The sequence below is a fragment of the Streptomyces sp. NPDC006602 genome (assembly GCF_042870385.1).
Lineage (GTDB): Bacteria > Actinomycetota > Actinomycetes > Streptomycetales > Streptomycetaceae > Streptomyces.
Map to the genome: position 1 here is coordinate 112,527 of NZ_JBIAHG010000001.1, position 82,816 is coordinate 195,342.

The window sequence follows — 82,816 nt, forward strand, 5'->3', positions numbered from 1 at the left end:
GGGCGCGGGCGACGCGTGGACGCGGCTCACCAAGGACCCCGAGAAACCGATGACGAACCGGGCGCTGCGCCAGCCGCTGCCGCCGGGCTCGACGTTCAAGCTGGTCGTCGCGGCGGCCGCGCTGGAGGACGGGCTGTACTCGTCGGTGGACGAGAAGACGGACAGCCCGGACCCGTACAAACTGCCGCTCTCCAACAACGTGCTGTCGAACGAGAACCCGTCGGCGCCCTGCGAGAACGCCTCGATCCGGGTGGCCCTGCAGTACTCCTGCAACAACGTTTTCGCGAAGATGGCCGTCGACCTGGGCCAGGACAAGGTCCGGGCGCAGGCGGACAAGTTCGGGTTCAACGACGCCTCGCAGGACGTGCCGGTGCGGGCGTACGAGAGCGTGTACCCGAAGGACATGGACAAGGCGCAGACGGCCCTGTCGGGCATCGGCCAGTTCGACGTGACGGCGACGCCGCTGCAGATGGCCATGGTGTCGGCGGCGATCGCCAACGGCGGCAAGCTGGTCTCGCCGCACATGGTCTCGCAGATCACCGACAGCGGCGGTGACGTCCTGGAGAACTACGACGACAACACGGACACCACGGAGATCGTCAGCTCCTCCACCGCCGAGCAGTTGCGGTCGGCGATGCAGACGGTGGTCGAGGAGGGCACCGGTACGAACGCGCAGATCTCGGGCGCCACGGTGGGCGGCAAGACCGGTACGGCCCAGCACGGCGAGAACAACAGCCAGACGCCGTACGCCTGGTTCACGTCGTACGGCAAGGCCGACGGCAAGGAGGTCGCCGTGGCGGTGGTCGTGGAGCAGTCGGACGCGGCCCGGTCGGAGGTCAGCGGCAACGGGTTGGCCGCGCCGGTGGCCAAGTCCGTGATGGAAGCGGCGCTGAAGAACTAGGAAACCGGGGCAGCCTCTGCGGAGGCTGCCCCGGTCCGACTGCTTCGCTACCGCGCTACTGCGTTACTTGGCGCCGAGGATCTGCTCGATCGGGTCGATCGCGAAGTACACCAGGAACAGCGCCGAGGTCGCCCACAGCAGCCAGTGGATCTCCTTGGCCTTGCCGAGGACCGTCTTGATCACCACGTAGGCGAGGAAGCCGGCGCCGATGCCGTTGGTGATGGAGTAGGTGAACGGCATGACGGCGATGGTCAGGAACGCCGGGATGGCGATCTCGTACTTGTCCCAGTCGATGTTCTTGACCTGCGTCATCATCAGGAAGCCGACGGCGACCAGGGCCGGGGCGGCCGCCTGGAGCGGGACGATGGTGAGCAGCGGGGTCAGGAACAGGGCGAGGGCGAACATGCCGCCGGTGACCAGGTTGGAGAAGCCGGTGCGCGAGCCCTCGCCGACGCCGGCCGCCGACTCGATGTAGGACGTGGCGGAGGAGGACGAGGCCGCGCCGCCCGCGACCGCCGCGGCACCGTCGATGAGCAGTACCCGGCCGAGGTTGGGAACCTTGCCCTCCTCGTCGAGGAGGCCGGCCTCGGCGCTGATGCCGACGACGGTGCCCATGGTGTCGAAGAAGTCGGACAGGATCAGCGTGAAGATCAGCAGGACGACGGTGATCACGCCGACGCCGGCCGCGTCGAAGGCGCCGAACAGGCTGAAGTGACCGAGCAGTCCGAAGTCGGGGGTGTCGACGACCTTGTCGGGCCAGGCGGGCGTGGTCAGGCCCCAGGCCTTGATGTCGGCGATCGAGTTGATGATCATCGCGACGATCGTCATGGTCACGATGCTGATCAGGATGGCGCCCTTGACCTTGCGGGCGAGCAGACCGATCGTCAGCAGCACACCGAGGCAGAAGACGAGGATCGGCCAGCCGGTGAGGTTGCCGGTGGCGCCGAGCTGGACCGGGACCGTGGTGTTCGCGATGTCCGGGATACGGCTGACGAAGCCGGCGTCGACGAAACCGATGAACGCGATGAACAGACCGATGCCGACGCTGATGGCCTGCTTGAGCGCTTGCGGGATGGCGTGCATGACGGCCTCGCGCAGCCCGGTCACCACCAGGACGCAGATCAGCAGACCTTCGAGGACGACCAGGCCCATCGCGTCGTCCCAGCTCATCAGCGGGGCGATCTGGAAGGCGACGACCGCGTTCAGGCCGAGTCCGGCGGCGAGCGCGAGGGGCAGGTTGCCGCCGACGCCCATGATGATCGTCATGACGGCGGCCACCAGGGCGGTGGCGGTGGTGAGTTGGACGGCGTCCAGCTGGTGGCCGAACTTGTCCTTGGCGCTGCCGAGGATGATGGGATTCAGGACAAGGATGTAGGCCATCGTGAAGAACGTGGCGAAGCCGCCGCGTATCTCACGGGCGAAGGTGGATCCCCGCTCGGAGATCTTGAAGAACCGGTCGACGCTGTTCGCCGCCGGTGGCGAGGCGCTCGGCCGGTCAGCCACCTTCTGCGGTTGGGACATGGTTGATGCTCCTTGTTGCCTGAATGATCTGTGTGCGGACGCTGGCTGGATTGTTCCCCGCGCTGAACCCGTTTCAGGTTTTCGCCGTGTTACGGAATCAGGGTCGGGGGACCATACAGCGTTCGAAGGCCCGTACGAAACAAGCAGTCGATCACTGCTACGCTTCCGGATCTCGTCCCGGCGGACGCCGGACGATCACATGTCATTTACATGACACGCACAGGCGCCCGAGGGTGCCCGAGTCGCCGTGAGGAGAGGTCGCCCGTGGGCACAGTCGTCGACGACGCCGCCTCCGTGGAGTTCCACGCCTTCTTCGAGCGTCACTACGCCGAACTCTCCCGCCTCGCCCATCTGCTGACCGGCGAGGCCGACGCCGCCGACGACCTGGCGGCGGACGCGTTACTGGCGTTGTGGCACCGCTGGGACCGGGTCCGCGCGGCCGACCATCCGGCGGCGTACGCGCGCGGAGTCGTCGCCAACCTGGCCCGCACCCGCATCCGCAGCGCCGTCCGTGAGCGGCGGCGCATCGCCCTGTTCTGGTCGCAACGCGAGGAGAAGATCGAGAACCCGGACGTCGCCGGCGTGGTGGACGTGCAGGAGGCCCTGCGCAGGCTGCCGTTCCGCAAGCGGGCGTGTGTGGTGCTGCGGCACGCGTTCGACCTCTCGGAGAAGGACACCGCGCTCGCCCTCGGCATCTCGGTCGGTACGGTGAAGAGCCAGACCTCGAAGGGCATGGCCGAGCTGCAGCGGCTGCTGGGCACACAGGCGGCACCCCTTAGAGTGCATGCGGCGATGGCGCGAACCGGTGACGCCGCGGGAAGGGACCGATGACCATGCAGCGGGAGGTGCACGACAAGCTGCGTGCCCGGCTGCACGAGGCAGCCGGAACGCATCAGCCCGACCGCGCGCGCATCCTGGCCCGGATCGAACGCGGCATGGCCGAACAGACCCGCGCCGACCACCGGGCCACCCGCCCGCCGGTGTTCGGCTGGGTACGGGTCGTCGCCGCCACGACCGCGGTCGCGGGCGTACTCGGTGTCGGCGGCTACGCGGTGGCGTCCGCGGTGAAGGAGGACACCTCCCCGCAGGGAACGGTCGCGGTCACCGGGACACCGTCCCCGGACGCGACGAGCCGCGCGCCCGCCCCGCCCCCGGACCCGACGCCGAGCGCGCCGAAAGAGACCCGCGAGGCCGGCACGTCGCCTTCGCGGACCCCGAGTGCGTCCGCCACCGCCGAGGCGCCCACCGCCTCCGGCACCGAGGACGGGCCGCTGTGGTCGGACGGCTCGGTGGACCCGCACAGCAACGAGTTCTGGGGTCAGAGCAACGTGACCCTCAAGACGAGCGAGAAACTCACCGCACTGACCGTCCGGTTGAAGGTCAGGCAGACCGGCGGGGTCACCTCGACGGGAGCCTGGCGATCCGCTCCCGAGGACGACTTCACGGCGACGGTGGTCGAGCAGGACGGCTTCCTCGTCTACACCTGGGTGCTCAAGCCCGACCGTTCCCTGGGGTCGGGCGAGTGGGTGTTCGCGGGCCAGTACGACCACGACCGCGGCGGCCGGGACGCGAAGGACGACAGCTACGGGATCACCGCCACCGTGGACGGTGAACAGCGTGCCGTGGCGGGCGACTTCGCCGCCCGTGAAGAGGACGAGGGCGACTCGTAGAAAAATCCTGAAGGGGCGGCAACCCTTTCTCCACGCGTGGCGACCAGGAAGCGCAAGGTTCCTCCCACGCAAGGAATGGGCATGACTCCACGAGCCGAAAAGCGCGTCCGACACCGCCGCCGGATCACCAAGAGGCGGGCCGTGATCGCCTCGACCGCCGCGTTAGGCATCACCGGCGCGGCCATCGTCACCACGACGATGCTGTCCACCGCCGGCGCCGCCTCCGCGTGGCCCACCCCGAGCGGCAGCAAGGCCGTGTCGTCGACCATCAAGGTGTCCGGCACGTACGACGGCAAGCTCACGAAGTTCTACGGCTCCGGCGCCCTGGGCGGCGACGGCCAGGAGGAGGGCCAGGACCCGGTCTTCCAGCTCGCCGACGGCGCGGTCCTCAAGAACGTCGTCATCGGCACCCCGGCCGCCGACGGCGTCCACTGCCTGGGCAGCTGCACCCTGCAGAACGTGTGGTGGCTGGACGTCGGCGAGGACGCCGCCACCTTCAAGGGCAAGTCGGCGTCGTCCGTGTACACGGTCTACGGCGGCGGCGCGAAGAACGGGGCGGACAAGGTCCTCCAGTTCAACGGCGCGGGCAAGCTCGTCGTCAGCAAGTTCCAGGTCGAGAACTCCGGCAAGCTGGTGCGCTCCTGCGGCAACTGCTCCACGCAGTACAAGCGGACCGTCATCATCAACGACGTGGACGTCACCGCGCCGATGAACTCGATCGTCGGCATCAACTCCAACTACGGGGACACCGCCGCCCTGCGCAACGTGCGCATCCACGGCGACAGCGGCAAGAAGATCAAGACCTGTGTCCGCTTCCAGGGCAACAACACCGGCAAGGAGCCCACCCAGCTCGGCGTCGGCCCGGACGGAACGTCCTGCAAGTTCTCGTCATCTGACATCACGTATCAGTGACCCCCTGACTCCGGGCCGTCGCCCAGACGTCCGACGGCCCGGATGCCGGCCGGCCTGAGCCCCCCTTCGGGCCGGCCGGAAGTACTGGTCGAGCCCCCCTCGGCCGGTACGTGGGACGCCCCCGCCGGTGACGACCGGCGGGGGCGTCCAGCTGTGGTCCCGCTACTTCATCGCTTACCGATGGCCGCCGACCCTGTGGCCAAGAACGTCGTGGCGGGCAGCGAGCCGTCCGCCCTGCGGGCGCCATGGGCCGCGGTGGCATCGGTGGCATCGGTGGCCTTGAACGCCGGTGTGCTGACGCCGGTGTCCCAGTTGTTCGCCGCGGAGACCGTGGACGAACCCAGCTTGCACAGGCCGCCGTTGTTGCCCACCGCAAGGTTCCGAGCCAACCGAGCCTTCCCCGTGGCGAAGGAGAACCCCGCCTCCGCGTTGGCGTAAGCGGTGTTCCGGTTCAACACGATCGCACCCCGGTTGGAGTTCTCCGTGAACCCGTTCGACGTGTTGTCCCACGCCGCGTCGTTGTTGACGACGTGCGCGACCGTGACTCCCCCGCCGCCCAGCTCGAACCCGTTGCCGTTGCCCTTGAACGCCGAGTCACCCCACCGGTTCTCGCCGTTGCCGAAGGCCCATGTGTGCTCGATGGTGACCGGCGAGGAGAACTGCCACAGGTCGAGGCCGTCGTCGGAGTTGTCGTACAGCCGCGCCCCGATGATCTTGTTACCCGTCCCGGAGCCGAACTTCACGGCGACGCCGTCGGCGTTCTCTCCGTGCCCGGCCGGGTCGTAGTTGCCGTAACTGTCCAGGTTCCGCACGAGGTTGTTCGTCGTGCCGTCGCCGCGCAGGGTGAAGCCGGAGTCGCCGTTGTGCGCGGTGACGAGGTTCTCGAAGACGCCGCCGACCGAGGAGGTGACGACGAAGCCCTGGGCCGGGGAGTTCTGGAAAGTGAGGTTCTGGACGGTCCAGTGGTCGCCGTAGATCCCGGCGAGCCAGGACCCGTCGGCCAGCTTGGAGCCGTCGATCCGCACCTTCTCGCTGCCGTACGCCCGCAGCGTGATCCGCGCCGAACTCGTGCCGTCGGCCGTGGACTTGAGGGTGGCCGTCGGGTAGTACGAGCCGGCGCGGACCTGGATGACGGTGCCCGCGGACGCGTTCTTGACGGCCGACTCCAGCTGGGCGGTGGTGGAGACGGTGACCGTCGTCGAGGCGGCCTGGGCACCGCCGTTCGAGAGACCGAGGTGGACGCCGACGGCGCACGCGGTGACGGCCACCGCCGCGGCGATCGAGAGGGTCCGCGTCCTGCGGTGACGTCCGGTGCCGAGGCGCACGAGGGCGTTCCTTTCCTGGGAGATGGGCAGGAAGCGGACCGGAGGGGCCGCCCCGGCCCGCTTCTGACATCCGGTCGCCGCCCCGGCCGAAAAGGTTGCCGCCACCTCGCGAAAACGATCGAAACTTTCGCTCCCGTCGGCCCCAGCCACACCGATTGACCAGCTGTCCCCCTCCTATGACACTCCGAAGGCGAACCGATCCCACAGAATCCCCCAAGCTCACACAGGATGTGTCATGCGCCCCCGCAGACGTCGTACCGCTCGCACGCTCCTGGCCCCCTTGCTGGCCCTTCTCCTCTCCCTCCTGGCCATACCCCCCAGCACTGCCCAGTCAGGAGCTCCACCCGTGAAGCAGTCCAAGTACGCCGGCTATCTCTTCGCCTACTTCACCGGCGAGGGCACCGCCGACGGCGAGCAGATCCGCTATGCCCTCAGCCGCGGCAACGACCCGCTGCACTGGCGGGAGTTGAACGCGGGCAAGCCGGTCCTGACGTCCACGACCGGCGAGAAGGGGCTGCGGGACCCGTTCGTGATCCGCTCCCCCAAGGGCGACAAGTTCTACATGATCGCCACCGACCTGAAGATGTACCAGAACAGCAGCGGCAGCTGGGACTACGTCCAGCGGCACGGCAGCAGGTCGATCATGATCTGGCAGTCCACCGACCTGGTCCACTGGACCGACCAGCGGCTGGTGAAGGTTTCCCCCGACAACGCGGGCAACACCTGGGCACCGGAGGCCTATTGGGACGACTCGCTCGGTGAGTTCGTCGTCTTCTGGGCGTCGAAGCTGTACGCGGACGACGATCCCGACCACACCGGATCGACGTACAACAAGATGCTCTACGCGACCACCAAGGACTTCCGCGCCTTCAGCGAGCCGAAGGTCTGGGACGACCCCGGCTACTCGGTCATCGACTCGACGGTCGTGAAGTACAAGGACACCTACTACCGCTACACCAAGGACGAGCGCGACCCGTCCTCCAGCTCGCCCTGCTCCAAGTTCATCACCGGGGAGAAGTCGACGAGCCTGACGGACACCTCGTACGACTTCGTCTCCGACTGCATCGGCAGCGGCTCGATCGACCGCGGCGAGGGGCCGACGGTCTTCAAGTCCAACACCGAGAAGAAGTGGTACCTGTTCATCGACGAGTACGGCGGCCGCGGATACGTACCGTTCGAGACCACGGACCTCGACTCGGGGAAGTGGACGATGTCCACCAACTACCAGCTGCCCGCGAGCCCGCGCCACGGCACGGTGCTGCCGGTCACCGGCGCCGAGTACGCCCGGCTGCTCGCCACGTACGGCCGCTGAGCCGCACCGGCTCCGGCCCGGCCCTGTTCGGGGCGCGCGGTCGGAGCCGGTACGGCGATGAGCCTCAGCTGACGTAGTACGTCGGGTTCGGCAGCTTGTACGTGCGGTCGGCGTAGCCGCCCTCGAGGTCCGAGTACTGGTCGCCGAAGTTGGCGACGATGTCGTATCCGAGGTCCTTCTCGATGTGCTGCCGGGTGCCGGACTTGTACTGCACGGTGGTGCAGGTCCAGGTGCCCGGCGTGGCGCAACCGCTTAGGTACGACGGCGGGTTGGCCTTGTCCTTGAGGAACACGTGGTCGGCGTCGAGGTTCACATCGGCGCCGATCTTCTTCAGGTTCTCCACGGCCGCCGAGCGCTGCGCCTCGCTCAGGCCCGAGTTGTAGAACACCTCGACGCCCTTCTTCTCGGCGTACTGCACGAGTTCGGGGCTGCCGAAGACGGCCGGGCGGTCGGCCTTGTTCACGTAGTCGGCCCATGTGGTCGAGTTGTACGTGTAGTTGTAGCGCTTCTCGTAGTCGAGGCTGAGCAGCAGCGTGTCGTCGATGTCGAAGACGACCGCGGGCTTCTCGCCCCTGTGGTGGGCCTTGCGGGCGGCCTGGTCGATGTACTTTCTCGCGGACGCGTCGATGCGCGCGAGGTCCTTGGCGTACGGACTGTCCGGGGATGCCTGGTAGACGCCGTTCGCGTCGGGCGTGGTGCCGTAGTAGGTGTCGATGTCCTTGACCAGCAGCCCGATGTTGTAGGGCTCGTGCGTCGAGTTGGCCGTGGACTGACCGGCGGTGGCCGCGCCGGTGCCGTACAGGGCAGCACCGGCGACGGCACAGGCGGCGGTGACGGCGGCGATACGCAGTGGCTTATGCATGACAGGTTTCTACGCGCGTCACCCCTGCGGGCGCGAGACCCGTTGCCCGATCGAGACCTCCCGCACAGGCAAAAATCGGGTCAAGCGCCCCGGCGGGTCAGTTCATCGTCGCGCCGATGGTGGTCGAGCCCGTCGTCAGGAACGTCGTGGCGGGGAGGGTGCCGCTCGCGCTGCGGGCGTTGTACGTGCTGCTCGCGTCGGTCGACTTGAAGGCCGGGGTGGCGATCCCGGAGTCCCAGTTGTTGCCGGAGGAGGCGACCGAGGAGCTCTTGCTGACCGCGCCGCCGCCGTTGCTGACGGCGAGGTTCTTGCCGAGCTTGGCCGCGCCGGTGGCGAAGTAGTAGCCCCACTTGGCGTTGGCGTAGGCGGTGGTGCGGTTGATGACGATGGCGCCCTTGTTGGAGTTCTCGGTGAAGCCGTTGCCCGCGTTGTCCCAGGCGGCGGAGTTGTTGATGACGTGCGCGACGACCTCGCCGTCGCCGCCCAGCTTGTAGCCGTTGCCGTCGCCGGCGAACGCGGAGTCGCCCCAGCGGTTCTTGCCGTTGCCCATCGCCCAGGTGTGTTCGACGGTGACGGGCGAGGAGAAGGACCAGAAGTCGAGGCCGTCGTCGGAGTTGTTGTAGAGGCGGGCGCCGGTGATGAGGTTGCCGGTGCCGGAGCCGAACTTCACGGCGATGCCGTCGGCGTTCTCGCCGTGGGTGGCGGCGTCGTAGTGGCCGTAACTGTCGATGTTCCGCACAGTGTTGTTGACCGTGCCGTCGCCGGTGAGTGTGAAGCCGGAGTCGCCGCCGTTGATGGTCTTGATGTTGTTCCAGTTGGTGCCGGTGCAGGACTGGCAGACGACCGCGCTGTCCGGGGAGTTCTGGAAGGTGATGTTGGAGACGTTCCAGTAGTCGGCGGTGAGCTTGAAGATCCAGCCGCCGGAGGGGAGCGACGAACCGTCGATCTTGACCGTTTCCGAGCCGTACGCGGTGAGCGTGATCGGCGCGGAGGAGGTGCCGTTGGCCGTGGACTGGAGGGTGGCCGTCGGGTAGTAGGTGCCGCCGCGGACCTGGATGACGGTGCCGGCGGTGGCGTTCTTGATGGCGTTGGACAGGTCGGTCGAGTTGCTGACGACCACGGTCGCGGCCTGGGCCTGGGTGGGGAGGACGGCGAGTCCGGCGCCCAGCGAGAGCGCCGCGACGGCCGTGAGAGCGGTACGACGAGACATGGAGTGCGGGTCCTTTCGTCGTGCGGGGGGGATGGGGAGGGTCAGAGGACGCGGTCCAGCCATGTGAAGACCTCGTCCTGCATGCGGTCGACGAAGACATGGCCGAGGTCGGGCCAGGTCTTGAGGTGCAACCGCTCCTCGGCGTGGCGCGAGCGCCAGACGGCGCGCAGCTTGTCGTGGGCCACCCGTACGCCGTCGGCGGGGAAGAGGGTGTCCAGCGCGCCGTCGAAGAAGAGCATCGGCCTGGGTGCGGCGATGCCCGCCACGTCGGGGAAGTCGAGGAACCGGGGAAGCCCGGGGTGGAGCATGTAGTACGACGACTGCCCGCGCAGCGTGTTGTTGCCGGGCACCATCATTTCCTTCAGCCCGGTCATCCAGCACACGCTCGCCGCGGCGGCGATGTCGTCGCTGAGCGCGGCCGTCTGCCAGGCGCGGTAGGCGCCCATGGAGAACCCGACGGCGGCGACGCGGCGGGCGTCCACGCGGACGAGGCCGGCCAGGAACCGGGCGGCGCGGGCGTCCTCGCGGGCCATGAGTCCGGCGAGCGAGGAGCCGAGGTTGTAGAAGTTGGAGGCGAGGGCCTGCTGCTGGTCGTAGGTGAGGGGGCCGCGGTCGCCCCAGCCGAGCGCGTCCAGGCACAGGACGACATAGCCGCGCCTGGCCAGTTCGTCGCCGACGAACCGCCCGCTGAAGTACTTGTCCGCCCACGCCTGCGCGGAGGCGAGGCGGGTGTCGTCGTACCAGGGCCGGACGAGCTTCTCCTTCCCGATGTCGAACCTGGCTCCGTGGTCGTGGAGGAGCAGTACGGCGGGGAAGGGGCCGGTGCCGTGCGGGGTGAGCAGGGTGCCGCGGACGCGCTCGTACGAGGTGAGGGAGAGGGTCACCAACTCTCTGGTGTAACCATCGCCTTGGGGTCCGGCGGTGAACTCCGGCACGTACGGCGTCTTGTCCTGCCGGTCGACGAGGAGGTGCTCCTCGACCTTGGAACGTGCGGCGCGGCGCCAGGCCTTGAAGTCGCGCACGGGTGACGTGCCCCAGGCGAGCGGGAAGCGCAGCTCGTCCTTCAGCGCCGGGTGGAAGTCGGGCAGGTTGCCGCCGACGAGTTCGGCGGCCTGCGCCTGGCCGGGAGCACCTCCGAGGAACGCCGCCGCGGCGGCTCCCGCCACGAAGGTCCGGCGGCCGAACAGCTCACTCATACTGCCTCCCGGGGCCGGCGTGACGCAGGACGTGGTGCTCGACCGCCGACGGGGACCTGAGGGGCCGGTAGTCGTAGACGTCGGCGGGGTCCCAGCCGACCTCGCTGGTCAGGCCGAGGCCGCTCGCCACGGCGTTCAGGTGGGCGGGGCGGCCGTTGAACCAGGAGCCGGTGTCCCGGAAGTGCTCGCCCCCGTAGTCCGCGACCACGAGGGCCGGGTTGCCGCGCGGGTAAGCGAAGACGTTGCGTTCGGAGAAGATCGCGGATTCCAGGCCGGCGCCGAGCGCGTACAGGGTGTCGGCGGCCCGGCCCCGGTAGACGTTGTTGACGACGTGCACCTGCCCGAAGCGGACGCGGGGCGCGCGCTGCACGATGTCGGTGAAGAGGTTGCGGACGAAGGTGACCTTGAGGTGCCCGCGGTCCCGGTCGCCGCGTCCGTCCCCCGACCCGATGAGGATCGCCTTGTCGTGGTCGGTGAACCGGCTGTCTGAGACGGTGACGAAGTCGGAGCCGTCCTCGATGTCGAGGAGGCCGTCGTGCCGCTGGACGTGCTCGCCGTTGAAGCCCAGGGGCGCCTCCCGGTCGGGGAAGCGGCCGTCGGTGAAGGTGCAGTGGTCGACCCAGATGTTCTTGCCGGTGATCACGGTCATCGCGTCGAAGCGGGCGTTCCAGTTGCCCTGCGTCCCGTCGTCCGGCGACCAGCTGGTGAAGTGGTCGACGGGCGCTTCGAGGTGCAGGTTCCGGACGATGATGTTCGTGCCCGTGTTGACGGTCAGGAAGACTCCGAGGAGCCTGGCGTCGCCGCCCACGCCGACGAGGGTCGTGTTGCTCGGCACGGTCAGCTGGATCTGCAGCTTCTCCTTCGTCGATCCGGTCTGCCGTAGCCGGCGCTGCTGTGTGCAGTAGTCGTAGCGGGTGTCCGACCAGGTGCCGCCGTCCTCGCCGAAGCAGGACATGTATTGCGCGAGGTCGTATCCGGGCGCGTAGTCCTGCTCGCCGAGCAGTGAACCGTCCGCCGCCTCATGGCCGTTGATGTCGCCGACGACCCGGATCACCTTGGGTGCGGCGGGGTCGCCCCGGTTGGCCAGGGCCTCCTTGAGTTCGGCGCGGGTGTGCACCGTCCAGGTGGTGCCGCCCGCCCCGCCGGTGGTGCCGGAGCCGGTCGAGGCCCAGCCGACGGGGGTCCGGGCGCCAAGGGCGGAGGCCTGGGTGGGCAGGAGCAGGAACGCGCAGGCCAGGAGCGCTGTGACGACCCTACGCACGAGGCCGCCAGTCGCCGAGATACGTCTTCTTGGTGTGCGACTCGGCTTCGGCCGCCGTCAGTTGGGGCCGGTTCTCCGGCACCGTGATCTCCGCGCCCGGACCCGTGTTGCGGTACTCGGCGAACCGCATGGTCTGCCAGGGGTACGCCTCCCGCATGTTGGTGTACGGCGCCACCGCGTCGATCCCGGAACCGATCCGGGTGTCCCGCACGACGAGGGAGGGCCAGGCGGTCGTCTCGTACGACGGCACCCACGGCCGGGCCAGCTTGTACGCCCCGTCCTCGGCGGCGGAGGTGATCCGGGAGCGGACGGCGAGGATGCCGTGCGGGTTGGCACGGGCGGTGGACGGGGCGAAGACCATGCCCTTGGGCGTGAAGGTCACGTCCCGTCGCAGCGTGCGGAAGTGGCAGTCCTCGAACACCGCGGTCGCCCGGCCGAAGACGAAGTCGACGTCGCCCTCGATGTAGCAGCGGTGGAAGTACTGCCGGTCGAAGGCGTCCAGCGCGGTCGTCTCGACGAAGAGCGTGTCCTGGTGGGCCAGCAGCCGGACGTTCTCGAAGTGGGTGCGGTCGCCGTACGTGTACGCCGCCACCGCCTGTGTTCCGGTGATCTCGGGGTGGTCGGCGCGCAGCCAGTCGTTGGCGAGGGTGAGGTCACGGACGGTCAGTCCGGGGGCCGCCGAGGTGAAGGTGGCGGAACCGGCGGTCCCGTACGTGCCCGAGCCGTCCGGCTTCTGGGTGCCGTTGGCGTTGTCGTAGACGATGACGACGTCACGCGGGTCGCGCGTGGCACCGCGCAGGGTCAACCCCGCTTTGTCGGCCGGGATGTCGACGACCTGGCGGTACGTCCCGGGGTGCACGACGATCGTCCAGCCGGGGCCGGTCACCGCGTCGACGGCCGCCTGGACGGAGTCTTGGGGGCGGACGTGCAGGACACGGCGGCCCACCGCCCAGGCGGGACCGGCACCGGCCGCCACCACTCCGCCGGCGATGCCCGTGAGGAGCGTGCGCCTGCGCATCAGCGCTCCCCCTTCCACGGCGTCCAGTCACCGAGGTAGGCGGCCCGCGTGGCCGACGCGGCCTGCTCGTCGGTGAGTTGCGGCCGATTGGCGGGCACCGTGGTCTCCGCGCCCGGCCCCGTGTTGCGGTACTCGGCGAACCGCTGGTTCTGCCAGGGGAAGGAGTCCGACATGTTGGCGTAGGGCGCGACCGCGTCGATGCCGGGGCCGAGCCAGGTGCTGCGCACGGTGAGCGACGGGCGGGCGGTGGTGTCGGAGCTCGGTACCCAGGGGCGGGCCAGTTTGTAGTACGCGTCCGGGGCCTCGCTGGTGATCCGACTGCGGAGCACCAGGTAGCCGAGCGGGTTGGCGCCCGCCGTGGAGGGCGCGAAGACGAAGCCGTACGGTGCGGTCGTCAGGTCGGTGCGGTTCAGGGTGCGGAAGTGGCAGTTCTCGTAGACCGCGGTGCCCCGGCCGAAGACGAAGTCGACGTCGCCCTCGACGTAGCAGTGCGCGTAGTACTGCCGGGCGAAGACGGACAGCGCGAAGGAGTCGGCGTACAGGGTGTCCTGGTGGCCGAGGAAACGGCAGTGGTGGAAGGCCGAGCGGTCGCCGAGGACCTTGATGGCGACGGCCTGGGTGCCGGTGATCTCGGGGTGGTCGGCGCGCAGCCAGTCGTTGGCGAAGGTGATCCAGCGGGCGGTGAAGCCGTCGGTGCGGATCAGGGTGGTGGCGGAGCCGGTGGTGCCGTAGGTGCCGGAGCCGTCGGGCTTCTTCGTGCCGGCCGCGTTGTCGTACACGATGACGACGTCGCGCGGGTTCTCGCTCGCGCCGATCCAGGTCATCTCGGCGGCGGCCTCGGTGCGCTGTCCGGTGGCCGGGTCGACAGCGCCGGCGGACACGGTCTCGCGGTACACGCCGGGCGCGATGACCAGGCTGTACCCGGCGGTGGTGGCGGCGCTCACGGCGGCCTGGACGGTGGTGAAGTCGCCGCGGCCCCGCTGGTCGACGTACAGCGTCTTCGGGGTGAGGCGGGCGGCCGGTGACCCGTACCGGCCGAACGGGAGGGGCCGGGCGGTGGCCTGGGCGGTCAGCGGTGCGGCCTCGGCGGGCAGGGCGGCCAGCCCGAGCGCGGCGCCCGCTCCGGCGCTCGCCATCAGGAATCCCCTTCTGGACAGGGGGAGTTGGAGGTGGGGCGAGGACATGCGGGTACTCCTTGGATGTGCGGCTCGGCAGGGTGGTTCGGTGCTTCCTCGCGTGGGGGTGCCGGGGGCCGGGGCGGGCGCACCCCTGATCGGGGTGCGGTGCGGGTCCGCCCCGGCCGGTTCACCGGGTGTCAGCGCAGGCGGCCGGCGCCCGCCTGATAGCCGACGATCGCCGGGATCGCCTTCGCCGGGTCGACCTTGGTGCGCAGGGTCGGCGTCCAGCCCGCGCCCGACTGCAGGGTCTCGGCGGGGATCTCCGCGTTGTGCACGGCGATCAGGTCGACGGCCTTGCCGTTGACGTAGTTGCCGGCGGCGGTGACCGGTGCCTCGCTCCACTTCTTGAGGATCTTCGCGGCGCTGATCCCCTCGGGCAGCGTGAACGCGTTCTTCTCGGCGACGAGTTGGGACTCCTTGCCGATGCCGTAGCTGTAGGAGAAGGAGGCGTCGGCCACGAAGTGGTTGTTGTACGAGTCGACCTGACCGAAGCGGACTCGCGGCGCGCGCTCGACCAGCTTCGAGAACAGGTTGTGGTGGAAGGTGACCTTCAGGTGTCCCCGGTCGCCCGCCGCCGTGGACTCGCTGTCGCTGTTGCCGATGAGGATCGTCTTGTCGTGGTCGGCGAAGACGTTCCAGGAGGCGGTGACGTAGTCGGAGCCGCGGACGATGTCCAGCTCGCCGTCGTGCTGCTGGTAGAGCATGCCGAAGTAGGTCGGCGCGGCGCTGTCGGGGTGGCTGCCGTCGGTGAACGTGTTGTGGTCCATCCACACATGGGTGGAGCCGTACACGACGGCGGTGTCGTACTCCGAGTTCCAGTTGCCCTTCGAGCCGTCGGTGGGGTCCCACTGCGGGAAGCAGTCGACGGGGCTCTCGAAGGTGAGGTTGCGGACGATGACGTTGTCCACGGCCTTGATCTGGAGGCTGGCGCCCTTGATGCCCGCGTTCCTGCCGACCCCGATGATCGTGGTGTTGGCCGGGATGTTCGCCTTGATGGCCTTGTCCTGGTCGGCGGCCGAGGTTCGGCGCAGCCCCTCGGGGCTGTCGGCGGGCTCGGCGCTCAGGTCGGTGTCGAGCCCCCAGGCCTCGGGCGAGTACTTCGCGAGGTAGGCGTCGAAGTCGTAACCGGGCGCGGCGAAGGCGTCACAGCCCTCGGAGACCGCGTCGATCGTCCCCTTCACCTTGATGATCTTCGCCGTGCTGCCCCCGGCGGCCAGGGCGGCCTTGAACTCCGCCCAGGTGCTCACGGTGTAGACGTGCTCGGCGTCGGCGGCGGCACCGCCGGTGGTGCCGGTCCCGTACGACGCCCAGCCGTCGTTGGCGGCGAGGGTCTGCCGGGCCAGGTCACGGGAGGTGTGGGCCTGGGCGGTGGTGCCGGTGACCGTCAGGGCGAGGGCGGTGCAGCCGACCACGGCCATGCTTGTGGCATGCCCATGCCATCTCTGTGCGTTCATTGTGCGGCTCTCTCTCGATGAAAGGTGGTTGCGCGGTGGCCGTCGGCCAGGTGATCAGGGGTGGTTACGCGGTGGTCGTCGGCCAGGTGATCCAGGACTCCGGGATCTCCGCGTCGAGCCGGCGCACGTCCTGCGGCGCCAGCACCCGGTGGTGCAGCAGCTCGGCGGCGACCAGCCGGGCCACGGCGATCGCACCCGGCGGGTTGAAGTGCGTGTTGTCCTGCTCGGTCGCGGTCCAGTTGAAGTACTTCTTCGTCTCCTCGACGCCGAGCTTCTGCCACAGCGCGAGCGACAGTGCCTGCAGGTCGAGCAGCGCCACGCGCTCCTCCTCGGCGAGCGCACGCATCGCCGCCGGATACTCGCCGTGAGTCGGCACGGCGTTGCCGCTCGCGTCGAACCTGCGACGCTCGACGGACGTGGCGAGCACGGGCCGGGCCCCACGGGCCCGGGCGCCCTCGATGTACAGGCGCAGATAGTCCTGGTACGTCGTCCAGGGCTCGGTGTAACGAGTGGGGTCCGTGGTCTTCTCGTCGTTGTGCGCGAACTGGACGAGCAGGAAGTCCCCCGGCCGGATCGCGGAGAGTATGACGTCGAGCCGTCCCTCGTCGACGAAGCTCTTCGAACTGCGCCCGTTCACCGCGTGATTGGAGACGGGCCGATCCTTGTGCAGGAAGAACGGAAGCGCCATGCCCCACCCGGTCTCGGGGGCGGCGTCGGCGTATTTCTGGGCGGCGGTGGAGTCACCGGCGATGTAGAGGGTCCGCGTACGACGGCCTGAGGCCTGCGCGGTACCGGTTGCGGCAAAAGCGAGAGGAACGGCGGCGAGCGCCGCGGTGGTGACCTGTCTGCGGGTGAGCGACACGACGATGTGCCTTTCTCGACGGCCTTACGAAATGCGGTGCCTTTCAAGTGGGGGGTATTCCCCGCGCCCCCTCAGGGGCGCGGGGAACCGCGCGACCAGCCACAACGAACCCGCAGCCGACCGCAAAGAGAAACCAGCCGAGCTCTTAGCCCTTCTGCTCGTTCCACTCCGCCTGAGCCGTGTTCAACTGCTCAGCCAGCGTGTCCAGGAAGTCCTTCTCACTCATCTTCCCGAGCAGCACCTTCTGGAAGTTCGGCTCGTTGTCCGACTTCGAGATCGTGCCCCAGTCGGGCAGGTAGTACGGCAGCTGGACAATGGTCGTGGAACCGTCACTCAGCGCTCCGGCCGCCAGCTTCGTGGGCTCGGCCTGCTGAACCCACGCGTCCTTCGCGGCGTCGTTGTTCGCCGGAACCTGACCGGCCGACTCGTTGAACTTCGAGTTCTCCGCGTGCGAGGTGGCGAACTCGATGAACTTCCAGGCGGCTTCCTTGTTCTTGGACGTCTTGAACAGCCCGAGCCCGTCAACGGGGTTGGACACCTGCACCCGCTTGCCGGAGGCGCCGATCGGCTGCGGAATTCCCCGGAACTTGTCGGTCCCGAACGCCTTCACATGGTCCTGGTAGGAGCCCAGGTTGTGGTTCAGCATTCCGATCGTGCCGGAATCCCACTGGGCGACCATCTTGGTGAAGTCGTTGTTGAGGTCGGCCGCCGGAGTGACCTTCTTGAAGAGGGCCGTGTACTTCTCCAGCGCCGCCACGTTCTTCGGGTCGTTGACCGTGGTCTTCTCACCGCTCGCGTCCCAGAAGGACGTGATGCCGGACTGCCCGTACATCGCGTCCAGCGCCTGGGCGATGGAGCCGGCGCCACCCCGGATGGTGTAGCCGAACTCGTTCTTGCTCGCGTTGGTCAGCTTGTCCGCGGCCTCGTAGAACTTGTCCCAGGTGGTGGGCTCGTCCAGACCCGCCTTCTTGAACAGGTCGGTGCGGTAGTAGAGGACACCGTTGTTGGCGGAGGTCGGAATCGAGTACAGGGTGCCGTCACCGCCGCCGGCGGCCTTCAGCGACTTGACCATGTCCTCGTTGAGCTTGCCGTTGAGGGAGGACTTGGACAGACGGTCGTCCAGCGGGTCCAGCGCGTTCTGCGCGGAGATCGCCGCGATCATCGCCGCGCCGACACCGCCGACGTCCGGCAGGCCGCCGCCCTGGATGGCGGTGTCGACCTTGGACTGGTACTCGGTGGAGGCGATCCCGACGTACTCGACGTCGATGCCCGGGTTCGCCTTCTCGAAGTCGGCGATGATCTCCTTCCAGATGTCGGTGCGGACACCGCCGTTGTTGTCCCAGAAGAGGACCTTGCCCTTGCCGCTGCCCTCGGCGCCCTTGTCACCGCCGGCGCCGCCGCCGTCGTCACCACAGGCGGTGGCCGTCAGCGCGAGCACGGAGCCCAGGGCGACGGCTATGGCCGCGCGCCTGCTTCTACGGATGCTGATCTTCATTGGTCGGCTCTCTTCTTCTGGATCCAGCGGAGATGTGAAGTTGTGGGGGGTCTGTGGTCGCCACGGCAGGTCAGCCGCGGGTGTGCGGCGCCCAGCCGTCCGTGCCCTTGAGGTAGTTCGCGACGGTGTACGCCTTCGCGTCGGCGTCACTCAGCTGCGGCCGGTCCGCGGTGACAGCCGCCCCCGGCCCGAAGGTCCGGTACTCGGCGAACCGCGCGTCCTTCCACGAGAACCCGCTCATGTCGGTCCACGGCGAGGCCTTGATCGCGGCGGGCAGTTCGGTGTCGCGGATCAACACCTGGGCGACCGCGGCCGGTTCGCCGCCCGGGTGCCAGGGGCGTCCGAGGTGGAAGGATCCCTCCGGCGCGTCACTCACGATCTTCGACTTCGTGATCAGGAACCCGTAGGGGTTCTCCGTCCAGGTCGAAGCCGCCGTGATGTAGCCGTTGTTGGTGGTGGAACCCCGGCTGAGCGCCTTGATGACGGACCGCTCGATGACAGTGGTCGCGCGTCCGTAGACGAAGTCGACATCGCCCTCGATGTACGAGTCGCGGATGTAGACCCGGCTGATCACGTCCAGCTTGGGGCTGTCGGTCATCAGGGTGTCCTGGTTGCCCAGGAAGACGGTGTCCTCGAAGACGATCCGGTCGCCGGTCGTCTTCATGGCGAGGGCCTGCTCGGCGCTGAGCTCGTGCGCGGCCTCGTCGAAGTCGTTGCTGAAGGTGAGGTTGCGGGCCGTGACGTCGTTCGCGGCGATCCGTACGGTCGCGCTCCCGGTGGAGCCGCCGTACGCGGCGGGCGTGTCGTAGACGATGACGGTGTCGGAGCGGTCATGTCCAGTCCCCTGCAGCACGATGTTCGGCTTCGTCGCGGGGATGTAGACCTTCGCCCGGTACGTTCCCGGCGCGACCGCGATCGTCACCGGGACGGCGTTGCCGTCGGGCACCGCGTCCACGGCGGCCTGCACGGTCGGGTAGTCGGCCGGAACCCGGAGGGGGACACCGATCCGCTTCTGCGGCCCGGAGAACGTCTTCACCAGGGCCGGCACGGCGGCCGCCGGGTCCAGCCGGTAGTCGTAGAAGTCCCGCGGATCGAAGGCGGCACCCCACTCGTCGGTCCGCCCGCTCGTGTTCCGCAGGATGGACCCGCGCTCCACCAACTCGGCGGTGGCGTCGGCCTGGTAGGGATGCTGCACACCGTCGAAGTAGCTGTTCTCGAGGACCATCTTCGTCTTGCCGCGCGACCAGTTCCCGTACGTCCACACCGGGTCGCCGTCGGCCACCTGCGCCGACAGGTAGTTGTTGTAGAGGTGGGCGTAGGCGCAGTTGTCGGCGGACGGGTTGCGCTGCTTCGTACCGGTGAACCAGTTGTGGTCGATGGTGATCTGCGTCAGCACGTTCGAGGTCCAGCCGATCCCGAACGCCTTGTTGTGGTTGCTGAACTGGTTGTAGGAGACGGTGATGAACTGGCTGTCCTTGCGGATGTCGAGCAGCCCGTCGCCCATGTGCGTGAAGCGGTTGTGGTCGATCCACACGTGGTCGACGGTGTCCATCTGGATCGCGTCGAAGTCGGTCGTCTTGCCGTCCCAGTCGCCCTCGACGTAGGAGTCGCGGATCGTCAGGTTGCGGACGATGACATTGCTGGTGCCGGGGTTCAGGTGGAGTTCCCCGTGGACGATCTCGCCGGTGTCGCCGACGCCGATGATCGTCTTGTTCGAGGTCACGACGATGTCCGAGCCGAACGGCTCGACGGCCACCGAGCCCGACACCCGTATGACGTACGGCTCTTCGGCCGCCGCGTACTTCGCCAGCGCCGCCTGGTCGGTGACGGTCACGACCTTGCCGCCCGCGCCGCCGGTGGTGCCGCCGGCCAGGGAGGCGAAGCCGTGGGCCCGGTCGGTCCAGCGGTCGGCCGCCGTCGAAGGGGCTGCGGCCTTCGAAACAGGGGCTGCGGCCTTCGCCTCACCGACAGCCCCGAGACACAGGGCGGCCACCAGGCCGAGCACGGCGGCCACGACTCTGCCGTGCCCCACTCTCGGCAAGCGCTTGCTATGGAGGTGCGTCATTGCGGCTCCAGACAAGAAGGGTGGCGCGTAGCGCCTCGTTGAGGGGTGGTGGTCGGGCGGCGGGCGGGAGTACGGGCCGGGTTACAAGGGGTTGATCCGGAACTGCGTGAAACTCGCCGCGCCGGCATGTCCCGGGCCGACGGGCGCGAGGGCGAACAGGCCGAGCAGGGCGCCGACCCAGCGCCAGGGGGTGGCGGCGAAGACCTGGCCGGACGGGCGCAGGCCGTCGCCGACGTCGTAGAAGAAGCGGCAGCGGGCTCCGGCGCCGATCTCGATCCGCAGTCGCGCGCGTCCCTCGGGCGCGAGCCGCGGGTGGTCGGCGTCGCGTTCCTTCTCCGCGACGGCCTCGGCGAACCGGTGCACGAGGTGGACCGTCCCGTCCGCCCCCCGCTGGAGTCCGATCCAGCTGAAGGCGTCGCCGAGGACCGCGAGCCCGGCCCGCGCCCCCGTCTCCTCGCCGTGCAGGGTCAGCTCGACCTCGACGGCGGACGGGATGCCCGGCAGCCGCTGGGTGAGGACGTTCGGCAGCTTGCGCAGGTCGTGCGCGTCGGCCGAGCGGACGCAGGCGAGACGGAGGCCGTCTTCCGAGTGCTGGGTGGCCCAGCCGTCATGGGGGTCCCAGTTGGCAGTCCACTGCCACTGGCGGCCGAAGCGTCCGCCGGGGAAGTCGTCGTCGGTGGCGGGTGCCGCGGCCTGCTGCGGCGGCAGGTCGGGCTTCTTGTACACGGCGACGGGGGCGCCGTCGTCTCCGAGCACCGGCCAGCCGTCCGCGCCCCAGCGCATCGGCTGGAGGTGGACGACCCGGCCGTAGGCGCCGCGCTGCTGGAAGTGCAGGAACCAGTCCTCGCCGGACGGGGTGCGCACCCAGCCGCCCTGGTGGGGGCCGTTGACGTCGGTGTCCTTCTGCTCCAGGACGATCTTCTCCTCGTACGGCCCGAAGAAGCCGCGCGAGCGGAAGGCGCCCTGCCAGCCGGTCTCCACGCTCCCGGCGGGAGCGAAGATCCAGAACCAGCCGTCGTGCTTGTAGAGCTTGGGGCCTTCGAGGGTGAACCAGCCGGGGATGCGGTCCCCGTCGACGATCACCTTGCCCTCGTCGAGTAATGACGTGCCGTCAGGGTGCATGCGGTGGCCCGTGAGGCGGTTCTTGATGCCGGAGCGGGACTTGGCCCAGGCGTGGATCAGGTAGGCCTCGCCGGTCTCGTCGTCCCACAGGGGGCAGGCGTCGATGAGCCCCTTGCCCTCTTTGAGGAGATGGGGGCGCGTCCACGGGCCCCGTATCTCCGGTGCGTTGATCTGGAAGATGCCCTGGTCGGGATCGCCCCAGAAGATCCAGAAGCGGTCGTCGTGGTGGCGCAACGAGGGGGCCCAGACTCCGCAGTCGTGGCGCGGTGCCTTGAACTCGCTTGCCGGTTCCAGGCGTTCGAGGGCGTGGCCGACGAGTGTCCAGTTCACCAGGTCGCGCGAGTGCAGCAGCGGCAGGCCCGGGGCGCGGCCGAAGCTGGACGCGGTGAGGTAGAAGTCGTCGCCGGCGCGGACCACGTCCGGGTCGGACCAGTCTGCGTTCAGGACGGGGTTCGTATACGTCTCGGCGGTCGGCAGGGAGGTCGGGTACGTCCCGTCGTCCGGCACGGGGGTCGGATACGTCCCGTCGTCCGGCACGGGGGTCGGATACGTCTCGGCGGTCACAGGCTCACCGCCTTGCGGATGAGGGCCGCGGCCCCGTCCCGGTCGAGGCGCCCGTCGGCGACCACGGTGACGATCCGGCGTACGACGGTGTCACCCGGCTCGATCGGCAGCCGTTCCTCGTACGCCAGGGACGAGCCGACGCCCGGGTACTCGGCGGTGCGTACGAACCACGGGTCGCGGCGGGTCTGTTCGGTGGCCCCGGCGAAGACGAGGGTCCAGTTGGCACCGGCGAGGGCGAGCCAGTCGGCGCGGGTGGCGTGGATCTCGGACTCGCCCTCGGCGTCGGCGGTGAAGACCTGGGGGGTCTCCTGCTCCTTGCGGGCCCGCCAGAAGAAGCCGCCGTAGGCCGCGCCCGGGCGCCCGTTCGTCGCCGGGCTGCCGATCGACAGCGGGTCGGGCGTGACGTTGGTGAGGGAGAAGGTGAAGTCCAACGCCCAGGCGGAGTCGGTGAGTTCGGTGGCGGCGACAGTACGGCGCTCGCGCAGCAGCTCGCCGCCCGCGGCCACCCAGCGCAGCTCCTCCACGAACCCGTCGGGGTCGCGGAGTTGGAACGTGGTGTGGCGCTGGGCGCCGTGGTTGTCGAGCTCGGTCGGGCCCTGGTCGCGGACGTAGGTGCGCCCGCCCCAGAAGTTGAACCCCTCGACGTCGGGAACGGCGACACCGACGCCGAGGTGGTGTGTGTGGTCGGCGGGGCTGAGCTCGGTGACAGCCGTGCCCGCCAGGGTGGTGACGGGGTGCAGGTACGGGCGTGGGGAGAGCCGGGGCGGCAGCTCGGGCCGGGTGACGTACCGGCTGACGGGGCGGCCCGCGACGCGCAGGACCGGGGAATCGTTGGTCGTCATCAGGTGCTCACCTCTTTTCGTGGCGCCCAAGGGGCACCCAGCTCTGAGTAGAGGGCGAGGTTGTCGGCGGCGGCCGCGACAAGACCGTCGATGCCGGGGACGACCCTGCGCTGCTCGTCGGGGAGCAGATGCCAGGTGCCCTCGGGCAGCGGGGCCGGGTCGGGGGCCCGGCGGATCGCCTCGACCACCTTCATGAAGGCGCCGGTGACATCCGGAGTGACCAGGAGCTCCGCACCGTCGGTGAGGTGCTCGACCAGGTTCTCCAGCAGGTCGGTGCGGCCGTACTCGTACTCCTCGGGGCCGTGGTCGGCCCGCTGGAGCAGCACGCGGTCCTGCTTGTACCAGAAGGTGATCCGGCCGCGGCTGCCGTGCGCGACGACGTAGGGCTCGTCGGGGTCCTCGGCGCACAGGGTCGCGGCGACGGTGACCGGGAGGTCCCGCGTGGTGGTGACGCGGACGCAGGAGGTGTCGTCGGACTCGATGTCGTTGGCGCGCACCAGCTCGGTCTCGATCCCGGCGACGTCCTCGGCGCGCGAGGCGCCGGCCAGCGCGAGGGCGGTGGCGACGGCGTGCGCGAGCGGGTTGGTCAGTGCCCCGTCGATCACGTCGACGCCGTTCAGCCGCCGCTTGCCCGCCCAGGGTGCCCGCCGGTAGTACGCCTCGGGACGTGCCCAGGCGCCGGCCCCGCCGACGCCGGCCAGGTCGCCGATCGCGCCCTCGGCGATCAGCTCGCGGACCGCGGGCACTGCGTGCGAGCCCAGCGACTGGAAGCCGATCTGGCAGACCACCCCGGCCTCGGCGACCCCGTCCGCCATGCGGCGGAACTCGGCGTACGAGGGGGCGGGCGGCTTCTCCAGCAGGAGGTGCACGCCCCTTCGCGCGGCCGTCAGCGCCAGATCCGTGTGGGTGGGGATCGGCGTGCAGATGACGGCGATCCGGGCGCCGGTCGAGTCGAGGAGGGCGCCGAAGTCGGCGGACTGCTCGGGTGTGCCGAGGCCCTCGGGGAGCTCGCCCGCGGTCAGCGGGGTCAGCTCGCAGATGCCGGCGAGCCGGACGATCCCCTTGTCCTGGAGCCTGCGGATGTTGTCCAGGTGCCAGTGGCCGTGGCCACGCGCGCCCGCCAGGACGATGTCTACGGTCATGGGGTCCTCCCTGCGCCCGCGCCGCGTGCCACCTCTCGGTCGACCGTCGCCGCGCTGTCGATCTTTGTGTGCAGGGTAGGTGTCCAGCCGACGTCGGCCGTGAGGTCGCGCTCGCTGCCCGAGTTGTAGGCGTTGTAGATGGTGAGCAGGTCCACCGGGTAGCCGTTGAAGAGGCTGCCGCTGTTGTGCAGGGCGGTGCCGTTCCAGCTCTTGACCAGGTCGGCGGCCTCGATGTGGCCCGGGGTGGTGAAGGCGTTGTTCTCGGCGTAGATCCCGGACTCGGTGGAGACCCCGACGGAGTAGCGGTAGTCGTGGGCGTCTTCCGGGACGACGTACCGGTTGTTGTAGAGGTGCACCTGCCCGAAGCGGACGCGGGGGGCCCGCTGGACGACGGACTCGAACTCGTTGTGGTGCAGGGTCACCCGGAGCTTGCCGCGGTCGCCGGTGGCCGAGTCGCTGTTGCCGATCAGCATCGCCTTGTCGTGGTCGGCGAAGCGGCTCCAGGAGACGGTGACCAGGTCGGAGCCGCCTGTGATGTCCAGCAGGCCGTCGTGGCGCAGGTAGTTGCGGGCGAAGTAGGTGGGTTCCTTCTCGTCCGGGTGCCCCTTGTCGGAGGCCGTGACGTGGTCGACCCAGACGTGGGTGGCACCGCGCAGCCAGAGGGTGTCGTATGCCGTCTTCCAATCGCCGAGGCCGCCGTTGTTGGGCTGCCAGACGGGGAAGCAGTCGTAGGCGTCGCGCAGTTCGAGATTGCGGATGATCACGTTGTCCGCGTTGCTGACCTGGAGGCTGCCGCCCTTGAGGACGGCCTTGGAGCCGAGGCCGACGATCGTCGTGTTGGAGCCGACGGGCAAGGCGACCCGCTCGGCCTGCCTGGCCGCCGACGCCTGGCGGGCCTGCTCCTGCGGGCCGCTGGGCGGGGCCGAACCCCAGGTGCGCGGATCGTAGGCGGCCAGGTACTTCTTCAAACCGTAGCCGTCGGTGGCGTAGTCGGCGCAGTCCAGGTGGTCGCCGTCGTCTTCGGTGTTGGCGTCGATCGTCCCGGCGATCTTGATGATCTTCGGGGTGTCGCTGCCGCCGTCGAGGGCGCGGACGAGTCCGGCGCGGTCGGTGACCGTGTAGACGTGGGCGTCGTCGGCCGCGGCACCGCCGGTGGTGCCGCCGTCGGCGGCCGCCCAGCCGTCGTTCGGGGCCAGGGTGTCGCGGCCGATGTCACGGGCCTCGGCGTGGGCGGGGACGCAGAGCACTCCCAACAGGCCCAGGGCGACGACCGGATGACGCTTCCTCATCCCTTCACCGCCCCCGCGCTGAAGCCTGTGATCAGCCACTTCTGGATGAAGGCGAACACGATCACGACGGGGACCGCCGCGATGATGCCGCCCGCGGCGAGCGCGCCGAGGTCGACGCTGTCCGCGCTCATCAGGGTGTTGAGGCCGACCGGGATGGTCTGCTTGCTCTGGTTGTTGAGGAACATCAGGGCGAACAGGAAGTGGTTCCAGGAGTGCACGAAGGCGAAGGAGCCGACGGCGATCAGGCCGGGCCGCAGCAGCGGCAGGACGACGATGCGGAACGCGGTGAACCGGTTGCAGCCGTCGACCCAGGCCGCCTCCTCCAGCGAGTACGGCACGTTCTTGATGAAGTTGCTGATCAGGATCATCGACAGCGGCAGCTGGAAGACCGTCTCCGCGATGATGACACTGCCCAGCGAGTTGATCATCTTCAGTTCGGCGAAGATCTCGAACAGCGGCACCAGGAGCAGCGCGCCCGGCACGAACTGGGAGCACAGCAGGGCCAGCATGAAGGCCTGCTTGATCTTGAAGTTGAACCGGGCGAGCGCGTAGCCGCCGGCCAGTGCGACGAGGGTCGTCATCACCAGGGTGGCCAGACCGACGAGCAGACTGTTCTGGAAGTAGGTGGCGAAGCTGCGCTCCGTCCACACCTTCTCGAAGTGGTCGAAGGTGATCGGCCAGGGCACGAGCGAGGTCGAGCCGGCCGGACGCAGTGCGAAGAGCACGATCCAGTAGAACGGGATCAGGGTGAAGACGAGGTAGATCGACAGCGGCAGATAGATCTGCCAGCGGGGTGCCTGGTCCCAGGCGGGGCGCTTCTTGACCGGGCGCTGCGGTTCGGGAACCGTGCGCCGGGGGGCCGGTGCGACCGCGGTGGCCTCCTTGGTGCTCACTTGTCCCCACCTCCGAACTTGCTCAGGCGCAGATAGACCATCGAGCAGAAGAGCAGGATCACGAACGCCACCGTGGTCAGGGCGGACGCGTAGCCGAAGTTGTGTGCGTCGACGCTGGTGTTGGCGATGTAGAGCGGGAGTGTCGTCGTCTCGCCGGCCGGTCCGCCGCCCGTGAGGGTGTAGAGGAGGTCGACGTTGTTGAACTCCCACACCGCGCGCAGCAGCGTGGACAGGATGATCGCGTCCTTCAGGTGCGGCAGGGTGATGTGCCAGAACTGCTTGATCCGGCTGGCCCCGTCGACCTCGGCGGCCTCGTACAGGTCCTTCGAGACGGACTGCAGGTCGGCGAGGATGAGGATCGCGAAGAAGGGGACACCGCGCCACAGGTCGGCGACGATCGCCGCCGGGAACACGGTCGAGGTGTCCGACAGCCAACTGGTGCCGTAGGAGCCCATGCCCATGTCCGCGAGGTAACGGGTGATGCCCGTCTGGGAGTTGTAGAGCAGCACCCAGATCGCGGAGGTGAGCACGCCGGAGACGGCCCACGGGGAGAAGACCATGGCACGTCCCATGCCCCGGCCCACGAAGGTCTGGTTGACGATGAGGGCCAGCGCCAGACCGAACAGCAGCTGGAGTCCGACCTCGACGAAGACCCACTTGGCGCTGAAGGTCAGCGTGTCCCAGAACACCGGGTCGTCGGTGAAGGCGTGGACGAAGTTGTCGAAGCCCGCGTAGCCGTTCCGCCACGGTTTGGTGGGGTTGTAGTTCTGCAGGCTGTAGTAGAAGACGCTGATGACCGGGTAGGCGATGAAGCCCAGCATGAGCAGGGCCGCCGGCGCGATCAGCAGGTACGGGAGCCTGCGCGGCGTGGCGGAGGCACGGCGTCGCCGGGGTGGCGCGGGCGGTTTCGCCACGGCTGCGGCTTGGGCCATGACTGTTCTCCGTTTCTGGGTACGTCGTGCGTTCTGGTGCGGGTGAAGCGCTTTCTGTCCGTGCATGGGTGTGCGAGGTGGTGCTGCTGCGGGTCAGCCCGCGTACGGGTCCTGCACCTTGCCGGGGCGGGCCAGGAACTCGAAGTCGCAGCCCGTGTCGGCCTGGGTGATCTGTTCGTTGTAGAGCGCGCCGTAGCCGCGTTCGTAACGCGCAGGCGGCGGCGTCCACTCGGCCCGCCTGCGCTCCAACTCCTCGTTGCCCACGTTGAGTTGAAGAAAACGGGCCTCGACATCGAGGGTGATGCTGTCGCCGGTCCGTACCAGGGCCAGCGGTCCGCCGATGTACGACTCGGGCGCCACGTGCAGCACGCACGCGCCGTAACTCGTACCGCTCATACGGGCGTCGGAGATCCGGACCATGTCCCGCACGCCCTGCTTGAGCAGGTGGTCGGGGATGGGCAGCATGCCGTACTCGGGCATGCCCGGCCCGCCCTTGGGCCCGGCGTTGCGCAGCACCAGCACGCTGTCGGCGGTGATGTTCAGCGCCCGGTCGTTGATGGTGCGCTGCATGGTCCGGTAGTCGTCGAAGACGACCGCGGGGCCGGTGTGCTTGAGCAGGTGCGGCTCGGCGGAGATGTGCTTGATGACCGCGCCGTCCGGGCACAGGTTGCCGCGCAGGACGGCGACCCCGCCCTCGCTCGCGACCGGGTTGCCCCGGGGCCGGATGACGTCGTCGTTGTGCACCTGCGCGCCGGTGATCTGCTCGCGCAGGGTGTCGTACGAGACGGTCGGCCGCTCCAGGTGGAGCAGGTCCGGGATCCGGGAGAGGAACCCGGGCAGACCGCCGGCGAAGTGGAAGTCCTCCATCAGGTACGTCTGTCCGCCGGGCCGTACGTTGGCGAGCACCGGCACGGTGCGGGCGATGCGGTCGAAGTCGTCGAGGGTGAGCTTGACGCCCGCCCGGCCCGCCATGGCGATCAGGTGGATCACCGCGTTGGTGGAGCCGCCGAGGCCGAGGACCGTGGTGACCGCGTCCTCGAAGGCGTCTCGGGTGAGGATGCCGGAGAGCTTCCGGTCCTTGTGGACCAGTTCGACGATGGTCATGCCGGCTTTGGCCGCCATCCGGTCGTGACCCGAGTCGACGGCCGGGATGCTGGACGCGCCCGGCACGGTGACACCGAGGGCTTCCGCGGCGGCGGTCAGCGTGGACGCCGTACCCATCGTCATGCAGTGTCCGGGCGAGCGGGCGAGACCGGACTCCAGTTCGGTCATCTCGCAGTCGCCGATGAGGCCGGCCCGCTTGTCGTCCCAGTACTTCCACATGTCGGTGCCGGAGCCGAGGACCTCGTTGCGCCAGTGGCCCGGCAGCATGGGCCCGGCGGGCACGAAGACGGCGGGCAGGTCGACGGTCGCGGCGCCCATGAGCAGCGCGGGCGTGGACTTGTCGCAGCCGCCCATCAGTACGGCCCCGTCGACCGGGTACGACCGCAGCAGTTCCTCGGTCTCCATCGCGAGCATGTTGCGGTAGAGCATCGGGGTCGGCTTCTGGAAGGTCTCGGAGAGGGTGGAGACCGGGAACTCGAGCGGGAAACCCCCGGCCTGCCACACCCCCCGCTTCACCGCCTGCGCGCGGTCCCTCAGGTGCACATGGCAGGGGTTGATGTCGGACCAGGTGTTGAGGATCGCGATGACCGGCTTCCCGAGGTGCTCCTCGGGCAGGTAGCCGAGCTGACGGGTGCGGGCGCGGTGGCTGAAGGAGCGGAGGCCGTCAGTGCCGTACCACTGGTGGCTTCTGAGCTCTTCGGGGCGCTTTCTGATCGGCTCACTCATCCCGTTCACATGGACCACCCGGCGGCTATGGCGGCGACTTCCGCCCGCTCCTCCTCGGGCAGATGCCGGCTCGGCGGCCGGACGTCACGGCGGCACAGGCCGAGGGAGGCAAGAGCCTCCTTGACGACGGTGACGTTGTTGGCGGAGCCGTTGGCCGCACGGAGTTCCTCGAAGCGGCGGATCTGCTCCCAGACCTTCATGGCGGCCGGGAAGTCGCCGGACCGAAGCGCTTCGATCATGTTCAGCGAAACGGACGGGGCGACGTTCACGAGCCCCGAGGTGAAGCCGGTGGCGCCCGCGGAGAAGTACGAGGGGGCATACGGCTCGGCGAGACCGGCGACCCACACGAACCGGTCGAGCCCGGCGTCGCGGGCGAACGCCGCGAACTTGGCCGCGTCCGGCACGGCGTACTTCACGCCGATGACGTTCGGGCATGCGTCGGCGAGTTGGGCGAGGCGGACGCCGTGCAGCTGGGCGTTGCGGATGTACGGGACGACGCCCAGCTCGGGCACGGCCTCGGCGATCGCGCGGTGGTAGTCGACCCAGCCGCTCTGCGAGACGTACGGGTGCACGGGCTGGTGGACCATCACCATCTGGGCGCCGAGCTCACGGGCGTGCCGTGCGGAGGCGATGGCGGTCGGCACGTCGTGCCCGACACCGACGAGGATCACGGCACGCTCGCCGGCCTCGTCGATGGTCCACTCGGTGACGAGCTGCCGCTCCTTTGGGGTGAGGGCGTAGAACTCCCCGGTGTTGCCGTTGGGCGTGAGGGTCTTCACCCCTCCGTCGAGCAGACGACGCAGCAGGGCCCGGTGGGTGCCCTGGTCGAGGCGGCCGTCCTCGGCGAACGGGGTCACCGGGATCGCCACCACGTCGGCCAGGGCCGTCCGCTGGGTCTCGAACGTCGTTGTCATGCCTGACCGTCCTCTCCCTGGGCCCCGGACTCCGCTTGCGGAAAGGCCCGTTGCACGAACGACCCGATGTGCGCGTGAAGGGCGCGGGCCGCGCCGTCGGCGTCACCGGCGAGGGCGAGCCGCAGGATCTCCCGGTGTTCGCCGGCCTCCCGGTCCCAGGACGGCGAGGCCGCCCAGGCGACGGCGGAGACGAGGGCCGCCTGGTCGCGCACCTCGTCGAGCATCCGGCCGAGCAGCGGGTTGCCGCACGGCAGGTAGAGGGCACGGTGGAACTCCCGGTTGGCCAGGGAGCGTTCGGCGGTGTCGGTGGCCTCGTCGGCCCTGGTCAGCGCGGAGCGGGCGGCGTCGAGGGACGCCCCACGCTGCACGGCACGCTTCAGCGCCTCGGGCTCCAGGAGCAGCCGGACGTCGTAGACCTCGCGCGCCATGTCCGCGTCCACCATGCGCACCGTGACGCCCTTGTACTGGTTCATCACGACGAGCCCGGTGCCGGCGAGGGTCTTGAGCGCCTCGCGCACCGGGGTCTTGGACACCCCGAACTGTGCGGCGAGCTCGGTCTCGACCAGAGCCTGCCCCGGGGTCAACTGCCCGGTGAGGATGCGGTGTTTGATCCCTTCCAGCACGTACTGCGTGCGGGAGGGGATCGGCGTGGGCACAGAGGTCATGCGCGCCTCTCGGATCTCGCGTATCGGATCTCACGTATCGCGTCTCATATATGACGTACGAAGTACGACGCGTTGAAGGTAGGGAGGTGGCGTGTGTTTCGTCAATGCTTCTGACAAGGAAAGGTGAGGTTGCGGTAAAGACGCGTCAGACGGACCGGGTCTCCCCGACCCGGGCGGCCGCGGTCGGCCCGCCGAAGGCCTTCGAGGCCCGCTCGGTCGCCGCCTCGGGGGTGAGCGTGGGTCCCACGTGCGTCACGAGCAGCTGCCCGACGCCGGCCGCGCGGGCCGTGTCACCCGCGTCCTCGGGGGTCAGATGCACCTGTTCGCCTTCGCGATGCGCGTCAATGTCGGCCTCGCAGAGGAACAGGTCGGCGCCGAGGGCGAGTGCGGTGAGCGCGGCGCAGGGCCCGGTGTCGCCGGAGTAGGCGAGGGTGCGTCCGCCGGTTTCGGCGCGCAGGCCGTAGGCCTCGACGTCGTGCGTGACTGCGTGGGCGGTGAGGCACAGTTCGCCGTGCCGGGCGGTGTGGCCGTCGTAGAGGGTCCGGAACTCGAAGATCCCGCTCAGGAACCCTGCGTCCGGCCGCCCGAAGAACCCGGCGAGCCGATGCGCGCAGCCTGCCGGGGCGTAGACGGGGATGGGAGCGGCCGGGGTGAGCCCGCCGTAGGCCAACCCGTACACGGCGGAGAGCAGATCGGCGACGTGATCGGCGTGCAGATGCGAGATCCAGATCGCGCCGAGCCGTGCCGGATCGGTGTGCCGTTGCAACTCCGCGAAGCTTCCGGGCCCGGCGTCCACCCACACCTCGGCACCGCCACCGCGCACCAGATAGCCGGAGCAGGGCCGGTCCGGCCGCGGGTGCGGGGAGGCGGTGCCGAGGACGGTGAGGGTGAGGGGCATGCGGGGAGCGTAGTTCGCCGCCCCTGGCCGCATGCCATCGATTTACGGCTTCGGCGTCCAGCCCGGCTCGCGCCCGCTCAGGCCCACCGCCCGGTCGAGCAGCGAAGCCTCCGCGGGCCCCGGGACGATCGGGCCGAAGATGTCGCCGCGGCCGGGGTCGTCGACACAGGCGAGGAGGAAGTCGTACGACGCCTGCAGTGCGGCGGGGTCCGGGGCGTACGGCTGCCCGGTCGAGCGGGCCAGGTCCCAGCCGTGGATGACCAGTTCGTCCACCGCGACCGCGGCGGCGACCGCGCCCGGCAGGTCGACGCCGCCCGCGCGGGTCATGCCGGTCCAGGCGGCCGGGTCACGCCAGGCGTCGGCGAGCTCGTCGAGGACCTTGGGCAGCTCCTCGCGCCAGCCGGGGCCGATGTCGGGCCGGGCGGCGTCCGGGCGGGTGTCGGTCGTGACGCCCAGGTCCTTGCGTCCGGCGTCGCGGAAGGCGGCGGCCAGGCCGATCAGGTGCCCCAGCAGGTTGCGCACCGCCAGGTCCGGGCACGGTGTCGGGGCCGTGAGCTGCTCGTCGGTCACGCCCTCCGCGAGGCGCGCGATGATCCGGGTCTGCGGTCCGAGGTCGAGGGTCGTCGGGTCGGTCATTGCATGCTCCTCCGGGATGCGGGCTGTGCTCATGGGGTGGACCGTTCGGATCCCGGAAACTCATCGCCCGCTGCCGGATCTCCCACCTTTCTAAGAGCTCCGAACAAAAGTGGAGTCCGATCAGCTCGCGGCGTCTGGTGCGTGCGATCGCAAGGCGCCGGAAGCTCCTCGTAGCGGAGCTACTAGGGGCTTTTGGCAACGCGGCGAGCGTGCGTGCCAGACGCCGCGAGCCGGGCTCCACTTTTGTTCGGAGCTCTAAGGCACCTGCCCGATCCGTCCACCCCCTCCTTAGCCACACGATGACCGGGCATGACGACAACACGAGCACGGACATGGACGGTGGCCCGCGTCCTGCGCGACCGCAACGCCGGGCTGTATCTCGCCGGAGTCGTGGTCTCCGGCTTCGGCACCTCCGCGCTGTGGCTGGCGTCGGGCGTGTGGGTCAAGGAACTCACCGGTTCGGACGGGCTCGCCGCGCTGTGTCTGCTCGCCATGTGGGCGCCCACCCTGGCCGGCCCGCTGCTCGGCACGGTCGCCGACCGGGTCCGCCGCAAGCCGCTGCTGATCGGCACGAACCTGCTGCTGGCCGGCCTGCTCCTCACGCTGTTCACCGTCGACTCCGCGCGGGGCCTGTGGCTGCTGTTCGCGGTCCTGTTCGTGTACGGCGCGGCAGGCGTCGTCCACGACGCCGCGGAGTCCGCCCTGGTCGCCGCCGCCGTCGCCCCGTCCCTGCTCGGGGACTTCAACGGACTGCGGATGACCGCCACCGAGGGCACGAAACTCGTGGCCCCACTGGCCGGAGCAGGCCTCTACGCGGCGTACGGCGGCCCGAGCGTGGCCCTCCTGGACGCGGTCACCTTCGTCCTCGCCACCGGTCTGTACGCCGCACTCCGCGTTCGCGAGGAGAAGCCCGAGCCGCCGGGCGGCGGCCGGCTCGAGCAGACCGCCGAGGGCGCCCGCCACTTGTGGGCGCATCCCCGGCTACGGCCGCTGGTCCTCGCGGGCGGCGCCACCATGCTGTGCGCGGGCGTGAACGGGGCGCTGGTCTACGCCGTCGTCGAGGGCCTCGGGCACTCCCCTGCCTACACCGGCGTGCTGTACGCCGTGCAGGGCGCCGGCTCGGTCGCGGTGGGGCTGATCTCCGGCCCCGCGCTGCGACGCCTCGGCGCACCCCGGTTCGCGGCCTGCGGCATCACGCTGACCGCCGTCGCGGTGGCCCTGCGGGCGGTCCCGTACGACGCGGTGGTCCTGGTGTGCAGTGCGGCGATCGGCGTGGGGCTGCCGTGCGTGCTGATCGCCGCGCTCACCGCCGTACAGCGTGAGACGCCCGGGCCGCTGCTGGGCCGGGCGGTCGCCACCGCCCACACCCTGATGTTCGGGCCCAATGTGATCGGGCTGGCCGTGGGGGCGGCCCTGGTCGAAACGGTCGACCACCGGCTGCTGTTGGTCGTCCTGGGTTCGGCGCAGCTGGCGGCGCTCGCTCAGAGCTCGCTGAGCCCCTTGCGCAGGGCCCCCAGGTCGCCGTCCGACGCCAACCCGGCGTGATACAGCCGCAGTTCCGTGGCGCCGAGCTCCCGGGCCCGCGCGGCGTCCGCCCGCACCGTGCCCGGGCTGCCGCCCATGCCCGAGACCACACCCAGGTTGGCGGCGACGACGGCGGCTTCCCGCCCCTGTTCCGCGAAGGGCGTCAAAAGACCGGGACCGCCCGCGCACGGCACGACCACGCCGTCCGCGACGGACAGGATGTGCGCGGGGTCGACGCCAGGGTTGGCACCGACGTGGTAGGTCACGGGGTCGGCGTGCAGCAGCACCTGGAAGCCCTCGGGAGCGGCCGCGCGGACCGCCGCGACGGCCGTCTCCTGGAGGCTGCGCGCGGTTTCGTCGCGCCACGCGCGCGTGGCGGCCGCCGTCTCCTCCCCGAGGAGCTTCTCGACCCCCGCCCAGCCTCCGTCGTCGGGCGCTCCCTGCCACACCGGCTCCAGGGCCTTCCGTACGGCGGCCGCCAGCTCGTCGGCGTCCAGGCCCTGTCGGCCGTACCCCTCCCGGCAGGCCGGGCAGAAGCAGAGCGCCATCAGGTACTGTCCGGCGTCCCCGAGGCCGACCCCGCCGGTCTTGTCGTGGGCGTGCAGGTGCTGGAGGCCGTACCAGCCGAGGGACTCCAGTTCGGTGCCGCGCGCACCGGGCCGTACCGCGGCCTCGGCGGCCAGGTCGACGAGGTACGCGCGCGTGGCGGGCTGTGCGATGCAGGGCGCCCACGGGTAGCGGTCGCCGTAGGCGTTGACGACCGAGGTGTCCGGGTGCTCGGCGCCCAGGCGGGAGTTGTGCGCGAGGACGACCCAGGTGTGCACCTCGAGGCCGGCGTCCGCGAGCGCGCCGGCGGCCTCGCCGAAGGCGTCCCCGGGTGCCCAGTCCCCGGCGGCGTACGGGCGCAGCCGCCGGCCCTCCCAGCGGTCGTCCGTGGGATACAGCACGGCCGCGTGCTCCGCCGTGACGATGCGGTGGCGCGGGTGACGGGGGGTCAGGGCGCGGGTGGAGTGGTAGGCGGCCGCGAGGGTCGCCTGCTGCACGCCGAGCGCGGCGATGCGGTCCGCGGCCTCCGGGTCCCCGTTGACATCCCAGGGGTAGACGAACGTCGACGCCTTCACTTGTCCTCCGCGTTCACTTGTCCTGCGCCTTCACTTGTCCTGCGCCTTCACTTGTCCTCGTCCAGCAACGCGTACCCACGCTCGATCACGTGAGCGAGCTGCTTGACATGATCCTCGCTCGGTTCGTGCAGCGGGGACCGCACCTCCCCCACGTCGAGCCCGCGCAGCCGTACGCCGGCCTTGACGAGGGCGACGGCGTAGCCGCGGCCCTGGGCGCGCAGCTCGACGAAGGGCCGGTAGAAGCCGTCGAGCAGCCGGTGGGCGGTGGTGTCGTCGCCGGTCTTGTGCGCCTCGTAGAAGGCGAGGGCGATCTCGGGCGCGAAGCAGAAGACGGCGGAGGAGTAGAGGGTGATGCCGAGGCCGCGGTAGGCGAGCTGGGTCTGCTCGGCGGTCGGCAGTCCGTTGAAGTAGAGGAATTCGCCGGGGACCTCGGTCCGTACGGCGCTCACGATCCGCTGCATCAGGTCCAGGTCGCCGAGCCCGTCCTTGAAGCCGATGATCCCGTCCGTGCGGGCCAGCTCGACGACGGTTTCCGGGGTGAACACGGCGTTGTCGCGCTGGTAGACGATCACCGGCAGCGGGGTCGCGGCGGCCACCTCCCGGTAGTGCCGCAGCAGCCCCTCCTGCCCGGCGACCACCAGGTACGGCGGCATGGCGAGCAGCCCGTCGGCTCCGGCCGCCTCGGCGAGCCGCGCGTACCGCACGGCGAGCGCGGTGCCGTATCCGGCGCCCGCGACGACCGGCACCCGGCCCGCCGTCTCCTCCACGGCAGCCCGCACGCACGCCTCGAACTCCTCCGGCAGGAGCGCGTGGAACTCCCCGGTGCCGCAGCAGGCGAAGACGGCGGCGGCACCGGCCTCCACGCCGCGGCGTACGTGCGCGCGGTAGACATCGAGGTCGACGGCGCCGTCGGGGCCATAAGGGGTGACGGGAAAGAACAGGGGCCCGCCGGGGAGGCCGAGTCGAGCGGCGAGGGGGGCTGACGTCACGGGCTCTCCCTAGAACAGGCGCTCACGCTTATGATTCTCATCCATATTTATGAACGCCTCCACCCTAAGGAGCCCTTTTGGGCCGGTCAAGCGCACCAACGCGCATCGCAGAAGCAGATTCCCCAGGTCCGCGCGATACTTGACGGGATGCGCCGAGATCCTTAGCGTGTCCACGAATGTGAATGCTGTCCACGCATGCGCCCACCTGTCACAGGCGGCGGACCCCAAGGAGACCCGAGGATGCCCGCTCCCCGCATCGTCCTGCTCACCGGCGCGGCCGGCGGGCTCGGCTCTCTGATGCAGAACCTGCTCCCGGCCTTCGGCTACGAACTGCGCCTGCTCGACCTGCGCCCCATCGACGGCGAGCCGGACGCGATCGTCGCGGACCTCGCCGACAAGGACGCCGTGCGGGAGGCCGTGCGGGGTGTCGACGCGATCATCCACCTCGCGGGCATCTCCCTGGAAGCCCCCTTCGAGAAGATCCTCGGCGCGAACATCGTGGGCACCTACAACCTGTACGAGGCCGCCCGCGAGGAGGGCATCGAGCGGATCGTCTTCGCCTCCTCCAACCACGCGGTCGGCTTCACCCCGCGCCCCCAGGGCGACACACCTCTTGATCCGGACGCCCTCATCCCCATCGACACCCCGCACCGCCCGGACACCTTCTACGGCCTGTCCAAGGCCTTCGGCGAGGACCTCGCGCAGTTCTACTGGGACAAGCACGGCATCGAGACGGTCTCCGTCCGCATCGGCTCCTGCTTCCCCGAGCCGACCAGCGTGCGCATGCTCTCGGTGTGGATGAGCCCCGCCGACGGCGCCCGCCTCTTCCGCGCCGCCCTGACCGCCGAGGGTGTGGGACACACCGTCGTCTACGGCTCCTCCGCCAACACGCGCCTGTGGTGGGACCTGACCACCGCGCGGGCGCTCGGCTACGAGCCGCAGGACGATTCCGAGCCGTACGCCGAGAAGCTGATCGCCGAGCAGGGCGAGCTGGACCCGGACAACGTGGCGCACGCCTGCCTCGGCGGCCACTTCGTGAGCGACCCGCCGATCTGGCCGTACTAGTACTTGTAAGCGGCACCTGGACGACGGGCGGGCACCGAACGGGCCCGCCCTTCGGCATGTTCGGGCACCCGCGCTGCCCGATCTCACGCGCCGATCCACAGCCGCGCAGGTCCCAGGCGGGCACGACCCGCTGCAAACGGGCACACCCGGGCAGTATCGAGCCCGCAACAGACCTGGTCAGTGCCGCGCACCCGCTGTAGAACTTCCCCCATGGGCCCCACCGGGCCCGAACGGGCAACGCGGCAGCACGGAGGCAGGTGTCGGCCATGCACATCAGGACGGCGGAAGAGCGTCAGCGGGAGATCGTGCGGGCCGCACGCGCCACCGGGCAGGTCGACGTCACCGTGCTCGCCGCCGACCTGGGCGTGGCCAAGGAGACCGTACGACGGGATCTGCGCGCCCTGGAGGACCACGGTCTGGTCCGCCGTACCCACGGCGGCGCCTATCCCGTGGAGAGCGCGGGCTTCGAGACGACGCTCGCCTTCCGCGCCACCAGCCACGTTCCCGAGAAGCGCCGGATCGCGGCCGCCGCGGCCGAACTGCTCGGGGACGCCGAGACGGTCTTCGTCGACGAGGGCTTCACCCCGCAGCTCATCGCCGAGGCACTGCCCAGGGACCGACCGCTGACCGTGGTCACCGCGTCCCTGCCGGTCGCGGGCGCGTTGTCCGAGGAGGAGGGCGACGGGATCTCCGTGCTGCTGCTGGGCGGCCGGGTCCGCTCCGGCACCCTCGCCACCGTCGACCACTGGACGACGAAGATGCTGGCCGGCTTCGTCGTCGACCTCGCCTACATCGGCGCCAACGGCATCTCCCGCGAGCACGGCCTGACCACCCCCGACCCCGCGGTCAGCGAGGTCAAGGCGCAGGCGATCCGGGCCGCGCGCCGCACGGTGTTCGCGGGCGTGCACACCAAGTTCGGCGCGGTCAGCTTCTGCCGGTTCGCGGAGATCGGCGCACTCGAGACGATCGTGACGAGCACCCTCCTTCCTACGGCCGAGGCCCACCGCTACTCGCTGCTGGGCCCCCAGGTCATCCGCGTCTGAAAAACCGACTCACTCCCCTTGCAGGGCACTTCTGTCCCCAGCGGCACCCCTTATCTCCCCATACGTCCAGGAGCGATCCATGCGAACCCAGAGCCGACGACGGCCACCGCGAGCCACGCTCGCCATGGCCGCCGCAGGGACGCTGCTCGCCCCGCTGCTCTCCGGCTGTTGGGCCGGAGCAGGCGGGTCCGGTTCCGGCGGCAACTCCATCAATGTCCTGATGGTCAACAACCCGCAGATGACCGAGCTGCAAAAGCTCGCCCCCCGCTTCACCGAAGAGACCGGTATCAAGGTCAACTTCACCGTCCTCCCCGAGAACGACGTCCGCGACAAGATCAGCCAGGACTTCGCCAACCAGGCGGGCCAGTACGACGTGGCGACCCTCTCCAACTACGAGATCCCCATCTACGCCCGCAACGGCTGGCTGCACGAGATGAACTCCTACGTCGCCAAGGACCCGGCGTACGACGAGCAGGACATCCTCAAGCCCATGCGCCAGTCCCTGACCGGTGACGACGAGCTGCTCTACGGCCAGCCCTTCTACGGCGAGTCGTCCTTCCTGATGTACCGCAAGGACGTCTTCGCGAAGGAGGGTCTGACGATGCCCGCGCACCCCACCTGGACCCAGGTCGCGGACCTCGCCGCGAAGGTCGACGGGGCCGAGCCGGGCATGAACGGCATCTGCCTGCGCGGACTGCCGGGCTGGGGCGAGGTGATGGCGCCCCTGACGACCGTCGTGAACACCTTCGGCGGCACCTGGTTCGACAAGGACTGGAAGGCACGGCTCGACTCCCCCGAGTTCGAGAAGGCGGTGAAGTTCTACGTGGACCTGGTCCGTGAGCACGGCGAGTCCGGCGCCGCCCAGTCCGGCTTCGCCGAGTGCCTCAACAACATGACCCAGGGCAAGGTCGCCATGTGGTACGACGCCACCTCCGCGGCCGGTTCCCTGGAGGCGTCCAACTCCCCTGTGAAGGGCAAGCTGGGCTACGCCCCCGCTCCCGTCGAGGAGACGAAGTCCGCCGGCTGGCTCTACACCTGGGCCTGGGGCATCCAGGACGCGTCCCGCAACCCCGACAAGGCCTGGAAGTTCGTCTCCTGGGCGTCCAGCAAACAGTACGAGCAGTTGGTCGGCGACCAGATCGGCTGGTCCAACGTGCCCGCCGGCAAGCGCGCGTCGACGTACACGAACCCCGCCTACGTCCAGGAGGCCGCCGCCTTCCAGGAGATGACCAAGGAGGCCATCGAGGGCGCCCGCCCGAACGACCCCGGAGTGCAGCCGCGCCCCGCGCCCGGCATCCAGTTCGTCGGCATCCCCGAGTTCACCGACCTCGGCACCAAGGTCTCCCAGGAGATCAGCGCGGCCATCGCCGGACGCCAGTCCGTCGAGTCGGCCCTGAAGAAGTCCCAGCAGCTCGCCGAGCGGATCTCCGAGGAGTACGAGGGACGATGACCGCGACGACCACGGCTCCCGTAGCCGCCACTCCCGTACCCACCGTGCGGCAGCCCTCCGACCGGCTGCGCGCCTGGGCCACCCGGGGCCCGCTGCTCCCGGCCCTGATCTTCATGATCGCCGTGACCCAACTGCCGTTCGTGGCCACGGTGGTGATCTCCTTCTTCGACTGGAACTCCCTCTATCCCGACGCCCGGGAGTTCACCGGCTTCGACAACTACCAGCAGGTGCTCAGCGACGCCGACCTGCGCCATTCGGTGTGGACGACGGTCCTGCTGACGGTCGCGGTGGTGCTGGCCAGCCTGGTCCTGGGCCTCGCCCTGGCACTGCTCCTGGACCGGAGGTTCCGGGGCCGGGGTGTGGTCCGGACCCTGCTGATCGCCCCCTTCCTGGTGGTGCCGGTGGCGGCTGCCCTGCTGTGGAAGCATGTGCTCTACAACCCCGAATACGGCCTGTTCAATGGGCTGTTGCACTATGTGGGCGGCCCACAGCCCGACTGGATCTCCAACACTCCGCTGCTCGCGGTCGAGGCCTCCCTGGTCTGGCAGTGGACGCCGTTCATGATGCTGATCCTGCTGGCGGGACTGCAGAGCCGCGACCAGCAGCAGATGGAGGCCGCGCGGGTGGACGGCGCGAGCGACTGGCAGATCTTCCGCTATCTGACGCTCCCGCACCTGCGCCGCTACCTCGAACTGGGCGCGCTGCTCGGCTCGATCTACATCGTCCAGAACTTCGACGCGGTCTTCACGATCACGTCCGGCGGCCTGGGCACCGCCAACCTTCCCTACACCGTCTACCAGAGCTTCTACCAGGCCCACGAGAACGGCCTCGCGTCGGCCGCGGGCGTCCTGGTGGTCATCGGCTCGATCATCATCGCGACCTTCGCGCTGCGCGTGGTGTCGTCGCTGTTCCGCGAGGAGGTGTCGCGCGCATGAGTGCCACGACCACGACCGTACGGGTCCGTCGTAAGGGAGTCGGCCTGGGCCTGGTGGCCTGGCTGGCCGGGATCGTCTTCTTCCTTCCCATCGCCTGGATGGCGCTGACCTCCTTCCACTCCGAGCAGGACGCGGCCACCAACCCGCCGTCCTTCACCACCGCCCTGACCCTGGACGGCTACCGCGAGTTCTTCGGCACGGGCGGCGGCGCGAGCCCCTGGCCGGCGCTGATCAACTCGGTGGTGGCGTCCGTGGCGTCCACACTGTTCGTCCTGCTGCTGGCCCTGCCGGCCGCGTACGCGCTGTCGATCCGTCCGGTGAAGAAGTGGACGGACGTCCTGTTCTTCTTCCTGTCGACGAAGATGCTCCCGGCGGTGGCGGGCCTGCTGCCGATCTACCTGTTCGCCAAGAACACCGGGATGCTCGACAACATCTGGCTGCTGGTCATCCTCTACACCTCCATGAACCTGCCGATCGCGGTCTGGATGATGCAGTCCTTCCTGGCCGAGGTCCCGGTGGCGATCATCGAGGCGGCACGGGTGGACGGGGCGCGGCTGCCGACGATCCTGGCGCGGGTGGTGGCCCCCATCGCACTCCCCGGAATCGCCGCAACCGCCTTGATCTGCTTCATCTTCAGCTGGAACGAGCTGTTGTTCGCCCGGGTACTGACCGGTGTGGTGGCCGAGACCGCCCCCGTTTTCCTGACCGGTTTCATCACCAGCCAGGGCCTGTTCCTGGCCAAGGTGTGCGCCGCGTCGCTCGTGATCTCCCTGCCGGTGCTGGCCGCGGGGTTCGCCGCCCAGGACAAGCTGGTCCAGGGCCTGTCGTTGGGAGCCGTGAAATGAAGGCCGCCGTCATCGAGTCCGTGGGCCGTGCCGTCGTCGCGGAGGTCCCGGACCCGACGCCCGGGCCGCGCGAGGTCGTCGTCGAGGTTGCCGCGTGCGGGCTGTGCGGGACCGATCTGCACATCCTGCAGGGAGAGTTCGCGCCCAAGCTGCCGATCGTGCCCGGGCACGAGTTCGCGGGCGAGGTGGTCGGGGTCGGCACCCAGGTCACGGAGGTGTCGGTGGGCGACCGGGTCGCGGTGGATCCCTCGCTCTACTGCTACGAGTGCCGGTACTGCCGTACGGGCCACAACAACCTCTGCGAGCGGTGGGCCGCGATCGGGGTCACCACGGCGGGCGGCGCGGCGCAGTACGCCGTGGCACCGGTCGCGAACTGCGTGAAGCTGCCCGAGCACGTCCGCACGCAGGACGCGGCGCTGGTGGAGCCCCTGTCGTGCGCGGTGCGCGGCTACGACGTCCTGCAGTCCCGCCTCGGTGCCCACGTCCTGATCTACGGCTCCGGCACCATGGGCCTGATGATGCTGGAGCTCGCCAAGCGCACCGGGGCCGCGAGCGTGGACGTGGTGGACCTGAACCCGGCGCGGCTGGAGACCGCACGTCGGCTCGGCGTGTCCGGCTCGGCGGCGAACGCGGACGAGTTGGAACGGCCGCAGGGCTGGGACGTCGTGGTCGACGCGACGGGCAACGCCGCGGCGATCCAGGACGGTCTGGAGCGGGTCGCGAAGGCCGGCACGTTCCTGCAGTTCGGCGTCGCCGACTACGCGACCCGCGTGACGATCGATCCGTACCGCATCTACAACCAGGAGATCACCATCACCGGGTCGATGGCGGTGCTGCACAGCTTCGAGCGGGCGGCCGAACTGTTCGCGAACGGCGTGCTCGACCCGGACGTGTTCATCAGCGACCGCATCCCTCTGGAGCAGTACCCCGAGGCGCTGGAGCAGTTCGCGGCGGGGGTGGGACGGAAGATCGTGGTGGTGCCGTAGCCGGTCGTCCTGCCCGACGGCGGGGCCGTCGGGCAGGAGGTCATATCGGCAGCGAACCGTAGAGGGCGGCGCCCGCGGCAGCGAAGGCCGCCCCTGCCCACCGGGGCAAGGACGGGCCGCGCCGTCCTGCCGCGTGGGCGAGGGCCGTTGCCGCCATCGCCGGCCACAGGATGCCGAATCCGGCGGCCCGGAGCGAGAAGTGGCCCTGGACGGCGGCGGCGACCGTGTATCCGGCGACCGCCGCGAGGCCGATGACCGCGAAGCCCGAGCCGAACGGGTCCCACGCGACGGACGCCGGCTTCGGCTCCCGGCGGCCTCCGCGGAGGGAGAGCGCGAGCGCCGCGATCACCGCGAGGCCTGCGGCAGCGGTCCACAGCAGCGCGGGGACGACCAGGAAGGAACCGGAATTCATACCCGGCATCCTGTCCTACCACCGTACGGATGACGGCCGTACGGCCGACCGCCGTATGGATGCCACACAGCGCGAAGACGTGTCGGATGTACAACCCTGCAAGGGCGTCGGGAGTCTCACTCCCGGCGCCCCTCTCTCTATGGGTGCGTCCTGCCCCACTGACCTCGTTCGCCTCACATCTTCACGAAGGACGGCACAAGACCACTATGGGTAGACCTAGATACCTCTGGGGTGCGGCCGCTGCGGCCGTGGCCGGGCTCTCCGCGGTACTCGTGCTCCAGGGAGTCCCCGGCGAGCCAGCCGACAACGCGGGGGGCGACGACAAGCCGGGCCCGGTCACCACCAAGTCGCGTACGGTCGCGCTGCCCACGGCCGAGCACGGCACCCGCGCTGCCCTGAAGCAGCAGGACGCCAAGCCGTTCAGCATGCTCGGCATCACCTGGGCCGACCCCTCGGTCCGGGTCACGGGCACGATCGAGGCACGCACCCGGGCCACCGGGAGCGGACAGTGGTCCGACTGGCTGCGGCTGGACGGCAACAGCGGACAGGGCGAGAGCGCGGCCCGGCGCGGCGGGACCGAACCGGCGTGGGTGGGACCGTCCGACGGCGTGGAAGTGCGGGTCACCGCGGACGGACGCACCTCCGACCAACTCCCGGCCGGGCTACGGCTGGACATGATCGACTCGGGCGGGACCACGAAGGGCGGGATGGAACCGGCGGCCTTCGCGGCCGACCCGACCGAGGACTCGACGGCGACCCCCGGCACGAGCGAGCCCACTCCGTCGGACATCACGGCGAGCGGGACCGCGACCACCGAGCCCAGCGATTCACCGACCCCGACGACTCCGGCTCCCACGACGTCGGCCCCGACGAGCGCCACACCGACGGACACGGCGACCGGGACGACATCGACGTCCTCGAGCCTGGCCGCCACCGCGCCCACGGCCCCGCCGTCCACCGCGCCCCGCCCCGCGATCACCTCGCGTGCCGGATGGGGTGCGGACGAGTCGATCAGCCCCGAGGAACCGGGCTATCTGCCGGGCGGGAAGATCAAGGCGGTGGTGGTCCACCACACCGCCGAGAGCAACGACTACACCTGCGCCGAGGCCCCGGCCGTCGTACGCGGCATCTACGCGTACCACGTCAACAGCCTGAAGTGGAAAGACATCGGCTACAACTTCCTCGTCGACAAGTGCGGCACCGTCTACGAGGGCCGCAAGGGCGGCGTCGACAGGCCCGTCATGGGCGCCCACGCCTTCGGCTTCAACTCCGAGACCACCGGCATCTCGGTCCTCGGCACCTACACGGACGTGACGCCGAGCCAGGCCGCCATGGTCTCGGTCGCCAAGATCGCCGCCTGGAAGCTCGGCCAGTACGGCGTCGCCCCGAACGGCACCACCACCCTCACCGCGGGCGCGGACGGCACCAACTACTTCCACAAGTCCTGGACCCAGGGAACGCAGTTGAGCTTCCCGACCATCCACGGTCACCGTGACGGCTACAACACCCAGTGCCCCGGCGACTCGCTCTACGCCAAGCTGCCCACCATCCGCGACTGGGCCGCCGGACCGGTCACCGGCCTGACGATCAGGTCCGTCAGCGGAGGCGTCTCGGGCACGACGTACTACACCAAGGCCGGCGTCACCGTGGGCTGGTCGGCCACCACCCCGTCGGCGCTGATCTCGAAGTACGAGCTGCTCGTCGACGGCACGACCGCGGCCACGGCCGCGGGCAGCGCCACCTCCGCGAGGGCCACCCTTGCGGTGGGCTCCCACAGGGTGCAGGTGCGCGCCACTCACCAGTCGGGCAGGACGACCACCTCGACGGCCGCCACGGTCGTCGCGGAGACGACCGCCCCCTCGTTCACCACCAAGCCGAGCCTCGCCCTGCGCACCGGCACGGTGAACACCACGGCCGTGCCGCTGAAGCTGAGCTGGAAGGCGACCGACAGCGCCGCGCTGAAGCAGGTCAAGTTGACCGCCCCGGTCGCCGCGACCTACGGCCCGACGGTGACCACCGCGAACCACACGGGCAAGTCCGGCGTGGCGACCACCTGGTCCATGACCGCCTCCGACCTGGCGGGCAACAGCGCCACGGCGTCCGTCTCCGGCACGCCGGTCATCCTGCAGGAGACCTCGGCCGTCAAGTCGGGCACGTGGACGAGCAAGTCCTCCACCAGCTACCTCGGCGGCAAGTCGTACTCCAGCTCCTCGAAGAACGCCTCGCTGACGTGGACCTTCACCGGTCGCTCGGTCGCGTGGGTGGTGTCGCGGGCGGCCACCTCCGGCCAGGCGTACGTCTATGTCGACGGTACGAAGACGGCGACCGTCGACCTGAAGTCGGCGACCACGAAGTACCGCGCCGCGATCTGGACCAAGAGCTGGTCCGCCGGCGCCAAGCACACCGTCAAGATCGTGGTCGTCGGCACCTCGGGGCGCCCGGCGATCACCACGGACGGCATCGTGTACCTCAAGTAGATGCCTGAACCGTCACCCCGGGGGGCCTTTTCTCGAGCTCGACCCCTCGGGTGACGGACACCGACCCGATTGGCCCCGGGTAAGGGAACGGTAAAACGACCTCGCTCGTTCTACGGGGCATGACAGCTATGACCCCCGGCTCGAACATCCCTCTGTCCGCCGCCCGCGTGACGGTGGACGTCGCCGCCCCGGTGCGGCTCGACGTATCGGGCCTGCTGCTCACCGCCGACGGCAAGGTGCGCTCCGACGACGACTTCATCTTCTACAACCAGCCCACGGGCCCCGGCGTGACCTACCGCTCCGGCGGCGGTACGGCCCCCGACGCGATCATCGTCGACACCAGCGCCGTTCCCCCGGGCATCGAGAAGATCGTCGTCACCGCCAGCCCGGACGCGGCCGGCCAGACCTTCCAGGGAATCGAACCGACGGCCACCATCCGCAACGCGGACGACAACAGCGTCCTGGCCACGTTCACGCCCCCGCAGCTCGGCACCGAGACCGCCCTGGTCATCGTCGAGGTCTATCTGCGCAACGGCGCCTGGAAGGCCCGCGCGGTCGGCCAGGGCTACGCCAACGGCCTGGCCGGCATCGCCACCGACTTCGGCGTCTCGGTCGAGGAGCCCGCCGCACCGGTCCAGCCGGTCGCCCCGCCGGCGCCGACCATGCAGACGCCGGTGGCGCCCCCGGCCCCGCCGTTGGACCCGCGCGTCAGCACGCCCCCGCCGCCGGCCGCTCCCCCGGCCCCGCCCGCCGCCGCCCCCGGCACCGGGAAGATCAATCTCGACAAGGGCCGGGTCAGCCTCCAGAAGAACCAGACCGTCTCCCTGGTCAAGGGCGGCCGCCCGCTCCTCTCCCAGGTCAAGATGGGCCTCGGCTGGGAACCGGCGTTCCGCGGCAAGGACATCGACCTGGACGCCTCGGTCATCGCCTACGGCCCGCAGCGCAACCACATCGACAGCTGCTACTTCGGCAAGCTGTCCATCGTGGGCGGCGCCATCAAGCACTCCGGCGACAACCTCACCGGTGAGGGCGGCGGTGACGACGAGGTGATCGTCGTCGACCTCGGCCGCCTCCCTCAGGAGGTCACCGGCCTGGTGTTCACCGTCAACTCCTTCTCCGGCCAGAAGTTCACCGAGGTCGCCAAGGCCTACTGCCGCCTCCTGGACGCCGCGTCCGGCGAGGAACTGGTCCGCTTCGACCTCACCAGCGCCGAACCGCAGACCGGCGTACTGATGGCCAAGCTCATCAAGCAGTTCTCCGGCGAGTGGGAGATGACGGCACTGGGCGACTTCGTGAAGGCCCGCACGGTACGCAACATGGTGAAGCCGGGCGCCCAGTCGCTGTAGCCGCGTTGCCGTAGCTGCGCGATGGCCAGGTGCCCCGGGTTGTGGCGGGCGTCGGGTGGGCGCGCTCACCGGCGCTTGCCGGGTGCCGCTGCGCCCACCCGTGCCGCCCCAGCGGCACGACTGCCCGCAGCTACGGCAGCTACTACGGCCGCAACCCCTCCGTCAGCAGCGACAGATACCGGCGGATGAACTTCCCCTCCCCGTCCGCCAGTTCCGACGCCGTCGCCACACCGTGCGCCAGCCGCAGGATCTCGATCGCCTCCACGTCCCGCCGCAGCGTCCCCTCCCGCTGCGCCGCCTCGACCAGCCGCCCGGCCGCACCCTTCACCGAGACGCCGCATGCCGTGACCACGGCATTGCTCCCGTCCGTGACGGCAGAGCCGAGCAGTGCCTTCAGCCCGCGGACCTGGATCATCCCGGCGCTGAGTTCGTTCAGCCACTCCACCAGCGCCTCGCCCGGCGGCAGTTCACCGGCGAGGTCGTCCGCGCGCGCCGCGAGCGCTTCGACGCGGTCGACGTACGCCGCCTCCAGCAGCGCCTGACGCGTGGGGAAGTGCCGGTACAGCGTGCCGGATCCGACCCCCGCCCGCTTGGCGATGTCGTCGAGCGACGCACCCTCGCCGTGCTCGGCGAAGGCCTCGGCGGCCGCCTTCAGCAACCGCTCGTAGTTGCGACGGGCATCCGCGCGCATGGGTCTGACCTGCGTCATCCAGAATCTCCTTGCAAAACCGGGGACCCTCTCCGTATCTTACGAGGACTAAACGGAGACAGTCCCCGCTTGCCGTGCGCGGCGCTCTCCGCGGGCAGTTCGCCCTGCCCGCCCGCGCCCCATCCGGGGACGCCAGACCGGGAGAACTCCATGTCCGTCCCGTCCACGCCGTCCACGACCTCCGACACACTCTCCGCTCCACCGGAACCGACCGCCGCTCTCGGCGTCGTCCTGTTCGTCGTCGTCACCGCCTACCTGATGGTCGGCGTCGACTCCACCGTCGTCAACGTAGCCCTGCCGGACATCCAGCGGGACCTCGCCTTCAGCCCCACCGGACTGTCCTGGGTCCTCAACGCCTACACGCTCGCCTTCGGCGGCCTGCTGCTGCTCGGCGGCCGGATCGGCGACATCGTCGGCCGCCGCCGCACCCTCACCGTCGGCGTGCTCGTGTTCGCCGCTTCCTCCCTGCTCGGCGGAGTCGCCGGCGACAGCGCCTGGCTGCTCGCGGCCCGCGCCCTGCAAGGCGTCGGTGCCGCCCTCACCGCCCCCAGCACCCTCGCCCTGATCACCACCAACTTCCCCGAAGGCCCCCGCCGCCACCACGCCCTCGGCGTCTACTCCTCCATGGCGGGCATCGGCGCCTCCGTCGGCCTGGTCCTCGGCGGCATGCTCACCACCTGGGCGTCCTGGCGCTGGTCCCTGCTCATCAACGTACCGATCGGAGTGGCGGTGGCCCTCGCGCTGCCCCGCGTCGTCAGCGAGACCCCTCGCCGTGCGGGCCGTTTCGACGCGGCCGGCGCACTCGCCGGGACGGCCGGCACGACCTCGCTCGTCTACGCGTTCATCCGGGTCTCGGAGGAAGGCTGGAGCGACACCCAGGCGCTGCTCGGCTTCACCACCGCTGCCGCACTGCTCACGGCCTTCGCCCTCGTCGAGGCGCGCGCGGCCCAGCCGATCCTGCCGCTGCGGCTCTTCGCGGACCGCGACCGGGCGGGCGGCTACGCGGGGATCCTGCTGCTGCCCGCCGGCATGTTCGGCGCGTTCTACTTCCTCACCCTGATCGGCCAACAGGTCCTGGACTACAGCCCGTTGCGCGCGGGCTTCGCCTTCCTCCCACTGACGCTGGCGATGTTCACCACCGTCCGCCTGGTGCCGCGCCTGCTGGCCCGATTCGGTGCCAAGCCGGTCCTGCTGACCGGCATGGCCCTCATCGCCTCGGCGGGCGGATGGCTGTGGCGGCTGGACCCCGACGACGGCTACGCCACCGGCCTGCTCGGCCCGCTGCTGCTGATGGGCCTGGGCGTCGGCCTGAGCATCATGCCCCTCAACGCGACCATCCTCGCCCGCGTCCGGCCCAGCGAGGCCGGCGCCGCCTCCGGCCTGCTGCAGACCCTTCAGTGGCTCGGCGGCACCCTCGGCCTGTCGATCCTGGTCACCGTCTACGGCACGGCGACCCGGCACGCCACCGGGTCACCGTCCGAGATCCTCACCGAAGGCTCGGCCCGCGCGTTCGGTGTGGGCGCGCTGGTGGCGCTCACCGCGCTGCTGGTGTGCGCCCTGGTGATCACGGGCCGCAAGCCACGGACCGCCACCTAGCGCCGGGCGCCGCCTAGAAGAGCGCGCTGTAGGCGTTGAGCGCGGGCTGGCCGCCCAAGTGGGCGTAAAGCACGGTGGATTCGGGACCGATCTCGCCCCGGGCGACCAGGTCCACCATCCCGGCCATCGACTTCCCCTCGTACACAGGGTCGGTGACCATTCCCTCGGTACGGGCCGCGAGCCGCATCGCGTCCAGCGTGGTCTCGTCGGGGATCCCGTACGTGCCCGCGTGGTACCGGGCGTCCAGCTCGACGTCCGCCTCCGTCAACTCCTTCTGCACGCCGATGAGTTGCCCGGTGTTGTGGGCGATCCGGGCGATCTGCTCCCGGGTGCGGGCGGGCGCCGCCGACGCGTCGATGCCGATCACGCGGCGCGGCCGCCCGCCCGCCTCCTCCAGCGCCCGGAAACCGGCGACCATGCCGGCCTGGGTCGACCCGGTCACCGAGCACACCACCACGGTGTCGAAGAAGACGCCCAACTCGCGCTCCTGCTCGGCTACTTCGTACGCCCACCCGGCGAAGCCCAGCCCGCCGTACGGATGGTCGGAGGCGCCGGCCGGGATGGCGTACGGCTTGCCGCCCCCCTCCTCGACCTCCCTGAGCGCCTGCTCCCAGCTCTCCTTGAACCCGATCCCGAAACCGGCCTTCACCAGCCGTACATCGGCTCCGGCGAGCCGGCTGATCAGGATGTTGCCGACCTTGTCGTACACGGCGTCGGGCCACTCCACCCAACTCTCCTGGACCAGCACGCACTTGAGTCCCGCGCGGGCGGCACAGGCGGCGACCTGACGGGTGTGGTTCGACTGCACCCCGCCGATCGAGACCAGCGTGTCGCACCCCTTGGCGAGCGCGTCGGCGACCAGGTACTCCAGCTTGCGCGTCTTGTTGCCGCCGTACGCCACACCGGAGTTGCAGTCCTCGCGCTTGGCCCACAGGGCGGCACCGCCGAGGTGCGCGGTGAGCCGCTCCAGGGGGTGCACGGGGGACGGGCCGAAGAGGAGGGGATAGCGCTCGTACGAGGAAAGAGACAGGGAAGGGGAAGGGGACGGGGAAGGGGAAAGGGACATGGGTTCTCCCGGGTCGGGATCAGTCGCTGTCGGCGAGTTCGGCCAGCCCTCGCCAGATCTCCGCGGTGACACGGACCGCGGTGTCCACGTCTCCGGCCGCACAGGCCTCGATCAGCCGGTCGTGCAGACCGGCCGAACGGCAGTTGCCGCCCTCACCGAAGCGTCGTCGCTCCAGGCGGCGGATGAGGGGGGTGTAGCGGGCCGCGGTGGCGGCGGCGGCGCGGTTCCCGCTGACGCGGACGAGGACGTCGTGCAGGGCGTCGTCGGCGCGCAGGGCGGTGTCCACGTCACCGGCGCGGACGGCGGCCGCGAACCGCTCGTTGGCCGCGCGCATCGCCTCGACGTCCGCGGCGAACAGCCGGGGTACGGCGACCCGCGTGACCAGTTCATGCATGGCGCCGACCACGGCGGCGGCGTCCCGTACGTCGGAGGCCACCACCGGGGTCACCCGCGTGTAGCTCTGCGGCTTGCTCTCCAGGAGCCCCTCGTCGACCAGCCGCGCGAACGCCTCCCGCACCGGCGCCCGGGACAGCCCGAGCCGCTCGGCGAGCTCGGCGTCCCGCACCACCGCACCGGGTTCGAGCTCCCCGGCGACGATGGCGTCCCTGATGGCTTCGTAGGCGCGGTCCCTGAGCAGGATGCGCGCCATGGGTCGGATGGCCTCCATGACTGAAATGTTAGATGTCAATTACCCGTACAAGCAAGAGGCCACATGAGAACAGGGGCCCGCACCGAAGTGCGGGCCCCTGTGCGAGGGAGCGTCAGGCAGCCCACGGCCAGTCCGCGTCCCGAGCCGCCTCGAGCAGCGGAACCATGCGGAAGGCCGCGTCCGAGAGTCCACCGAAGGTGTGCCGGTTCGCCTTGCCCGACGGGCCGTGGCCCGCCCGGTACCCGGCCAGGTTCCAGGTGTAGACCGGCACGTCGGCCGGGACCTGCTCGGTCGGGTCGCCGTAGGGGCTGAAGGCGTACTGCTCGTCGGTGACGATCAGCACCCGGTCGTGCTTGCGGTAGTGCCGGCGCACCGCCTGAGTGGTGTCGGTGCCGCCCAGGCTGCGGAAGCCGCGGAGGATCTTCAGCACCGACTCGCTCCGGCTGACGTTCAGCTGGTAGCTGTTGGTGCCGAACTGGACGAGATCCGCGTCCGCCGCGCGCAGAGCGAGCGCCGCGCCGAAGATCGCCGCCGCGTCAGCCCGGTTGAGCTGCGACCGGTCGGACAGCCGCGAGAACATCGAGCCCGAACGGTCGACGAGGATCAGGGTCCGGCCGGGCAGCGCGGGCACGTTGGCCAGCGAGTGGCCGAGCGCCTGCTCCAGCGGATACGACCAGCGCAGCGACGGAGCGTGCTGGTACGCGGCGAGGTACCGGAAGGGGAACTGCCGCGAGCGGGCGACCTCGGCCGGGTCGCTGATCTTCGCCGCGACCTGGGCGGCCACCTCGTCCGAGACACCGGCCTCGTCGAAATTCCGCAGATTACGAGTCAGCGCCATCGCACCCATCGACGGAATCACGGCCTCCCAGGCCGCCTTGTCCATCGGCCCCTGCAGCCAGCCCGCCAGCGCCTCCCACGTCATCCCGGCCGCCGCGAGCCGCTCGGCCCCGCCGTCCGACGTGACCACCGCACGCCGCTCCGCGACCGGCAGCGCCATCAGCTCGCGGTGCGCGGTCAGGACACGGTTCGACACGGGCGGCACCGCGGTGTCCGGGTTGTGCCGGCGGTCGAGGGCGTACTGGAACAGCTCGCCCTGCCACGGCTTGTCCGGGTCCGGAGCCGCGTGCACGAGGTTGAGGATGTCGCCGAAGCGGTAGCCCTTCGACGCGGTGTCGTACTTCAGCAGCGACTTGCCGCTGTAGAGCCGCCGTACGGCGTCGGCGATGCCCCGCTTGACCGGCTTGGGGACGTTGCGGCCGTACCTCGCGGTCCAGTACGCGAGGAGTTCGCCGGGCTCGTCGGGACGCTGGAGTACGGAGTCGACGACCTGCCGGTTCGACGGGCCGTCGGTCGCGCCCGCGTCGAGGCGTGCCTTCACGTACTCGGCGGCGCCGACGACCGCGGCCGTCCGGAGGTTGCCCTCGCCGCGCAGCCAGCCGAGCAGGCCGGCCGTCCACGCCGGGTCGGTGACGGCGAGCTCGGCGACGAGACGCGCGAAGCGGTCGTCGCGGGCGGCGCCGGACTCGTAGAAGGTCTGCTGCGAGACGAAATTGGCGACCGAAAGGAGAAAGAGTTCCGAACGCGCGTCGCGCTCGCGGCCTCGGCCGCCCTCGAAGGTACGGAGCACCCGGCCCGTCGAGGTCACGCGCGAGGTGGGCTGCGCCTTGGCGGCCTTGGTGTTGAAGCGGGCCATGGTGAATTCCCCCGAATTCATTGGAGTTCCGGAGGAAGGCACAGCGAAAGGTGGATGCCCGAGATCAGAGTCGGCGACGGTACGTAACCCGGCGCGTCTTCCATTTCCGCCACACCGACCGGAGGTCGATGACGGGATTCGAACCCGCAACATACCGTGACCGAAGTAACCGCTGCCTGCGCACCGGGCACCCACCATGAGCTGCGCCTCCCGAGATCAAGTCGGCGGCGGCTTCGGATTCTTTGGAAGAGAAGTAGCCGCTGCCATCGCACCGGGAGGTGCGTGACGTTGTGATCTCACTGTAGGAGGCGCAACTCGGGACGGGCGACCGAATTAACTATCCGCGCTTCTGGCGCTTCCAGGGACCGGTGATGGCCAGCATGATGCCGGGCGTCTGGATATTGGCGAACAGCGTCCTGCCGTCGGGCGAGAAGGTCACGCCCGCGAACTCGCTGTATTCCGGCTCCGCTTCGGTGCCGATGTTGAGTTCGTTGCGGGCGATGGGGTAGGTGCGGCCGCGGTCGGTCGCGCCGAACAGGTGCTGGACGCCCTCGCCGTCCTCGGCGATGACGAGGCCGCCGTACGGGGAGACGGTGATGTTGTCGGGGCCGTCGAAGGCGCCGTCGACGGACGGGTCGGGGTTGACGCCGAGCAGGACCTTCAGCGTGAGCGTGCGGCGCTTGGGGTCGTAGAACCAGACCTGGCCGTCGTGCTGGACCGGGCTCTCCTCACGGGCGTACGAGGAGACGATGTAGGTGCCGCCGTCGCCCCACCACATGCCCTCGAGCTTGCGCGCGCGGGTGACCTGGCCGTCGGCGAACTGCTTGCGGACGGGCGTGGTCCTGGCGTCGCGGTCGGGGACGTCGACCCAGTCGACTCCGTAGACCGTGCCGATCTTCGTGGCGCGGGAGAGGTCGTCGACGAACGTGCCGCCGGAGTCGAAGCACTTGGGGGCCTGCAGGACTCCCGCGTCCTCGGCGAGGCCGCGCAGCTTGCCGCGGCCGTGCCGGAAGCCCTCGGGCGGGGTCCAGCGGTAGAGCAGGCCGTTGGGGGCGGAAGCGTCCTCGGTGAGGTAGAGGTGGCCGCGCCTGGGGTCGACGACGACGGCCTCGTGGGCGTAACGGCCCAGCGCCTTGACGGGCTTGGGGTCGCGGTTGGCGCGACGGTCTGCGGGGTCGACCTCGAAGACGTAGCCGTGGTCCTTGGTCATGCCGTTCTGGCCGGCCTTGTCCTCGGTCTCCTCGCAGGTGAGCCAGGTGCCCCAAGGTGTGCTGCCGCCCGCGCAGTTGGTGGAGGTGCCGGCGATGCCGACCCATTCGGCGACGTGTCCGTCGGGGCGGACCTCGACGACCGTGCAGCCGCCGGAGGCGGCCGGGTCGTAGACGAGGCCCTCGGTGAGCGGCACCGGGTGGGGCCATTTGGCGCGCGGGCCCTTCAACTCGTGGTTGTTGACGAGGAGGGTGGTGCCGCGCGGGCCGTCGAAGGTGGCCGTGCCGTCGTGGTTGGACGGGGTGAACTCGCCCGACTCCAGCTTGGTCTTCCCGCTGTAGGTGAGGATGCGGTAGGCGAACCCGGCGGGCAGCGCGAGGATGCCCTTCGGGTCGGGGACCAGCGGTCCGTAGCCGACGCCGCCGTGGATGTCCTGCGACTCCTGTGTGTTCTCGGTCTCCGTGGACGCGAGGGCGTTCGGAGCGGTGGCGAGGGCGCCGACGCTGCCCGCCAGCGCGACCCCGGCACCGGTGACCGCGGATGTTCTGGCGAAGTCCCTGCGGGTGAGCGACATGGTGTCTCCTGAGACGGTGGGTGTGCCGTGGAGGGTGGCGGCCTCGGTCGCGCAACCCTCCCGCCCACGTCTGAACGCCGGTTGAACACCGGACGACATCAGTCGTTCAACTACTCGCGAGCAGGACAGCGAGCACCATGGGCTGACCCCTCAGGCGTCGAAGATGAAGGCAAGACGGCCGGAGCCCCGTTCCGCGGGCCCCGGCGGCGTGCTGGTGAGCGGGGACCGCCGAGCGGTCCGTGCTGGCGAGCAGGGACCGCCGAGCGGTACCCCGGCTCAACCTCCTTGCTGGGACCGCGCCTTGAACGCGGCCTTCCGTGCTTCCTTCGCGATCTTCTTGTCCGGGTGCAGCCGCCCCATCGCCTCCAGCACATCCGCCGCGGCCGGGTGGTCGACCCGCCAGGCCGCCGCGAAGAACCCGCTGTGCTGCTGGGCCAGTCCCGCCACCAGGTCCCTGAGCTCGTCGGAGTTGCCCTCGGCCGCGAGCTGGGCGGCGAGCGTGTCGACGGTCAGCCAGAACACCAGCTCCTGCGACGGTGCGGGCACGTCCGAGGCGCCCCGCTCGGCCAGCCAGACCCGGGCCAGTCCGCCGAGCTCGGGGTCGTCGAGCACCTCGCGCAGGGCGGGCTCGGCCTCGTCGCCGACGAGGGACAGTGCCTGCTGGCAGCGCAGCCGTCGCAGCGGCGCGCCGGCGTCCAGGCCCCGTGCCGCGGCCAGCAACTCCCGTGCCGCGGTGAGGGATTCGCGGCGGGCCAGCCACTGCTCGGTCTCGGCCTGTGCGGCCGCCGGCGGGAAGGTGGCCGTGCCGTCGAGCAGCGCGTCGGCGCCCTTGTCCGCGAGGTCGCCGACGGCGGGCGCCTCGAACCCCGCCTCGAGGAGCCTGGCCCGGAGGCCGTACAGGCCGAGCGGGGTCAGCCGGACCATGCCGTAGCGGGAGACGTCGGTCTCCTCGACCGGGGACGAGGGCTCCTCGTCGGTGTCGGCCATCAGCGCCTCGTCGACGGGCTGGTACGCCACGAGTCCGACCGGCTCCAGCAGCCGGAACTGGTCGTCGAGGCGCATCATCGCGTCGGAGACCTGCTCCAGCACGTCGTTGGTGGGCTCGCCCATGTCGCCGGGGACGATCATCGAGGCGGCCAGCGCGGGCAGCGGCACGGGCGCCTCGCCGGGCCCGTCCTCGCCGGCGGTGAGGAGGTAGAGGTTGCCGAGCACTCCGTCCAGGAACTCGGCCTCGGCCTCCGGGTCCCATCCCAGGGACGCGAGGTCGATCTCGCCGCCGGCATCCATGGCGCCGACCAGGTCGTCCAGGTCCGGCACGCTCGCGTCGGCGAGCACGGTCTCCAGCGCCGTCAGCCACACGTCGAGCACGTCGTGCGGGGCGCCGCCGGTGAGCAGGGCCAGCTCCTCGCCCGTCGCGACGGTGCCCGCTTCCTCGTCGACGACCTCGACGAGCCCGGCGTCGACGGCGACCCGCCAGGCCTCGCTGGCGTACGCCGCCGCGTCGTCGCCGCTCAGCCCGAGCAGCTCGGCCGCCGCGGGCAGTTGCTCTTCGACAAGCCCGCCCCCGGCGTCGATCCGCGTCTCGGGTCCGGCCCAGCGGGCGAGCCGCGCGGCCCGTGACAGCAGGGGCGTGGACAGGGCGTCCCGCGCCAGCTCCGCTTCGGGGCGCAGCCGTACCGGTGGCAGGGGGGAGCTGTCTGACATCGGCTGGTTCTCCTAGGGACGCGTCGTACCACTCGACCGCTCAGCCTAGACCGCTTTCCACCCATGCCGCCCGGTTCATCTCCCGGTCAGGGGCCGTACATGGCTGAAACCTTGACAAGTGGCCTGACCAGGCACGAGATTGACGCGCGTAGAAGTCGGGGGACAAGCGTTCACCCGATATCTACGCGCGTCATACGTGCCTCCCGCTCCACCCTCGTCCCGGCGCCCATGTACGTCCCCGGAGGGATCCCGTTGCCGAGCAAGTCTTCCGCGCGTCTCGCCGCGCTCACCGTCGCCGCCGTCTGTTCCGCGGCCTCGACCGTCGTGCTCACCTCGCCCGCGCACGCGGCGGCCGTGAGCATCCATGACATCCAGGGCACGACCCGGATATCCCCGTACGCCGGCCAGGCGGTCACGGACGTGGCCGGAATCGTCACCGGCGTACGCACCTACGGCTCCTCCAGGGGCTTCTGGATCCAGGACCCGAACCCGGACGCCGACCCGGCCACCAGCGAGGGCGTCTTCGTCTTCACCAGCTCGACCCCGAAGGTCGCGGTCGGCGACGCGGTGACCGTCTCCGGCACGATCTCGGAGTTCGTCCCGGGCGGCGCCGCCTCCGGCAACCAGACGGTGACCGAGATCGTCCGCCCGACGGTGACCGTCGTCTCCGGCGGCAACGCGGTCCCGGCCGCCACCGTCGTCGACGCCAGGTCGGTGCCGAGCGCGTACAGCCCGGCCGGCGACACCGCCGCGAGCGGCTCGGTCAACGCTCTGACCCTGCGGCCGTCGAAGTACGCCCTGGACTACTACGAGTCCCTGGAGGGCATGAACGTCCAGGTCGCCGACACCCGCGTGGTCGGCGCCACCGACCCGTTCACCGAGCTGTGGGTCACGGTGAAGCCGCGCGAGAACAGCAACCGCCGCGGCGGCACCCTCTACGGCTCCTACGACTCGCAGAACACCGGCCGGCTCCAGATCCAGTCCCTGGGCGCGACCGCCGACTTCCCGACGGCGAACGTCGGCGACGTCCTCACCGGCACCACCGCGGGCCCGCTGGACTACAACCAGTTCGGCGGCTACACCCTCGTCGCGGGCCGGATCGGCACGCTCAAGAGCGCCGGCCTGGCCCGCGAGACCACCGAGAAGCAGAAGAACGGCGAGCTCGCGGTCGCGACCTACAACGTCGAGAACCTCGACCCGTCCGACGCCTCCTTCGAGGAGCACGCCGCCGCGATCGTGCACAACCTCCAGTCGCCCGACATCGTGTCCCTGGAGGAGATCCAGGACAACAACGGCGCGAAGAACGACGGCACGGTCGCCGCCGACCTGACCGTGACCAAGCTGATCGACGCGATCGTCGCGGCCGGCGGCCCGACGTACGACTGGCGCTCCATCGACCCGGCGAACAACACCGACGGCGGCGAGCCGGGCGGCAACATCCGCCAGGTGTTCCTGTTCAACCCGGAGCGGGTCTCCTTCACCGACCGCGCGGGCGGCGACGCCACGACCGCCGTCGGGGTCACCACGGAGCACGGCAAGGCCGCGCTGACGGTCTCCCCGGGCCGCATCGACCCGACGAACGCCGCCTGGGCCAGCAGCCGCAAGCCGCTGGCCGGCGAGTTCGTCTTCCGTGGCCGGACGGTCTTCGTGATCGCAAACCACTTCAACTCCAAGGGCGGCGACCAGGGGCTGACCTCGCGGTACCAGCCGCCGGTGCGCAGCTCGGAGACCCAGCGCGCTCTCCAGGCGACCGCGGTGAACGCGTTCGTCAAGGACATCCTGGCCACCCAGAAGAACGCGGACGTCGTCACCCTGGGCGACATCAACGACTTCGAGTTCTCCGGCACCGCCGAGATCCTGGAGAGCGACGGCGTACTCTGGTCGGCGATCAAGTCGCTGCCGAAGAGCGAGCGCTACTCGTACGTGTACCAGGGCAACGCCCAGGTCCTCGACCAGATCCTGGTCAGCCCGTCGGTCCGGCGTTCCTGCGACTTCGAGTACGACAGCGTGCACATCAACTCGGAGTTCAACGACCAGATCAGCGACCACGACCCGCAGGTGCTGCGCTTCAAGCCGTAGTCGCCGACCCGTCGGTCGCAGTGCTCTACCGGGGCTGGCTGAACACGTTGTTCAGCCAGCCCTTCCATGCGGTTTCGACCGCTTCCGCGTCCGCGCCCGGCGCGAAGTCGTGGACGCTGATCCCGACCGGGTAACCCCAGTGATCGCGACCGAAGACACGGATCAGGGCGCCTTCGGTGCGCAGCCCGAGGAAGTACGGGTTGCGGAAGTCGACCTCGGCGTCGAGGAGTCGGCCCTCGGGGCCGCGGGCCTGCACGCGCGCCCCCTCGGCGGTGTCGTCCGCGAGGCCGAGCGCCCTGCCGACGGCGGCGAAGGAACCGGTGGCCTTGGAGGCGTCGGGTCCGTCGAAGGTGGTGAAGGCGGCCGTGCGGGGTGCGAAGTGGAGCAGGTACTGCCGCAGGGTCGCCATGTAGAAGTTGGTGTGCTTCGCGGCGCCGTCGTACTGGTTGTCCCAGTCGTCGACGAAGATCCCGCTGTGCACGTACCGCACCCAGGCACGGCGGCCCTCGTCGCGCGGCTCGATGGTGTAGTCGAGCTGGTTGAGGGTCTGTTCGGAGATGCCCTCGACGTTCTCGACGCGGTTGGTGTAGCGGTGCGGTGGATCCCAGGCGGTGACCGTGGACCCGAAGGGTCCCTTGCCGCCCTCGCGCGGCTCGGGTGGCTCCATCGGCCACAGCCAGCCGCCGGTCTGGGCGGTGATGGCCTCCCACACCTGCTCCGGTGAGGCGTCGACCTCGAACTCGCGGGCGATCTCGAATTCCTTGGACATGGTGGGCTCCTGCTTACTGAGACTCGAGTTCCGGGGTGGGTTGGTCCTTGACCGTGGGTTGGTCCTTGACCGTGGGATGGACGGCCACGACGATCCGGTGATCACGACCGCCCTCGGTGTCCGGAGCGTCGTACTTGCGGATCAGCGCGGTGATCCCCGCGGTCAGTTCCTGGATGAACGCGGCCCGGTCGGCGGCGGAGGCGAAGCGGACCTCGCCGTCGAGCGCGTACGTCGCCAGTCCCTTGCGGGCCTTCGCGGCGCCGGTGATCAGCGAGCCGACGTCCCGGACGAGCCGGGCGCCGAGCGCGAGCAGCCAGCGTGCGGAGAGCTGGTCCCGGAAGCGGTCCGGGTCCGGCTGCACGGCGGCGAGCGCGAGCGGTGAGATGACGTACGACGCGGCGGTCGCCGCCATCAGCCGCTCGGTGACGTTGCCCTTGCGGCGCTCGCCGGCCAGCTCGACCAGGCCGTGCCGCTCCAGCGCCTTCAGGTGGTAGTTCACCTTCTGCCGGGGCAGTCCGACCTTGCCGGCCAGCATGGCCGCCGACGCGGGGCCGGCGGCCAGCTCGGCGAGCAGCCGGGCCCTTATGGGGTCCAGGGAGGCGGCTGCGGCCTCGGGGTCCTCGATCACGGTCACGTCCAGCATGGGTCCACCCTCCCACCGAACACTTTTTTTGTCCAGACGGTTCCAGTGTTCGGTGAGAGGCGGCATTCCTCCGGGCGGTAGCCGCCCCCGCCGCCCCTTCCCGTCCCGTCCCTGGGGGCCGCGCCCCCAGACCCCCGCTTTCGGTCCGAAGGGCCTCGTCCTCAAACTCCCCCAGAGGGGGGGACCCCCAGACGGGCTGATTTCAGCCCCTCCGGCGTTTGAGGAGCGGGGTCTGGGGCGGAGCCCCAGGGACGGGACGGGACGGGAAGGGGCGGCGGGGGCGAAGAAGAACCTCAACCAAGATTCAGGTCAAGTAGCCGATTCGAGCGGGGAATTCGGGAGACCCGGCTGGTCATGGACGAGAAGGCCGAAAGGGCCGAGAAGCTCGAGGGCGCCGAGAAGAACAGCCCCTCCAAGTTGCCCGCCCGGTCGTGGCGGGCGGTGGTGCGGCGCACGCTGAAGGAGTTACTGGACGACGAACTCGCCGACCGCGCAGCCGCGTTGACGTACTACGGCGTCCTGTCGCTCTTCCCGGCGCTACTGGTGATGGTGTCCCTGCTGGGCGTGGTGGGACAGCGCGCGACGGACAAGATCCTCGACAACATCGGGGACCTCGCCCCCGGCCCCGCCCGGGACATCCTGCGGGACGCGGTGGTCCAGCTCGGCGACAGCGGCGGCACCGGCAGCGTGCTGGCCGTCCTCGGCCTGCTCTTCGCCCTGTGGTCGGCATCCGGCTACGTCGCCGCGTTCATCCGTACGTCCAACGCGGTGTACGACCTTCCGGAGGGCCGCCCGGTGTGGAAGTTGACGCCGCTGAGGCTGGCGCTGACCGTGGTGCTGATGCTGATGCTGGCCGCGAGCGCACTGATCGTGGTGTTCACGGGCCCGCTGGCCGAACGGGCCGGCACGACGATCGGGCTCGGCGACGAGGCGATCGCGGTGTGGGGCGTCGCGAAGTGGCCGGTGCTGCTCCTCCTGGTCGTCCTGATGATCGCCCTGCTGTACTGGGCCGCCCCCAACGTCCGCGGCCGCGGCTTCCGTTGGGTCTCCCCCGGCAGCGTCCTCGCCACGCTCATCTGGCTGGCCGCCTCGGCCGGCTTCGCGCTCTACGCCGCCAACTTCGGCTCGTACAACAAGACTTACGGCACCCTGGCGGGCGCCATCGTCTTCCTCGTCTGGCTCTGGCTGACCAACCTGGCGATCCTCCTCGGCCTGGAGTTCGACGCCGAACTGGCCCGAGAGCGAGCCATCACGGACGGCCGCCCACCGACGGAGGAGCCGTACGTGGAACCGAGGGACACGAGGAAGTGGCCCCCGAGGTTGCGGGCGGCACGGGGAAAGTAAACGGGCGAGATTTCATCCCTCCCCCATCCGAGTCGGGTTCCCTCCCCCATACGAGTCGGGTGGTGTGGCGGAGCCCCCAGCGACGGTCACCCAGACGCCGGCGCCGGCGTCACCCACCCAAGGGCAACCCCGGCGCCCACCCCAACAGCAACCGCGCCCCGCGTCACCGACCGCCGTGCCGCCGCCGCACCACCTCCACCGCGACGACCGCCCCCACCGCCGCCGCCCCCACGACCAGCACCGGCCGCGGATGACGCACCCCGGCCTGCACGGCGGTGCGGACCGGCGCGGGCAGCGTGTGCTCAACGGCATGCCCCGCATGACTCGCCCGGTCCTGGACCGTATGCCCGGCCTGCGCCGCGCTGCTGCGCAGCTGCACCGTCATCGCCCCCGCCTTGTCCCGCAGGTCCGCCGCCCGAGCCCGCGCGCGCCCCTTGACGTCGACCTTGCCTGCCAGCTCCTCCACCGTGTCGCCGAGTGCACTGCGAGTCCGCTCGATCTGCCGACGCAGCTCGTCGGGCCCCTTGGCACCGACCTCCTGCGCGGCCCCGCCGCCCGGCTCGCGTCCCTGCGCTGCCTTGTCCGTCATCGGTGCACCCTTTCCCTGATCTCCTCGACGTCGGCCCTGACGCTGCCGATCGCCTCCTCCGGCGTGGGCGGTGTGGCGCGCCGCAGCTGGGCGCGGCCGGTCGCCGCGAGCAGGCCCGCGAGCGCGAACAGCACGGCCGTCACGATGAGCGCCGCCGCCCAGACGGGCAGCGTCAGCGAGAGCGCGGCGGCGGCCGTGGCGGCCAGGGCGAGGAAGCCGGCGTAGGCGACGGCGCCGGCGGCGCCGAGCAGTCCGCCACCGCGTCCGGCGCGACGGCCCTTCTGCGTGAGCTCCTCCTTGGCGAGGGCCACTTCCTGTCGTACGAGCCGGGAGAGCTGTTCGGTGGCCTGTCCGACGAGGTCGCCGACCGAATGATGTTCGTCATGTACGGGCCTGGGGGCCGTGGTCCCGGTCACGGTTCCGCCTCCTCTCGGTATCGGAACCCCCGGGTACCCTGACCGGCCCCCGCTACCCCTGCGGGCCGGCACCACTACCCTTGCGGGCCGCCTCCGGGACCGTGCTCGCCGAGCCTGGCCAGCTGGCTCTGGAACCAGTCGAGCCGGGCCTGCAACAGGGCGGCCTCCGCGACGAGTTCGGGCACCCCGAGCCCGCCGGGTACGCCCCCGTCGGCGGCCGTCGTCGGCCACTCTCCCGCGGCCACCCGCAAGCCGTCCCCCGCCACGACCCGCAGCCCCTCTCCGGCCAGCCGGGCGAACCCGGCCAACGAGACCGACGTACGACCGCGCAGGCAGCCCGCGCAGGAGGGGGTCAGCGCGCGCCACCCGGGTCTGCCCCAGCCGGCGTCGGCCAGCGCCGCCGCGACCGTGCCGCAGGCGCAGGGGCCGACGGTCGCCGTGCGGACGCGCTGACGGGCGTGCCGGAAGCCGCGCTCGAAGCGGATGTAGCGGCCGAGGACCAAGACCTCGAGCAGGACGGCCGTACGGTGCTCGGCCGTGCACAGCAGGGCCTCGGCCGTCGTACGGTCGTGCACGCAGTGGAAGCCGCAGTCGCAGCGGCGGTGCGGTGCCCGGTGCCGCAGGCCGTAGACGCAGGACGCGTCGGCCAGGACTCCGTACGGCAGCGCGCCGCCCAGCGACACACCGGTGAACCCGGCCCGGGTGCCGTCCTGGGACAGCACCGGGTGGGCGATCTTGTATCCGGTCGGCGGCTCCGTCGGGCGTTCCTCGGGGAGCCGCAGTCTCATCGGGCGGCCGGGACCTCTTCGGGCGCCTTCAGTTCCTTGATCTCCTCCGGGAGCTCGAGTTCCTCCTCGTGGACCTGCGGCCGCTCTTCCGCGACTCCGGTGGCGAGTGCCTTGCCGAGCTTCATGACGCCTCCCATGACCTGGGGTCGATGACACCGTCCTGGCCATGGTGACCCATGAGGGGCCGACTTGGACATAGGGCCTTGTGCCTGCGCGCCCACCGGCGACACATCAGCATCCCTTAGCGATACCTCGTAGAAGAATTAAGTGGAGCTTCACTGTTGGTGCGCCGAGACTACCCCCATGACGACACTCCGCCCCTTCGGCCGCGCCCTCTGCGCCATGATCACGCCCTTCACCGACGCGGGCGCGCTGGACCTCGACGGCGCGCAGCGGCTTGCCGAGCGGCTGGTGGCCGAAGGGTGCGACGGGATCGTCCTGTCGGGTACGACGGGTGAGTCGCCGACCACGACGGACGCGGAGAAGGCCGCGCTCGTCAGGGCCGTGCGGGAGGCGGTGGGCGAGCGGGCGTCGATCGTGGCGGGCGTGGGCACCTTCGACACCCGGCACACCGTCGAGCTGGCCCTGGCCGCCGAGAAGGCGGGCGCCGACGGCCTGTTGGTGGTCAGCCCCTACTACAGCAGGCCCCCGCAGGACGCGGTGGAGGCGCACTTCCGCGAGGTCGCGGACGCGTCCGGGCTGCCGCTCGTGCTGTACGACATCCCGGGGCGCACCGGCACCCGGATCGAGCCGGACACGATGATCCGCCTCGCCGGGCATCCCCGCATCGTCGCGGTCAAGGACTGTTCCTATGACTTCCTCGGCGCCCAGAAGGTCCTGGACCGCACGGAGTTGGCGTACTACGCGGGCTGCGACGAGCACAACCTCGCCCTCTACGCGGTAGGCGCCACCGGATACATCAGTACGGTCGCCAACGTGGTTCCGGCCCGGCTCCGCGCGGTCCTCGACGCGTTCGAGGCGGGCGACACCCCCGTGGCCGCCCGCCTCCAACAGCGGGCCACGCCGCTGATCGAGTCGATGATGTCGGCGGGCCTGCCCGGCGCGGTCACTGCCAAGGCCCTCCTCAACGCACTCGACCTGCCGGCGGGCCCGGTCCGCGCACCGCTGCGCCCCGCCGACCGCGAGGCGGTCGACGGGCTGCTGGCGGCGTACGAACGGTTCATGGCCGCCTGATCAGCGCTCCGCGAAGACGGGCTCCCAACGCCCGGCGTCCCCGTCGTTGCCCTTGCGGAAGTCGCTGAGCGGTACGACCTTGTCGCTGCCGATGGTGACCAGCACGAGCCTCTGGTGGAATTCGTTCTTGCCACCCTTGGCGATGTCCCAGGCGATGAGCGAGGAGTTGCCGACCCAGGCGAGCAGCTGCTGCCCGTGCACCTCGGTCTTCGAGCCGGTCGCGGCGTCGACGACCCAGGAGGACGTCTTCCACTTCTCGCCCGCGAAGTCACCGGCGACGAGCCTGCCGTCGGGCGACTTCCCCGCGTCGACGTACCACTCCAGGTACCTGTCGTTCGCCGGCGCGTCGACCTCGGCGCCCGAGAGGTCGTAGAACTGCTTGCCGATGTCCCCCATGGGACTGCCGGACCAGACGTGCCTGCCGTCGCCGGTGAGGGCGAAGTCCTGGCGGGAGTTCAGGAACGCCACGCCGTTGGGATCGTCCGGGTCGCTCGCGAGCTTCACCTCGCTCCAGGACCCCTTGCCGGACGCCACGTCAAGGACGTGGAATCCGGAGCGGCTCGACGGCTCTTTCTGATCCCAGCCGTCGGAACCCTCCGTCTTGACCCGCAGGTCGGGGTTGTCGTCGTAGGTCGTCGCGACCAGCTTCCGGCCGTCGCGCGAGAACGCGAGTCCGCCGACCGGGTGGTCGACCGGAATCCACCGCGCGACCTTGCCGGTGGTCAGGTCGAGCAGGCCGATCCGCGAGGCGGGCAGGTCCTGTTCCAGGACGGCGGCGGTCTTCATGCCGGGGGCGACGGCCACCCATGACCACTTCGTGTTCTTCTCGTACTTGCCGGTCTTCTGGTCGAGCAGCCAGTAGGTGCGCTCGTAGACCGCGGTGTCGGCCGTCTTCCTGACGGTCTTCGGGACGAAGTACGCGGCCAGTGCGGTGTTCCCCGCCGAGATCAGATCACGCGGCGGCGACTGGTCCGGACGGGCGTTGAACTCGGTTTTCGGAACGACGTCCGAGGGGCGTACGTCGGTGCCCCTGTCCGAGTCCAGCATCGGCACGCCCACCGCGACGGCGACCACGGCGGCCGTGGCGACGGCGATGCCCGCGATCCGGCGGGTACGGCGGCGCCGGCGGACCGCCAGCACCCGGTCGGCGAAGCCCGGCCGCGCCGGGTCCTGTTCGGCGGCCTGCTCCCGCAGTGCGTCGCGCACGAGTTCTTCTACGTTCACGGCCGCACCTCCAAGGGCGAATAGTCACGGGACGCCTGCCGTTCGGCGTCGGCCGGGCCCAGGGCGGCCAGTTCGGGCGCGAGGGAGCGCAGCCGGGCGAGGGAGCGGTGGGTGGTGGACCGTACGGTGCCGACCGTGCAGCCGAGGAGGCGGGCCACGTCGGCCTCCGGGAGATCTTCGAAATAGCGCAGCACGAGTACGGTCCGCTGGCGTGCGGTAAGCCGGGACAGCGCCTCGCGCATCACGACGCGCAGTTCGGCCGCGGCCGCCGCGTCGGTGACTCCGGCGCCCGCCTCCGGCGGTTCGGCGACGCTGAGTTCCCGTCTGCGCCACTTCAGCCGCCAGCGGCTGATCTGCTGGCGGTAGAGGATCCGGCGTACATAGGCCTCGGGCTCGTCGATCCGCTGCCACTTGCCCGCCGCCTTGATCAGGGCGTTCTGCAGCAGGTCCTCACCGGCGTGCTGGTCTCCCCCGCAGAGCAGCACGGCCGTCTTCAGCAGCGCCGACGACCGGTTGTCCACGAACTCCCGGAAACTCTCCAGCCCTTCGGCATTCATCGTCACCTTCTCTTCCCCGGCGGCACCTGCGCTCCGCCCCTCTGCCCCTTGTGACGCTCGCGACCGCCCGCCGCTATGCCACCGCTCCGAAGATTTTTTTCCGCGGAACGGGCCGGGGGCCCGTACCGCACGGGTGTGCGGTACGGGCCCCCGGTCCACGGCGGGCGCGCTCAGCTCCAGGTGTACCCGTCGCCGATCAGCAGCAAGTGCTCAAGTACGTCCTCCATCGGATCGTCCACCTGGCCCATGTTGACCAGTCCGACCCGGGGGCCGTTGTGCGAGGCGGTGTTGGTCTCGTCGGCGTGCGCGGCCTGCGCCGGCAGCCCGCAGACCACTGTCAGGGTCAGCGCCCCGGACAGCCGACGTGCCACGGTCCTCGCCCGCTCGTTCGTCATCGCACGATCCCTCGTTCGTCGTTTCGGCGTCTGATCGGACACTGCGTCCACCCGTTCATCTGCCGAAACCACGAGAAGGTCACGCCGGGTAACCCGTACGGGATCTTGAAGGGTCAGTTGTGGCTGTGCAGGATCTCGTTCAGGCCGCCCCAGACCGCGTTGTTCGGGCGGGCCTCGACGGTGCCCGTGACCGAGTTGCGGCGGAAGAGGATGTTGGAGGCGCCGGAGAGCTCACGCGCCTTGACGATCTGTCCGTCGGGCATGGTGACGCGGGTGCCCGCGGTGACGTACAGCCCCGCCTCGACCACGCACTCGTCGCCGAGCGCGATACCGACGCCCGCCTCGGCGCCGATCAGGCAGCGCTCGCCGATGGTGATGCGGACGTTGCCACCGCCGGAGAGGGTGCCCATGGTGGAGGCGCCGCCGCCGATGTCCGAGCCGTCACCGATCACGACACCGGCGGAGATACGGCCCTCGACCATCGACGTGCCGAGCGTGCCGGCGTTGAAGTTCACGAAGCCCTCGTGCATGACCGTGGTGCCCTCGGCGAGGTGCGCGCCCAGTCGGACCCGGTCGGCGTCGGCGATGCGGACGCCCTTGGGGGCCACGTAGTCGGTCATGCGCGGGAACTTGTCGATCGAGGTGACCTGGAGGTGCAGGCCCTCGGCGCGGGCGTTCAGCCGGACCTTCTCGACGTCATCCACGGCGACCGGGCCGAGCGAGGTCCAGGCGACGTTGGCGAGGTGGCCGAAGATGCCGTCCAGGCTCTGGCCGTGCGGCTGGACGAGCCTGTGCGAGAGCAGGTGCAGGCGCAGGTAGACGTCGTGCGCGTCGATCGGCTTGTCGTCGAGGGAGCCGATGACCGTGCGGACCGCGACCACCTCGACGCCCCGGCGGGCGTCCGGACCGGTCGCCGCGGTCGCGCCGCCGCCGAGCAGCTCCGCGGCGCGCTCGGCCGTCAGCCGCTCGGTGCCGGACGGGCCAGGGCCGCCCTCGGCAGTCACAGCGGTGAGCTCGGGAGCGGGGAACCAGGTGTCGAGGACGGTGCCGTCGGCGGCGATCGTGGCGAGGCCGGCGGCAACGGCGCCGGTGGTGCGAGGAGCAGTCGTGTCGGTCATGAGGGAAACCTAACCGGCCGGGCGGGGTGAGGGCGAACCGGTGCGCACGGCGTCTCAGGTGCCGGGCGCACCGTCCGGGATCCGTCCCGGATCGGACCGGGTCCGGGCGTTCGGGAAGGCGCGGATCGGGCTCAGGAGCCCGCATCCGGCCCCAGGCGTTGCGGATCCGGCCTCAGGCGTGGGTGATGGCCCGGATCAGGGCCGCTCCCCCTTCTCGTCCACCACCGCCGTGACGAGCCGTGCCCCACCGAGCACGACGTCGCCCTTGTCCCACTGCAGGTCGCCGCTCTGCGCCACCGACCGGTATCCGGCGTACAGGTAGGTGGCCGGGTCGAGGAGCACCTCGTCCCGGTCGGTGACGGGGTTCTTCAGGTACAGCGCGTAGGCGCTGCGCCCCGCCGCGTCCTCGACCTCCGCGGCCTGCACGCCGGGGATCGTGGCGAGGGCCCTGTAGACCTTGGCCAGGCCGGCGGGGTCGTAGGCGTAAGCCCGGCTGAGGACGGCGACGAGGGCCCGGTACTCGTGCTGGGTACGGGTCTCGGACTTGTCGGTGGCATAGAAGAAAGCGCGTGCCCTCGCCCGCACCCCCGCCGGGTCGTCCGGCAGGCTCTTGAGGAACGCGTACTCCTCCCTGGGCGAGTGGTCGTCGCCGGCCCGCCCGCCCTCCATCTTCGGATCGGCGTACGCCATCCAGTCCTCGTTGGTCTGCGGGTCGACCTCGTCGTCCGTCACGTTGGTCTCGACGGTCTTCACGTAGATCCACTGACCCTCGCGCGCGGTGACCGCGGGAGTGGCGGCGATGGCGTCGGCGGCGGCGTTCAGGAGGTCCTTGGCGCTGCCGAGTTCGAGGGTGTACCCGGGGCCGGCGCCTGGCTGCACTCCGCTCGTGCCGCGGTCCACCACCTGCGTCCCGATCAGTGCCACCGCCGTGATCAGGGCCGCCGTCGCCGCGGCCATCAGCCGCCAGTCACCGCGCAGCCGGTTGGCGCGGGTGCGGCCCGCCGCCTCCCGCAGCAGGCGGTCCCGCCCGGCGAGAAGGGGCGCGCGCTCGGCCGCCGGGGCCTCGGCCCGCAGTTCGCGGACCGCCGTCATCTCGTCCATGTCAGACCACCTCCGTGGCGTCGAGCGTGAATGCGGGGTCGGCGCCCAGGGCCGAACGGACCTTGCGGCGGGCGCGGTTGAGCCGGGAGCGCACCGTGCCGACGGGGATCCCGAGCGCCTCCGAAACCTCGGTGTACGTCAGGTCCGCCCACGCCACCAGCAGCAGCACATGCCGGTCGCCCACGGACAGCGCGGCCAGCGCCCCGGCGAGCGGCGCCTGCACGGCCTGTGCGATGACCCGCTCGTCGGCGCGCTCGGACCAGGTCTCGGCGACCGGGTCGTGCCCGGTGCGGGCCAGCGCCCGCAGGGCCCGCACCTCGGCGCGGCGCTGCTTGCCGACGAGGTTGCCGGCGATGCCGTAGAGCCAGGGGCGGGCGCTTGGGCGGGTGGTGTCGTAGCGCGTCCGGATGCGGAAGGCGATGAGGAAGGTCTCCGCCGTGATGTCGTCGGCGGCGCCCACGCCCAGTCGGCGTTCCACATAGCGGTGGATGTCGGGGGCGTACCGGTCGTAGAGACGGGCGAAGAGCTCCGGTTCCTCCAGGGACTGGGCGACGACCTGGGCGTCCTCGGGCGAGGACGGGTCCGGTGGTCCGGTCACGTGGCGGCCTCCGCGGGTGTGGTCGGGGTGAGGATGTCACCCGCTGTTCCCCGATGTCGGCGAAGGGGTTCACGGACGGCGGCCGCCCCCGGCTCACGCTCCGGCGTCGATGACCCGCGCCAGCATCTCCCGCGCGTACTCCTCGTCGTACGGCGTCCCCGTCAGCAGCACCTGCAGACATATCCCGTCCGTCAGTGCGACCAGCGCCCGCGCGGTGACGGGGTCGGTCCGGGCGGTGAGCCGGGTGGCCAGGTCGTCGGCCCACTCGGCGGCGACCGGGCGCAGGGCGGGGCGGCGCAGGGCGGCGAGGTAGAGCTCGTACTCCAGCTCGACGCCGGTGCGCTCGCCGGCCAGCCACTCGCCCAGCAGGCCGGCGAGTTCGGCGGCCAGGTCGGTGCGCGGGTCGGCGAGGCCGCCGCGGGAGACGATCACCTTGGCGAAGCCCTCGTTGGCCTGGCGGAGCGCCGCGACCATCAGCTCGTCCAGGGTCTTGAAGTGGTACGTCGTGGAGCCGAGCGGAACATCGGCCTCGGCGGCGACGGAGCGGTGACTCAGCCCGGCGAGGCCCTTCTCCCCGGCGACCCGTATCGCCGCGTCGATGATCCGTTGCCGCCGCTGGGGGTCGTAGCGGCGGGGCATCAGTGCGCACCGCCCAGGTTCAGCACCACCACGCCGACGATGATCAGCGCGATACCGGCGGCCTTGGTCGGGGTCATCCCCTCACCCAGGAACATCATCCCGATGGTGGCGATGACCGCGGTGCCGACACCGGCCCAGATCGCGTACGCCGTGCCGACCGAGACGGTCTTCAGCGTCTGGGCGAGCAGCACGAAGGAGACGATGTAGCCGAGGACGGTGAACAGCGAGGGCCCCAGCCTGCTGAACCCGTCGCTGTACTTCATGGCCGTGGTCGCGCCGACCTCGGCGGCTATGGCGCAGGCGAGCAGCAGGTAACCCATGTGTACGAGCGTACACATCACCCGGAGGGGAGACCCCCGCGGGCCCGGTTCGCGTACCCGCGCCAGGCGGTCGGTGATCCGCCGCTCGGTGCGGGCCGGCACGCAGCAGGGCGGACACCTTGCGGTAGTGGAGCAGTTCGGCCGCGTCGGGCCGCACCGCTCCGCCGAGTTCGTAGCCGTTGCGCTCCAGCCGCTCACCCGGAACGGCGTCGCACAGCCGTACCTGATCGAGCGTCAGCCGCTGTTGCCGGCTGCCGGCCCGTGAGGTGTCCAGGGTGCCGTGGGTGCGCCGGTGTCAGCCTTGCGGGCGGGGTCACACTCCGACGCCGCCGTGACCGAATGAGGTGAAGCTGGGCCCACCTCGTGAAGGGGCTGTGAACATCGAGCCTCGCGTGAAACCGAAGAGGCCGAGAACCACTCGCCCCAAACGGCCCCCAGGAGCGCACCCGCTCCACTAGTGTTTCACCGTTCACCTACTTCCCCGTCTCGGCCGCAGCCGTCGCCCCAGGCGCCCGCCGGAGGAACCGCGCATGCCCGTAAGAAAGTCCCGGCCCCCTCAGAACCAGCCATGGGAGAGCGGCTGGTCTCCGGATGCCACCCGGGTGCCGGGAACGCGACGCCTGTGGCTGGCGGGCGCGATGGCGATAGCCACGGTCGCCGCCTGTGTGACGGCAATCGTCGTGACGGAGCAGCGCCCTGACGACCCGTCACCCTCCCCGCAGGGGGTGGCCGCCGCGGACCCGAGCGGCCCCGGCCTGATCTCCTACGGCACTCCCTCCGCGACGGCCACCTCGACACCCGGCGGCAAGAGCGCCTCACCGTCCGCCCGGACGACCACGAGCGCCCCCGAACCACAGGGCTCGGCCTCCGCGTCCGCCCATCCGCCCAAGCCCTCCACGCCCGGCCCGACTTCGTCCGCCCCCAAGCCCTCGACGACGTGGCGTTCGGTCCGCTCGGTCAACTACCCCGACCGGTACTGGCACGTCAGCGGCGGCCTGGTGCGGCTCGACCCGGTCGGCGGCTCGGAATCCCGCGAGGACTCCACCTTCAAGCTGGTCAAGGGCCTGGCCGACAGCTCCTGCCAGTCCTTCGCCACGGCCGACGGCAAGTATCTCCGCCACCGTGACTTCGTCCTGCGCGCGGACCGCGACGACGGCTCGTCCCTCTTCAAGCAGGACGCCACGTTCTGCCCCCGCCCCTCACCGGTGTCCGGCGCGATCATGCTGGAGTCGGTCAACTTCCCGGGCCGCTTCCTGCGCCACAAGGACTTCGTACTCCGCCTGGAGTCGTACCAGTACAGCGGCCAGTACCAGGCGGACTCCGCGTTCCGGTTGGTGGGCGGGCTGGCCTGAGCACGAGAAACGGCGACGCCCGAAGGCGTCGCCGTTCGCATCAGCTCGTGGATCTCAGACGTTGAACCCGAGCGCCCGCAGCTGCTCCCGCCCGTCGTCCGTGATCTTGTCGGGGCCCCACGGGGGCATCCAGACCCAGTTGATGCGGAGCTCGTTGACGAGGCCGTCCGTGGCGGACTTGGCCTGGTCCTCGATGACGTCCGTCAGCGGGCAGGCCGCCGAGGTCAGGGTCATGTCGATGGTCGCGATGTTCGCGTCGTCGATGTGGATGCCGTAGATCAGGCCGAGGTTGACGACGTCGATGCCCAGTTCCGGGTCGACGACGTCGTACAGGGCCTCGCGGAGTTCTTCCTCCGAGGCCGGCTTCATCTCAACGGTCTCGCTCATGCCGTCTTCCTTTCGGCGTCGGCTCCGCCCAGGGCCTGGGCCGTCGCGTCCTTCCACGCCATCCAGCTCAGGAGGGCGCACTTCACCCGCGCTGGGTACTTGGAGACACCGGCGAACGCGACCGCGTCCTCCAGCACCTCCTCCATCGCGTCGTCGGGCTCGATCCGGCCCTTGGACTGCATCAGCTCCAGGAAGGTCTCCTGGATCTTCTGCGCGTCCGCAAGGTCCTTGCCGACCAGCAGCTCGTTCAGCACCGAGGCCGAGGCCTGGCTGATCGAGCAGCCCTGACCCTCGTACGAGACGTCGTTGATGGTCGTGCCGTCGTACTTCACGCGCAGCGTGATCTCGTCGCCGCACGTCGGGTTGACGTGGTGCACCTCGGCGTCGCCATCCCTGAGACCACGCCCGTGCGGGTGCTTGTAGTGGTCCAGGATGACTTCCTGGTACATCGAATCCAGCTTCACGATTTCAGCACGCCCCTCAGCCGAAGAAGTTCCGTACGTGCTCCAGGCCGTCGACCAGAGCGTCGATCTCGGCCGGCGTGGAGTACAGATAGAACGACGCTCGCGTGGTCGCAGGAATTCCGTACCGCAGGCAGACAGGGCGTGCGCAGTGATGACCCACGCGTACCGCGATGCCCTGCTCGTCGAGAACCTGGCCCACGTCGTGCGGGTGGATGTCACCGAGCGTGAAGGAGATCGCCGCGCCGCGGTCCTCGGCCGTGGTGGGGCCGATGATCCTCAGACCCGGCACCTCGCCGAGCCTCTTCACCGCGTACTCGGTGAGCGCGTGCTCGTGGGCGAGGATCTTGTCCATGCCGATCGACGACAGGTAGTCGATCGCCGCGCCCAGACCGACCGCCTGCGCGATCGGCGGTGTGCCCGCCTCGAACTTGTGCGGGGCGGGAGCGTACGTCGACGAGTGCATCGACACCGTCTCGATCATCTCGCCGCCGCCCAGGAACGGAGGCAGGTCCTCCAGCAGCTCCTGGCGGCCCCAGAGCACGCCGATGCCGGTCGGACCGCACATCTTGTGGCCGGTGAAGGCCACGAAGTCGGCCTGCAGGGCCTGGACGTCCAGCGGCATGTGCGGCGCGGCCTGCGAGGCGTCGATGCACACCAGCGCGCCGACCTCCTGCGCGCGGCGCACTATCGCCTCGACGGGGTTGACCGTGCCCAGGATGTTCGACACCAGCACGAAGGAGACGATCTTCGTCTTCTCCGTGATGATCTCGTCGATGTTGGAGAGGTCGAGCCGGCCGTCGTCGGTCAGGCCGAACCACTTCAGCTTCGCGCCCGTGCGCTGCGCGAGCAGCTGCCACGGCACGATGTTGGAGTGGTGCTCCATCTCCGTGATGACGATCTCGGTCTCGTGGTCCACGCGGTAGGGCTCGTCGGCCCAGCCCAGCATGTTCGCCACGAGGTTGAGCGACTCGGAGGCGTTCTTGGTGAAGATCACCTCGTCACGGCTCGGCGCGTTGATGAACGCGGCGACCTTGTCGCGCGCGCCCTCGTACAGCGCCGTGGCCTCCTCGGCGAGCACATGCACACCGCGGTGGACGTTGGCGTTGTAGCGCTCGTAGTACTCACTCAGGGCGTCCAGAACCTGGCGCGGCTTCTGCGAGGTCGCCGCGTTGTCCAGGTAGACGAGCTTCCGGTCGTCGTGGACCAGACGGTCCAGGATGGGGAAGTCCTTACGGATCGCCTCGGTGTCGAGGAGGCCCGGCAGCTGTGTCACGCGGATACTCCACCCTTCGTGTAAACCTCGTAGCCCTCGTTCTCCAGCTTGTCGGCGAGTTCGGCGCCGCCGGACTCGACGATCCGGCCCGCGGAGAAGACGTGGACGAAGTCGGGCTTGATGTAGCGCAGGATGCGCGTGTAGTGAGTGATCAGCAGGGTGCCGACCTCGCCGGTCTCGCGGACGCGGTTGACGCCCTCGGAGACGACCCGCAGGGCGTCGACGTCCAGACCGGAGTCCGTCTCGTCGAGGATCGCGACCTTCGGCTTGAGCAGCTCGAGCTGGAGGATCTCGTGGCGCTTCTTCTCACCGCCGGAGAAGCCCTCGTTCACGTTGCGCTCGGCGAAGGCCGGGTCCATGTTGAGACGCTCCATGGTCTCCCTGACCTCCTTCACCCACGTCCGCAGCTTGGGGGCCTCGCCGCGGACGGCGGTGGCGGACGTACGGAGGAAGTTGGAGACCGAGACGCCGGGGACCTCGACCGGGTACTGCATCGCCAGGAACAGGCCCGCGCGGGCGCGCTCGTCGACGGACATCTCCAGGACGTCCTCGCCGTCGAGGGTGACGGTGCCGCTGGTGATCGTGTACTTCGGGTGACCCGCGAGCGAGTAGGCGAGCGTCGACTTGCCGGAGCCGTTCGGGCCCATGATGGCGTGCGTCTCGCCCTGCTTCACGGTGAGGTCGACGCCCTTGAGGATCTCCTTCGTGGCGTTGTCGGCCTCGACGGTGACGTGCAGGTCTCGGATTTCAAGCGTTGCCATGGGTGCCTCAGGACTCCTGGGAAAGGGAGACGAGCACATCGTCCCCTTCGATCTTTACGGGGTATACGGGGACGGGGCGCGTCGCGGGAAGGCCAGACGGTTTGCCGGTGCGGAGGTCGAAGCTGGAGCCGTGCAGCCAGCACTCGATCTGGCAGTCCTCCACCTCGCCCTCGGAGAGCGAGACGTTCGCGTGCGAGCAGATGTCGTGGATCGCGAACACCTCGCCCTCGGTCTGCACGACCGAGACCGGCGTGCCGTCGAGTTCCACCCGCTTCGGGGTGTCCTCCTCCAGCTCGCTCAGCCCACAGGCGCGTACGAACGTCGACGGGGCAGCCATCAGACCGACGCCTCCAGCTCCTCGTCGATCTTCACGAGAAGGCGCTCTTGGATGTCGTCGACACCGATCTGCTGGACGAGTTCGGCGAAGAAGCCACGGACGACCAGGCGACGGGCCTCGTCGGCCGGGATGCCGCGGGCCATCAGGTAGAAGAGCTGCTCGTCGTCGAAGCGGCCAGTCGCGCTGGCGTGCCCCGCGCCGACGATCTCGCCGGTCTCGATCTCGAGGTTCGGCACGGAGTCGACCCGGGCGCCGTCGGTCAGAACCAGGTTCCGGTTCATCTCGTACGTGTCCGTGCCCTCGGCCTTGGCCTCGATCAGCACGTCGCCGATCCACACCGCGTGCGCGCCCTCGCCCTGGAGCGCGCCCTTGTAGGCGACGTTCGACTTGCAGTGCGCGGTGTTGTGGTCGACCAGGAGGCGGTGTTCCTGGTGCTGACCCGCGTCGGTGAAGTACAGGCCGAACAGCTCGGCCTCGCCGCCGGTGCCGGCGTAGGCGACGCGCGGGTGGAGGCGGACGAGGTCGCCGCCGAAGGTGACCACGAACGACTTGAAGGTGGCGTCGCGGCCGATCAGCGCGTTGTGCTGGGCCACGTGCACGGCCTTGTCGTCCCAGTCCTGGACGGAGACGACGGTCAGCTTGGCGCCGTCCCCGAGGACGTAGTCGACGTTGGCGGCGAGCACGGCGTCACCGGTGTGGTCGATGACGACGACGGCCTCGGCGAAGGCTCCCAGCTCGACGACCTGGTGGGCGTAGGCCGTCCCACCCTCACCGTGCACGGCGATGCGGATCGGCTCGGTGAGGACCGTCTCCTTGGGGACAGTGATCACGCCGGCCTTCTCGAACGCCGAGTACGCCTGGGCGGCGACGCGGTCCACTGGGGTGCCGGCCTTGCCGAGCCGGGCGTCGTCACGGCCGACGAGTTCGACGACGACGCCCTCGGGGGCGTCGACGGCGACCTTCAGGCCGTCGCCGGTGGCGACCGCGGTGCCGTCGTGCAGCCCGCGCAGCCGCTCCAGCGGCGTGAACCGCCACTCCTCCTCGCGGCCGTGCGGGACCGGGAAGTCCTGCACGTCGAAGGACGGGGGCGCGCTCATGCGCGTGGCGACGGTCGACTCGGCGGCCACCGCGATCTGGCCCGCGGTGGTGGAACCCACGGGGATGTTCTGAGCCTCAGCCATGGCTGTCGGTCTGCTCTCTTCCTACGTCAGATATCTGGCGACTGCTTCGGACGACGGGTCTTAACCGACCGCGCCTTCCATCTGCAGCTCGATCAGCCGGTTGAGCTCGAGGGCGTACTCCATGGGGAGTTCCTTCGCGATGGGCTCGACGAAGCCGCGCACGATCATGGCCATCGCCTCGAACTCGCTCAGACCGCGGCTCATCAGGTAGAAGAGCTGGTCCTCGGAGACCTTGGAGACGGTCGCCTCGTGGCCCATGGACACGTCGTCCTCGCGGACGTCCACGTAGGGGTACGTGTCGGAGCGGGAGATGGTGTCGACGAGCAGCGCGTCACAGAGCACGTTGGACTTCGAGCCGTGCGCGCCCTCGCCGATCTCCACCAGACCACGGTAGGAGGTACGGCCGCCACCGCGGGCGACGGACTTCGACACGATGTTCGACGAGGTGTTCGGCGCCATGTGGACCATCTTGGAGCCGGCGTCCTGGTGCTGCCCCTCGCCCGCGAAGGCGATGGAGAGGGTCTCGCCCTTGGCGTGCTCGCCCATCAGGTAGACGGCCGGGTACTTCATCGTCACCTTGGAGCCGATGTTGCCGTCGATCCACTCCATGGTCGCGCCCTCGTACGCCACGGCGCGCTTGGTGACCAGGTTGTAGACGTTGTTCGACCAGTTCTGGATGGTCGTGTAACGGCAACGGGCGTTCTTCTTGACGATGATCTCGACGACCGCGGAGTGCAGCGAGTCCGACTTGTAGATCGGCGCCGTACACCCCTCGACGTAGTGCACATAGGCACCCTCGTCGACGATGATCAGGGTCCGCTCGAACTGGCCCATGTTCTCCGTGTTGATACGGAAGTAGGCCTGGAGCGGGATCTCGACGTGCACGCCCGGCGGCACGTAGATGAAGGAGCCGCCCGACCACACGGCGGTGTTCAGGGAGGCGAACTTGTTGTCACCGACCGGGATGACGGTCCCGAAGTACTCCTTGAAGAGCTCCGGGTGCTGCTTCAGCGCGGTGTCGGTGTCCAGGAAGATGACGCCCTGCTCCTCCAGGTCCTCGCGGATCTGGTGGTAGACGACCTCGGACTCGTACTGGGCCGCGACACCGGCGACAAGGCGCTGCTTCTCCGCCTCGGGGATGCCGAGCTTGTCGTACGTGTTCTTGATGTCCTCGGGCAGGTCCTCCCAGGACTCCGCCTGCTTCTCCGTGGAGCGCACGAAGTACTTGATGTTGTCGAAGTCGATGCCCGACAGGTCGGATCCCCAGTTGGGCATGGGCTTCTTCTCGAAGAGGCGCAGGCCCTTGAGGCGGAGCTTGGTCATCCACTCCGGCTCGTTCTTCTTCGAAGAGATGTCGCGGACGACGTCCTCGTTGATGCCGCGCTTGGCAGAGGCGCCGGCCGTGTCGGAGTCGGCCCAGCCGTATTCGTACTTGCCCAGGCCCTCGAGCTCGGGGTGGGCAGTCTCCGTGGGGAGAGTCATGCGGGGTTCCTCCCGGCCGTGCTTGCAGATGCGTTATGTGTGGTTTTGGAAATCTTTGGGATGAACGTCGTGCAGACGCCGTCGCCGTGCGCGATGGTCGCCAGTCGCTGGACGTGGGTACCGAGCAGCTGGGAGAAGATCTCGGTCTCCGCCTCGCAGAGCTGCGGGAACTTTTCCGCGACATGGGCCACCGGGCAGTGGTGCTGGCAGAGCTGCTCGCCGACCGGTGCGCTTCGCGCCGTAGCAGCGTACCCGTCCGCGCTCAGAGCCTTGGCCAGCGCTTCGGTCCGCTCCTCGGGGGCGGCGGCCTCGATGGCCTCGCGGTACGCGGTGGCCTGTTCGGCGATCCGGGCGCGGGCGAAGGCGACGACCGCCTCGTCCCCGCCGAACCGTTCCTGGATCCAGCGCAGGGCGTCCGCGGCGAGCTTGTCATAGGACTGGTCGAACGCGTCGCGGCCGCAGTCCGTGAGGGCGAAGACCTTGGCGGGCCGGCCGCGCGTCCGCGCTCCGTACACCCGCTGCTCCCGGGCCTCCACGACGTCGTCGGCGACCAGCGCGTCCAGATGACGTCGTACGGCCGCCTGGGTGAGTCCCAGCCGTCCGGCCAGCTCGGTGGCGGTCGACGGCCCGTGGTCCAGGATGGACCGCGCGACCCGGTTGCGCGTCGAGCGCTCACCGGTCGCGAGCTCCTCCTGAGGGACCCCCATGGGGGTCTCCCGAGCCTCGCCGACGTTTTTCACAACGCCATTGTTGCGTAATTCCTCTGAGGCAGGCAAGCGGCGTCCCGACCGGTGGACGGTGCCCTGCGTCACTTAGGTTTACCTAATCTGACCTGCGCGGACGATCTTTGATCGATCAAATCGGTGGCGCGGGCGGCCCCCGTCCGGGACACTGCGGAACCATGCCCATACCCCCTCCCACCGGCCCTCTTGGCACTCGGGGCAGCGTCGCGGCCCAGCTGCGCGCTCTGGGTGTCGAACCAGGCGAAACCCTCCTCGTCCACTCCTCCCTCAGCTCGCTCGGCTGGGTCTGCGGAGGAGCGGTGGCGGTCGTCCAAGCATTGCTCGACGCGCTCGGCCCGGACGGCACGTTGGTGGTCCCGACCCAGTCCGGAGACCTCTCGGACCCGGCCCACTGGGCGAACCCGCCGGTACCCGAGGCCTGGTGGGAGACGATCCGGGCCACCATGCCCGCGTACGACCCCCTGATCACCCCCACCCGCGGGGTCGGGGTGATCCCGGAGACCGTACGGACCTGGCCGGGCGCCCTGCGCAGCGCACACCCCCAGACCTCGTTCGCCGCCCTCGGCCCGCGCGCGGCGGAGGTGACCGACGGACACGCCCCCGACTGCCGGCTCGGCGAACACAGCCCGCTGGCCCTCCTCGAGGCACTCGGCGCCCGGGTGCTCCTGCTGGGCGCCGGCTACGACACGTGCACCAGCTTCCACCTGGCCGAATACCGCATACCGGCGCCGCGCGTGAAGGTGGGCCGCCCGGGACCTGCGGGCTGGGAGGTGGTGACCGAGGTGTCGATCGACTCCGACCGGTTCGACGAGCTGGGTCACGACTTCGAGCGGGACCGTCCCGTCGTACGGGGAAAGGTGGGCGCGGCCGACGTACGGCTGTTCCCCCTGGCGGAGGCGGTGGCCTACGCGCAGCGGTGGCTGGCGGTGCACCGGTCGCGCGAGGAGGAGCTCTGAGACCCTGCCCGCCGGCCCTGCCCGCCCGGGCCGCGGTGGAGATCCCGCACCCGCCGCTCTGGGTCCCCGTTCGCGAACCTAGACTCTGGACCCATGCGAAGTGAGCCCGTGGTCCAGGTCCAGGCCCTGGTGAAGCGGTACGGCACGAAGACCGCGGTGGACGGCCTCGACCTGGTGGCCAAGGCGGGCGTGACGGCCGTACTCGGCCCCAACGGCGCGGGCAAGACCACGACGGTAGAGACCTGCGAGGGGTATCGGAAGCCGGACTCCGGCACGGTGCGCGTCCTGGGCCTCGACCCGGTGAGACAGTCGCGGCGGTTGAACCCCCGCATCGGCGTGATGCTGCAGTCCGGGGGCGTCTACTCGGGCGCCCGGGCCGACGAGATGCTCCGGCATGTCGCCAAGCTGCACGCCCACCCGCTGGACGTGGACGCGCTCATCGAGCGCCTGGGGCTGGGCGGTTGCGGCCGGACGACGTACCGGCGCCTGTCGGGTGGCCAGCAGCAGCGCCTCGCGCTCGCCATGGCGGTCGTGGGCCGCCCGGAACTGGTGTTCCTGGACGAGCCCACCGCCGGCCTCGACCCGCAGGCCCGTCACGCCACCTGGGATCTCGTACGGGACCTGCGCGCCGACGGCGTCTCCTTGATCCTCACGACCCACTACATGGACGAGGCCGAGCAGCTCGCCGACGACGTCGCGATCATCGACGCGGGCCGGGTCATCGCCCAGGGCTCGCCGGAGGAACTGTGCCGCGGCGGCGCCGAGAACACCCTGCGCTTCACCGGCCGCCCGGGACTGGACGTCGGTTCCCTGCTCAAGGCGCTCCCGGCCGACTGCACGGCCGCGGAGCTGACGCCGGGCTCGTACCGGGTCGGCGGCAAGGTCGACCCGCAGTTGCTCGCGACGGTGACCTCGTGGTGCGCGCAGCACGGGGTGATGCCGGAGAAGATCTCGGTCGAACGGCACACGCTCGAAGACGTGTTCTTGGAGCTCACAGGCAAGGAGTTGCGTTCATGATTCCGGCCCGCACGCGGATCTGCTGGGGGTCCGGGGAGCATCCCCCGGGAAGACACAGCCTGGAGCTCACGGGCAAGGAGCCGCGCTCGTGACCACCGGCATCACCGGCACCTACGCGCCGCGGCCGGGTGCCGCTCCGCTCCCCCGCATGATCGGGGCGCAGGCCGCGCTGGAGACGAAGATGCTCCTGCGCAACGGCGAGCAACTGCTGCTCACCGTCGTCATCCCCACGCTGCTGCTGGTGCTGTTCAGCTCGGTGGACATCGTCGACACGGGCGCGGGCGAGGCCGTCGACTTCCTGACCCCGGGCGTCCTCGCGCTCGCCGTGATGTCGACGGCGTTCACCGGGCAGGCCATCGCGACGGGCTTCGAGCGCCGGTACGGCGTCCTGAAGCGCCTCGCCTCCTCACCTCTTCCCCGGTGGGGCCTGATGGCCGCGAAAACGCTGGCCGTGCTGGTCACGGAGGTCCTCCAGGTCGTCCTGCTGACGGTGATCGCCTTCGCCCTGGGCTGGTCGCCGCACGGCAACCCCTTCGCCGTACTGCTCCTGCTGATCCTCGGTACGGCCGCGTTCTCCGGGCTCGGCCTGCTGATGGCGGGCACGCTGAAGGCGGAGGCCACGCTGGGCGCCGCCAACCTGGTCTTCCTGCTGCTGCTGGTGGGCGGCGGGGTGATCGTGCCGCTGGACAAGTTCCCGGCCGGGGCCCAGGACGTGCTCGGGCTGCTGCCGATCTCGGCGCTGTCGGACGGACTGCGGGACGTGCTCCAGCACGGTGCCGCGATGCCCTGGGGCGACCTGGGGATCCTCGCGGTGTGGGCGGTCGTGGGGCTGGCGGCGGCCGGGCGGTTCTTCCGCTGGGAGTAGGCCGAGGCCCCGGGAGGGCCCCTCGTGAAAGCGTGCACAAGCGGCGCCCTACGATGGGACGCGTGCCAAAAGTGACCCGCGCCGACGCCGTAGCGGCCGTCCGCAACCCGCTCGCCTTCATCGCCGCACGCTGGACCCCGACCGCGCGGACGGTCCGGCGGGCGACCCTCGCCGCGCTCGTCATGTCGGTGGTCATCGTGGTCACCGGCGGGGCGGTGCGGCTCACCGGGTCCGGGCTCGGCTGCCCGACCTGGCCCAAGTGCACCGACGACTCGCTCACCGCCACCAGCGCGATGGGCTTCCACGGGGCCATCGAGTTCGGCAACCGCATGCTGACGTACGTGCTGTGCGCGGCGGTCGGCTGGGCGATCATCGCCGCGCGCTCCGAGAAGCCGTACCGGCGGGGCCTGACCCGGCTGGGCTGGGCGCAGTTCTGGGTCGTGATGAGCAACGCGATCCTCGGCGGCATCGTGGTCCTGGTCGGCCTCAACCCGTACACGGTCGCGGCGCACTTCGTGGCGACGTCCGCCCTGATCGCGGTCGCCACGGTGATGTGGCAGCGCACCCGGGAAGGCGACGGTTCGCCCCGCCCGCTGGTCGGCAAGGCCGTGCAGCAGCTGGTGTGGTTCCTGGTCGCGGCCTCCGTGCTGCTGATCCTGGTCGGCACGGTCGTCACCGGCGCGGGACCGCACGCGGGCGACTCCAGCAAGGTGGAGCGGATGCCGCTCGACTGGGAGACCGTCAGCAAGGTGCACGCCGTGCTGGCCTGGATCGTGGTGTCGCTGACGTTCGCCCTGTGGTTCGTCCTCAAGGCCGTCGACGCCCCGAAGGCCCCGCTGGCGCGCACCCGCGACCTCTTCGTGATCCTGCTCGCGCAGGGCGTCATCGGCTACGTCCAGTACTTCACGGACCTTCCCGAGATCCTGGTCGGCCTGCACATGCTCGGCTCGGCCCTGGTGTGGATCGCGGTGCTGCGCGTGCTGCTGTCCCTGCGGGAGCGGGCCGAGGCGGTGGCCGATGTGCCGGGCCCTTCGAGCGAGGCGGCGCTCACCCGGGCGTGAGCGTGCGCTTTCTGTCGTAGGGCCTCGCTCATTCCAGCCCGTACACCCGCCGCGCGTTCCCCGCCGCGATCAGCCCCGCCACCCGTTGCGCGTCCGCCAGCGTCCACGCCCCCTCGGCGACCCAGGTGCCCAGCACCCGGCCCAGCGCCTCCCGGAACAGCCGCGCGCCCACCACGTGCAGCTCGGGCAGGCCCTGGGCGCCGCTGGAGAAGAGGATCTTGCCGAAGGGGGCCAGCTCCAGGATCTCCGCGAGGACGGTGGCGGCGCGCGCTCCGGTTCGTACGAGCGCGGCGCCCGAGTCGGCGTACACGTGCGGGAAGACCCCGGCGAGGTGCGCGGCGTGCCGGTGGTAGGGGTAGCCGTGCAGCAGCACGAGGTCCGTGCCGAGGCCGGCCGTGGCCCGGACGAAGTTCGTGAGCAGCACGGGATCCGTACGGTCGATGGGCAGCCCCGGTTCGCCGAGCCCGGCATGCAGTTGGAGCGGCAGTCCGGAGGCGACCGCGATCCACAGCAGGTGCCGTAGCAGCACCGGGTCGCTCAGCTCCCCGCCCACCCGGCGTCCGGCGAGCCAGCGGCCGGCGGCGCCGCGCACCTCGCCCGGCCCCGGCGGCTCGGGCGCGAGCGCGAGTCCGTGCCGTACGCCCGCCACGGAGGTGAAGGCCACGGCACCCGAGGCGGCGCCGTGCACCGACTCGGCGAGGTTGGCGAGGAAGGACTCGACGGTGCCGGAGGTGTCGGCGACCTGCTCGGCGAGGAGTTCGAGCCGCACGATCTCGCGGGCCTGGGCTTCCGCGGCGGACGCCATCTCGGAGGGGCCGGTCAGGTCGCCGGGCAGCCCGGTGTCGACCAGATACGTGGTGATTCCGCTGCCGCGCAGCAGCCTGCGGCCCGATTCCAGGACGCCGAGTTCACGGCGCCGGGCGAGATACCGGGCGGGCGGACAGTGCGGCTCCAGACCGAGCAGCGGCGGGCACCAACGGCGTACGGCGAACCCCGTCTGCGTGTCGAAGAGCGTCGTGCCCGGCGCGGGCGGCCCCTCGGTCCGGGCCAGCTGGGCCTCGAAGGTACCGAGGCCCAGCTCCGTTCTCAGGACGCCGTGGCAGTACTGGTCCACGAGGGACGGCGTTTCGATCATCCGGACTCCCCGCGCTCGGAACCTGTCCTTCTCAGGTGTCCTAACGGGTGAACCGGGCACCAGGTGTTGCGGTCACACACCCCGTGCGAAGCGCTCCGCGGGAAGAGCCCATTCGGGTGGCGCGGGTGGCTCTGAGAACCACCGGGCCGTTTGTGGCCGGTCGCGCAGTTCCTACCGCCCCTTCCGGGCGTTGCTCAGCCGTTGGCCGGACCGCCCACCTGGATTCCCGCCATGCGGCTCCACTCGTACGGGCCCGTCTTGACCTTGGCCGCGAACTCGCCGTCGAAGTCCTCGTGGACGGTGATCCCGGCCTTCTCCGCCGCCTGCTCCGCGAGGGTGTACGAGGGGGCCACGACGTCGCCCCAGGCACCGTCCTCACCGACGAGCACGATCCGGGCGCCGCGCTGCCCCAGGTACGCGATCTGGCCCTCTGCCCCGCCGTGCTGCTTGGAGAAGCCGCTGATCTGCTTGGCGAGCCGGGTCACTTTGCGCTCGGCCTTCGGGTCCGCCTGCTGTGTGTCTGCCATGGCCAGGATGCTACCGACGGGTAGATCAAACGGCGACGGGGGGGGGGGGGGGGGGGGGGGGGGGGGGGGGGGGGGGGGCGGCCCGCCGCCCCCCCCCCCCCCGCCCCCCCCACCCCCCCCCGCACGAGCACCACCACCA

At 70.3% G+C, this 82,816-nt stretch carries 79 protein-coding genes and 1 pseudogene (1 of these 80 running past the window's edge); 24 read left to right on the forward strand and 56 right to left on the reverse strand.

Annotated features, from left to right (window positions below; genetic code table 11):
* On the forward strand, positions 1 to 901 hold the 3' portion of the coding sequence (locus ACFYO2_RS00525; protein WP_388342058.1) for a peptidoglycan D,D-transpeptidase FtsI family protein. The gene continues 542 nt to the left of window position 1, outside the view; 901 of the gene's 1,443 nt are visible here — the last part of the coding sequence; the start codon falls outside the window, past its left edge; its stop codon occupies positions 899 to 901.
* A gap of 63 nt (positions 902 to 964) precedes the next feature.
* Here the strand turns inward: ACFYO2_RS00525 and ACFYO2_RS00530 are convergent, their stop codons facing one another.
* Positions 965 to 2,422 carry an NCS2 family permease gene (locus ACFYO2_RS00530; RefSeq protein ID WP_388342061.1) on the reverse strand — a complete coding sequence of 486 codons (1,458 nt, stop codon included), beginning with the start codon at positions 2,420 to 2,422 and terminating at the stop codon, positions 965 to 967.
* A 264-nt stretch (positions 2,423 to 2,686) separates the two neighbouring features.
* Between ACFYO2_RS00530 and ACFYO2_RS00535 the strand changes: the two genes are divergently transcribed.
* From ACFYO2_RS00535 to ACFYO2_RS00545, 3 genes are all read left to right on the forward strand, one after another.
* Entirely contained in the window at positions 2,687 to 3,253 is a 567-nt protein-coding gene (locus tag ACFYO2_RS00535) for a SigE family RNA polymerase sigma factor (RefSeq protein ID WP_388342064.1), read from the forward strand.
* Complete coding sequence (locus tag ACFYO2_RS00540) at positions 3,250 to 4,092, forward strand: hypothetical protein (protein WP_388342067.1); 843 nt, start codon at positions 3,250 to 3,252, stop codon at positions 4,090 to 4,092. Before ACFYO2_RS00535 ends, ACFYO2_RS00540 begins: the two co-directional genes overlap by 4 nt.
* Positions 4,093 to 4,173: 81 nt before the next feature.
* Positions 4,174 to 5,004, forward strand: coding sequence for a pectate lyase (locus ACFYO2_RS00545; protein ID WP_388342069.1), 831 nt, complete (start codon positions 4,174 to 4,176; stop codon positions 5,002 to 5,004).
* Between the two features lie 167 nt (positions 5,005 to 5,171).
* Here ACFYO2_RS00545 and ACFYO2_RS00550 read toward each other — a convergent pair whose 3' ends face one another.
* Positions 5,172 to 6,329 carry a right-handed parallel beta-helix repeat-containing protein gene (locus ACFYO2_RS00550; RefSeq protein ID WP_388342072.1) on the reverse strand — a complete coding sequence of 386 codons (1,158 nt, stop codon included), beginning with the start codon at positions 6,327 to 6,329 and terminating at the stop codon, positions 5,172 to 5,174.
* 235 nt (positions 6,330 to 6,564) lie between these two features.
* Between ACFYO2_RS00550 and ACFYO2_RS00555 the strand changes: the two are divergent.
* Positions 6,565 to 7,632 (forward strand): annotated as a pseudogene (locus tag ACFYO2_RS00555) (glycoside hydrolase family 43 protein); the annotation flags it as partial.
* Positions 7,633 to 7,705: 73 nt separating this feature from the next.
* On the opposite strand, the gene ACFYO2_RS00560 reads toward ACFYO2_RS00555, so the two are convergent.
* From ACFYO2_RS00560 to ACFYO2_RS00660, 21 genes are all read right to left on the reverse strand, one after another.
* On the reverse strand, positions 7,706 to 8,503 hold the full coding sequence (locus tag ACFYO2_RS00560; RefSeq protein WP_388342075.1) for an HAD family acid phosphatase: 798 nt from the start codon (positions 8,501 to 8,503) through the stop codon (positions 7,706 to 7,708).
* Between the two features lie 97 nt (positions 8,504 to 8,600).
* Positions 8,601 to 9,713 carry a chondroitinase-B domain-containing protein gene (locus ACFYO2_RS00565; RefSeq protein WP_388342078.1) on the reverse strand — a complete coding sequence of 371 codons (1,113 nt, stop codon included), beginning with the start codon at positions 9,711 to 9,713 and terminating at the stop codon, positions 8,601 to 8,603.
* A gap of 41 nt (positions 9,714 to 9,754) precedes the next feature.
* Positions 9,755 to 10,909: a dienelactone hydrolase family protein gene (locus ACFYO2_RS00570; RefSeq protein WP_388342080.1), complete on the reverse strand. Its 1,155-nt coding sequence runs from the start codon at positions 10,907 to 10,909 to the stop codon at positions 9,755 to 9,757.
* Positions 10,902 to 12,170, reverse strand: a complete 1,269-nt coding sequence (locus ACFYO2_RS00575; protein WP_388342083.1) for a polysaccharide lyase family 1 protein — start codon at positions 12,168 to 12,170, stop codon at positions 10,902 to 10,904. The genes ACFYO2_RS00570 and ACFYO2_RS00575 overlap by 8 nt, the downstream gene beginning before the upstream one ends.
* On the reverse strand, positions 12,163 to 13,188 hold the full coding sequence (locus ACFYO2_RS00580; RefSeq protein ID WP_388342085.1) for a pectinesterase family protein: 1,026 nt from the start codon (positions 13,186 to 13,188) through the stop codon (positions 12,163 to 12,165). The genes ACFYO2_RS00575 and ACFYO2_RS00580 overlap by 8 nt, the downstream gene beginning before the upstream one ends.
* Complete coding sequence (locus ACFYO2_RS00585) at positions 13,188 to 14,372, reverse strand: pectinesterase family protein (RefSeq protein ID WP_388342087.1); 1,185 nt, start codon at positions 14,370 to 14,372, stop codon at positions 13,188 to 13,190. The genes ACFYO2_RS00580 and ACFYO2_RS00585 overlap by 1 nt, the downstream gene beginning before the upstream one ends.
* A gap of 131 nt (positions 14,373 to 14,503) precedes the next feature.
* A complete protein-coding gene (locus ACFYO2_RS00590) occupies positions 14,504 to 15,820 on the reverse strand; it encodes a polysaccharide lyase family 1 protein (protein WP_388342090.1) in 1,317 nt (438 codons plus the stop codon).
* A gap of 64 nt (positions 15,821 to 15,884) precedes the next feature.
* Entirely contained in the window at positions 15,885 to 16,682 is a 798-nt protein-coding gene (locus ACFYO2_RS00595; protein WP_388342092.1) for a rhamnogalacturonan acetylesterase, read from the reverse strand.
* 145 nt (positions 16,683 to 16,827) lie between these two features.
* Complete coding sequence (locus tag ACFYO2_RS00600; RefSeq protein ID WP_388342095.1) at positions 16,828 to 18,177, reverse strand: ABC transporter substrate-binding protein; 1,350 nt, start codon at positions 18,175 to 18,177, stop codon at positions 16,828 to 16,830.
* 70 nt (positions 18,178 to 18,247) lie between these two features.
* Entirely contained in the window at positions 18,248 to 20,242 is a 1,995-nt protein-coding gene (locus ACFYO2_RS00605; RefSeq protein WP_388342097.1) for a pectinesterase family protein, read from the reverse strand.
* A gap of 81 nt (positions 20,243 to 20,323) precedes the next feature.
* Positions 20,324 to 21,841 carry a family 43 glycosylhydrolase gene (locus ACFYO2_RS00610; RefSeq protein WP_388343879.1) on the reverse strand — a complete coding sequence of 506 codons (1,518 nt, stop codon included), beginning with the start codon at positions 21,839 to 21,841 and terminating at the stop codon, positions 20,324 to 20,326.
* A gap of 83 nt (positions 21,842 to 21,924) precedes the next feature.
* The gene (locus ACFYO2_RS00615; protein ID WP_388342100.1) at positions 21,925 to 22,770 is read right to left on the reverse strand and encodes a PmoA family protein; all 846 of its coding nucleotides are present in this window, start codon (positions 22,768 to 22,770) and stop codon (positions 21,925 to 21,927) included.
* A complete protein-coding gene (locus ACFYO2_RS00620; protein ID WP_388342103.1) occupies positions 22,770 to 23,912 on the reverse strand; it encodes a Gfo/Idh/MocA family protein in 1,143 nt (380 codons plus the stop codon). Before ACFYO2_RS00620 ends, ACFYO2_RS00615 begins: the two co-directional genes overlap by 1 nt.
* Positions 23,909 to 25,201, reverse strand: coding sequence for a polysaccharide lyase family 1 protein (locus ACFYO2_RS00625; RefSeq protein WP_388342106.1), 1,293 nt, complete (start codon positions 25,199 to 25,201; stop codon positions 23,909 to 23,911). Before ACFYO2_RS00625 ends, ACFYO2_RS00620 begins: the two co-directional genes overlap by 4 nt.
* Positions 25,198 to 26,094 (reverse strand): carbohydrate ABC transporter permease, encoded by an 897-nt coding sequence (locus ACFYO2_RS00630; protein WP_388342108.1) that lies wholly within the window; start codon positions 26,092 to 26,094, stop codon positions 25,198 to 25,200. Before ACFYO2_RS00630 ends, ACFYO2_RS00625 begins: the two co-directional genes overlap by 4 nt.
* Positions 26,091 to 27,026 (reverse strand): carbohydrate ABC transporter permease, encoded by a 936-nt coding sequence (locus ACFYO2_RS00635; RefSeq protein ID WP_388342111.1) that lies wholly within the window; start codon positions 27,024 to 27,026, stop codon positions 26,091 to 26,093. The genes ACFYO2_RS00630 and ACFYO2_RS00635 overlap by 4 nt, the downstream gene beginning before the upstream one ends.
* 93 nt (positions 27,027 to 27,119) lie before the next feature.
* A complete protein-coding gene (gene araD, locus ACFYO2_RS00640; RefSeq protein ID WP_388342113.1) occupies positions 27,120 to 28,856 on the reverse strand; it encodes an L-arabinonate dehydratase in 1,737 nt (578 codons plus the stop codon).
* Positions 28,857 to 28,861: 5 nt separating this feature from the next.
* On the reverse strand, positions 28,862 to 29,770 hold the full coding sequence (locus tag ACFYO2_RS00645) for a dihydrodipicolinate synthase family protein (RefSeq protein WP_388342115.1): 909 nt from the start codon (positions 29,768 to 29,770) through the stop codon (positions 28,862 to 28,864).
* The gene (locus tag ACFYO2_RS00650) at positions 29,767 to 30,435 is read right to left on the reverse strand and encodes a GntR family transcriptional regulator (protein ID WP_388342118.1); all 669 of its coding nucleotides are present in this window, start codon (positions 30,433 to 30,435) and stop codon (positions 29,767 to 29,769) included. The genes ACFYO2_RS00645 and ACFYO2_RS00650 overlap by 4 nt, the downstream gene beginning before the upstream one ends.
* Positions 30,436 to 30,580: 145 nt before the next feature.
* Positions 30,581 to 31,333 carry an MBL fold metallo-hydrolase gene (locus tag ACFYO2_RS00655; protein ID WP_388342120.1) on the reverse strand — a complete coding sequence of 251 codons (753 nt, stop codon included), beginning with the start codon at positions 31,331 to 31,333 and terminating at the stop codon, positions 30,581 to 30,583.
* Between the two features lie 42 nt (positions 31,334 to 31,375).
* Complete coding sequence (locus ACFYO2_RS00660) at positions 31,376 to 31,969, reverse strand: TIGR03086 family metal-binding protein (RefSeq protein WP_388343882.1); 594 nt, start codon at positions 31,967 to 31,969, stop codon at positions 31,376 to 31,378.
* A 309-nt stretch (positions 31,970 to 32,278) separates the two neighbouring features.
* On the opposite strand from ACFYO2_RS00660, the gene ACFYO2_RS00665 reads away from it, so the two are divergent.
* The gene (locus ACFYO2_RS00665; protein WP_388342123.1) at positions 32,279 to 33,514 is read left to right on the forward strand and encodes an MFS transporter; all 1,236 of its coding nucleotides are present in this window, start codon (positions 32,279 to 32,281) and stop codon (positions 33,512 to 33,514) included.
* On the opposite strand, the gene ACFYO2_RS00670 is transcribed toward ACFYO2_RS00665, so the two are convergent.
* Both ACFYO2_RS00670 and ACFYO2_RS00675 read right to left on the reverse strand, forming a co-directional pair.
* Positions 33,451 to 34,614, reverse strand: coding sequence for a hypothetical protein (locus ACFYO2_RS00670; RefSeq protein WP_388342126.1), 1,164 nt, complete (start codon positions 34,612 to 34,614; stop codon positions 33,451 to 33,453). The genes ACFYO2_RS00665 and ACFYO2_RS00670 overlap by 64 nt on opposite strands.
* A 47-nt stretch (positions 34,615 to 34,661) precedes the next feature.
* The gene (locus tag ACFYO2_RS00675; protein ID WP_388342129.1) at positions 34,662 to 35,603 is read right to left on the reverse strand and encodes a 5-dehydro-4-deoxyglucarate dehydratase; all 942 of its coding nucleotides are present in this window, start codon (positions 35,601 to 35,603) and stop codon (positions 34,662 to 34,664) included.
* 240 nt (positions 35,604 to 35,843) lie between these two features.
* Between ACFYO2_RS00675 and ACFYO2_RS00680 the strand changes: the two genes are divergently transcribed.
* From ACFYO2_RS00680 to ACFYO2_RS00705, 6 genes are all read left to right on the forward strand, one after another.
* On the forward strand, positions 35,844 to 36,668 hold the full coding sequence (locus tag ACFYO2_RS00680) for an NAD-dependent epimerase/dehydratase family protein (RefSeq protein WP_388342131.1): 825 nt from the start codon (positions 35,844 to 35,846) through the stop codon (positions 36,666 to 36,668).
* Between the two features lie 266 nt (positions 36,669 to 36,934).
* Complete coding sequence (locus ACFYO2_RS00685; protein WP_388342134.1) at positions 36,935 to 37,711, forward strand: DeoR/GlpR family DNA-binding transcription regulator; 777 nt, start codon at positions 36,935 to 36,937, stop codon at positions 37,709 to 37,711.
* A 79-nt stretch (positions 37,712 to 37,790) separates the two neighbouring features.
* Complete coding sequence (locus tag ACFYO2_RS00690; protein WP_388342136.1) at positions 37,791 to 39,161, forward strand: ABC transporter substrate-binding protein; 1,371 nt, start codon at positions 37,791 to 37,793, stop codon at positions 39,159 to 39,161.
* A complete protein-coding gene (locus ACFYO2_RS00695) occupies positions 39,158 to 40,096 on the forward strand; it encodes a carbohydrate ABC transporter permease (RefSeq protein ID WP_388342139.1) in 939 nt (312 codons plus the stop codon). Before ACFYO2_RS00690 ends, ACFYO2_RS00695 begins: the two co-directional genes overlap by 4 nt.
* Complete coding sequence (locus ACFYO2_RS00700; RefSeq protein WP_388342142.1) at positions 40,093 to 40,941, forward strand: carbohydrate ABC transporter permease; 849 nt, start codon at positions 40,093 to 40,095, stop codon at positions 40,939 to 40,941. The genes ACFYO2_RS00695 and ACFYO2_RS00700 overlap by 4 nt, the downstream gene beginning before the upstream one ends.
* Entirely contained in the window at positions 40,938 to 41,927 is a 990-nt protein-coding gene (locus tag ACFYO2_RS00705) for a zinc-dependent alcohol dehydrogenase family protein (protein ID WP_388342144.1), read from the forward strand. The genes ACFYO2_RS00700 and ACFYO2_RS00705 overlap by 4 nt, the downstream gene beginning before the upstream one ends.
* A gap of 40 nt (positions 41,928 to 41,967) precedes the next feature.
* Here the strand turns inward: ACFYO2_RS00705 and ACFYO2_RS00710 are convergent, their stop codons facing one another.
* Complete coding sequence (locus ACFYO2_RS00710; RefSeq protein ID WP_388342146.1) at positions 41,968 to 42,339, reverse strand: hypothetical protein; 372 nt, start codon at positions 42,337 to 42,339, stop codon at positions 41,968 to 41,970.
* Between the two features lie 206 nt (positions 42,340 to 42,545).
* On the opposite strand from ACFYO2_RS00710, the gene ACFYO2_RS00715 reads away from it, so the two are divergent.
* Together ACFYO2_RS00715 and ACFYO2_RS00720 are read left to right on the forward strand one after the other, a co-directional pair.
* Entirely contained in the window at positions 42,546 to 44,816 is a 2,271-nt protein-coding gene (locus ACFYO2_RS00715; protein ID WP_388342149.1) for a peptidoglycan recognition protein, read from the forward strand.
* Between the two features lie 128 nt (positions 44,817 to 44,944).
* Positions 44,945 to 46,162, forward strand: coding sequence for a TerD family protein (locus tag ACFYO2_RS00720; RefSeq protein ID WP_388343885.1), 1,218 nt, complete (start codon positions 44,945 to 44,947; stop codon positions 46,160 to 46,162).
* A 142-nt stretch (positions 46,163 to 46,304) separates the two neighbouring features.
* On the opposite strand, the gene ACFYO2_RS00725 is transcribed toward ACFYO2_RS00720, so the two are convergent.
* A complete protein-coding gene (locus ACFYO2_RS00725; protein WP_388342152.1) occupies positions 46,305 to 46,871 on the reverse strand; it encodes a TetR/AcrR family transcriptional regulator in 567 nt (188 codons plus the stop codon).
* Between the two features lie 150 nt (positions 46,872 to 47,021).
* Here ACFYO2_RS00725 and ACFYO2_RS00730 point away from each other — a divergent pair, with 150 nt between their 5' ends.
* A complete protein-coding gene (locus ACFYO2_RS00730) occupies positions 47,022 to 48,467 on the forward strand; it encodes an MFS transporter (protein ID WP_388342155.1) in 1,446 nt (481 codons plus the stop codon).
* A 13-nt stretch (positions 48,468 to 48,480) separates the two neighbouring features.
* Here ACFYO2_RS00730 and ACFYO2_RS00735 read toward each other — a convergent pair whose 3' ends face one another.
* The 5 genes from ACFYO2_RS00735 to ACFYO2_RS00755 all read right to left on the reverse strand — a co-directional run bounded on the left by ACFYO2_RS00735 (position 48,481) and on the right by ACFYO2_RS00755 (position 55,362).
* Complete coding sequence (locus ACFYO2_RS00735) at positions 48,481 to 49,497, reverse strand: 1-aminocyclopropane-1-carboxylate deaminase (protein WP_388343888.1); 1,017 nt, start codon at positions 49,495 to 49,497, stop codon at positions 48,481 to 48,483.
* A 55-nt stretch (positions 49,498 to 49,552) separates the two neighbouring features.
* Positions 49,553 to 50,200: a GntR family transcriptional regulator gene (locus tag ACFYO2_RS00740; protein ID WP_388342158.1), complete on the reverse strand. Its 648-nt coding sequence runs from the start codon at positions 50,198 to 50,200 to the stop codon at positions 49,553 to 49,555.
* A 94-nt stretch (positions 50,201 to 50,294) separates the two neighbouring features.
* Positions 50,295 to 51,875 (reverse strand): TROVE domain-containing protein, encoded by a 1,581-nt coding sequence (locus ACFYO2_RS00745; RefSeq protein WP_388342161.1) that lies wholly within the window; start codon positions 51,873 to 51,875, stop codon positions 50,295 to 50,297.
* A gap of 337 nt (positions 51,876 to 52,212) precedes the next feature.
* Entirely contained in the window at positions 52,213 to 53,658 is a 1,446-nt protein-coding gene (locus ACFYO2_RS00750) for an alkaline phosphatase PhoX (protein WP_388342163.1), read from the reverse strand.
* A 276-nt stretch (positions 53,659 to 53,934) separates the two neighbouring features.
* A complete protein-coding gene (locus tag ACFYO2_RS00755; RefSeq protein ID WP_388342165.1) occupies positions 53,935 to 55,362 on the reverse strand; it encodes a hypothetical protein in 1,428 nt (475 codons plus the stop codon).
* A gap of 252 nt (positions 55,363 to 55,614) precedes the next feature.
* Here ACFYO2_RS00755 and ACFYO2_RS00760 point away from each other — a divergent pair, with 252 nt between their 5' ends.
* Positions 55,615 to 57,441, forward strand: a complete 1,827-nt coding sequence (locus ACFYO2_RS00760) for an endonuclease/exonuclease/phosphatase family protein (RefSeq protein ID WP_388342167.1) — start codon at positions 55,615 to 55,617, stop codon at positions 57,439 to 57,441.
* Between the two features lie 25 nt (positions 57,442 to 57,466).
* Here ACFYO2_RS00760 and ACFYO2_RS00765 read toward each other — a convergent pair whose 3' ends face one another.
* A complete protein-coding gene (locus tag ACFYO2_RS00765; protein ID WP_388342169.1) occupies positions 57,467 to 58,210 on the reverse strand; it encodes an SRPBCC domain-containing protein in 744 nt (247 codons plus the stop codon).
* Between the two features lie 13 nt (positions 58,211 to 58,223).
* Entirely contained in the window at positions 58,224 to 58,853 is a 630-nt protein-coding gene (locus ACFYO2_RS00770) for an ArsR/SmtB family transcription factor (protein ID WP_388342173.1), read from the reverse strand.
* Positions 58,854 to 59,207: 354 nt separating this feature from the next.
* Between ACFYO2_RS00770 and ACFYO2_RS00775 the strand changes: the two genes are divergently transcribed.
* The gene (locus tag ACFYO2_RS00775; protein WP_388342176.1) at positions 59,208 to 60,197 is read left to right on the forward strand and encodes a YihY/virulence factor BrkB family protein; all 990 of its coding nucleotides are present in this window, start codon (positions 59,208 to 59,210) and stop codon (positions 60,195 to 60,197) included.
* Positions 60,198 to 60,360: 163 nt separating this feature from the next.
* Here ACFYO2_RS00775 and ACFYO2_RS00780 read toward each other — a convergent pair whose 3' ends face one another.
* The 4 genes from ACFYO2_RS00780 to ACFYO2_RS00795 form a co-directional block, all read right to left on the reverse strand.
* Positions 60,361 to 60,786, reverse strand: a complete 426-nt coding sequence (locus ACFYO2_RS00780; RefSeq protein ID WP_388342178.1) for a DUF3618 domain-containing protein — start codon at positions 60,784 to 60,786, stop codon at positions 60,361 to 60,363.
* Positions 60,783 to 61,202 carry a phage holin family protein gene (locus ACFYO2_RS00785; RefSeq protein WP_388342181.1) on the reverse strand — a complete coding sequence of 140 codons (420 nt, stop codon included), beginning with the start codon at positions 61,200 to 61,202 and terminating at the stop codon, positions 60,783 to 60,785. Before ACFYO2_RS00785 ends, ACFYO2_RS00780 begins: the two co-directional genes overlap by 4 nt.
* Before the next feature lie 74 nt (positions 61,203 to 61,276).
* The gene (locus ACFYO2_RS00790) at positions 61,277 to 61,990 is read right to left on the reverse strand and encodes a hypothetical protein (protein WP_388342184.1); all 714 of its coding nucleotides are present in this window, start codon (positions 61,988 to 61,990) and stop codon (positions 61,277 to 61,279) included.
* The gene (locus ACFYO2_RS00795; RefSeq protein WP_388342186.1) at positions 61,987 to 62,115 is read right to left on the reverse strand and encodes a hypothetical protein; all 129 of its coding nucleotides are present in this window, start codon (positions 62,113 to 62,115) and stop codon (positions 61,987 to 61,989) included. The genes ACFYO2_RS00790 and ACFYO2_RS00795 overlap by 4 nt, the downstream gene beginning before the upstream one ends.
* Positions 62,116 to 62,293: 178 nt before the next feature.
* On the opposite strand from ACFYO2_RS00795, the gene dapA reads away from it, so the two are divergent.
* Complete coding sequence (gene dapA, locus ACFYO2_RS00800; RefSeq protein WP_388342188.1) at positions 62,294 to 63,184, forward strand: 4-hydroxy-tetrahydrodipicolinate synthase; 891 nt, start codon at positions 62,294 to 62,296, stop codon at positions 63,182 to 63,184.
* Here the strand turns inward: dapA and ACFYO2_RS00805 are convergent, their stop codons facing one another.
* The 8 genes from ACFYO2_RS00805 to ACFYO2_RS00840 form a co-directional block, all read right to left on the reverse strand.
* The gene (locus tag ACFYO2_RS00805; RefSeq protein ID WP_388342190.1) at positions 63,185 to 64,408 is read right to left on the reverse strand and encodes a WD40 repeat domain-containing protein; all 1,224 of its coding nucleotides are present in this window, start codon (positions 64,406 to 64,408) and stop codon (positions 63,185 to 63,187) included.
* On the reverse strand, positions 64,405 to 64,965 hold the full coding sequence (locus ACFYO2_RS00810) for a SigE family RNA polymerase sigma factor (protein WP_388343890.1): 561 nt from the start codon (positions 64,963 to 64,965) through the stop codon (positions 64,405 to 64,407). Before ACFYO2_RS00810 ends, ACFYO2_RS00805 begins: the two co-directional genes overlap by 4 nt.
* 170 nt (positions 64,966 to 65,135) lie before the next feature.
* Complete coding sequence (locus tag ACFYO2_RS00815; protein WP_388342192.1) at positions 65,136 to 65,360, reverse strand: hypothetical protein; 225 nt, start codon at positions 65,358 to 65,360, stop codon at positions 65,136 to 65,138.
* A 113-nt stretch (positions 65,361 to 65,473) separates the two neighbouring features.
* A complete protein-coding gene (gene dapD, locus ACFYO2_RS00820) occupies positions 65,474 to 66,478 on the reverse strand; it encodes a 2,3,4,5-tetrahydropyridine-2,6-dicarboxylate N-succinyltransferase (RefSeq protein WP_388342194.1) in 1,005 nt (334 codons plus the stop codon).
* Positions 66,479 to 66,673: 195 nt separating this feature from the next.
* A complete protein-coding gene (locus ACFYO2_RS00825; protein ID WP_388342197.1) occupies positions 66,674 to 67,579 on the reverse strand; it encodes a CU044_5270 family protein in 906 nt (301 codons plus the stop codon).
* A gap of 1 nt (position 67,580) precedes the next feature.
* On the reverse strand, positions 67,581 to 68,177 hold the full coding sequence (locus ACFYO2_RS00830) for an RNA polymerase sigma factor (protein ID WP_388342199.1): 597 nt from the start codon (positions 68,175 to 68,177) through the stop codon (positions 67,581 to 67,583).
* A 93-nt stretch (positions 68,178 to 68,270) separates the two neighbouring features.
* Entirely contained in the window at positions 68,271 to 68,816 is a 546-nt protein-coding gene (locus tag ACFYO2_RS00835) for a TetR/AcrR family transcriptional regulator (RefSeq protein ID WP_388342202.1), read from the reverse strand.
* A complete protein-coding gene (locus ACFYO2_RS00840; protein ID WP_388342204.1) occupies positions 68,816 to 69,136 on the reverse strand; it encodes a DMT family transporter in 321 nt (106 codons plus the stop codon). The genes ACFYO2_RS00835 and ACFYO2_RS00840 overlap by 1 nt, the downstream gene beginning before the upstream one ends.
* On the opposite strand from ACFYO2_RS00840, the gene ACFYO2_RS00845 reads away from it, so the two are divergent.
* Complete coding sequence (locus tag ACFYO2_RS00845; protein ID WP_388342206.1) at positions 69,135 to 69,401, forward strand: hypothetical protein; 267 nt, start codon at positions 69,135 to 69,137, stop codon at positions 69,399 to 69,401. The two genes, ACFYO2_RS00840 and ACFYO2_RS00845, sit on opposite strands and share 2 nt — an antisense overlap.
* A 265-nt stretch (positions 69,402 to 69,666) precedes the next feature.
* Positions 69,667 to 70,488: an AbfB domain-containing protein gene (locus tag ACFYO2_RS00850; RefSeq protein ID WP_388342209.1), complete on the forward strand. Its 822-nt coding sequence runs from the start codon at positions 69,667 to 69,669 to the stop codon at positions 70,486 to 70,488.
* Positions 70,489 to 70,542: 54 nt separating this feature from the next.
* Here the strand turns inward: ACFYO2_RS00850 and ACFYO2_RS00855 are convergent, their stop codons facing one another.
* Genes ACFYO2_RS00855 through ACFYO2_RS00890 form a run of 8 tightly spaced genes read right to left on the reverse strand, consistent with a single transcriptional unit; the run spans position 70,543 to position 77,113 of the window.
* Complete coding sequence (locus ACFYO2_RS00855; protein WP_037743875.1) at positions 70,543 to 70,875, reverse strand: metal-sulfur cluster assembly factor; 333 nt, start codon at positions 70,873 to 70,875, stop codon at positions 70,543 to 70,545.
* Positions 70,872 to 71,339, reverse strand: a complete 468-nt coding sequence (sufU, locus tag ACFYO2_RS00860) for a Fe-S cluster assembly sulfur transfer protein SufU (protein ID WP_388342212.1) — start codon at positions 71,337 to 71,339, stop codon at positions 70,872 to 70,874. Before sufU ends, ACFYO2_RS00855 begins: the two co-directional genes overlap by 4 nt.
* A 16-nt stretch (positions 71,340 to 71,355) precedes the next feature.
* Positions 71,356 to 72,612, reverse strand: a complete 1,257-nt coding sequence (locus ACFYO2_RS00865) for a cysteine desulfurase (RefSeq protein ID WP_388342214.1) — start codon at positions 72,610 to 72,612, stop codon at positions 71,356 to 71,358.
* Positions 72,609 to 73,373, reverse strand: coding sequence for a Fe-S cluster assembly ATPase SufC (gene sufC, locus ACFYO2_RS00870; RefSeq protein WP_388342216.1), 765 nt, complete (start codon positions 73,371 to 73,373; stop codon positions 72,609 to 72,611). The genes ACFYO2_RS00865 and sufC overlap by 4 nt, the downstream gene beginning before the upstream one ends.
* A 7-nt stretch (positions 73,374 to 73,380) precedes the next feature.
* Positions 73,381 to 73,710 carry a non-heme iron oxygenase ferredoxin subunit gene (locus tag ACFYO2_RS00875; RefSeq protein WP_388342218.1) on the reverse strand — a complete coding sequence of 110 codons (330 nt, stop codon included), beginning with the start codon at positions 73,708 to 73,710 and terminating at the stop codon, positions 73,381 to 73,383.
* Positions 73,710 to 74,891 carry a Fe-S cluster assembly protein SufD gene (gene sufD / locus ACFYO2_RS00880; protein ID WP_388342220.1) on the reverse strand — a complete coding sequence of 394 codons (1,182 nt, stop codon included), beginning with the start codon at positions 74,889 to 74,891 and terminating at the stop codon, positions 73,710 to 73,712. Before sufD ends, ACFYO2_RS00875 begins: the two co-directional genes overlap by 1 nt.
* A gap of 60 nt (positions 74,892 to 74,951) precedes the next feature.
* On the reverse strand, positions 74,952 to 76,373 hold the full coding sequence (gene sufB / locus ACFYO2_RS00885; RefSeq protein WP_388342222.1) for a Fe-S cluster assembly protein SufB: 1,422 nt from the start codon (positions 76,371 to 76,373) through the stop codon (positions 74,952 to 74,954).
* The gene (locus ACFYO2_RS00890; protein WP_388342225.1) at positions 76,370 to 77,113 is read right to left on the reverse strand and encodes a helix-turn-helix transcriptional regulator; all 744 of its coding nucleotides are present in this window, start codon (positions 77,111 to 77,113) and stop codon (positions 76,370 to 76,372) included. The genes sufB and ACFYO2_RS00890 overlap by 4 nt, the downstream gene beginning before the upstream one ends.
* Before the next feature lie 161 nt (positions 77,114 to 77,274).
* On the opposite strand from ACFYO2_RS00890, the gene ACFYO2_RS00895 reads away from it, so the two are divergent.
* The 4 genes from ACFYO2_RS00895 to ACFYO2_RS00910 all read left to right on the forward strand — a co-directional run bounded on the left by ACFYO2_RS00895 (position 77,275) and on the right by ACFYO2_RS00910 (position 81,015).
* Positions 77,275 to 78,072, forward strand: a complete 798-nt coding sequence (locus ACFYO2_RS00895; RefSeq protein ID WP_388342227.1) for an aminoglycoside N(3)-acetyltransferase — start codon at positions 77,275 to 77,277, stop codon at positions 78,070 to 78,072.
* Between the two features lie 93 nt (positions 78,073 to 78,165).
* Positions 78,166 to 79,089, forward strand: a complete 924-nt coding sequence (locus ACFYO2_RS00900; RefSeq protein ID WP_388342229.1) for an ABC transporter ATP-binding protein — start codon at positions 78,166 to 78,168, stop codon at positions 79,087 to 79,089.
* Between the two features lie 148 nt (positions 79,090 to 79,237).
* Positions 79,238 to 79,954, forward strand: a complete 717-nt coding sequence (locus ACFYO2_RS00905) for an ABC transporter permease (RefSeq protein ID WP_388343893.1) — start codon at positions 79,238 to 79,240, stop codon at positions 79,952 to 79,954.
* Between the two features lie 53 nt (positions 79,955 to 80,007).
* Entirely contained in the window at positions 80,008 to 81,015 is a 1,008-nt protein-coding gene (locus ACFYO2_RS00910; protein WP_388342231.1) for a heme A synthase, read from the forward strand.
* A 28-nt stretch (positions 81,016 to 81,043) separates the two neighbouring features.
* Here ACFYO2_RS00910 and ACFYO2_RS00915 read toward each other — a convergent pair whose 3' ends face one another.
* Both ACFYO2_RS00915 and ACFYO2_RS00920 read right to left on the reverse strand, forming a co-directional pair.
* The gene (locus tag ACFYO2_RS00915; RefSeq protein WP_388342234.1) at positions 81,044 to 82,150 is read right to left on the reverse strand and encodes an amidohydrolase family protein; all 1,107 of its coding nucleotides are present in this window, start codon (positions 82,148 to 82,150) and stop codon (positions 81,044 to 81,046) included.
* 194 nt (positions 82,151 to 82,344) lie between these two features.
* Entirely contained in the window at positions 82,345 to 82,677 is a 333-nt protein-coding gene (locus ACFYO2_RS00920) for a hypothetical protein (protein WP_388342237.1), read from the reverse strand.
* Between the last annotated feature and the right edge of the window lie 139 nt (positions 82,678 to 82,816).

What these genes read in the sequence shown, in the direction of transcription:
- ACFYO2_RS00530 (WP_388342061.1), bottom strand. Translation starts at nt 2,422, where the DNA reads ATGTCCCAACCGCAGAAGGTGGCTGACCGGCCGAGCGCCTCGCCACCG.
- ACFYO2_RS00540 (WP_388342067.1), top strand. Translation starts at nt 3,250, where the DNA reads ATGACCATGCAGCGGGAGGTGCACGACAAGCTGCGTGCCCGGCTGCAC.
- ACFYO2_RS00545 (WP_388342069.1), top strand. Translation starts at nt 4,174, where the DNA reads ATGACTCCACGAGCCGAAAAGCGCGTCCGACACCGCCGCCGGATCACC.
- ACFYO2_RS00560 (WP_388342075.1), bottom strand. Translation starts at nt 8,503, where the DNA reads ATGCATAAGCCACTGCGTATCGCCGCCGTCACCGCCGCCTGTGCCGTC.
- ACFYO2_RS00565 (WP_388342078.1), bottom strand. Translation starts at nt 9,713, where the DNA reads ATGTCTCGTCGTACCGCTCTCACGGCCGTCGCGGCGCTCTCGCTGGGC.
- ACFYO2_RS00570 (WP_388342080.1), bottom strand. Translation starts at nt 10,909, where the DNA reads ATGAGTGAGCTGTTCGGCCGCCGGACCTTCGTGGCGGGAGCCGCCGCG.
- ACFYO2_RS00580 (WP_388342085.1), bottom strand. Translation starts at nt 13,188, where the DNA reads ATGCGCAGGCGCACGCTCCTCACGGGCATCGCCGGCGGAGTGGTGGCG.
- ACFYO2_RS00585 (WP_388342087.1), bottom strand. Translation starts at nt 14,372, where the DNA reads ATGTCCTCGCCCCACCTCCAACTCCCCCTGTCCAGAAGGGGATTCCTG.
- ACFYO2_RS00590 (WP_388342090.1), bottom strand. Translation starts at nt 15,820, where the DNA reads ATGAACGCACAGAGATGGCATGGGCATGCCACAAGCATGGCCGTGGTC.
- ACFYO2_RS00600 (WP_388342095.1), bottom strand. Translation starts at nt 18,177, where the DNA reads ATGAAGATCAGCATCCGTAGAAGCAGGCGCGCGGCCATAGCCGTCGCC.
- ACFYO2_RS00605 (WP_388342097.1), bottom strand. Translation starts at nt 20,242, where the DNA reads ATGACGCACCTCCATAGCAAGCGCTTGCCGAGAGTGGGGCACGGCAGA.
- ACFYO2_RS00615 (WP_388342100.1), bottom strand. Translation starts at nt 22,770, where the DNA reads ATGACGACCAACGATTCCCCGGTCCTGCGCGTCGCGGGCCGCCCCGTC.
- ACFYO2_RS00620 (WP_388342103.1), bottom strand. Translation starts at nt 23,912, where the DNA reads ATGACCGTAGACATCGTCCTGGCGGGCGCGCGTGGCCACGGCCACTGG.
- ACFYO2_RS00625 (WP_388342106.1), bottom strand. Translation starts at nt 25,201, where the DNA reads ATGAGGAAGCGTCATCCGGTCGTCGCCCTGGGCCTGTTGGGAGTGCTC.
- ACFYO2_RS00635 (WP_388342111.1), bottom strand. Translation starts at nt 27,026, where the DNA reads ATGGCCCAAGCCGCAGCCGTGGCGAAACCGCCCGCGCCACCCCGGCGA.
- araD (WP_388342113.1), bottom strand. Translation starts at nt 28,856, where the DNA reads ATGAGTGAGCCGATCAGAAAGCGCCCCGAAGAGCTCAGAAGCCACCAG.
- ACFYO2_RS00645 (WP_388342115.1), bottom strand. Translation starts at nt 29,770, where the DNA reads ATGACAACGACGTTCGAGACCCAGCGGACGGCCCTGGCCGACGTGGTG.
- ACFYO2_RS00650 (WP_388342118.1), bottom strand. Translation starts at nt 30,435, where the DNA reads ATGACCTCTGTGCCCACGCCGATCCCCTCCCGCACGCAGTACGTGCTG.
- ACFYO2_RS00655 (WP_388342120.1), bottom strand. Translation starts at nt 31,333, where the DNA reads ATGCCCCTCACCCTCACCGTCCTCGGCACCGCCTCCCCGCACCCGCGG.
- ACFYO2_RS00660 (WP_388343882.1), bottom strand. Translation starts at nt 31,969, where the DNA reads ATGACCGACCCGACGACCCTCGACCTCGGACCGCAGACCCGGATCATC.
- ACFYO2_RS00665 (WP_388342123.1), top strand. Translation starts at nt 32,279, where the DNA reads ATGACGACAACACGAGCACGGACATGGACGGTGGCCCGCGTCCTGCGC.
- ACFYO2_RS00680 (WP_388342131.1), top strand. Translation starts at nt 35,844, where the DNA reads ATGCCCGCTCCCCGCATCGTCCTGCTCACCGGCGCGGCCGGCGGGCTC.
- ACFYO2_RS00685 (WP_388342134.1), top strand. Translation starts at nt 36,935, where the DNA reads ATGCACATCAGGACGGCGGAAGAGCGTCAGCGGGAGATCGTGCGGGCC.
- ACFYO2_RS00690 (WP_388342136.1), top strand. Translation starts at nt 37,791, where the DNA reads ATGCGAACCCAGAGCCGACGACGGCCACCGCGAGCCACGCTCGCCATG.
- ACFYO2_RS00695 (WP_388342139.1), top strand. Translation starts at nt 39,158, where the DNA reads ATGACCGCGACGACCACGGCTCCCGTAGCCGCCACTCCCGTACCCACC.
- ACFYO2_RS00700 (WP_388342142.1), top strand. Translation starts at nt 40,093, where the DNA reads ATGAGTGCCACGACCACGACCGTACGGGTCCGTCGTAAGGGAGTCGGC.
- ACFYO2_RS00705 (WP_388342144.1), top strand. Translation starts at nt 40,938, where the DNA reads ATGAAGGCCGCCGTCATCGAGTCCGTGGGCCGTGCCGTCGTCGCGGAG.
- ACFYO2_RS00710 (WP_388342146.1), bottom strand. Translation starts at nt 42,339, where the DNA reads ATGAATTCCGGTTCCTTCCTGGTCGTCCCCGCGCTGCTGTGGACCGCT.
- ACFYO2_RS00715 (WP_388342149.1), top strand. Translation starts at nt 42,546, where the DNA reads ATGGGTAGACCTAGATACCTCTGGGGTGCGGCCGCTGCGGCCGTGGCC.
- ACFYO2_RS00720 (WP_388343885.1), top strand. Translation starts at nt 44,945, where the DNA reads ATGACCCCCGGCTCGAACATCCCTCTGTCCGCCGCCCGCGTGACGGTG.
- ACFYO2_RS00725 (WP_388342152.1), bottom strand. Translation starts at nt 46,871, where the DNA reads ATGACGCAGGTCAGACCCATGCGCGCGGATGCCCGTCGCAACTACGAG.
- ACFYO2_RS00730 (WP_388342155.1), top strand. Translation starts at nt 47,022, where the DNA reads ATGTCCGTCCCGTCCACGCCGTCCACGACCTCCGACACACTCTCCGCT.
- ACFYO2_RS00740 (WP_388342158.1), bottom strand. Translation starts at nt 50,200, where the DNA reads ATGGAGGCCATCCGACCCATGGCGCGCATCCTGCTCAGGGACCGCGCC.
- ACFYO2_RS00745 (WP_388342161.1), bottom strand. Translation starts at nt 51,875, where the DNA reads ATGGCCCGCTTCAACACCAAGGCCGCCAAGGCGCAGCCCACCTCGCGC.
- ACFYO2_RS00750 (WP_388342163.1), bottom strand. Translation starts at nt 53,658, where the DNA reads ATGTCGCTCACCCGCAGGGACTTCGCCAGAACATCCGCGGTCACCGGT.
- ACFYO2_RS00755 (WP_388342165.1), bottom strand. Translation starts at nt 55,362, where the DNA reads ATGTCAGACAGCTCCCCCCTGCCACCGGTACGGCTGCGCCCCGAAGCG.
- ACFYO2_RS00765 (WP_388342169.1), bottom strand. Translation starts at nt 58,210, where the DNA reads ATGTCCAAGGAATTCGAGATCGCCCGCGAGTTCGAGGTCGACGCCTCA.
- ACFYO2_RS00770 (WP_388342173.1), bottom strand. Translation starts at nt 58,853, where the DNA reads ATGCTGGACGTGACCGTGATCGAGGACCCCGAGGCCGCAGCCGCCTCC.
- ACFYO2_RS00775 (WP_388342176.1), top strand. Translation starts at nt 59,208, where the DNA reads ATGGACGAGAAGGCCGAAAGGGCCGAGAAGCTCGAGGGCGCCGAGAAG.
- ACFYO2_RS00780 (WP_388342178.1), bottom strand. Translation starts at nt 60,786, where the DNA reads ATGACGGACAAGGCAGCGCAGGGACGCGAGCCGGGCGGCGGGGCCGCG.
- ACFYO2_RS00790 (WP_388342184.1), bottom strand. Translation starts at nt 61,990, where the DNA reads ATGAGACTGCGGCTCCCCGAGGAACGCCCGACGGAGCCGCCGACCGGA.
- ACFYO2_RS00795 (WP_388342186.1), bottom strand. Translation starts at nt 62,115, where the DNA reads ATGAAGCTCGGCAAGGCACTCGCCACCGGAGTCGCGGAAGAGCGGCCG.
- dapA (WP_388342188.1), top strand. Translation starts at nt 62,294, where the DNA reads ATGACGACACTCCGCCCCTTCGGCCGCGCCCTCTGCGCCATGATCACG.
- ACFYO2_RS00810 (WP_388343890.1), bottom strand. Translation starts at nt 64,965, where the DNA reads ATGAATGCCGAAGGGCTGGAGAGTTTCCGGGAGTTCGTGGACAACCGG.
- ACFYO2_RS00815 (WP_388342192.1), bottom strand. Translation starts at nt 65,360, where the DNA reads ATGACGAACGAGCGGGCGAGGACCGTGGCACGTCGGCTGTCCGGGGCG.
- dapD (WP_388342194.1), bottom strand. Translation starts at nt 66,478, where the DNA reads ATGACCGACACGACTGCTCCTCGCACCACCGGCGCCGTTGCCGCCGGC.
- ACFYO2_RS00825 (WP_388342197.1), bottom strand. Translation starts at nt 67,579, where the DNA reads ATGGACGAGATGACGGCGGTCCGCGAACTGCGGGCCGAGGCCCCGGCG.
- ACFYO2_RS00835 (WP_388342202.1), bottom strand. Translation starts at nt 68,816, where the DNA reads ATGCCCCGCCGCTACGACCCCCAGCGGCGGCAACGGATCATCGACGCG.
- ACFYO2_RS00845 (WP_388342206.1), top strand. Translation starts at nt 69,135, where the DNA reads ATGTGTACGAGCGTACACATCACCCGGAGGGGAGACCCCCGCGGGCCC.
- ACFYO2_RS00840 (WP_388342204.1), bottom strand. Translation starts at nt 69,136, where the DNA reads ATGGGTTACCTGCTGCTCGCCTGCGCCATAGCCGCCGAGGTCGGCGCG.
- ACFYO2_RS00850 (WP_388342209.1), top strand. Translation starts at nt 69,667, where the DNA reads ATGCCCGTAAGAAAGTCCCGGCCCCCTCAGAACCAGCCATGGGAGAGC.
- ACFYO2_RS00855 (WP_037743875.1), bottom strand. Translation starts at nt 70,875, where the DNA reads ATGAGCGAGACCGTTGAGATGAAGCCGGCCTCGGAGGAAGAACTCCGC.
- sufC (WP_388342216.1), bottom strand. Translation starts at nt 73,373, where the DNA reads ATGGCAACGCTTGAAATCCGAGACCTGCACGTCACCGTCGAGGCCGAC.
- ACFYO2_RS00875 (WP_388342218.1), bottom strand. Translation starts at nt 73,710, where the DNA reads ATGGCTGCCCCGTCGACGTTCGTACGCGCCTGTGGGCTGAGCGAGCTG.
- sufD (WP_388342220.1), bottom strand. Translation starts at nt 74,891, where the DNA reads ATGGCTGAGGCTCAGAACATCCCCGTGGGTTCCACCACCGCGGGCCAG.
- sufB (WP_388342222.1), bottom strand. Translation starts at nt 76,373, where the DNA reads ATGACTCTCCCCACGGAGACTGCCCACCCCGAGCTCGAGGGCCTGGGC.
- ACFYO2_RS00895 (WP_388342227.1), top strand. Translation starts at nt 77,275, where the DNA reads ATGCCCATACCCCCTCCCACCGGCCCTCTTGGCACTCGGGGCAGCGTC.
- ACFYO2_RS00900 (WP_388342229.1), top strand. Translation starts at nt 78,166, where the DNA reads ATGCGAAGTGAGCCCGTGGTCCAGGTCCAGGCCCTGGTGAAGCGGTAC.
- ACFYO2_RS00905 (WP_388343893.1), top strand. Translation starts at nt 79,238, where the DNA reads ATGATCGGGGCGCAGGCCGCGCTGGAGACGAAGATGCTCCTGCGCAAC.
- ACFYO2_RS00910 (WP_388342231.1), top strand. Translation starts at nt 80,008, where the DNA reads ATGGGACGCGTGCCAAAAGTGACCCGCGCCGACGCCGTAGCGGCCGTC.
- ACFYO2_RS00915 (WP_388342234.1), bottom strand. Translation starts at nt 82,150, where the DNA reads ATGATCGAAACGCCGTCCCTCGTGGACCAGTACTGCCACGGCGTCCTG.
- ACFYO2_RS00920 (WP_388342237.1), bottom strand. Translation starts at nt 82,677, where the DNA reads ATGGCAGACACACAGCAGGCGGACCCGAAGGCCGAGCGCAAAGTGACC.